The 114,151-nt window shown below is 72.8% G+C and carries 101 protein-coding genes, 9 tRNA genes and 1 other RNA gene (2 of these 111 running past the window's edge); 62 read left to right on the top strand and 49 right to left on the bottom strand.

Annotated features, from left to right (window positions below; translation table 11 throughout):
• The 3 genes in view from purL to purS are tightly spaced (each overlapping or abutting the next) and all read right to left on the bottom strand, a layout consistent with a single transcriptional unit that may run on beyond the window.
• Positions 1–2,171 carry the 5' portion of a phosphoribosylformylglycinamidine synthase subunit PurL gene (gene purL, locus AY578_RS15510; RefSeq protein WP_258902798.1) on the bottom strand. 88 nt of this gene lie to the left of the window's left edge, so the window shows 2,171 of its 2,259 coding nt (coding positions 1–2,171); its start codon is at positions 2,169–2,171; its stop codon lies off the left edge, out of view.
• The gene (purQ, locus tag AY578_RS15515) at positions 2,168–2,848 is read right to left on the bottom strand and encodes a phosphoribosylformylglycinamidine synthase subunit PurQ (protein ID WP_028960519.1); all 681 of its coding nucleotides are present in this window, start codon (positions 2,846–2,848) and stop codon (positions 2,168–2,170) included. The genes purL and purQ overlap by 4 nt, the downstream gene beginning before the upstream one ends.
• Positions 2,845–3,108 carry a phosphoribosylformylglycinamidine synthase subunit PurS gene (gene purS / locus AY578_RS15520; RefSeq protein WP_006133353.1) on the bottom strand — a complete coding sequence of 88 codons (264 nt, stop codon included), beginning with the start codon at positions 3,106–3,108 and terminating at the stop codon, positions 2,845–2,847. The genes purQ and purS overlap by 4 nt, the downstream gene beginning before the upstream one ends.
• Positions 3,109–3,463: 355 nt before the next feature.
• Between purS and AY578_RS15525 the strand changes: the two genes are divergently transcribed.
• The 8 genes from AY578_RS15525 (at position 3,464) to AY578_RS15560 (ending at position 8,109) form a co-directional block, all read left to right on the top strand.
• Positions 3,464–3,781 (top strand): histone-like nucleoid-structuring protein Lsr2, encoded by a 318-nt coding sequence (locus AY578_RS15525; RefSeq protein ID WP_006133354.1) that lies wholly within the window; start codon positions 3,464–3,466, stop codon positions 3,779–3,781.
• A 180-nt stretch (positions 3,782–3,961) separates the two neighbouring features.
• Positions 3,962–4,033: transfer RNA gene (locus AY578_RS15530), tRNA-Gly, on the top strand.
• 80 nt (positions 4,034–4,113) lie between these two features.
• Positions 4,114–4,186 (top strand) — tRNA-Gly (locus AY578_RS15535).
• Positions 4,187–4,333: 147 nt separating this feature from the next.
• Positions 4,334–5,305: an ABC transporter ATP-binding protein gene (locus AY578_RS15540; RefSeq protein ID WP_258902803.1), complete on the top strand. Its 972-nt coding sequence runs from the start codon at positions 4,334–4,336 to the stop codon at positions 5,303–5,305.
• Positions 5,302–6,078 carry an ABC transporter permease gene (locus AY578_RS15545; protein WP_019526546.1) on the top strand — a complete coding sequence of 259 codons (777 nt, stop codon included), beginning with the start codon at positions 5,302–5,304 and terminating at the stop codon, positions 6,076–6,078. The genes AY578_RS15540 and AY578_RS15545 overlap by 4 nt, the downstream gene beginning before the upstream one ends.
• 80 nt (positions 6,079–6,158) lie before the next feature.
• On the top strand, positions 6,159–7,397 hold the full coding sequence (locus AY578_RS15550; RefSeq protein ID WP_161108302.1) for a sensor histidine kinase: 1,239 nt from the start codon (positions 6,159–6,161) through the stop codon (positions 7,395–7,397).
• Entirely contained in the window at positions 7,394–8,008 is a 615-nt protein-coding gene (locus tag AY578_RS15555; RefSeq protein WP_019526544.1) for a response regulator, read from the top strand. Before AY578_RS15550 ends, AY578_RS15555 begins: the two co-directional genes overlap by 4 nt.
• A gap of 25 nt (positions 8,009–8,033) precedes the next feature.
• A tRNA-Gly gene (locus AY578_RS15560) sits at positions 8,034–8,109 on the top strand.
• A 102-nt stretch (positions 8,110–8,211) separates the two neighbouring features.
• Here AY578_RS15560 and AY578_RS15565 read toward each other — a convergent pair.
• The 7 genes from AY578_RS15565 to ffs form a co-directional block, all read right to left on the bottom strand.
• Positions 8,212–9,111, bottom strand: coding sequence for a phosphoribosylaminoimidazolesuccinocarboxamide synthase (locus AY578_RS15565; protein ID WP_136239666.1), 900 nt, complete (start codon positions 9,109–9,111; stop codon positions 8,212–8,214).
• A 180-nt stretch (positions 9,112–9,291) separates the two neighbouring features.
• Complete coding sequence (locus tag AY578_RS15570) at positions 9,292–10,659, bottom strand: N,N-dimethylformamidase beta subunit family domain-containing protein (protein WP_026244079.1); 1,368 nt, start codon at positions 10,657–10,659, stop codon at positions 9,292–9,294.
• A 138-nt stretch (positions 10,660–10,797) separates the two neighbouring features.
• Positions 10,798–12,549 carry a hypothetical protein gene (locus AY578_RS15575; RefSeq protein ID WP_258902810.1) on the bottom strand — a complete coding sequence of 584 codons (1,752 nt, stop codon included), beginning with the start codon at positions 12,547–12,549 and terminating at the stop codon, positions 10,798–10,800.
• A 275-nt stretch (positions 12,550–12,824) separates the two neighbouring features.
• Positions 12,825–14,078: a phosphoribosylamine--glycine ligase gene (gene purD, locus AY578_RS15580; RefSeq protein ID WP_019526540.1), complete on the bottom strand. Its 1,254-nt coding sequence runs from the start codon at positions 14,076–14,078 to the stop codon at positions 12,825–12,827.
• A gap of 345 nt (positions 14,079–14,423) precedes the next feature.
• The gene (locus AY578_RS15585; RefSeq protein WP_258902815.1) at positions 14,424–14,801 is read right to left on the bottom strand and encodes a hypothetical protein; all 378 of its coding nucleotides are present in this window, start codon (positions 14,799–14,801) and stop codon (positions 14,424–14,426) included.
• A gap of 80 nt (positions 14,802–14,881) precedes the next feature.
• On the bottom strand, positions 14,882–16,594 hold the full coding sequence (locus tag AY578_RS15590) for a DNA polymerase III subunit gamma and tau (RefSeq protein WP_258902818.1): 1,713 nt from the start codon (positions 16,592–16,594) through the stop codon (positions 14,882–14,884).
• Between the two features lie 48 nt (positions 16,595–16,642).
• Positions 16,643–16,741: signal recognition particle sRNA small type (gene ffs, locus AY578_RS15595), an RNA gene on the bottom strand.
• A gap of 72 nt (positions 16,742–16,813) precedes the next feature.
• Here ffs and AY578_RS15600 point away from each other — a divergent pair.
• The 3 genes from AY578_RS15600 to AY578_RS15610 all read left to right on the top strand — a co-directional run bounded on the left by AY578_RS15600 (position 16,814) and on the right by AY578_RS15610 (position 18,072).
• A tRNA-Ser gene (locus AY578_RS15600) sits at positions 16,814–16,901 on the top strand.
• 216 nt (positions 16,902–17,117) lie between these two features.
• Positions 17,118–17,339, top strand: a complete 222-nt coding sequence (locus AY578_RS15605) for a hypothetical protein (protein ID WP_019527018.1) — start codon at positions 17,118–17,120, stop codon at positions 17,337–17,339.
• Positions 17,340–17,676: 337 nt separating this feature from the next.
• The gene (locus tag AY578_RS15610; protein ID WP_258902819.1) at positions 17,677–18,072 is read left to right on the top strand and encodes a PH domain-containing protein; all 396 of its coding nucleotides are present in this window, start codon (positions 17,677–17,679) and stop codon (positions 18,070–18,072) included.
• Here AY578_RS15610 and AY578_RS15615 read toward each other — a convergent pair.
• Positions 18,050–19,039, bottom strand: a complete 990-nt coding sequence (locus tag AY578_RS15615; protein ID WP_258902821.1) for a translation initiation factor 2 — start codon at positions 19,037–19,039, stop codon at positions 18,050–18,052. The two genes, AY578_RS15610 and AY578_RS15615, sit on opposite strands and share 23 nt — an antisense overlap.
• Positions 19,040–19,165: 126 nt before the next feature.
• On the opposite strand from AY578_RS15615, the gene AY578_RS15620 reads away from it, so the two are divergent.
• The 3 genes from AY578_RS15620 to AY578_RS15630 are packed head-to-tail and all read left to right on the top strand — an operon-like array spanning position 19,166 to position 26,864.
• Positions 19,166–23,596 (top strand): AAA family ATPase, encoded by a 4,431-nt coding sequence (locus AY578_RS15620; RefSeq protein ID WP_258902822.1) that lies wholly within the window; start codon positions 19,166–19,168, stop codon positions 23,594–23,596.
• Complete coding sequence (locus tag AY578_RS15625) at positions 23,597–24,979, top strand: esterase/lipase family protein (RefSeq protein ID WP_210635374.1); 1,383 nt, start codon at positions 23,597–23,599, stop codon at positions 24,977–24,979.
• A 13-nt stretch (positions 24,980–24,992) separates the two neighbouring features.
• Complete coding sequence (locus AY578_RS15630; protein WP_258902823.1) at positions 24,993–26,864, top strand: pentapeptide repeat-containing protein; 1,872 nt, start codon at positions 24,993–24,995, stop codon at positions 26,862–26,864.
• A 28-nt stretch (positions 26,865–26,892) separates the two neighbouring features.
• Here AY578_RS15630 and AY578_RS15635 read toward each other — a convergent pair whose 3' ends face one another.
• From AY578_RS15635 to AY578_RS15655, 5 genes are all read right to left on the bottom strand, one after another.
• Positions 26,893–28,644, bottom strand: coding sequence for a copper resistance CopC/CopD family protein (locus AY578_RS15635; protein ID WP_258907356.1), 1,752 nt, complete (start codon positions 28,642–28,644; stop codon positions 26,893–26,895).
• A 137-nt stretch (positions 28,645–28,781) separates the two neighbouring features.
• Entirely contained in the window at positions 28,782–29,552 is a 771-nt protein-coding gene (locus AY578_RS15640; RefSeq protein WP_258902824.1) for an SDR family NAD(P)-dependent oxidoreductase, read from the bottom strand.
• Entirely contained in the window at positions 29,549–30,028 is a 480-nt protein-coding gene (locus AY578_RS15645; RefSeq protein ID WP_258902825.1) for a cupin domain-containing protein, read from the bottom strand. Before AY578_RS15645 ends, AY578_RS15640 begins: the two co-directional genes overlap by 4 nt.
• Positions 30,025–30,633, bottom strand: a complete 609-nt coding sequence (locus tag AY578_RS15650) for a GNAT family N-acetyltransferase (protein WP_258902827.1) — start codon at positions 30,631–30,633, stop codon at positions 30,025–30,027. The genes AY578_RS15645 and AY578_RS15650 overlap by 4 nt, the downstream gene beginning before the upstream one ends.
• Positions 30,626–32,719: a penicillin acylase family protein gene (locus AY578_RS15655; RefSeq protein ID WP_136239734.1), complete on the bottom strand. Its 2,094-nt coding sequence runs from the start codon at positions 32,717–32,719 to the stop codon at positions 30,626–30,628. Before AY578_RS15655 ends, AY578_RS15650 begins: the two co-directional genes overlap by 8 nt.
• Positions 32,720–32,767: 48 nt before the next feature.
• Between AY578_RS15655 and AY578_RS15660 the strand changes: the two genes are divergently transcribed.
• The 4 genes from AY578_RS15660 (at position 32,768) to AY578_RS15675 (ending at position 35,407) form a co-directional block, all read left to right on the top strand.
• Complete coding sequence (locus AY578_RS15660; RefSeq protein ID WP_258902831.1) at positions 32,768–33,517, top strand: siderophore-interacting protein; 750 nt, start codon at positions 32,768–32,770, stop codon at positions 33,515–33,517.
• Positions 33,518–33,561: 44 nt separating this feature from the next.
• Complete coding sequence (locus AY578_RS15665; RefSeq protein WP_019527026.1) at positions 33,562–34,164, top strand: HhH-GPD-type base excision DNA repair protein; 603 nt, start codon at positions 33,562–33,564, stop codon at positions 34,162–34,164.
• A gap of 193 nt (positions 34,165–34,357) precedes the next feature.
• Positions 34,358–34,654, top strand: coding sequence for a type II toxin-antitoxin system VapB family antitoxin (locus AY578_RS15670; RefSeq protein ID WP_004943146.1), 297 nt, complete (start codon positions 34,358–34,360; stop codon positions 34,652–34,654).
• A 132-nt stretch (positions 34,655–34,786) separates the two neighbouring features.
• A complete protein-coding gene (locus AY578_RS15675; RefSeq protein WP_161231589.1) occupies positions 34,787–35,407 on the top strand; it encodes a LytR C-terminal domain-containing protein in 621 nt (206 codons plus the stop codon).
• A gap of 38 nt (positions 35,408–35,445) precedes the next feature.
• Here the strand turns inward: AY578_RS15675 and upp are convergent, their stop codons facing one another.
• Complete coding sequence (upp, locus tag AY578_RS15680) at positions 35,446–36,081, bottom strand: uracil phosphoribosyltransferase (RefSeq protein ID WP_019527028.1); 636 nt, start codon at positions 36,079–36,081, stop codon at positions 35,446–35,448.
• Positions 36,082–36,219: 138 nt separating this feature from the next.
• Here upp and AY578_RS15685 point away from each other — a divergent pair, with 138 nt between their 5' ends.
• The 8 genes from AY578_RS15685 to AY578_RS15720 all read left to right on the top strand — a co-directional run bounded on the left by AY578_RS15685 (position 36,220) and on the right by AY578_RS15720 (position 40,769).
• The gene (locus AY578_RS15685) at positions 36,220–36,456 is read left to right on the top strand and encodes a hypothetical protein (protein WP_026244155.1); all 237 of its coding nucleotides are present in this window, start codon (positions 36,220–36,222) and stop codon (positions 36,454–36,456) included.
• Positions 36,457–36,859: 403 nt separating this feature from the next.
• Complete coding sequence (locus AY578_RS15690; protein WP_019527030.1) at positions 36,860–37,396, top strand: tRNA adenosine deaminase-associated protein; 537 nt, start codon at positions 36,860–36,862, stop codon at positions 37,394–37,396.
• A gap of 65 nt (positions 37,397–37,461) precedes the next feature.
• The gene (tadA, locus tag AY578_RS15695) at positions 37,462–37,893 is read left to right on the top strand and encodes a tRNA adenosine(34) deaminase TadA (RefSeq protein WP_234008107.1); all 432 of its coding nucleotides are present in this window, start codon (positions 37,462–37,464) and stop codon (positions 37,891–37,893) included.
• A 45-nt stretch (positions 37,894–37,938) separates the two neighbouring features.
• Positions 37,939–38,023, top strand: a tRNA-Ser gene (locus AY578_RS15700).
• A gap of 101 nt (positions 38,024–38,124) precedes the next feature.
• On the top strand, positions 38,125–38,301 hold the full coding sequence (locus AY578_RS15705; protein WP_028960538.1) for a hypothetical protein: 177 nt from the start codon (positions 38,125–38,127) through the stop codon (positions 38,299–38,301).
• Entirely contained in the window at positions 38,301–38,594 is a 294-nt protein-coding gene (locus tag AY578_RS15710; protein WP_019527033.1) for a Dabb family protein, read from the top strand. Before AY578_RS15705 ends, AY578_RS15710 begins: the two co-directional genes overlap by 1 nt.
• Before the next feature lie 189 nt (positions 38,595–38,783).
• Entirely contained in the window at positions 38,784–39,620 is an 837-nt protein-coding gene (locus tag AY578_RS15715) for an RNA polymerase sigma factor SigF (protein ID WP_019527034.1), read from the top strand.
• 246 nt (positions 39,621–39,866) lie between these two features.
• Complete coding sequence (locus tag AY578_RS15720; RefSeq protein WP_019527035.1) at positions 39,867–40,769, top strand: RNA polymerase sigma factor SigF; 903 nt, start codon at positions 39,867–39,869, stop codon at positions 40,767–40,769.
• A gap of 194 nt (positions 40,770–40,963) precedes the next feature.
• On the opposite strand, the gene AY578_RS15725 is transcribed toward AY578_RS15720, so the two are convergent.
• The gene (locus AY578_RS15725; RefSeq protein WP_019527036.1) at positions 40,964–41,158 is read right to left on the bottom strand and encodes a hypothetical protein; all 195 of its coding nucleotides are present in this window, start codon (positions 41,156–41,158) and stop codon (positions 40,964–40,966) included.
• Positions 41,159–41,353: 195 nt separating this feature from the next.
• Between AY578_RS15725 and AY578_RS15730 the strand changes: the two genes are divergently transcribed.
• From AY578_RS15730 to AY578_RS15750, 5 genes are all read left to right on the top strand, one after another.
• Positions 41,354–41,845: a MarR family winged helix-turn-helix transcriptional regulator gene (locus tag AY578_RS15730; protein WP_019527037.1), complete on the top strand. Its 492-nt coding sequence runs from the start codon at positions 41,354–41,356 to the stop codon at positions 41,843–41,845.
• Positions 41,846–41,930: 85 nt separating this feature from the next.
• Entirely contained in the window at positions 41,931–44,396 is a 2,466-nt protein-coding gene (locus tag AY578_RS15735) for an MFS transporter (protein WP_019527038.1), read from the top strand.
• Positions 44,397–44,523: 127 nt separating this feature from the next.
• Positions 44,524–45,345: a YceI family protein gene (locus AY578_RS15740; protein WP_019527039.1), complete on the top strand. Its 822-nt coding sequence runs from the start codon at positions 44,524–44,526 to the stop codon at positions 45,343–45,345.
• A gap of 144 nt (positions 45,346–45,489) precedes the next feature.
• Positions 45,490–45,795 carry an STAS domain-containing protein gene (locus tag AY578_RS15745; protein ID WP_051101722.1) on the top strand — a complete coding sequence of 102 codons (306 nt, stop codon included), beginning with the start codon at positions 45,490–45,492 and terminating at the stop codon, positions 45,793–45,795.
• Between the two features lie 9 nt (positions 45,796–45,804).
• A complete protein-coding gene (locus AY578_RS15750) occupies positions 45,805–46,275 on the top strand; it encodes a PPOX class F420-dependent oxidoreductase (RefSeq protein WP_019527041.1) in 471 nt (156 codons plus the stop codon).
• A gap of 26 nt (positions 46,276–46,301) precedes the next feature.
• On the opposite strand, the gene AY578_RS15755 is transcribed toward AY578_RS15750, so the two are convergent.
• The 8 genes from AY578_RS15755 to AY578_RS15790 form a co-directional block, all read right to left on the bottom strand.
• Positions 46,302–47,075, bottom strand: a complete 774-nt coding sequence (locus AY578_RS15755) for a TetR/AcrR family transcriptional regulator (protein ID WP_019527042.1) — start codon at positions 47,073–47,075, stop codon at positions 46,302–46,304.
• A 36-nt stretch (positions 47,076–47,111) separates the two neighbouring features.
• Complete coding sequence (locus AY578_RS15760; RefSeq protein WP_019527043.1) at positions 47,112–48,665, bottom strand: MFS transporter; 1,554 nt, start codon at positions 48,663–48,665, stop codon at positions 47,112–47,114.
• A 57-nt stretch (positions 48,666–48,722) separates the two neighbouring features.
• Positions 48,723–51,053 carry a mannosyltransferase YkcB-related protein gene (locus AY578_RS15765; RefSeq protein WP_078611459.1) on the bottom strand — a complete coding sequence of 777 codons (2,331 nt, stop codon included), beginning with the start codon at positions 51,051–51,053 and terminating at the stop codon, positions 48,723–48,725.
• Complete coding sequence (locus AY578_RS15770) at positions 51,050–52,570, bottom strand: bifunctional glycosyltransferase family 2/GtrA family protein (protein WP_019525936.1); 1,521 nt, start codon at positions 52,568–52,570, stop codon at positions 51,050–51,052. Before AY578_RS15770 ends, AY578_RS15765 begins: the two co-directional genes overlap by 4 nt.
• Positions 52,571–52,596: 26 nt before the next feature.
• Complete coding sequence (locus AY578_RS15775; protein WP_028960541.1) at positions 52,597–54,138, bottom strand: sensor histidine kinase; 1,542 nt, start codon at positions 54,136–54,138, stop codon at positions 52,597–52,599.
• Positions 54,135–54,875, bottom strand: coding sequence for a response regulator transcription factor (locus AY578_RS15780; protein ID WP_020700167.1), 741 nt, complete (start codon positions 54,873–54,875; stop codon positions 54,135–54,137). Before AY578_RS15780 ends, AY578_RS15775 begins: the two co-directional genes overlap by 4 nt.
• A 78-nt stretch (positions 54,876–54,953) precedes the next feature.
• The gene (locus AY578_RS15785) at positions 54,954–55,913 is read right to left on the bottom strand and encodes an amidohydrolase family protein (protein WP_237490662.1); all 960 of its coding nucleotides are present in this window, start codon (positions 55,911–55,913) and stop codon (positions 54,954–54,956) included.
• A gap of 62 nt (positions 55,914–55,975) precedes the next feature.
• Positions 55,976–56,848, bottom strand: coding sequence for a DUF2797 domain-containing protein (locus tag AY578_RS15790; protein ID WP_161108307.1), 873 nt, complete (start codon positions 56,846–56,848; stop codon positions 55,976–55,978).
• Positions 56,849–57,070: 222 nt separating this feature from the next.
• Here AY578_RS15790 and AY578_RS15795 point away from each other — a divergent pair, with 222 nt between their 5' ends.
• The 4 genes from AY578_RS15795 (at position 57,071) to AY578_RS15810 (ending at position 60,891) form a co-directional block, all read left to right on the top strand.
• On the top strand, positions 57,071–57,502 hold the full coding sequence (locus tag AY578_RS15795; protein WP_026243983.1) for a DUF7144 family membrane protein: 432 nt from the start codon (positions 57,071–57,073) through the stop codon (positions 57,500–57,502).
• A 38-nt stretch (positions 57,503–57,540) separates the two neighbouring features.
• Positions 57,541–58,029, top strand: coding sequence for a potassium channel family protein (locus AY578_RS15800; protein ID WP_019525943.1), 489 nt, complete (start codon positions 57,541–57,543; stop codon positions 58,027–58,029).
• A 225-nt stretch (positions 58,030–58,254) separates the two neighbouring features.
• The gene (locus AY578_RS15805; RefSeq protein WP_019525944.1) at positions 58,255–59,640 is read left to right on the top strand and encodes an FAD-binding oxidoreductase; all 1,386 of its coding nucleotides are present in this window, start codon (positions 58,255–58,257) and stop codon (positions 59,638–59,640) included.
• 108 nt (positions 59,641–59,748) lie between these two features.
• Entirely contained in the window at positions 59,749–60,891 is a 1,143-nt protein-coding gene (locus tag AY578_RS15810; RefSeq protein ID WP_161108310.1) for a PP2C family protein-serine/threonine phosphatase, read from the top strand.
• Here AY578_RS15810 and AY578_RS15815 read toward each other — a convergent pair.
• The 3 genes from AY578_RS15815 to AY578_RS15825 all read right to left on the bottom strand — a co-directional run bounded on the left by AY578_RS15815 (position 60,888) and on the right by AY578_RS15825 (position 62,012).
• Positions 60,888–61,475 carry a signal protein gene (locus AY578_RS15815; protein ID WP_237490663.1) on the bottom strand — a complete coding sequence of 196 codons (588 nt, stop codon included), beginning with the start codon at positions 61,473–61,475 and terminating at the stop codon, positions 60,888–60,890. The two genes, AY578_RS15810 and AY578_RS15815, sit on opposite strands and share 4 nt — an antisense overlap.
• 176 nt (positions 61,476–61,651) lie before the next feature.
• Positions 61,652–61,724: transfer RNA gene (locus AY578_RS15820), tRNA-Arg, on the bottom strand.
• 197 nt (positions 61,725–61,921) lie between these two features.
• Positions 61,922–62,012: transfer RNA gene (locus tag AY578_RS15825), tRNA-Ser, on the bottom strand.
• 178 nt (positions 62,013–62,190) lie between these two features.
• On the opposite strand from AY578_RS15825, the gene AY578_RS15830 reads away from it, so the two are divergent.
• From AY578_RS15830 to AY578_RS15840, 3 genes are all read left to right on the top strand, one after another.
• Positions 62,191–62,685, top strand: a complete 495-nt coding sequence (locus AY578_RS15830) for an SSI family serine proteinase inhibitor (protein WP_019525947.1) — start codon at positions 62,191–62,193, stop codon at positions 62,683–62,685.
• A gap of 216 nt (positions 62,686–62,901) precedes the next feature.
• A complete protein-coding gene (locus AY578_RS15835) occupies positions 62,902–66,570 on the top strand; it encodes a PAS domain-containing protein (protein ID WP_258902834.1) in 3,669 nt (1,222 codons plus the stop codon).
• 132 nt (positions 66,571–66,702) lie between these two features.
• Positions 66,703–67,971, top strand: a complete 1,269-nt coding sequence (locus tag AY578_RS15840) for a response regulator (protein WP_215189304.1) — start codon at positions 66,703–66,705, stop codon at positions 67,969–67,971.
• A gap of 107 nt (positions 67,972–68,078) precedes the next feature.
• Here the strand turns inward: AY578_RS15840 and AY578_RS15845 are convergent, their stop codons facing one another.
• The 3 genes from AY578_RS15845 to AY578_RS15855 form a co-directional block, all read right to left on the bottom strand.
• On the bottom strand, positions 68,079–69,794 hold the full coding sequence (locus AY578_RS15845; RefSeq protein ID WP_051101690.1) for a long-chain fatty acid--CoA ligase: 1,716 nt from the start codon (positions 69,792–69,794) through the stop codon (positions 68,079–68,081).
• 83 nt (positions 69,795–69,877) lie between these two features.
• Positions 69,878–70,441, bottom strand: coding sequence for a SigE family RNA polymerase sigma factor (locus AY578_RS15850; RefSeq protein ID WP_137208643.1), 564 nt, complete (start codon positions 70,439–70,441; stop codon positions 69,878–69,880).
• A 265-nt stretch (positions 70,442–70,706) separates the two neighbouring features.
• Positions 70,707–70,997 carry a hypothetical protein gene (locus AY578_RS15855; RefSeq protein ID WP_019525952.1) on the bottom strand — a complete coding sequence of 97 codons (291 nt, stop codon included), beginning with the start codon at positions 70,995–70,997 and terminating at the stop codon, positions 70,707–70,709.
• A gap of 384 nt (positions 70,998–71,381) precedes the next feature.
• Between AY578_RS15855 and AY578_RS15860 the strand changes: the two genes are divergently transcribed.
• From AY578_RS15860 to AY578_RS15880, 5 genes are all read left to right on the top strand, one after another.
• Entirely contained in the window at positions 71,382–72,242 is an 861-nt protein-coding gene (locus tag AY578_RS15860) for a bifunctional DNA primase/polymerase (protein ID WP_028960547.1), read from the top strand.
• A gap of 116 nt (positions 72,243–72,358) precedes the next feature.
• Entirely contained in the window at positions 72,359–72,790 is a 432-nt protein-coding gene (locus AY578_RS15865) for a hypothetical protein (protein WP_210635393.1), read from the top strand.
• Positions 72,787–73,323, top strand: a complete 537-nt coding sequence (locus tag AY578_RS15870; protein WP_019525955.1) for a DinB family protein — start codon at positions 72,787–72,789, stop codon at positions 73,321–73,323. The genes AY578_RS15865 and AY578_RS15870 overlap by 4 nt, the downstream gene beginning before the upstream one ends.
• Positions 73,320–73,772: a YunG family protein gene (locus AY578_RS15875; RefSeq protein WP_258902836.1), complete on the top strand. Its 453-nt coding sequence runs from the start codon at positions 73,320–73,322 to the stop codon at positions 73,770–73,772. Before AY578_RS15870 ends, AY578_RS15875 begins: the two co-directional genes overlap by 4 nt.
• A 46-nt stretch (positions 73,773–73,818) precedes the next feature.
• Positions 73,819–74,301 carry a hypothetical protein gene (locus tag AY578_RS15880; RefSeq protein ID WP_028960550.1) on the top strand — a complete coding sequence of 161 codons (483 nt, stop codon included), beginning with the start codon at positions 73,819–73,821 and terminating at the stop codon, positions 74,299–74,301.
• Between the two features lie 5 nt (positions 74,302–74,306).
• Here the strand turns inward: AY578_RS15880 and AY578_RS15885 are convergent, their stop codons facing one another.
• The 4 genes from AY578_RS15885 to AY578_RS15900 all read right to left on the bottom strand — a co-directional run bounded on the left by AY578_RS15885 (position 74,307) and on the right by AY578_RS15900 (position 77,042).
• Positions 74,307–74,618 carry a hypothetical protein gene (locus AY578_RS15885; protein ID WP_258902837.1) on the bottom strand — a complete coding sequence of 104 codons (312 nt, stop codon included), beginning with the start codon at positions 74,616–74,618 and terminating at the stop codon, positions 74,307–74,309.
• A gap of 146 nt (positions 74,619–74,764) precedes the next feature.
• A complete protein-coding gene (locus AY578_RS15890; protein WP_028960552.1) occupies positions 74,765–75,247 on the bottom strand; it encodes a hypothetical protein in 483 nt (160 codons plus the stop codon).
• A 192-nt stretch (positions 75,248–75,439) separates the two neighbouring features.
• A tRNA-Ser gene (locus AY578_RS15895) sits at positions 75,440–75,526 on the bottom strand.
• Positions 75,527–75,590: 64 nt separating this feature from the next.
• The gene (locus tag AY578_RS15900; RefSeq protein WP_258902839.1) at positions 75,591–77,042 is read right to left on the bottom strand and encodes a S1C family serine protease; all 1,452 of its coding nucleotides are present in this window, start codon (positions 77,040–77,042) and stop codon (positions 75,591–75,593) included.
• 291 nt (positions 77,043–77,333) lie between these two features.
• Here AY578_RS15900 and AY578_RS15905 point away from each other — a divergent pair, with 291 nt between their 5' ends.
• The 3 genes from AY578_RS15905 (at position 77,334) to AY578_RS15915 (ending at position 80,148) form a co-directional block, all read left to right on the top strand.
• Complete coding sequence (locus AY578_RS15905; protein ID WP_028960554.1) at positions 77,334–78,164, top strand: glycerophosphodiester phosphodiesterase; 831 nt, start codon at positions 77,334–77,336, stop codon at positions 78,162–78,164.
• Positions 78,165–78,368: 204 nt separating this feature from the next.
• Positions 78,369–79,013: an ATP-binding protein gene (locus AY578_RS15910; RefSeq protein WP_064743291.1), complete on the top strand. Its 645-nt coding sequence runs from the start codon at positions 78,369–78,371 to the stop codon at positions 79,011–79,013.
• A gap of 169 nt (positions 79,014–79,182) precedes the next feature.
• Positions 79,183–80,148 (top strand): DUF5926 family protein, encoded by a 966-nt coding sequence (locus AY578_RS15915; RefSeq protein ID WP_136238663.1) that lies wholly within the window; start codon positions 79,183–79,185, stop codon positions 80,146–80,148.
• A gap of 304 nt (positions 80,149–80,452) precedes the next feature.
• On the opposite strand, the gene AY578_RS15920 is transcribed toward AY578_RS15915, so the two are convergent.
• Positions 80,453–81,103, bottom strand: a complete 651-nt coding sequence (locus tag AY578_RS15920; protein WP_136238664.1) for a hypothetical protein — start codon at positions 81,101–81,103, stop codon at positions 80,453–80,455.
• An 88-nt stretch (positions 81,104–81,191) separates the two neighbouring features.
• On the bottom strand, positions 81,192–81,857 hold the full coding sequence (locus AY578_RS15925) for a bifunctional DNA primase/polymerase (RefSeq protein WP_019525965.1): 666 nt from the start codon (positions 81,855–81,857) through the stop codon (positions 81,192–81,194).
• Between the two features lie 502 nt (positions 81,858–82,359).
• On the opposite strand from AY578_RS15925, the gene AY578_RS15930 reads away from it, so the two are divergent.
• Both AY578_RS15930 and AY578_RS15935 read left to right on the top strand, forming a co-directional pair.
• Positions 82,360–83,871 carry a PP2C family protein-serine/threonine phosphatase gene (locus tag AY578_RS15930; RefSeq protein WP_078611460.1) on the top strand — a complete coding sequence of 504 codons (1,512 nt, stop codon included), beginning with the start codon at positions 82,360–82,362 and terminating at the stop codon, positions 83,869–83,871.
• Positions 83,872–83,989: 118 nt separating this feature from the next.
• Positions 83,990–85,453: an aminopeptidase P family protein gene (locus AY578_RS15935; protein WP_019525967.1), complete on the top strand. Its 1,464-nt coding sequence runs from the start codon at positions 83,990–83,992 to the stop codon at positions 85,451–85,453.
• Positions 85,454–85,522: 69 nt separating this feature from the next.
• On the opposite strand, the gene AY578_RS15940 is transcribed toward AY578_RS15935, so the two are convergent.
• Complete coding sequence (locus AY578_RS15940) at positions 85,523–85,978, bottom strand: ATP-binding protein (protein ID WP_136238665.1); 456 nt, start codon at positions 85,976–85,978, stop codon at positions 85,523–85,525.
• 220 nt (positions 85,979–86,198) lie between these two features.
• On the opposite strand from AY578_RS15940, the gene AY578_RS15945 reads away from it, so the two are divergent.
• The 9 genes from AY578_RS15945 (at position 86,199) to AY578_RS15985 (ending at position 96,212) form a co-directional block, all read left to right on the top strand.
• The gene (locus AY578_RS15945) at positions 86,199–86,981 is read left to right on the top strand and encodes a hypothetical protein (RefSeq protein WP_136238666.1); all 783 of its coding nucleotides are present in this window, start codon (positions 86,199–86,201) and stop codon (positions 86,979–86,981) included.
• A 179-nt stretch (positions 86,982–87,160) separates the two neighbouring features.
• Positions 87,161–87,898 (top strand): YcnI family copper-binding membrane protein, encoded by a 738-nt coding sequence (locus tag AY578_RS15950; RefSeq protein ID WP_136238667.1) that lies wholly within the window; start codon positions 87,161–87,163, stop codon positions 87,896–87,898.
• An 87-nt stretch (positions 87,899–87,985) separates the two neighbouring features.
• Complete coding sequence (locus tag AY578_RS15955) at positions 87,986–88,642, top strand: SCO family protein (RefSeq protein ID WP_019525971.1); 657 nt, start codon at positions 87,986–87,988, stop codon at positions 88,640–88,642.
• Entirely contained in the window at positions 88,639–89,088 is a 450-nt protein-coding gene (locus AY578_RS15960) for a copper chaperone PCu(A)C (RefSeq protein WP_019525972.1), read from the top strand. Before AY578_RS15955 ends, AY578_RS15960 begins: the two co-directional genes overlap by 4 nt.
• A 13-nt stretch (positions 89,089–89,101) precedes the next feature.
• Entirely contained in the window at positions 89,102–91,297 is a 2,196-nt protein-coding gene (locus tag AY578_RS15965) for a copper resistance protein CopC (RefSeq protein ID WP_258902840.1), read from the top strand.
• Between the two features lie 6 nt (positions 91,298–91,303).
• Entirely contained in the window at positions 91,304–92,581 is a 1,278-nt protein-coding gene (efeB, locus tag AY578_RS15970; RefSeq protein ID WP_258902841.1) for an iron uptake transporter deferrochelatase/peroxidase subunit, read from the top strand.
• 71 nt (positions 92,582–92,652) lie between these two features.
• The gene (gene pheA, locus AY578_RS15975) at positions 92,653–93,585 is read left to right on the top strand and encodes a prephenate dehydratase (RefSeq protein WP_019525975.1); all 933 of its coding nucleotides are present in this window, start codon (positions 92,653–92,655) and stop codon (positions 93,583–93,585) included.
• A 540-nt stretch (positions 93,586–94,125) separates the two neighbouring features.
• On the top strand, positions 94,126–95,403 hold the full coding sequence (gene serS / locus AY578_RS15980; RefSeq protein WP_026243988.1) for a serine--tRNA ligase: 1,278 nt from the start codon (positions 94,126–94,128) through the stop codon (positions 95,401–95,403).
• On the top strand, positions 95,400–96,212 hold the full coding sequence (locus tag AY578_RS15985) for an HAD family hydrolase (protein WP_019525977.1): 813 nt from the start codon (positions 95,400–95,402) through the stop codon (positions 96,210–96,212). The genes serS and AY578_RS15985 overlap by 4 nt, the downstream gene beginning before the upstream one ends.
• A gap of 32 nt (positions 96,213–96,244) precedes the next feature.
• Here the strand turns inward: AY578_RS15985 and AY578_RS15990 are convergent.
• The 5 genes from AY578_RS15990 to AY578_RS16010 all read right to left on the bottom strand — a co-directional run bounded on the left by AY578_RS15990 (position 96,245) and on the right by AY578_RS16010 (position 100,160).
• Positions 96,245–96,329 (bottom strand) — tRNA-Ser (locus tag AY578_RS15990).
• Positions 96,330–96,650: 321 nt separating this feature from the next.
• Positions 96,651–97,370 carry an ABC transporter permease subunit gene (locus AY578_RS15995; protein WP_028960563.1) on the bottom strand — a complete coding sequence of 240 codons (720 nt, stop codon included), beginning with the start codon at positions 97,368–97,370 and terminating at the stop codon, positions 96,651–96,653.
• Positions 97,371–97,379: 9 nt separating this feature from the next.
• Positions 97,380–98,291 carry an ABC transporter ATP-binding protein gene (locus AY578_RS16000; protein WP_019525979.1) on the bottom strand — a complete coding sequence of 304 codons (912 nt, stop codon included), beginning with the start codon at positions 98,289–98,291 and terminating at the stop codon, positions 97,380–97,382.
• The gene (locus AY578_RS16005) at positions 98,288–99,202 is read right to left on the bottom strand and encodes an ABC transporter permease (RefSeq protein WP_102638454.1); all 915 of its coding nucleotides are present in this window, start codon (positions 99,200–99,202) and stop codon (positions 98,288–98,290) included. The genes AY578_RS16000 and AY578_RS16005 overlap by 4 nt, the downstream gene beginning before the upstream one ends.
• A complete protein-coding gene (locus tag AY578_RS16010; RefSeq protein ID WP_028960566.1) occupies positions 99,192–100,160 on the bottom strand; it encodes an ABC transporter ATP-binding protein in 969 nt (322 codons plus the stop codon). The genes AY578_RS16005 and AY578_RS16010 overlap by 11 nt, the downstream gene beginning before the upstream one ends.
• Positions 100,161–100,331: 171 nt before the next feature.
• On the opposite strand from AY578_RS16010, the gene AY578_RS16015 reads away from it, so the two are divergent.
• The 5 genes from AY578_RS16015 to AY578_RS16035 all read left to right on the top strand — a co-directional run bounded on the left by AY578_RS16015 (position 100,332) and on the right by AY578_RS16035 (position 105,391).
• Positions 100,332–102,089, top strand: a complete 1,758-nt coding sequence (locus tag AY578_RS16015; RefSeq protein WP_258902844.1) for an SDR family oxidoreductase — start codon at positions 100,332–100,334, stop codon at positions 102,087–102,089.
• Positions 102,090–102,227: 138 nt separating this feature from the next.
• Positions 102,228–102,776 (top strand): RNA 2'-phosphotransferase, encoded by a 549-nt coding sequence (locus AY578_RS16020; RefSeq protein WP_019525983.1) that lies wholly within the window; start codon positions 102,228–102,230, stop codon positions 102,774–102,776.
• A 15-nt stretch (positions 102,777–102,791) separates the two neighbouring features.
• Complete coding sequence (locus AY578_RS16025; protein ID WP_258902846.1) at positions 102,792–103,217, top strand: hypothetical protein; 426 nt, start codon at positions 102,792–102,794, stop codon at positions 103,215–103,217.
• Positions 103,218–103,502: 285 nt separating this feature from the next.
• Positions 103,503–104,405 carry an LLM class flavin-dependent oxidoreductase gene (locus AY578_RS16030; protein WP_028960569.1) on the top strand — a complete coding sequence of 301 codons (903 nt, stop codon included), beginning with the start codon at positions 103,503–103,505 and terminating at the stop codon, positions 104,403–104,405.
• A gap of 98 nt (positions 104,406–104,503) precedes the next feature.
• On the top strand, positions 104,504–105,391 hold the full coding sequence (locus AY578_RS16035; protein WP_028960570.1) for a Cof-type HAD-IIB family hydrolase: 888 nt from the start codon (positions 104,504–104,506) through the stop codon (positions 105,389–105,391).
• A gap of 30 nt (positions 105,392–105,421) precedes the next feature.
• Here AY578_RS16035 and AY578_RS16040 read toward each other — a convergent pair whose 3' ends face one another.
• From AY578_RS16040 to hisC, 5 genes are all read right to left on the bottom strand, one after another.
• Positions 105,422–106,477, bottom strand: a complete 1,056-nt coding sequence (locus AY578_RS16040; protein WP_215048240.1) for a M23 family metallopeptidase — start codon at positions 106,475–106,477, stop codon at positions 105,422–105,424.
• Between the two features lie 477 nt (positions 106,478–106,954).
• Entirely contained in the window at positions 106,955–110,458 is a 3,504-nt protein-coding gene (cydD, locus tag AY578_RS16045; RefSeq protein ID WP_258902847.1) for a thiol reductant ABC exporter subunit CydD, read from the bottom strand.
• Positions 110,459–110,471: 13 nt separating this feature from the next.
• Entirely contained in the window at positions 110,472–111,476 is a 1,005-nt protein-coding gene (gene cydB / locus AY578_RS16050) for a cytochrome d ubiquinol oxidase subunit II (RefSeq protein WP_215048242.1), read from the bottom strand.
• A gap of 20 nt (positions 111,477–111,496) precedes the next feature.
• The gene (locus tag AY578_RS16055; protein WP_019525331.1) at positions 111,497–113,002 is read right to left on the bottom strand and encodes a cytochrome ubiquinol oxidase subunit I; all 1,506 of its coding nucleotides are present in this window, start codon (positions 113,000–113,002) and stop codon (positions 111,497–111,499) included.
• Positions 113,003–113,261: 259 nt separating this feature from the next.
• A protein-coding gene (hisC, locus tag AY578_RS16060; RefSeq protein ID WP_019525332.1) for a histidinol-phosphate transaminase crosses the window boundary here: on the bottom strand, positions 113,262–114,151 show its 3' portion. 190 nt of this gene lie beyond the right edge of the window; 890 of the gene's 1,080 nt are visible here — the last part of the coding sequence; the start codon falls outside the window, past its right edge; the stop codon is at positions 113,262–113,264.

Below are 114,151 nucleotides of genomic sequence, written 5' to 3' on the forward strand. Positions count from 1 at the left end.
TCGCCGTCGACGACGCCGATGCGGGTGGCCGGGAGGCCGCGCGCACCGCACATGTCGTTGAAGCGGACCTCCTCCGAGCGCGGCACGGCGACGATCGCGCGGCCGGCCGACTCGGAGAACAGGAAGGTGAACGCGTCCAGCCCGTCGGGCACGACCAGACGCGCGCCCTTGCCGCCGAGCAGCGCCGACTCGACCACGGCCTGGATCAGACCGCCGTCGGACAGGTCGTGCGCGGAGTCGATCATGCCGTCGCGGGAGGCGGAGATCAGGATCTCGCCGAGCAGCCGCTCGCGCTCCAGGTCGACCTTCGGGGGCAGGCCGCCGAGGTGGTCGTGGATGACCTGGGACCAGGCCGAGCCGCCGAACTCCTCGCGGGTGTCGCCGAGCAGGTAGAGGAGCTGGCCCTCCTCCTGGAAGGCGGCCGGGGTGCGGCGGGCGACGTCGTCGATGACGCCGAGGACCGCCACGACCGGGGTCGGGTGGATGGCGGCCTCGCCGGTCTGGTTGTACAGGGAGACGTTGCCGCCGGTCACCGGCGTGCCGAGCTGCTGGCAGCCGTCCGCCAGACCGCGCACGGCCTCCGCGAACTGCCACATGACCGCCGGGTCCTCGGGGGAGCCGAAGTTCAGGCAGTCGGAGACGGCGAGGGGCTTCGCACCGGTCGTCGCCACGTTGCGGTAGGCCTCGGCGAGGGCCAGCTGCGCGCCCGTGTACGGGTCGAGCTTGGCGTAGCGGCCGTTGCCGTCGGTGGCGATCGCGACGCCGAGGCCGGACGCCTCGTCGATGCGGATCATGCCGGAGTCCTCGGGCTGGGCGAGGACCGTGTTGCCCTGCACGAAGTGGTCGTACTGCTGGGTGATCCACTGCTTGGACGCCTGGTTGGGCGAGGCGACCAGCTTGAGGACCTGGTCCTTCAGCTCCTCGCCCGACTGCGGGCGGGGCAGCTTGTCGGCGTCGTCCGCCTGCAGTTCGTCCTGCCAGGCGGGGCGGGCGTAGGGGCGCTCGTAGGTGGGGCCCTCGTGGGCGACCGTGCGCGGGTCGACGTCGACGATCTTCTCGCCGTGCCAGTAGATCTCCAGGCGGTCGCCGTCGGTCACCTCGCCGATGACGGTGGCGATGACGTCCCACTTGTCGCAGATCTCGAGGAAGCGGTCGACCTTGTCGGGCTCGACGACGGCGCACATGCGCTCCTGCGACTCGCTCATGAGGATCTCCTCGGGCGAGAGCGTGGAGTCGCGCAGCGGTACGTCGTCCAGCACGACGGTCATGCCGCCGGAACCGTTGGAGGCCAGCTCGGACGTGGCGCAGGACAGACCGGCCGCGCCGAGGTCCTGGATGCCGACGACGAGCTTCTCCTGGAAGGCCTCCAGGGTGCACTCGATGAGCAGCTTCTCCTGGAAGGGGTCGCCGACCTGCACCGCGGGGCGCTTCGACGGCTTGGCGTCGTCGAAGGTCTCGGAGGCGAGGATCGACGCGCCGCCGATGCCGTCGCCACCGGTGCGGGCCCCGTAGAGGATGACCTTGTTGCCGGCGCCGGACGCCTTGGCGAGGTGGATGTCCTCGTGCCGCATGACGCCGATGGCGCCCGCGTTGACCAGCGGGTTGCCCTGGTAGCAGGCGTCGAAGACGACCTCGCCGCCGATGTTGGGCAGGCCCAGGCAGTTGCCGTAGCCGCCGATGCCGGCGACCACGCCCGGCAGGACGCGCTTGGTGTCGGGGTGGTCGGCGGCGCCGAAGCGCAGGGGGTCGACCACGGCGACCGGGCGCGCGCCCATCGCGATGATGTCGCGCACGATGCCGCCGACGCCGGTGGCCGCGCCCTGGTAGGGCTCGACGTAGGAGGGGTGGTTGTGCGACTCGACCTTGAAGGTGACGGCGTAGCCCTGGCCGACGTCCACGACGCCCGCGTTCTCGCCGATGCCGACGAGCAGGGCGTCGGACTCGGGGGCCTTCTCGCCGAACTGGCGCAGGTGCACCTTGGAGGACTTGTACGAGCAGTGCTCGGACCACATGACGGAGTACATGGCGAGCTCGGCGCCGGTCGGGCGGCGGCCGAGGATCTCCACGACCCGCTCGTACTCGTCCTTCTTCAGGCCCAGCTCTGCCCAGGGCAGCGCGACGTCGGGGGTCGCGGCCGCGTGCTCGACCGTGTCCAGAGGAGCCTTGCTCATGCGTTGACCAGCTTCTTGAGGATCGACGTGAAGAAGGGCAGGCCGTCGGTACGGCCCGTACCGATCAGCGACTCGACGGCGTGCTCGGGGTGCGGCATGAGGCCGACGACGTTCCCGGCCGCGTTGGTGATGCCGGCGATGTCGTTGAGCGAGCCGTTCGGGTTGAAGTCGAGGTAGCGGAAGGCGACACGGCCCTCGGCCTCCAGCTCGTCCAGCGTCCGCTGATCGGCCACGTAGCGGCCGTCCATGTTCTTCAGCGGGATGTGGATCTCCTGGCCGGCCTCGTAGTCCGTGGTCCAGGCGGTGTCCGCGTTCTCCACCCGCAGCTTCTGGTCACGGCAGATGAAGTGCAGGTGGTCGTTGCCCAGCATGCCGCCGGGGAGCAGGTGCGCCTCGGTGAGGATCTGGAAGCCGTTGCAGATGCCGAGCACCGGAAGGCCGGCCTTGGCCTGGTCGATGACGGTGTCCATGACCGGCGAGAAGCGCGCGATGGCGCCGGCGCGCAGATAGTCGCCGTAACTGAAACCGCCGCAGAGCACCACGGCGTCGACCTGCTTGAGGTCCTTGTCCTTGTGCCAGAGGGCGACGGGTTCGGCACCCGCGACGCGGATCGCGCGCTGGGTGTCCCGGTCGTCGAGGCTGCCCGGGAAAGTGACGACGCCAATACGAGCGGTCACTTGGCCGCCTCCGCGACTTCCTCGACGCGGACGGTGAAGTCCTCGATCACGGTGTTGGCGAGGAAGGATTCGGCAAGATCATGGATACGGGCGAGCGCGGCCTCGTCGACCGGCCCGTCAACTTCCAGTTCGAATCGCTTTCCCTGACGGACGTCCGAGATCCCTTCGAAACCCAGACGCGGCAGTGCGCGCTGCACCGCCTGGCCCTGGGGGTCGAGGATCTCCGGCTTGAGCATGACGTCGACTACGACGCGTGCCACTGGCACTCCCGGTGTGTGGTGCTGAGCAGGTTCCTTCAGACTACCCGTACAAAATTTCTACGCGAGTAGAGTTGTAGGAAACTACGTGAGCGCCGTCACGATTCGGCATCGCGGGGAGACATGCTGGAAAAGATCCGGGAAAGATCCGCGTTCACCCGCACATCGCTATTGCGCCCGGACACGCGGGCAGATTTAGTCGGGCTTCCCATTGCATTGCCGGGCACTGTACAAATGAATTGTCATTAGCAGATACTTTGCCCGATTACAGGCGGACAGCCGACATCTCGGCGACCGTACCGGCACGTCGTCACGGACGTCCGGGCGGAAGAGGTGTCGCACGAAGGGACCGATATTCGTGGCGCAGAAGGTCGTGGTCACTCTCTTCGACGACATCGACGGCTCGGAAGCGGCGGAAACGATCGCCTTCGGGATCGACGGCACGTCGTACGAGATCGACCTGAACGAAACCAATGCCAGGAAACTGCGCGAGGCGCTCGAGCCCTACGTGGACGCCGGCCGCAAGCGCGCCCGCTCCGGCAAGGCCTACCGGCAGACCGAGGTCGCCCCGGACCCGGCGGCCGTGCGCGCCTGGGCCCAGGCGAACCGGATGGACGTCCCGGCCCGCGGCCGCATCCCCAAGAAGGTCTACGAGGCGTTCGCCGCGGCCCGCTGAACCGCACCCGGCCCCACACGTGAGGTCGCACCCGCGTGCGGGGCGGACCCCGCCCGGGTGACCCCGCCGACGGCCGGTCACCGGGCGCTCCGGGCAACCGACTTGCGCAGCCCCCCTGCTGATCAGCTAAAGTCTGGAGCACGCCGAGGGGCGAGGCCGAAAGGCCCGGTCCGAGGACATGCGGGTGTAGTTCAGTAGTAGAACATCCCCCTTCCAGGGGGAAGGCGCAGTGTGCAATTCCTGTCACCCGCTCTGCATCGCCTCACCAACCACTCTTGTGGATCAGGTAAGATGGTGCTCGCGCCGATCGGTGAGAGCCGGTCGGAGGCAATGCGGACGTAGCTCAGTTGGTAGAGCGCAACCTTGCCAAGGTTGAGGTCGCGAGTTCGAGCCTCGTCGTCCGCTCGGGAACAAGACCCCGGTCCCTAGGACCGGGGTCTTTTCGTGCGCCCGCTTCAAGAAGGCCTCTCCGTACGGCCATCTGACATTTGTCATGTCCGGTGATGACACCGCGCACTGCCGAGTCCCTCCGTCCACCGCGAAGCTCGAGGCATGGAAACGAACGGACTTGAGCACGTGATCGAGGTCACAGGGCTGCGACGCGTCTACGGGGGCGGGTTCGAAGCCGTGCGCGGGATCGACTTCTCCGTGCGACGCGGGGAGATCTTCGCCCTGCTGGGCACCAACGGCGCGGGCAAGACCTCCACCGTCGAACTCCTCGAAGGACTGGCCCCGCCGGCCGGCGGACGCGTACGGGTCCTCGGCCACGACCCCTACACCGAGCGCGCCGCCGTACGGCACCGCACCGGCGTGATGCTCCAGGAGGGCGGCTTCCCCTCCGAACTGACCGTCGCCGAGACCGCCCGCATGTGGGCGGGCTGCGTCAGCGGCGCCCGCCCCGAGCGGGAGGTCCTCGACATGGTCGGCCTCGGCTCCAGGACGGACGTCCGGGTCAAGCAGCTGTCCGGCGGCCAGCGCCGCCGCCTCGACCTGGCGCTCGCGCTGCTCGGCGACCCCGAGGTGCTGTTCCTCGACGAGCCGACCACCGGACTCGACGCCGAAGGCCGCCACGACACCTGGGAGTTGGTCGGCGCCCTGCGCGACGCCGGCACCACCGTGCTGCTCACCACGCACTACCTGGAGGAGGCCGAGAACCTCGCCGACCGGCTCGCGATCATGCACGACGGGCGGATCGCCGTCACCGGCACCCCGGCCGAGGTCACCGCGTCGGAGCCGTCCCGGATCACCTTCGACCTGCCCGACGGCTACCACCTGGGCGACCTCCCGCCGCTCGGTCCGATGGGCGTGAGCGACCAAACCGTGGACGGCCGCACCGTCCGGCTGCGCACCCACGAGCTGCAGCACTCGGCCACCGAGCTGCTCGTGTGGGCGCGGACCGCAGGCGTCGAACTGCGCCGGCTCGACGTGCGCTCGGCCTCCCTGGAGGAGGCCTTCCTCACCATCGCCAAGGACGCCTCGGCCCCCGCGCCGCACGGCGCGACCACCGAGGAGTACGCGGCATGAGCACCACCACGACCACCCCGGCCGGCCGGATGACGTCCCTGGCCCGGGCCGAGATGACCCTGCTGGGACGCAGCAAGGGCACCCTCTTCGCCGCCCTGTTCGTGCCGCTGGTCCTGCCGCTCAGCGTGCGCTCCGCCGCCGAGGAGATGGACCTCGCGGAGGCCGGGCTCACCACCGGCGAGCTCGTCCTGCCCGCCGCCGTCGGCTTCTCACTGCTGTTCGCCGTGTACTCCTCGCTCGTCGGCGTCTACGTCGTCCGGCGCGAGGAACTGGTGCTGAAGCGGCTGCGCACCGGCGAGCTGCGGGACGCGGAGATCCTCGCCGGGTCCGCGCTGCCGGCCGTCCTCACCGGTCTTGCGCAGTGCCTGCTGCTGATCACCGGCTGCACCGTGCTGCTCGACCTGTCCGCGCCCTCCGCGCCCCATCTGGCCGTCCTCGGGCTGCTGCTGGGCCTCGTGATCAGCGCGGCGCTCGCCGCCGTCACCGCGAGCTGGACGCGCACCGGCGAGAGCGCCCAGGTCACGCCCATGCCGCTGCTGATCGTGTCGATGCTGGGCTCCGGAATGTTCGTCCCGCTGGAGCTGTTCCCGGACCGTCTGGCGTCCGTCTGCGAGCTGCTGCCGCTGACCCCGGTCGTCAGCCTGGTGCGCGGCGGCTGGACCGGCGGCCTCACGGCCGGGGAGACCCTCCAGGCCCTCACGGTCGCCCTCGCCTGGACCGCCCTCGCGGTGTTTGCTGTACGGCGGCGGTTCCGCTGGGAGCCGCGGCGCTGAGGCGCATGACGCAGGGGTGGCACCCCGCGCCGCGACGACAGGGTGCGGCGGCAGGACATCGGTACGGACAGGAGCGGCGGATGGGCGGCCCGGGAGGCTGGTGGCGGCGCAAGAGCACGCCCGCGAAGGTCGAGACGTACACGCGGTGGTCGTTCCACCTCATCGCGCTGTCCGAGCCGACGGTGATCGCCGTGACCGCCTTCGGCCAGCTGGATGCGCGTGTCGGGCTGCTCGTGATGGTGCCGGTCGCGGCGCACGTGGCGCTGGCCATGGTGACCGCCTCCCGCGCCCTGGACTGGACGGTCGGCCGGCGTCCCCAGCCGCTGCGGCTGCTGTGGGCGCTCGGCGCCGCGACCGCCGTGGTCGCGACGGCCGCCGTCGTCCACGGCAGGCACGGCCCCGGCGGGGGCGGGGAGGAGACCGGCGCCGTCATGGGCGCGGTCTTCGGCACCACGCTCAGCTACGGCGTCGGTCTGACGGCCCTCGGCCTGAAGGACCGGCGGCGCGTCGGGCTGCTCGTCGCCGGGTTCGGGGCGGGCGCGGGCCTGGTGGCCTGGGCGGCCGGCATGCCCGCCCTCACCGCGCTGGCCACGGCCGCGTTCGTGACGGCCGCGAGCGCCTTCTTCGCCGCCACCTCCGCCTTCTCGATCTGGCTGCTCAACGCCGTTTACACCCTCGACGAGGCGCGCGAGACCCGGGCCCGGCTCGCGGTCGCCGAGGAACGGCTGCGGTTCGGGCGGGACCTGCACGACGTGATGGGCAGGAACCTCGCCGTGATCGCGCTGAAGAGCGAGCTGGCCGTCCAGCTCGCCCGGCGTGAACGGCCCGAGGCGGTCGAGCAGATGATCGAGGTGCAGCGCATCGCCCAGGAGACCCAGCGGGAGGTGCGCGAGGTGGTGCGCGGCTACCGCCGGGCCGACCTGGAGACCGAACTCCACGGCGCCCAAGGCGTGCTGCGCGCGGCCGGGATCGACTGCGAGGTCGGCGGCGACACCGACGGGCTGCCCGCCGAGGTGCAGTCCGCGCTGGGCTGGGTCGTACGGGAGGCGACCACCAATGTGCTGCGGCACGGCGACGCGAGGAAGTGCACCGTCACGGTGCTGAGGCCGGAGGGGCGTGTGGTGCTGACGGTGCGGAACGACGGGGCGACCACCCCGCACGGGTCGTCCCGTACGGGCGGAACGGGGCTGGCCGGGCTGCGGGAGCGGCTGTCCGCCGTGGACGGCACGCTGGACGCCGGGGAGACCGGCGACGGCGAGTTCCGGCTCGTCGCCGAGGTCCCGCTGACCGCACGGCCCGTGGCGGAGGTCGCGTCGTGACCGGTGTGGTGCGGCTGCTGCTCGCCGACGACGAGCATCTGATCCGCGGGGCGCTGGCCGCCCTGCTGTCCCTGGAGGACGACCTCCTGGTGGTCGCCGAGGCCGCGTCCGGCCCGGAGGCCCTGGCGATGGCCCGGGCGCACGCCCCTGACGTCGCCGTGCTCGACCTCCAGATGCCCGGCGCGGACGGTGTGAAGGTCGCCACAGCCCTGCGGGCGGAGCTGCCGGACTGCCAGGTGCTGATCGTGACCGGACACGGGCGCCCGGGCCATCTGAAGCGGGCGCTCGCGGCGGGCGTGCGGGGGTTCGTGCCCAAGACCGTCAGCGCCCAGCGGCTCGCGGAGATCATCCGCACCGTGCACGGGGGAAACCGCTACGTCGACCCCGAGTTGGCCGCCGACGCGATCGCCGCGGGCGACTCCCCGCTGACCGCGCGCGAGGCGGAGGTGCTGGAGCTGGCGGCGGACGGGGCGCCCGTGGCGGAGATCGCGGAGCGGGCCCGGCTGTCCCAGGGCACCGTGCGGAACTATCTCTCCTCCGCCGTCTCGAAGCTCGGCGCGGAGAACCGCCACACCGCGGTGCGTCTCGCCCGCGAGCGCGGTTGGGTATAGTGGTGCTCGCGCCACGGCGCAGCAGGCGAACGTAGCTCAGTTGGTAGAGCGCAACCTTGCCAAGGTTGAGGTCGCGAGTTCGAACCTCGTCGTTCGCTCCAGAGGACGAAGGCCCCGGTCAGTGACCGGGGCCTTCGTCGTATGCACGTGCCGCCGTACGGTCCCCGGGGCCGGAGGTGTGTCCCCCGGCCCCGGCCCGTGCGTCAGCTCCAGGTGGTGCCCGTCAGACGCTCGTACGCCTCGATGTACTTCGCCCGCGTGGCGTCCACGACGTGCTGCGGCAGCGGCGGCGGGGGCTGCTCGCTCTTGCGGTCCCAGCCCGACTCGCCCGAGGTGAGCCAGTCGCGCACGAACTGCTTGTCGTACGACGGCTGCGGGCGACCCGGCTCCCACTCCTCGGCCGGCCAGAAGCGGGACGAGTCCGGGGTGAGCACCTCGTCCGCGATGACCAGCTCGTCCCCGTCGAAACCGAACTCGAACTTGGTGTCCGCGAGGATGATGCCCCGGTCACGCGCGATGTCCCGGGCGCGGGAGTAGGCGGCGAGGGTCGCCTGGCGCAGTTGGGCGGCGGTCTCCGCGCCGACCTGGCGGGCGACCTCCTCGTAGGAGACGTTCTCGTCGTGCTCGCCGACGGCGGCCTTGGTGGCCGGGGTGAAGATCGGGGCGGGCAGCTCGGAGCCGTCGACCAGGCCCTCGGGCAGCGCCAGTCCGCAGACCGTCCGGCTCTCGTTGTACTCGGCGAGGCCCGACCCGGTGAGGTAGCCGCGGGCCACGCACTCCACCGGCACCATGTTGAGCGACTTGCACACCAGGGTGCGGCCCGCCCAGTCGGCGGGGGCGCCCTCGGGGAGGTCGGTGCTCAGCACATGGTTGGGGAGCAGGTCCGCGAGCTGGTCGAACCACCACAGGGAGAGCTGGGTGAGCACCCGGCCCTTGTCCGGGATCTCCGTGGGCAGCACCCAGTCGTAGGCGGAGATGCGGTCGCTGGCGACCATCACGAGGTCGCCCGCCTCGTTCCGGTACAGCTCGCGCACCTTGCCGGTGTGCAGATGCACCAGGCCCGGAACCTGGATCGGCTCGGGCTTGTCGACGAATCCGGACACGGTTCCTCCGCGTGGTTGAACAGAAGGGACGCCCGCAGCGCTCCCCGGCTCCCGCGCAAGCTCCCGGAAGGGCGGTGCCGGGAGGGGGCCGGACGGTACGTCGATTCTCCCGTATGTGCGGACGGGACGGCGGTCGGGGTGGTGCGGGCGGGTCGGACGGGCGCGGTCCCGCGCGCCCCGTCAGTCGCGTTTGCAGATGCGGTCGAGCAGGTTGGCGGTGGCCCGCTGGACGCGAGGGTCGGCGTGCCCCGGCCGGTCCAGTGCCGGGGACCAGGCGAGCGTGCCCGAGGCGAACACCCAGGCGCCGGACGGCGCGCGGTACAGGGACGTCTCCTGGTGGCGCCGGGCGTCCTGCCGGTCGCCGTACGGGGAGTGCGCGAGCAGGATCCGCTCGTCGTGGGCGGGCAGCGGGGTGCGCGGGTAGTAGCGGTCGGCCCCGCCCGCGACCAGGCCGTCGATGACGTCGCCCTCGTGCGCGCCGGTCCCCTCCCACAGCCAGTGCCCGGCGTTGCGCACGATCAGCGGGCGCGGCCTGGGCACCGGGCCGGCGTACTGGATGCCGAGCAGGAGCTGCTCCGCCCGGTCGTGCTCCCGCCACAGCGCCGGTCCGGACTGGCCCCGGCGCCTGCCGCAGGTCAGCAGGCCGTCGGGGCCGGAGGGCGCGGGTGCCAGTTCGATCTGCCGGTGCAGGGTGCGGGCGGAGAGGAACACCAGCGAGGTGCCGTGGTCGCGGGCGCGTTCCACGGCCGTGCGCATCTCCGCGGTCCAGTACTCGTCCGGTCCGGGGAAGACCAGGCCCCGGTGGCGGGCCGGGTCGACACGGCCGGCGTGCAGGTCGCGGGCGGTGGCGTAGGCGAGGTCGTAGCCGTAGCGCTCGGCCCAGCGGATCACGTCGTAGGCGTGCCCGGCGTGCGGCGGGAGCCCGTCGCCCGCGTAGGGGCGGTCGAAGGTGACGGTGGTGACCGGGTCGGCCGCCTCGTCCTCGTCGTGGGCGGGGGCGAGGCTCGCGCCGGTGCTGCCGTCCGCCGCCGGGTACGGGTTGTAGGCCTGCCAGGTGAGGTCCGGCAGCACCAGCAGCAGGTCGGCCGGGCGGTCGTCCCGCACGGTGAACGGGACGTGCGCGCGGTGCCGCCCGTCCTCCGTGGCCAGCACGGCGACGTACGCGCCGGCGCTCCAGTACGCCGGGACCGGCAGCCGCCAGGACAGCCACCAGTGGTGACAGGAGACGGTGCGTCCGGCGGTGAGCGGCGGGAGCTGCGCCGTGCCCTGGAGGCGGGGGCTGGTGGTCATCTCGGTGGCGCCCCGGCCGTCGTGGTGGCCGATGCGGTGGACCGTGACGCGGAACGGGCGGGGCGGGTCGACGGTGACGTGGAGGTCGACCGAGTCGCCGGGGGCCACGGCGGAGGGCGAGGCGAAGCCTTCGATGCGGCCGTCGGTGTCCTGAGGGGGCCGGGCCGGCCAGGGGAAGGTCACGGGGGCGAAGGGCTCGCTGCTGCCGTCGGGTGCCGGTGACCCTGTCGCTTCGTGGCGTACTCGCTCCGGTCGCATGACCGTTCCCCCTCCCCTGAGCATGAACGGCCCCAGCACATCACATTCCGCGCGGGTGCCGTCACCGTTCGTCGTGTGTGCGTTGAAGTGGAGGAATGCGCTCCGGACGGACGCCTGTGACAGGTCCGGGGAAGGGAATCAGGCGAGGCGTACGGGCTTCTCCGGGCGTATGCCCTGCCGGGTGAGCCAGTCGCGCAGGCCCGAGGGGTCGCCGTCCTCGATGAGGGTCAGCACCTGGGGCGGGAGGTCCGTGGCGCGGGCGCCGCCGACGAGGAGCGTGGGGCCGTCGAGCCAGTCGAGGCCGGGGACGGCCCCGACGGTGTCCATGGCCGCGCAGCAGACCATCGCGGTGATGTGGTCGGCGAGCAGCTCACGTCCCGTGCGGGGCGGCTGGAGGGGGAAGAGAGGGAGCGCGCGGTCGTCGCGGAGGGGGTCGGGATCGGCCGCGGCACCCTGCGGACCCGCGGGTACGGCGGCCGCTGCGGCCTCCTCGCGGGCCAGCTCGGCCGTGAGGCGGGCGGCGAGGGCGGCGCTGTGGGCGGTGCCTCCGGTCAGGTCGTCCTCGTCCGGGGCGAGGGCGTCGGCGGCGGACACGGGTGGCGGGGGCAGGTCCGGCGCGGAGGTCAGGTGGGTCAGGACGCGGGCGAGGGTGGGGCCGTCGGGGGCCTGGGTCTCCTCGTCGGCGGGCGGTACGCGCAGGGCGTCGAGTATCCGGTGGAGACGGGCGGCGTCCGTACGCCACTTGCGGTCGACGACCTCCTCCGGATAGTCGCCCCAGTGGACCGGCGACCAGTCGGGTCCGGTCTCCGCCGGGCCGCCGTGGAAGAGGCGGGCGGCGAGCAGGGAGGTGGCCTCGTCGACCGCGCCGGGCTCCTCGAGCAGGTCACAGGCGGGACGCTCCCCGAGCCGGGAGGCGAACCCCTCGGCGAGCCGGTCACGCCGGGACAGCTCGGTGAGGGCGGCGACCACGCCCGCGTTGAGCCGCGCGGGCCAGCGGCCCATCCGCCAGGCGGGCAGCGCCACCCGGGTCAGCAGCCGGTCCCAGCCCGCGTAGGCGAGGCCGACCTGCTCCTGGGCGACGATCCGCAGTCCGTAGTCCACGGCCTTGGCGCGCTCGGCCGCGGCGGCGGCGACCCCGCGCTCCATCTCGGCCGCGTGCACCCGGCTGCCGTGCAGCAGCAGGCGGGCCACCCGGCCGACCCCGGCGAGCACCGCGCGGAACACCGGCCCGCGGTCCGGAGCCGACGTCACCGCGACCGCGGCGTCCAGGCCCCGGACGAAGCGCCGGGCGGCGGCTATGTCCGGGTGCGCCGACGGTCCCGTCCCGGCGACGACCGGGGCGAGCAGGGCGCGCAGCTCGGCCACCCGCATCCACCACAGAAACGGCGACCCGATGACCAGCACGGGCGCGGCGGCCACGCGGCGCGAGGGCCGGCCCGCGTGGGCCACGTCGCCGTGGTCCTCGGGCGGCGGGGGCGCGTGCGCCGGGTGCGTGCGGTCCTCCAGCCAGCTGTCGCAGTCCGGGGTGAGCGCTATCGCGGAGGGCGCGGGGACGCCGAGGCGGTCGGCGAGGTCCCGCACCATCCGGTACAGGTCCGGGGCCGCCTCCTCGGCGATCGGCACGGTGGGGCTGACGGCGGGCCGGGCGCGGGCGACGACCAGGGCGACACCGGCGGCGAGCAGCAGCACCAGCACGGCGAGGGGCGTGACGATCCGGCGGGCGAGATCCCAGCCGGGGCCGGTCAAGTGTCCGGTGGACCCGCCGGCCAGGAGGATTACCGCAGCGGCGGCGGGCAGCAGCGCGACGGCCAGCGCCCGGCTGCGGACGCGCAGCACGGCCAGCGCGCGGGCCCGGGCGCCCTGCTCTCTCCCCGCACCGCTCATGCTCATGGCCCGCCCTCACCCCCTCCCGGCGCCTGACACAGTCCTGGCTTGCCCATGCCCCCACTGTGGCACCCGCCTCTGACATCGCAATGCCGATGGGCCAAGTGCCGGAACGCTTGCGCGGCACCCTAGTTGGGGCCCCGGCCTCCGTCAGCCGGATGGCACATCGCTCACTCGATGGAATGGCTTTGGGGAGAGGTGGTCGACGGACGGCAAGGGTCAGGCCCCGAATCCGGGAGGGATTCGGGGCCTGCGGTGACCTTGGGCGTCCGGCGGGCCGCCTACGCGTCCTCCGCCGCCTTCTTCGCGATGTCCGTGCGGTGCTGGGAGCCGTCGAGGCGGATGCGGGAGACGGCGCGGTAGGCGCGGTCGCGGGCCTCGGTGAGGTCCTTGCCTGTGGCCGTCACGGACAGCACGCGCCCGCCCGCGCTGACGACGGTGTCGCCCTCCAGCTTGGTCCCGGCGTGCAGGACGTACGCGTGCGGGGCATCCTGGGCGGCGACCTCGTCGAGACCGGTGACGGGGTCTCCGGTGCGCGGGGTGCCGGGGTAGTTGTGCGAGGCGACGACCACGGTGACCGCGGCGTCGTCGCTCCAGCGGATCGGCTCCAGGTGGGCGAGGTTGCCGGTGGCGGCGGCCATCAACAGGCCGGCCAGCGGGGTCTTCAGCCGGGCCAGGACCACCTGGGTCTCGGGGTCGCCGAACCGGGCGTTGAACTCGATCACGCGCACACCGCGCGAGGTGATCGCCAGACCGGCGTAGAGCAGACCGGAGAACGGCGTGCCGCGGCGGCGCATCTCGTCCACGGTCGGCTGGAGCACCGTCTGGAGGACCTCGTCGACCAGCTTGGGGTCGGCCCAGGGCAGCGGGGAGTACGCGCCCATGCCGCCGGTGTTGGGGCCCTCGTCGCCGTCCAGGGCGCGCTTGAAGTCCTGCGCCGGCTGGAGGGGCACCACGGCCTCGCCGTCGGTGATCGCGAAGAGGGAGACCTCGGGGCCGTCGAGGAACTCCTCGACGACGACGCGCTCACATGCGGCGGCGTGCGCGCGGGCGGCCTCGAGGTCGTCGGTGACGACGACGCCCTTGCCGGCCGCGAGCCCGTCGTCCTTCACGACGTACGGGGCGCCGAAGGCCTTGAGGGCCGCGTCGGTCTCGTCCGGGGTGGTGCAGACGTAGGAGCGGGCGGTGGGCACGCCGGCCGCCGCCATCACGTCCTTCGCGAAAGCCTTGGAGCCCTCGAGCCGCGCTGCCTCCTTGGAGGGGCCGAAGACGGGGATGCCCGCCTCGCGCACGGCGTCGGCGACCCCGGCGACCAGGGGCGCCTCGGGGCCGACCACCACGAGGTCCGCGCCCAGGCGCCGGGCCAGCGCGGACACGGCGGCGCCGTCGAGGGCGTCGACCTGGTGCAGCTCGGCGACCTCGGCGATGCCGGCGTTGCCGGGCGCGCAGTGCAGCGCCGTGACATCGGGGTCGAGGGACAGGGAGTGGCACAGGGCGTGTTCGCGGGCGCCGCTGCCGATGACGAGGACCTTCACGGGGGTCAGCCTAACGGCAGCCGGCGGGCGGCCTTTGTGCGGGCTTCCGAAGGGGCGGGGAGGGTGCGGTTGTACGTTCCTCCGAACGGGCTGGTCAGGGGCTGCCCGGGTGGCTCCGGGCCGAGGGCCGGACGCCGGCGGCACCTGGTGGCCCCCGGGACGAGGTCCGGACGACGGCGCCCGGTTGCCGGGCCTCCAAGGGGGCAGCACGGCGGGGACACCGGCTGCCCGGAGCCGAGCCCCGGGCACCGGCACCCCAGTCACCGGGACCTTGAAGAGCCCGCACGACGGCACACCAGGCTGCCCGGGGCCGGCACCCGGGCACCGGCGCCCCGCCGATCGTGCCTACTCGTTCGTGAACTCCTCGACGACCGTCGCGCCCAGTTCGCGGACGAGGAGCTCCTGCCCGGAGAGGGCGGACTCGTCGAGGTCGGGGTCGTCGTCCTCCGGGATGTCGTCCTCGGGCGAGACCGGGGACGGCGGCTCCGGGGCGGCGGGCCGGGAGGGGGCCGCCGGGGCGGGAGCGGGGGGTGCGGCGGACGGGGACGTGGGGGCGGACGCCTGGGGGGCGGGGGGGCGTCGGGTGTCGCTCGGCCGCTGGGGCGCCGCCGCCCGGTGCGCCGTAGCCGCCGCACCGCTGCTGCGGCCGCCGGACGGTCCGCCGCCGGCCGGACGGGCGGAGCCGCCACCGCCGGACGGGTCGACGACCGCCTCGATCTTCACTGCACGTTGAACTGCTCGGTCAGCGCCTGACGCAGCACGTCCTCGCTGCCGCTGCTGACGAAGTTGTCGCGGCGCCGCGTTCACGAAGCCGAGCTGGAGGGTCGTGCCGTCGAGCCGGTCACCTGGGCGTTCTGGCTGAGCAGATCCAGGTGAAGCGGCGGCGGTTCTTGACCGTCTCCAGGATGTTCGGCCAGAGCATGCGGGGGTCGAGCCCGCCGCCTGCGCCGCTGGGGCGCCGAGGTGCGGACGGCCGCGGGCGACGGGCCGTGGGCTGCGGCGATGGGCGGGCTGCTCGCGCCGCGCCCGCGGAGCGGCCGTGGCCAGCCGCCAGGCCGCCGGCCGCGCCCGCGCCGCCTCCGCCCGCGGGTGTGGCGGTGGGCCAGGCACCGGGCGGAGGTGCGGCGCCGGAGGTGTCTGAGGGCGGCCGGGGGGGTGGGCGCTGCGCCTCGGTCGGCCGCCGGGGCCGTGGGCGCGGGCGCCGCCTGCGCCCGTACGGCGGCCCGGGCCGCGGCGGGACCGCCGCCGGGCTCGACGACGTGGTTCGGGGCCGGAGCGGCGGCCCCCTGGTGGGCCTCAGGACCGGGGACGTACCCCATGGCGGGCACACCCGCGGCGGCGCCGCCCGCCGAGAACTGCACCCCGCGCTCGATGCGGTCGAGCCGTGCCATGAGCGAGCGCTCGTCGCCGTACGCGGCGGGCAGCAGCACGCGCGCGCAGATCAGCTCCAGCTGGAGCCGGGGCGAGGTGGCGCCGCGCATCTCGGTGAGGCCCGCGTTGACGATGTCGGCGGCGCGGCCGAGCTCGGCGGGTCCGAACGTGCCGGCCTGCGCCTGCATGCGTTCGAGGACGTCGGCGGGGGCGTCGATGAGGCCCTTGTCGGCGGCGTCGGGGACGGCGGCGAGGATGACGAGGTCGCGCAGCCGCTCCAGCAGGTCGGCGACGAAGCGACGGGGGTCGTTGCCGCCCTCGATCACCCGGTCGACGACCTCGAAGGCGGCGGCGCCGTCACCGGTGGCGAAGGCCTCGACGACGGAGTCGAGCAGCGAGCCGTCCGTGTAGCCGAGCAGGGAGGTGGCCATGGCATACGTCACACCCTCCTCCCCGGCGCCCGCGAGCAGCTGGTCCATGACGGACATCGAGTCACGCACGGAACCGGCGCCGGCGCGCACCACGAGCGGGAGCACGCCCTCCTCGACGGCGATGCCCTCCTTCTGGCACACCTCGCCGAGGTACTCGCGGAGGGTGCCGGGCGGGACCAGCCGGAACGGGTAGTGGTGCGTGCGCGACCGGATCGTCCCGATGACCTTCTCGGGCTCGGTGGTCGCGAAGATGAACTTCAGATGCTCCGGCGGCTCCTCGACGACCTTCAGCAGCGCGTTGAAGCCGGCCGACGTGACCATGTGGGCCTCGTCGATGATGTAGATCTTGTACCGGCTGGACGCGGGCCCGAAGAACGCCTTCTCGCGCAGGTCACGGGCGTCGTCCACGCCACCGTGGGACGCGGCGTCGATCTCGATGACGTCGATCGAACCGGGGCCGTTGCGCGCGAGGTCACGGCAGGACTGGCAGGTGCCGCACGGGGTGGGCGTGGGTCCCTGCTCGCAGTTCAGGCACCGCGCGAGGATCCGCGCACTGGTCGTCTTGCCGCAGCCGCGGGGTCCGCTGAACAGGTACGCGTGGTTGACCCGGTTGTTCCGCAGCGCCTGCTGCAGCGGGTCGGTGACATGCTCCTGCCCGATGACCTCGGCGAAGGACTCGGGTCGGTAGCGGCGGTACAGCGCGAGAGACGACACGTCTACGAGGTTATAGGTGAGCGCCGACAACCGGACCGGCCGCCGGAGAACGCAAGCGCCCCCCACGCACCCGCCAGAGCCGACCTACCCTTGCTGCCTTCCGGCCCTGGGGGAGTTCAGTCAGATAGCGCCGCGTGAGGGGCTACGCAGAGGCTACCTCATCCACCGGGGCGGGAACGAGTTCGCGAGCACTCCTCTCGGTCATGTAATGTTTCCGGCGGAGGATTCGCCTAGAGGCCTAGGGCGCACGCTTGGAAAGCGTGTTGGGGGCAACCCCTCACGAGTTCGAATCTCGTATCCTCCGCCAGTGCCTCACCGGGCACGAAGTCGAAGGGCCCCACCGTTCGCGGTGGGGCCCTTGGACGTTGTCGGCATCTGCCCCGCAGCGCGTGACCCCCGTCACATACACGGAGGACACCCGTATCCGCACCACCCCAGGTCAGCGGCCATGGCGCGCTCGCCGCCGCCGAGCTCTGTGCGCACGGACACAGCGGGCGGGGCCCGCGGAGGCGCATACTGAGACATGACTAAGCCCGCGGCACCCAAGCGTCATCTGCCCACCAGCCCCTTCAAGGTCCCGGTCGCACCGGCCCCCAAGCACTTCGACACGGGGGACCAGGTCACCCACGACGTGTACGGCCTCGGCCGGGTGGTCGGCATCGAGGACGGAGTCGCGGCACTCGTGGATTTCGGCTCGACGCAGATGCGGATCCTGAGCCCGTACCCCAAGATGACCAAGCTCTAGAAACACCGTGCCCGGTCAGGGCATGCCAGGCCCGCTCAGCGGCCTGCAAGGAAAGGCAGACCTCTCATCGACTCCACATCGCTGTTCTCGGCCCCGGAAGGGCAGACACACAGCTCCGCCGCCTCGCCCCGTCCGACGACACAGCCCTTCCAGGCCCCGGACTTCGGCGAGGACGAGACCTTCTGGGCCGAGGACGCACAGCAGCCCGCCCAGGACCCGAAGGCGCGGCGGCCCAAGTCCGCCTAGCGGGGTGTACCGGCCCGGCAGCGTCGCGCACCTGAACACTGCCGTGGTCCGGACAAGCCTCCGCATGTGAGGCGATGGCACGCTCCCCCGCATGAGCAGCGTGCCTGACGTGACGTGCCGTACCCGGTCGAAGCGGCTCCCGTGGTTCTTCGTCGGAGCCGGCGCGGCCGGGCTGGTCCTGGCCGTCGCCCGTCTGGCGATGACGGGCGGGGTCCCCGACGTGTGGGTCCTCGCGGGCGTCGTTCTCCTCCCGCTGGGCGTGGGAGGCGCGTACGCCGCTGCCGTCCGCGTCCACGCCGACGCGGACGGACTGTCGTACCGCACGCTGCTGCGCCGCCGCCGTGCGCGGTGGGAGGACGTCGCGGACGTACGGGTGTACGTGCAGCACCTGCGTCACGGCGACACGCACCGCGTCGGAGAGGCGGACACCGGCCGGGGAGAGCCGGGCCGTCGCCGCCCGTCCGTCACAGGCCGCGGTCCCTCGTGACCTTCTGTTCCGCCTCCTCCACGAGGAACCGTGCCGCCGGGTCACCGCCCGCGCTGCGGACGGCGCCCCGTACCAGGGCGAGGTAGAAAAGCGTCGGCGCACACGGAGTCCAGTACTCCTCCGGTTCGTCCGCGATGAAGCCCAGGACCGACTCCGGATTCGCGTCGACGAACTCGAAGCGGTCGTGTTCCCACTTGTCGGTGACTCCGCGCGTCCACCTGAGACGCAGCGTCGGCTCGTCGAGCTCGGGCGCCACCGCGCGGAAGAACGCCGCCCACTGATGGTTGACGACGTCGAGCCCCAGACCGAGCAGCTCGATGTCGGGCGCGTCCCCGTCGTACACGGCGAGTTCCTCGAGGAGGGCACGGCGTGCGACCGCGTGAAGACTGACCGGGCTCCCGTCCGCCGGCAGATCGTGTTGCCGGGCGAGCCCCTCGTTGGCCGAGGAGTTCCAGCGTGCCCTGTTCGGTCCGGCGACCTGGCCACTGCGCCGGGAGAACAGCATCTTGCCGTCCCTGCCGGTCTCCAGCGCCACATTGACGCCGAAGCTGCAGTTCATCCAGGACGGCGCGTCGACCGGGTCGCTGCCCTCGAGGTACTGCTCGCGCAGGGTGAAGCCGTTCTTCTGCCGGCGGTCCAGGTTGAGGGAGGTGGTGAGAAAGTCGAAGTAGTCGGCGTCCCGGAGCGCGAGAGAGACCACGGGAACCTCGGCGAGGTGCGTCCGGGTCACCACGACCCGCTCGACCGCGAACCGCGCGTTGTTCCACCGGTGCGGCAGACCGGCGGCCTCCTTGCGCTCCTCCTCCGCCTCGATCGCACGCCGCCATCCCGCGATCTCCTCCGGGAACTGCACCCGCTCCGGCGTGTACTTGATGTGGACGTTGTCCTCGTCGATCGCCTGGACTCCGTCGCCCTCGAACAGATGACAGTCCGTCGCCCGGCCAACCACGGTGAATCTGTCACGCATCGCCAACTCCACTGGTAAACAAGCTGTGGTGGACACTCACGGGGGGTGCTGTCGAAGCTCATGGTACGGAGCAGCACGCAAGGGCGACCGGCTTTACAGAACACCGAGGACCGTTTTTCCCGCCTGGTGGGCACGGTCGCCGTACCGGAGTACACGCATCCGGACCCGGCGGAGCGGCAGCGGCTGAACCGGCCGCAACTGGTGGAGGTGCGGGACCGGTTCACCCGTACGGTGCGGGAACGGCTCGGATTCCGGGCCACGCTGCGCGCCGACCGGCGAGGGGCGACCCGGCAGGAACTGTGGGCCGGGCTGGAGGAGTTCCTCACCGACGGTGCCGAGCAGAAGATCCTCTACTGGACGGGGCACGGCGTCCAGCGCCGTGACGAGGGCTACTTCCTCGCCTGCGCCGACTCCTGGGGGTCGGGGGAGTTCGACCCCGACAAGGCCGTTCCTCTCCTCGATCTGGTGGGCTTCCTGCTACGGCCGGAGTTCGAGGCGGACACCCTGCTGATCGTCGACGCCTGCTCCTCCCGGAGCTACAACTCGCTGACCGAGGCGGTGCGCCATGCCGTGGAGCTGCAGCGCGACCCCGCGGTGGTTCGGGCGCAGACAAGCAGACGAAAGGGTTTCGCGGTCATCGGCACCTCGGGGGCGGACGCCCAGGTGCCGGCCGGCCGGTGGGTGACGTGGCTGGAGGAGGCGCTGGCCAAGCCGGACTTCACGGCGGACGACGCGTCCCGCCCGTTCGAGCCGCAGGCGCTGTATCTGCCACTGCCGTACCTCTGCCAGGCGGTGGACGCACGCGCCGCGGACGACGGGCTGGACGAACCGGAGCAGCGGCCCGGCTGCTGGGAGATCCGGGCGCTGCCCAACAGCTTCCTCGCCAACCCGTATCACCAGCGGTCCGACCGGCGCGTCTACATGCCGGCCGCGCTGACCCGGCGGAAGCCCTGGATCGAGGCCGAGCAGTTCGGCCTCGAGGACAACAGCCACCTGCACCGGCACTTCGCAGGCCGGCGGGACGCGCTGAGCCGGATCGTGCGCTGGATGGACACCCATCCGCAGGGAATGCTCGCGGTGACGGGCCTGGCGGGCACGGGAAAGACCGCGCTGCTGGGCCGTCTCGCCCTCACCTCGCTGCCCAGCTGGCGGGCGGCCCTCGGTCCCGGTCTCGACCCGGCGACGCTCCCCCGGACGGGGACGGTCCACGCGGCGCTGAGCTGCCAGGGCCAGTCCGCTCACTCGCTCGCCGCGCAGCTGCGGGAGGTCCTGTCGGCGATCGACGGTGCGCCGCCGCTGCCGGAGGAGCCGGTGACCTCGGAGCGGTTCACGGACGCCTTCGAGCAGCTGGTGGGCCAGGCGGGCTCGGTGAACCTCCTCTTCGACGGGCTCGACGAGGCCCTCCCCGACCAGGCGCACGCGATCGCCCGGCACGTCCTCGGCCCGCTGGCGAAGACGCTCGGTGTCCGGGTGGTCGTCACCACGCGGGCCCAGCCCCGTCGGCGCACCACCGCTCCCTCGGACGAGGAGTCGCTGCTGGACGCCCTGGAGCTCAGCGTCGAGCCCCTGGTCCTGGGAGACGACGCGGAGGCCCGGGCCGGTATCGCCGGCATGGTGCGGTCCGTCCTGGACACGGAGGGCTCCCCCTACCGGGGCGAGGCGCGGCAGGAGGACCGGGAGTGGACGGCGGAGATCGTCGCTCAGCGGAGCCACGGCTCGTTCCTGGTGGCCCGCCTGGTCGCCACCGGCCTCGCCCGGCGGCCCACGGTCGCCTCCGAGACGGACCTGACCGCGTGGCTGCGCGACGGCGGCACGGACCTGCGGACCCGGCTGGCGGAGGAGACGGCCCACCTCGGCGAACAGCCTGGCGCCCAGCGTGCCCGTGAGGTGCTGCGGGCGCTCGCTGTGGCCCAGGGCCCCGGGCTGGCGCAGGACCGGTCTTGGCGGACCCTGGCCGACGCCCTGCGCGAGCCCGGTACAGGGGAACTCACCGCGGGGGACGTCCGGGAGGTGTGCCGGAGCGCGGGCGGCGGCATCGTTGCCGCCCAGCAGAGCGGCCGGCACACGGGGACCCGGTACCAACTGGCCCACCCGAGTTTCGGTGACTTCTTCCTCGCCGACGCCGGGCTGACCACACGCGAGGCACACCGCCGGGTGCTCGACGCGCTGCGCGCCCGCGCCGGCGGCGACTGGAGCAGGGCCGACGACTACACCCTCGAGTACCTGGGCGCCCACGCCGCGCAGGTGGGACCCGAGGCGCTGCGTGAGCTGTTCGAGGACGTGGACTTTCTGCTGCGCACCAACCCGGACGTCATGCTGCCGCTCGCGGCGGGCCTGGCCCGCGACTGTGACGGCGCCGCGCTGTACGGCCGGGTCGCGGGTTCGTTCCCCCGGGCGTCGGGCCGGGTGTCCGACCCGGTGCTGCTGGAGCGGAAGGCGCTGCTCAGTGCCACGGCGTTCGTCAGTCACCGCGACGGGACGTTCCGGATGCTGCGCCGCGAGGTCCGTTTCCTCCCCTGGGAGGAGTACTGGACCGACATGCCGCCCGACCCTCCAGAATGGCGCCGCGTGGCACCCTCCGGCGGGGCCCGGGCCCTGAGCTGGCGCGCCGGCGGCGGACCGGACGGGCCGGCCCGGGCGGACACCCTGACCGCGGGCGGACTGGGGGAGATCCACGTCCTGCATCCGGAGTCGGGGGCCCGGCTGCTGACACGGCGGCTGCCCCGGAGCGGCGCCGGACGCGGACGTCCGCTGAGCGAGGTGCGCGAGGTGGGCGCCGGCGCCCGCTGGGCCACCGTCGCCCGCGACGACCAGTCCGTGTACTTCTGGCACGCGGGCGCCAGGATTCCCGGCCAGGAGTACCGGTGGGGCGGCAGCGTACGTGCGCTGTCGGCGGCCCAGCTGGGCGGCGAGTGCGTGGCCCTGGCGGCCGACGGCGACCGGCTGTGGGCGTGGTCCTGGCACGGCGGCAGCCAGCTGGACACCCGGCTGGCACAGGTCCGCACCGGGGACGTCCGCCAGCTGGCGGTCCTCGTCCTGGGCATGCGGATGTTCGTCCTGACCGCGGGCGCGGAGCGGGTGGAGCTGCTCGAAGTGGTCCTCTCCCGGCACCGGGGCGCCGGCCTGCGGACGTGCGCGGCCGACGTCGGGGTGAGGATGGCCGCGCCGGCCATGGCGGCCGCGGCGTTCCCGGTCTCCGACCGGGAGGGTTACCTCGCCGTCGCCGACGGCACCGCCGTGCACGTCCTGCGCTGCGAGGCCGCGCCCGGCGGCGAGCCGGTCCTGCGGACCGTGTGGAGCCACCCGTCGAACACGCGCGGCCTGGTCTTCGGGCGGCGCGGCGACGAACTGCTGCTCGCCGGGTACGAGGAAGTCGCCGTGCGCGTCTGGTCCGTCGAGCGTGAGGACCGTCGGGCCACCATCGCGCTCGACGCGCCTCGGGAGGGCGCCATGGCGTTCGAGCCGAACGGCCAGGGGCTGCTGGCGATCGCCGATGGCCCCTACATCCGCGTGGTGGACGTGGCGCCCGCGCTGGAGTCCGGTCACGGAAGCCGGAGGCGGCCGAGCAACGAACGCCCGGTCCTCTCCCTCACCGGCGCCCCCGAGGGCCCGCCCCTGCTGTGCCGGGCGTGGCACGACCGGGTCCGGGTCTCCCGCCCACGGCAGGGGGACCCGGCGTCGCTCCCGGCCACGGAGCTCGTACAGGACGGGCGGATCGTGACAGCCGTGGACGCGGTCAGGACGGCGGACGGCTGGATCGTGGCCGCGGCCGCGGAGCGGTCCGTGCGGCTGTGGCGGCTCGACGACGGTCTGGCGGTGGTGACCCATCGGGACATCCCCCTCCGCGGTGACAAGGGCATCCCCGCACGCTCGCTGAGCCTCGTCGCAGCCCCGGACGGCACCACGCTGCGCCTGAGCGTCGCGGACGACCGGCGTCTGGTACGCCACGAGATTCCCGCCGGCCTCTCGTCCGCGGGGGCCGCGCTGCCCGTGATCCCGGCCGACCGGGGATTCTGCGGTATCGACGTGAGGGTCCTGCGCGACGGTTCGTACTGGACGGCGGGTGACCTGAGCGAACAACTGCGGGTCTGGACCGAGGGTGCGCAGGGCGTCCATGAGCATGTCCGGCTGACCGCCCACCCGTCCTGCCTCGCGCTCGGGGAGCACTACGACGACGAGGACGACGTCTCCATGCCCCTGCTGGCCTGGGCGGACCACGGGAGCGTGTACGTCAAGAACTGCCACGGCGACGGGAGTCCTCACCCCCCGGAACGGCTGCCGGGCGTCTTCCCCGACGTCACGTCCCTGGTGTTCGCCGGCCCGGTGGAGGAGCCGGTGCTGCTGGTCTGCACGCGGGAGTCGGTGTCCCGCCCGTGGGACGTGTGGTCCCAGCGGTGGCTGGACGGCACGGGGATCACCGACAGGGGGTATGCCGTGCACGCCGTCGCGACCGCGACGGACGCGGAGGGGCTGGTGATGGCGCTGCAGGGTGAGGACCGGTGCGATCTGATCCGGCTGCCGCACGCGTTCCTCGGCGCCAGGACAGGGGGAGAGTGAATGGAACACGATCTGGTGGTCTTCGTCCCGGGGTTCCTCGGCACCCGGCTGTGCCGGGACGGCCAGGACGTCTGGGCGCGGTGCAGCGAACGGCTGCTCGACTCGGCCGCCTCGGCGCTCACCGAGGTGGCCCTCCCGCCGGGACTGGGTGACGCGCTGCCCGACGACCCTCACCGTCTGGACGCCGGGGGGCTGCTTCAGGTGCCGGACTCCGTCCCTGGGCTGCTGTCCTGCCTCGGGTACCCGGAGCTCCGAGCCGCTCTCGGGGATCCGCCGAACGCGCAGTTCGTGCCGTTCGGGTACGACTGGCGGCTCTCCCACCGGCTGGTGGCGCGGCAGCTGAAGGAGCGGGTGGCGCGCGAACTCGACCGCTGGCGGGCCGAGGCCGACGCCCACCACCCGGACCGGCCGGACGATCCGCGGGTCATCCTGGTCTGCCACGGAACGGGCGGCCTGGTCGGGCGGCACTACCTGGAGTGCGAGGACGGCCGGGAAACGGCACGGACCCTGATCACCCTGGGCACCCCGCAGAAGGGGCTGGTCCAGGCCGCCCGGCTGCTGGCCGGCCAGGCGGTTCCCGGCGAGGCGGGCGCCCACGGGGACGTGGCCGCCCGGCTCAACGAGGCGCTGCGCGAGTGGGCGCTCGGTCTGCCGTCGGTCGCCGAGATGCTGCCGGTCTTCCCCTCGTTGCGTTCCGAGGGAGGAAGGCACGAGCGGATGCTCACGCAGCGCCCGGTGCCCGGGCTCCCCTCCGAGGCCGTCCACCAGGCGCTGGCTTTCCACGAGGAGTTCCGGCTGGCCTGTGACCGGCACGCGCGGTCGGGCCCTCGCCCGTACGGGGTGCACTGCCTCGGCAGCATCGGCTTCCCGACCTCCGAGGCCCTCGTGCTCCCGGCCGGTCCCGGCGGGGACGTTCTCGCCGACGACCTGCTGGGACCCGGTGACGGCACGGTTCCGCGCCGGTCCGCGCTCGCGGAGTGGACCGGTGCGGAGCCGATGCTGTGGACGGGTTTCCGCAACGCGGACCTGGCGAGCGCCCCGGCTCTCCGCGACACGATGCTCGCGGTCCGCAGAGGGCTCCCGCCCGGCCAGAGCCTGGCCGGCGCGGAGGGCATCGTCCTGCACTTCCCGCGTGACGCGGTCGCCGCGGGCCGCCCGTTCGTGATCGAGCTGCTGGGGCACGACCTGCCGCAGCGTGATCTGCGGACCCACATGTGGCGTTCGGGCCGCATCCGCGAGAAACAGCCGGTCGTCTTCAGCGAGTACGAGCCCGACCGCTACCGGGCGGTGCTGGAGGCGGCCCCCGGCCGCTGGGTGGTCGAGGCGCTGGTCGACCGGCCGAAGGGGCACGACCGGAAGGACCTCACGGTCGTGGCGGTATGAGACGGGGGCGGGCATGACCGGAACCGACACCGAGGCGTGGCCGCGCTGCGGGCACTCGGCAGGCGGTGAGCGCTGCCCTGGGCGCCGGGTGGACCCGTACACGGCCTGTCTCGCACATCTGGACAGCGCCGACCTCGCCGCTCACCTCGCCGCGCTGCGGCCCGGAGCCGACCTCGATCACCGGGGGACCCGCTTCACGCAAGACCTTCTCGACGAGCTCCTCGCACCCCTCAGGGACCCGGCGACGGGACGGGCCCGGGTGGGGAAGGCGGACTTCGACGAGGTGCGGTTCACGGGCGAGGCGGAAGTCCGGGACGTCGAGTTCGACGACTGCTGCTCGTTCGCGTCGGCGGTGTTCGACGCGATGCTGCATCTCCGTGAGGTGTGCACGGGGGGCGACCTCCAGCTGTCCAGGGCACGTGTCGCGGGAGACGTGTGGCTCGACAACACCCGGGTGGCCGGGGACGCGTGGTTCAACGAGGCCCGGTTCGAGGGGACGCTGCGCTTCTGTGTGGAGAGGGTCGGGCGTAGCGCGAGCTTCAGGAGCCTGACGTGCGCGGAGGCATACTTCGAAGGCGTCGACTTCGAACGAGGTGCCGATTTCACGGGCATGCGCGTCGCCGGGAAGGCCTCCTTCGAGGGGGCGCACTTCAAGAAGGGTTCGGCCTGCTTCGACAAGGCCGGCATCGAAGGCGACATGCCCTTCGACGGGGCGCACTTCGCACAGAACGTCACGTTCCGGGACGCCACGATCGGCGGTGACCTGTCCTTCCTCAACGCCACTTCGGAGGCCGACGTGCACTTCCGGCGGACGGCCTTCCGGCGTACCGCTGTGATCGGCCCTCTTGTCTGCCCCGGGACGGTGGACTTCTCGGACGCCGTGTTCGAGAGCGCGGTGACGCTGGAGGTGGCGGCCAAGGAGGTGCGCTGTCTGCGGACCCGGTGGGGGTCCACCGCGGCGTTGCGCCTGCGGCACGCCGACGTCGACCTGACCGACGCGGTGCCGGCGTTCCCGGTGAGCGTCGTCGGCCGGCCACGACCGTTCGCCTCTCCGGAGGGGGAGATCGCGGAACCGGGCCTCACCCCGAAACAGGTGAGCGTCGTCTCGGTCAAGGGCGTGGACGCGGCGTACCTGGTGCTGGCCGACGTCGACCTGACCCGGTGTCTCTTCGTCGAGGCGGTGCACCTGGACCAGCTCCGTCTCGAAGGCCGGTGCCGCCTGGCGGAACCCCCCGGCGGGCCGCGCTGGATCCACCGCCGGACCCTGGCCGAGGAACATCACTGGCGTGCGCCCCGGTACCGCGGCTGGACCGCGGCGCCGGACAACAACGAGCACCACTCCCCTGAGGTGCTGGCGCCGGTCTACCGGCAACTGCGCAAGGCTCTCGAGGACGGCCGGAACGAACCCGGGGCGGCCGACTTCTACTACGGCGAGATGGAGATGCGCCGCCACAGCGACTCGGCCTCGCGCGGGGAGCGCACGCTCCTGTGGCTCTACTGGGCGCTCTCCGGCTACGGCCTGCGTGCCACGCGCGCTCTCACCTGGTTGCTGCTGGCGATGACGGCCACAGTGTTCGCGATGATGCTCTGGGGGATCCCGAAGACCGATCCCGACCCGGTCAGCGAGGGCACTGCCGACGGCCGGCGCATCAGCCTGACGACCAAGAAGCCGACACCCGTCAATCCGGACGGCCCTCACGCGCAACGCCTCTCGGGCGAGCGGTTCGAGAAGTCCCTGCGGGTGGTGGCCAACTCGGTGATCTTCCGTGCCTCGGGGCAGGACCTCACCACCACCGGCACCTACGTCGAGATGACCGCGCGGCTCGTCGAACCGGGTCTGCTCGCCCTCGCGCTCCTCGCCGTGCGCAACCGTGTGAAGCGCTGACCTCGACCGGCCGCCGCGCGGATCACCGTCACCGGGTGATCCGCACCCCCCGCTCCACCGTCACCTGGTCGACGTCCGACACCCGCACCGTCAGCTTCATCGTCCAGGCGCCCTCCAGGGGGAGGGTGAGGTCGTTGGTGGCCCAGTAGCCGCCCCTGTCGGTGAGGCCGGCGTCGATGGGGCCCACGTCCTTGGACGGGAGGGTGAAGGTGACGCGCAGTTCCGGGACGGCGGTCAGGGCGCCCTGGGGGCCGAAGACCACCGCCTGGAGGCCGTTCTCGCCGACGCGGCCCGGGTCCATCGTGAGCTGGATCGTGCCGCTGCCGCCGGGCGTCCCCGTGTCGTAGGGGACCGTCAGCGCCTGCGCGCCGGGCAGGCCCGCCACCTGCGGCTCGGGCGCCTTCGCGGCCTCCGCCTCCGCCCGCGAGGGCAGTGTGCCGGTCAGCACCGTGGTGACCAGCAGGACGACCACCGCGACCACCACCTCCGCCAGGACGGAGTGGCGCAGGGCGCGGCGGTGGGCGGCTTCCGGTTCGGCGGCGGTCGCGTGCGTCACGTGCGTGGTCCTCGGTTCGGGGGGCGGGCCCGTCGCGCCCACCAGTTGCGGTACGTGTTCCTCGGCCGCCGCCGGGCGGGCCGGCAGCGCCGTCCAGCGGCGGGACAGGGCCGCCGCGAGCAGCAGGAACACCGTCGCCGCCAGCTTCACAGTGAGCGTGCGGCCGTACGCCGTGTCCGTCAGGGCGGACCAGGAGCCGAGCCCCCGCCAGGACTGGTACGCGCCGGTGACGACCAGGACCGTCACCGACGTGAACGCCAGGCGGGAGAAGCGGGTCACCGTCTCGTACGGCGGCGGTGTCCGCGCGCGGTGGAGGGTGAGCAGGAGGGCGGTGAGGCCGCCGAGCCAGGCCGCCATCGCCAGCAGGTGCAGCACCGACGACGTCATGGCCACCGGCACCTGGATCCCGGCCGACGCGTGCTCCGCCGACGCCCACGTCAGCGCCAGAGCGACGGCGAGAACCGCGCCCGCCGTCACACGGGTGCGGTGCGCGGCACGACGCAAGAAGGGCACGAGCAGCGCCGCCGTCAGGAGCAGCAGCACGCGGGTCATGAGGGCCATGCCCGGGCGGCCGCTCAGCGTGTCCGGGAAGCTCGACAGGTCCAGTGCCGTCCCCGGCGACGTCCCCTTCTCGTACGGCGCCCGCAGGATCAGCAGCCCCGCCGTCGTCACCAGCAGCGTCCACCAGCCGAACAGCAGCGGCGCCCGCAGCGGGCCCGTGTCCGGCGGGCGGCACAGGGCCGCGAACGCCGCCGTGCCGATGAGCAGCGCCGCCGCGATGTACGCGAGGTAGCGGCCGGTGTCGTACAGGCTCTTCGTGACCGGGTGTTCGGCGTGGTCGGCGGGGGCCGGGGGCGGGGTGGGGGACGGTTTGCCGACGGAGAAGGTGAACGCGCCCGAGACCGGGTGGCTGTCCGCCGAGACCACCCGCCACGCCACCGTGTACGTGCCCTCGTCGAGGCCCCGGGGCAGTGCGGCGCGGGCCGTGTCGGCGGCGCCGGCCGCGTGGTCGGGTTCCTCCATGTGGACGCGGCGGTTGTCGGGGCCGTAGATCCGGAAGGAGTCCTCGAGCAGGCCCACGGACTCGGTGAACGTCAGCGTGATGTGGGTGGGCGCCGTCCTGACGACGCTTCCGTCCTCGGGGTCGCTGGCGCGCAGGGCCGCGTGGGCGCTCGCCGGGGCCGCTCCCGCGAGGAGGAGCGTCAGCAGGCTGCCCAGCAGCACCAGCGCCCGTATGCACAGGGACCGGTCATCTGTCGCCCCGTCGTGCCGTCGCTCCACGTCGTACCCGCCTCCCGGCCGTTCGCCTCCGGTGGAGTACGGACGGGACGCGCGGTCCGCTCAATGCGGCGGTCAGGGATTCACCAGGTCGGGCGGGACGTCGCCCCTCCGTCGACCACCAGGTCGTGGCCCGTCACCCAGGACGCGAGCGGGGAGGCGAGGAACACGCAGGCGTCGCCGACGTCCTCCGGGCGGCCGAGGCGGCCCACCGCGGACGCCTCCCGCCAGCGGCGTACGCCCTCCGGCCAGGCGTCGGACAGGCCCTCCCGGTCGATCAGGCCGGGCGACACCGCGTTGACGCGCACGCCCCAGGGGCCGTACTCCAGGGCCGCCGAGCGGGCGTGCATCACCACCGCGGCCTTGGACGCGCCGTAGTGGGCGTGGCCGGGAGCGGGGAAGCCGGCCTCGACGGAGGCGATGTGGGTGACGGAGCCGCCGCCCTGGTCGCGCATCAGCCGTGCCGCCGCCTGGGTGCAGGCGAAGACGGCGGTGAGGTTGGTGTCCACGACCGCGCGCCAGTCGGCCGCCGTCATCCCGGCGAGCTCCTGTACGGGCTGGACGCCCGCGTTGTTGACCAGCGCGGTGAGCCGGCCGCCGAACCGTTCGGCGGCCTCCGCGACCAGCCGGTGGCAGGCGTCCTCGTCGGTGAGGTCGGCCTTGAGGACGACGGCCCTGTCGCCCGCGTCCCGGATGGCGACCGCCGTCTCCTGGGCGGACGCGACGGAGGTGCGGCAGTGCAGGGCGACGGCCGCGCCCTCCTCGGCGAGCCGGCGGGCGATGCCCCGGCCGATGCCGCCGCCCGCGCCGGTGACCAGGGCGACCTGGCCGTGCAGCAGTCCCCGCCCGCTCATGGGCGGCCCAGTTCCGCGACGAGGTCCGCCCGGTCGGGGTAGCGGGCGGCCAGTTCGGCCGGGTCGCCGTGTTCGTAGCCGTCGTAGGTGAAGCCGGGGGCCATCGTGCAGCCGAAGAGGGTCCAGGAGCCGCCGTCGGCGACGCGGGCGCCCATCCAGGTGCCGGCGGGGACGGTGAGCTGGACGTGCTGGCCGGCGAGCACGTCGGGGCCGAGGACCGGGGTGCTGCTGGTGCCGTCGGGGGCGAGCAGCAGCATGCTCAGCGGGTCGCCGAGATAGTGGTGCCAGGTCTCGTCGGCGGGCAGGCGGTGCAGGGCTGAGTAATCGCCGGGTGCGTCGGTGAGCAGGGCGACGATGGCGGTGCCCTCGGGGCGGCCGTCGGGCCGGGCGGGACCGGCCCAGGTCTGCCGGAATCGGCCTCCCTCCCGGGGGATCGGCTCCAGTCGGAAGTGGGCGACGAGGTCGTCGGGGGTCACCCTCCGAAGGCTACCTCCCGGGTGAGGAAAGCGAGTTGTGCGTGCTTCTCCGGGAGGTACACGTCCGGCAGGTCGACCTCCGGCAGCACCACCCGGGGCCCGGTGACGAAGCCCTGCCGCGCGAACCGGGTGATCGCCTTCTCGTTGGCGACGTCCGGGTCGACGACGATACGCCGCCGGTCCAGACCCAGCAGGAGGTACGCGGTGACGGCGGCCGCGAGCCCCGCGGTCCAGCCGGAGCGGCTCCCGCCCGGCTCCGGGGGCGCGAGCAGCAGGTGCATGCCGATGTCGCCCGGCTCGACGGGGTAGCACTCGCCCACCCGGTCGGCCTCCGGCTCGTACGTCTGGAGCAGTCCGGCCGCCTCGCCGTCCTTGACGAGGAGGTACGCGTGGTGGGTGTCGAGGGTCTCCATGTGTGCGTAGACGTCGAGGACCTGCTGCTCGGTCAGGCCGTTCATGCCCCAGAACACGGCGCGTTCCTCACTCACCCAGCGGTGCAGCAGGGGCGCGTCGGCGGCCGGGTCCAGCGGCAGGACGCGCACGGTGCCGAAGCCGCCGGCCGTCTGCTCGTGGACGGCCGGGCGGGAGGCGTACGGGTCAGACATCGGTCTCCTTCGTCAGTCTCGCCCAGTCGGTGACGACCGGGGCCAGGTCTCCGGCGAGCCACAGCGGCTGCTGGTCGCGGTGGTGGGGCGAGCCGGGGCGGCCCGAGGCGCCGTGCGGCACGACCCAGCGGCTGTCCTCGCGCCGGGCCAGGTCCCACACGTAGCGGGCGGCCGGGCCGCGGGCGGCGAGGTCGGTGACGCCGGGCACGGCGGAGGTGCACAGGACGCAGTCGTGGTCGCCGGACAGGCCGGGTTCCTCCCGAGGGTCCTCGGGCGGCAGGGCCCGCCAGGGCGCGAGGCGGTGGGTGTCGCCCCAGGTGCCGGCGGGCGGCGCGGCGGCCACCTCCTCCAAGGCGGCGCGGACGACGGCGGGGCGGTCGATGCCGAACAGGTCCCGCGCGGAGAGCAGATGCTCCAGGGCGAACCCGATGCGCGGGACCAGAGCGAGCCAGGGGCGGAAGACATCCGGGTACGGCGGCGGGGTCGCGGCGGCAGCGAGGGCGGGCTCGGCGGCCAGTCGGCGTACGACCGCGCTGCGCAGGGCCGCGAAGACGGCCGCGTCGGCGCTGCCGGCGTCCATGTACCGGTCCCAGGCGAGCAGCCGCGCGCGCAGGGCGGACGCGGGGCCGGTGAGTCCCGGGGTGTCGAGCGCGGCCAGGTGGTCCAGGAGGGGCGCGGCGGAGGCGAGGTGGGTGTCGGAGTGGATGGCGGCCATGTCGGCGGCGGACCAGCGGTGCCGGCGGGCGAGCAGGGCGGCGATGCGGCGGGCGCGGTGCGGCGGGGCGAACTCCACGCCGAGCGGGGCCGCGGGACCGCGCTGGTTGGCCATCACGGCGAGACCGTCGTCCAGCCCGGCGCGGGGCGTCTCGTGCCAGCCCCGCCACTCGTGCCCGGGCTCCCACGCGGGCACCAGGCGGACGCGGTTGGCGTCGGAGCGCACGGGGACGCGGCCGGCCACCCGGTGCAGGGTGCCGCCCTCGGTGTCGGCGGCGAGGACGACGTTGACGGGCTCGGCCCACAGATCGGCGGCCCGGTCCACGTCGGCGACACGGCGGGCCCGCAGCAGCGGCAGCAGGGCGCCGAAGCCGAGGTCGCCGGTGACGCGGGGCGGATAGCGCAGGGCCACGGCGAGCGGGGGCTCCCCCGGCTCGGGCACCTCCCCGTCGAGGCCCTCGGGGCCGCCGATGACGACGGGCCCCCGCTCGGTCTCGACGACCTCCACCTCGACGGGGTCCTCGCCCGCGACCTCGACGGTCTCGGTGTGCCGGGCGGCCCGCCGCCAGACGCCGTCCGGGCCGAGCGCCTCGATCCCGGCGCCGGTGCGGCGCAGCCGCTCGCGGTAGAGGTCCTGGTAGTCGGCCATGGCGTTGGTGATGGCCCAGGCGACCGTGCCGGTGTGGCCGAAGTGGGCGATGCCGGGGACGCCGGGCACGGCGAGGCCGACGACGTCGAACTCCGGGCAGGCCAGCCGGATCTGCTGATAGACGCCGGGGTCCTCGATGTAGCGGTGCGGGTCGCCGGCGACGACCGCCTGCCCGGTGACCGTGCGCTCCCCCGCGACCAGCCAGCCGTTGCTGCCGGACGTCCCGGGGCCGTCGGCGGCGAACAGGCCCACCGCGTCCGCCCCGAGGCGCGCGGCGGCGTGGTCGCGCCACAGCTTGGCGGGGAAGCCGGCGAAGAGGAGGTGCGTGGACAGCCACACGGCCAGCGGTGTCCACGGCTCCCAGCGGCCGGGGAGGACACCGGCGCGGGCGAACTCCGGGGCGTCATGCCCGTCGAGGCCTTCGTTGACGCCGGTGACGTACGCCCGGAGCCAGTCGGCGGTCTCCGGGTCGCGCTCCTCCAGGCGGGCGAGGCAGCGGCGGGCGGTGTCGGCGACCCGGGCGCGCCGGACCAGCACGTCCCAGGACAGCTCGCCCGCGCCGAGGAAGGAGGCCGAGGTGCCCTGGGCGCGGTGGCGCTCCACCTCGATCTGCCAGCCGCGGTCGCGGGCGGTCACCAGGCCCTGAAGGCGCGCGAGTTCACGCATGCCGTCCGCCCGCAGATGGGGAATCCCCCAGGGGTCCCGGAAGATCGCACCGGACACTGTGCCCCCATTTCGATTTAGGTTAGGCTCCCCTAAGTCAACCGTGACGTGACGGAATCGTACGCGAAGGGTGCAGCCGCGACGGGGCGGGGCTGGGAGGGCGCGGTCCTCGGACTGCTGCGCGCGCAGGATTTCGAGTGCACGGTGACCGGCGCCGAGGACGTCACCGCCGGCTGCCGGCGGATCGCCTTCACCGACGGCGGGATGCTGGCGGCGACCGGCGTCCACCCCACGATGTGGGTACGGCTGTGGTTCGACAACGCGGGCAAGCCGCACCAGCGCGCGTACACGCTGGTCGACCCGGACCCGGAGACCGGCACCTTCGCGCTGGAGTTCGCGCTGCACGAGGGGTGCGCCGGCGACTGGGCACGGGCGGCGAAGGCCGGGGACACGATCGAGGCGACCGTGCAGGGCACGGGCTTCGCACACCCGGACCCCTCCCCGTCCCATGTCTACGTGGTCGGCGCCCCCGCCTCCCTCCCTGCCGTCAACTCGCTGCTGGGCGCCCTGGGTGACGCCCCGGCGACCATATGGTTCGAGGGCTCGCTCGACGGGCTGCCGTTCGCGGGCGCCCCCGCACGGCACAGGGTGCGCGAGGCGCCCCGGCGGGACGCGGGCGCGGCCCTGGTGAACCGCGTCCGCGCCGAACTGCCGGACCTGCTGCGCACCTCTGCGGACCCGTACGTGTGGATCGCCTGCGACACCGCGACCACCCGCGCGCTGGGCGCCTTCGTCCGCAAGGAGCTGGGGCTGCCCAAGCAGCGGGTGCAGGCGCTCGGGTACTGGCGCGCGAGCTGACCCGCGACGCGCGATCAACGGGGCGACGCGCGATCATCGGGGGCATGGACGTCACACTGCACCTCGCCCAGGACCCCGACGCCGACCGGCTGCTGGGCCGCAGCCCGCTCGCCGCGCTGATCGGGATGCTGCTGGACCAGCAGATCCCGATGGAGTGGGCGTTCAAGGGCCCGGCGACGATCGCGCAGCGGCTCGGCGCGGACGACCTCGACGCGCACGAGATCGCCGCGTACGACCCCGAGGCGTTCGCCGCGCTGCTCTCCGAGAAGCCCGCGGTGCACCGCTACCCGGGGTCGATGGCCGGCCGCATCCAGCAGCTGTGCCGGTACCTCGTCGAGCACTACGACGGTGACGCCGAGGCCGTCTGGCGGGGCGTCGACGACGGCAAGGAACTGCTGAAGCGGCTCCAGGACCTGCCCGGGTTCGGCAAGCAGAAGGCGCAGATCTTCCTCGCCCTGCTGGGCAAGCAGCTCGGCGTCCGCCCCAAGGGCTGGCGTGAGGCGGCCGGCGCGTACGGCGAGGAGGAGTCCTTCCGCTCGGTCGCGGACATCACGGGCCCGGAGTCGCTGGCGAAGGTGCGGGCGCACAAGCAGGAGATGAAGGCGGCGGCGAAGGCGGCGAAGGCCGCGAAGAAGACGGGGGCGTGACCGGCGCCCGCGGGTCCGACGACCGGGTTCGTACCGGGGGCGGGTATGCGGGCCGGGGGTGGCGAACGGGGCGGCCGGGGAGGGCGCGCGACGGGCGCGCGGACCGTTTTCTGCCGGTTTCCGGCATCTTTTACGGCGGCGTACTGCGTCGCCATGGCTGCGCCCGGAACGTCTCGACCGGTAGGCTTTCCGTGTGATCTTCAAGCGCATCGGAAACGGCCGGCCGTACCCCGACCACGGCCGGGAAAGCACCCGGCAGTGGGCGGACGTGGCACCGCGCCCGGTCCGCCTCGATCAGCTCGTGACGACCAAGCAGCAGCTCGACCTCGAGACCCTCCTCGCCGAGGACTCGACCTTCTACGGCGACCTCTTCGCGCACGTCGTGAAGTGGCAGGGCGACCTGTACCTCGAGGACGGACTGCACCGCGCGGTGCGGGCGGCGCTCCAGCAGCGCCAGGTGCTCCACGCGCGCGTTCTCGAACTCGACTGACACCCGTCGAACCCCCTGGCGGCCCGCTTTGGCCCTTTCGGGTTGGAGTGCACCCAGTCGAATGATCATCTAGTAGGCATAGCAGCTCGGGCGCACTACGCTGCGCTCATGAGCATGCTCACTCCACCCGGCATGGGCGGCCAGTACCGCATCACGGGTGACAAGTACCCGCGGATGCGCCGGCCCCGGCGGCGCGGCAAGCTCGTCGTGCTGACCGTCGTCTCCGCCGCCGTGCTCGGCGTGGGCGGCTGGGGCACGCTGCAGCTCATCGACGTGTTCACCGGCGGCGACTCGGCCGCCGCGGCCGGCACGAAGTCCGCCTGCGGCACCGAGGCCAAACCCTCGGCGTCTCCCGCGGGGGCCGCCAAGCCGCTGCCCCTGCCGAACACGATCACCGTCAACGTGCTCAACGCCACCACGCGCAGCGGGCTCGCCCAGAAGACCGCCGACGAGCTGAAGAAGCGCGGCTTCCGGATCGGCGAGGTCGCCAACGCGCCCGCGACGTTCGACAAGAAGGTCAAGGGCGCCGGCGTGCTGCTCGGTCCCGCGACCGCGCTGGACACGGCGCTGCCGGTGCTGGGCACCCAGCTGGCCGGCGCCGAGCGCCGCACGGACCCGGCCCGCAAGGGCGCCGAGCTCGATCTGATCATCGGCGACACGTTCCGGGGACTCACGGCGAAGGCGGACGCCGACAAGGCGCTGACCGCACTGGCCAACCCCGAGCCGGCGCCCGCCTCGAAGAAGAACTGCTGAGCACGGCCCGCTCAGGGCCGGGCGCGTGAGCCGCGGGGTTACTCCGCGGCTCCGTACATGCGGTCGCCCGCGTCGCCGAGGCCCGGGACGATGTAGCCCAGCTCGTTGAGACGCTCGTCGACGGACGCCGTCACGACGGTGACCGGCGTGCCGGCCAGCTCGCGCTCCATGACCTCGACGCCCTCCGGCGCGGCCAGCAGCACCACGGCGGTCACGTCGTCCGCGCCGCGCTTGATCAGCTCCTTGATGGCCGCGACGAGCGTGCCGCCGGTCGCCAGCATCGGGTCCAGGACGTACACCTGGCGGCCGGACAGGTCGTCCGGCATGCGCGTGGCGTACGTGGAGGCCTGCAGCGTCTCCTCGTTGCGCACCATGCCCAGGAAGCCCACCTCGGCGGTCGGCAGCAGCCGGACCATGCCGTCCAGCATGCCGAGGCCCGCCCGCAGGATCGGCACCACCAGGGGGCGGGGGTGGGACAGCTTCACACCCGTGGTCCGCGCCACCGGCGTCTGGATGTCCACCTGTTCGGTGCGCACGTCGCGCGTGGCCTCGTAGGCGAGCAGGGTGACCAGCTCGTCGGCGAGACGGCGGAAGGTCGCGGAGTCGGTGCGCCGGTCGCGCAGCGTGGTGAGTTTGTGGGCGACCAGGGGGTGGTCGACGACGTGGAGACGCATGGCGTCAACCCTAACCGGGACACGAAGGGTCGGCGTCACCCGCGCGTGGCAAGGGAATGGGGCGCTCGTCACCCCTTCGCTGGCGTCAAACCGCCCGGTCGGGGGAAGGTGGGAAGGACGGACTGGGGTGATGAAGTGATGCCTGAGCAGGAGGATCGTGGGAATCCGTCGGCTTCGGCCGGGGCGGCCGGGGGTTCCCGGGCGACGGAAGGCGCCGGGGGCGCCGTGGACTGGGAGGCCGAGCGTCGACGGCGGCGGGCGCGGTTTCTGAGGGAGCTGGCGGAGGCTCGGGCGTTGCGGGACCGGGTGCAGCCTCGGCGGGCGAAGGCGGCGCGGTTGCGGCATGCGATGCGGATGCGGACGTTTCGCTGGTAGCGGGGTTTTCAGGCGCCGGTACCTGGGGTGGGCCGGGGGGTCTTCGCGCGACCTGGCGCCATCAGGGTGCCGTCGCGCCCACGCGCGCCGCCCTGCGGCACGACTGCCCGCGACCGGCGGGAGCCGCGACACGCGGGTTGCCCCGTAGGCAAAGGGGCCTGGGGTCCCTTTGACGTGCCGCGCTCCCGTGGGCGGGTTGTGCGCGTACGATCCGGTCGTGGTGGTGACAGGCAGGCCGGAGCACGATCGAAACTGCCGGACACAGGCAGCGGAAGACGTCCCCTGACGGCCTTGTTTCTGCCACGATTCCCAGTGGGCGGGGTCTCAGCTCCGCATACCCGCCCGCACGCCTCCGCCGGGGGGACCCCCAACCGGCACGCCTATGACCAGTGGGAGAGTCACGGTGTACTTCGCCGCACTGCTCGCGCGCACCGAAGACGGGTGGGAAGCGAGCGACACAGAGCTCGACGATGTGGAAACCCTGTCGGATCTCGCCGACCTGGCCCGGGAAGCCTCTCCTGACGAGGACACGGTGCTCGTGCTGATCGAGCAGGAGGACGGCTGGTTCGGCGTCGTCCGCGTGGACGGTGAGGAGGATCCCAGGATCTACGTCTCCGACGCCGCGGCGGCCGCCCGCAGCAGCTACGGGGAGATCCTGCTCACCGACGAACTGCTCGGCCGGGAGCCCGGGGACGACGGCCCCGACCTGGACGCCCTCGACCTCGACGGCACCGAGGACGGTGAGCCGGACGACGAGGACGCCGACGGCGGCCCGGCCGCCGCGTCCGGCGAGTCCGTGCCGCACGGCCCCGTCGGGGACGCTCAGGTCCTGGAGGACCTGGGCGTGACCGAGAAGGAGCTGCGCTCGATGACCCAGGACGCGGTCTCGGAGATCGCCGAGGCGCTGGGCGCCTCGGAGGTGCTGGAGACCGTCCGCTGACCGTGCCGACCATCACCCCCGCGCCCGGTCTCCCGGACCCGGTGCGCGACCGCTGGCGGGAGCCGATGCGACTCGCCCTGGACGAGGCCCGCCGGGCCGTCCCGGGCGGGGACGTCCCCGTCGGCGCCGTCGTGCTGGCCGCGGACGGGGTCACCGTGCTGTCCCGCGCGCACAACGAGCGCGAGGCGACCGGCGACCCCACGGCGCACGCGGAGGTCCTCGCGCTGCGCCGGGCCGCCGGGCGGGCCGGGGAGTGGCGGCTGGCCGGCTGCACCCTGGTGGTCACGCTGGAGCCCTGCACGATGTGCGCGGGCGCCGTCCAGCAGTCCCGGGTCGACCGGGTGGTCTACGGCGCCCGGGACGAGAAGGCCGGCGCGGCGGGATCCCAGTGGGATCTGGTCCGCGACCGGCGCCTCAACCACCGCCCCGAGGTGGTCGAGGGCGTGCTCGCCGAGGAGTGCTCCGGGCTGCTCACGGAGTTCTTCCGGGGACGCTGAATACCGATTTCGATCCACGCGCCACCGTGCTGTAAGGTCTCCCTCGGTAGCGTGTCCGAGCGGCCGAAGGAGCTCGCCTCGAAAGCGAGTGTGGCGCAAGTCACCGAGGGTTCAAATCCCTCCGCTACCGCTTCACAAGGGCCCCGTCGTCAGACGGGGCCCTTCGTGCGATCATGGGCCCGCTCGATGCACGCGTGACAGCAGTGACAGCCGTGACAGGGGAGGGCCGCGATGGCGGTGAACGCGAAGAAGGCCGCCGTCTACCTGGTGGTGGTCTTCGTGCTGTACGTGATCATCACGGACCCCGAGACCGCCGGCGACTACGTCACCATCGGGTTCCAGGGCATCTCGGACGCCGCGAAGGCGATCGGCGACTTCATGACCTGGCTGGCCGCAGGAGGCGAGTGATGATCCGGCACCTGGTGCTCTTCAAGCTCAACGAGGGCGTCCGCCGCGACGACCCGAAGGTCGTCGAAGGCGTGGAGGCCTTCCGCGCGCTGGAGGGGAAGATCCCGGAGATCCGCTTCTGGGAGTGCGCCTGGAACATCAGCGACCGCCCCATCGCCTACGACTTCGCGATCAACTCGGCGTTCGACGACGCCGAGGCGCTGCACCGCTACGTCGAGCACCCGGACCACCAGGCGGGCGTCGGCCTGTGGCGCGAGTTCGCCACGTGGGTGATCGCCGACTACGAGTTCTGACGCCCCTTCCGCGCTCCGCACACCGAGGCCCCCTGCCGTGCCGGCAGGGGGCCTTGCCGTGTCCGGGACCCGCCTCCCGCCCTCAACACGGAATATGCGGTGCTTGCACACAGTGAGTCAGTCTTGTGATGCTATGACCGCTTTTGAAGGATGAGTTGACGGACGATGTGAGCGAATGAAGAGGTGGCGTTGACCGTGTCGGCCAGTTCCGCGCCGCCCCAGGACGAGGTGTCCCCCGACGCGGTCCAGACCCCCGCCAAGCGCCGCGGCGCGGACACCAGGGCCCTGACCCAGGTGTTGTTCGGTCAGCTCAAGAACCTGGAGCCGGGCACGCCGGAGCACTCCCGCGTGCGGGCGGCGCTCATCGAGGCGAATCTCCCGCTCGTGCGCTACGCGGCCGCCCGCTTCCGCTCCCGCAACGAGCCGATGGAGGACGTCGTCCAGGTCGGCACCATCGGCCTCATCAACGCCATCGACCGCTTCGACCCCGAGCGGGGCGTGCAGTTCCCGACCTTCGCGATGCCGACCGTCGTCGGCGAGATCAAGCGGTACTTCCGCGACAACGTCCGCACCGTCCACGTACCGCGCCGGCTGCACGAGCTGTGGGTGCAGGTCAACAGCGCGACGGAGGACCTCACCACCGCGTTCGGGCGCACTCCCACGACCGCCGAGATCGCCGAGCGGCTGCGCATCTCCGAGGAGGAGGTGCTGTCCTGCATCGAGGCCGGCCGGTCGTACCACGCCACCTCGCTGGAGGCCGCGCAGGAGGGCGACGGGATGCCCGGCCTGCTGGACCGGCTCGGCTACGAGGACCCCGCCCTGGACGGTGTGGAGCACCGCGACCTCGTCCGGCATCTCCTCGTGCAGCTTCCGGAGCGGGAGCAGCGCATCCTGCTGCTGCGGTACTACAGCAACCTGACGCAGTCCCAGATCAGCGCCGAGCTGGGCGTCTCGCAGATGCATGTGTCCCGGCTGCTGGCCCGCAGCTTCCAGCGGCTGAGGTCCGCAAACAGGATCGACGCGTAACCTGCACGAGCGAATCGCTCGGCGTCGTGATTCTGCGTACTTTCCGGCCGATACTCCGTCAGACCCCTTGTTTGCAGGGCTGATTCGCATCTCGGATGTCGACATGTCACTACAGCGCGTTGCCGACATGTGACATTCTGCCGGAGACGCGTTTGCCGGAGCCTCGGCGCCGGTATTCAGGTGAAGGCTGCGTTCCCCGGTTCGGGAGCGTTCGCCGCGACCGTCCCGCGACCCAAAGGGGGTGGCATGTCCGCAGAACAGGGCAGCTCGAAGGTGCTCACGCTCGCGGAGAGCGAGTCAGCTCCCCATGCTCTCGACGCACTCGGCCCCATCGACGAGGGCCCGGCCCTCGCCGCCACACCCGCTCCGGACCTTCCGGACACGGCGGCCCTCGACACCCGCACCCTGTCCCGCTCCCTGTTCCTGCGGCTCGCCGTGCTCGCCGAGGACAGCCCGGAGCGCGCCTACGTCCGGGACACACTGATCGAGCTCAACCTCCCGCTCGTGCGGTACGCGGCGGCGCGGTTCCGCTCGCGCAACGAGCCGATGGAGGACATCGTCCAGGTCGGCACCATCGGGCTGATCAAGGCGATCGACCGCTTCGACTGCGAACGGGGCGTGGAGTTCCCGACGTTCGCGATGCCGACGGTGGTCGGGGAGATCAAGCGGTTCTTCCGCGACACGTCGTGGTCGGTGCGGGTGCCGCGCCGGCTCCAGGAGCTGCGGCTGGCGCTGACCAAGGCAGGCGACGAGCTCTCCCAGAAGCTGGACCGCTCTCCGACGGTGAGCGAACTCGCCGCGGTGCTGGGCGTGTCCGAGGAGGACGTCGTCGACGGCCTCGCGGTGGGGAACGCCTATACGGCGTCCTCGCTGGACTCCCCCGCCCCGGAGGACGACGGCGGCGAGGGCTCCCTGGCGGACCGCCTCGGCTACGAGGACACGGCGCTTGAGGGCGTGGAGTACCGGGAGTCGCTGAAGCCGCTGCTGGCGAAGCTGCCGCCGCGGGAGCGGCGGATCATCATGCTGCGGTTCTTCGCGAACATGACGCAGTCGCAGATCGGCGAGGAGGTCGGCATCTCGCAGATGCATGTCTCGCGGTTGCTGACCCGCACCCTGGCCCAGCTGCGGGAGGGGCTCATCTCGGACTGACGTCCGCGGACATGCTTCCGAGCGCGGGGGCGCTCGGCTCCTTGAGGGCCGAGCGCCCCCGCGCTCTTGGTTGCGGGCTGCGCCGCGGGCGGGACGCACCTGTGCCGGGTGCGGGCCGGTGGGGGTTGATCGCGCAGTTCCCCGCGCCCCTTGAGGGTGTGGCCGCCGAGGGGGTTGCCTCGGCGGACCTCGTTCTACTTCAGTGCGAGCCAGGCCACCGCTGCGACTGCTGCCACGGCGACCACGATGCCGAGGATCAGGCCGATGCGCGGGCCGCCGCTCGTGGCTGCCGGCTGCCTGGCCTCGGGGGCCTCGTCGACGAACGCGCGGAACATCTGGGTGCTGCCGGCGGGGTCGTGATTGCCCTGCGGGCCCTGGGTGTTAGCCATGGACCGAGACCCTAGCGAATCCCCGTCCGGGGCCCCAAGCGGGGCGGGACCGACCGAGCACACCCCGTCCCACCTGCGCGTTTACTGGAGCGATTACTTGCCTTTGCCAAGTTTTTGGCCTGGACGACCCGATTTTATTTGCCTTCAGCAACCATGCATCCTTACGGTTGCTTTAAGCAACGAAACGGAGGTGCCATGGCCGAGTCGGCACAGTACGAGGAGCTGGTCCGGCAGTTCAGTGCCTTCGGCGCCGTGAAACGGGAGATGAGCCGGCTGATGCCGTCGGACTGCCCGAGCGGGTCCGCGGCCGTGCTGACCGTGCTGGGCCGCCATGGCCACATGCGCATGAGCAGGCTCGCCGAGCTGCTGTCCGTGGACGTGTCCGTCACCAGCCGGCACGTCACCCATCTGGCGGAGCGCGGCTGGATCGAGCGATCCCCCGACCCCGCCGACAAGCGCTCCCGCATCCTGCGCCTCACCCCGGCCGGCCAGACCCGGCTCGAGGAACTGTTCCGGCGCACGAGCGAGCTCCTCGCGGAGCGGCTGAGCGACTGGTCGGACGAGGAGGTCGGTGACCTCACCCGGCTGATGGCCCGGCTCAGGGACAGCTTCGGCGACCCCCGCACCGTGCCCCGGCAGGCGCCTCCGTCACTCGAACAGACCACCCGTACACCCGCAAGCACGTAAGAGAAGGAAGTCCATGGCAACGACCACACCGAACGGTGTGCGGGCTCATGCCAAGCACGGGGGAGGATCCTCCACGGACGCTCCGATGACCCATCGGCAGATCATGGAGGCGCTGTCCGGGCTGCTGCTCGGCATGTTCTGCGCCATCCTGTCGTCGACCATCGTCACGAACGCCCTGCCCGAGATCGTCTCCGACCTCGGCGGTGGCCAGAGCGCCTACACCTGGGTCGTCACCGCCTCGCTGCTGACGATGACCGCCTCCACCCCCCTGTGGGGCAAGCTCGCCGACCTCATCAGCAAGAAGGCCCTGGTCCAGACGGCCCTGGTCATCTTCGTGATCGGCTCGATCGTGGCCGGCACGGCGCAGAACACGGGCATGCTGATCACCGCGCGCGCCATCCAGGGCCTCGGCGGCGGCGGTCTCGCCGCGCTGGCCCAGATCATCATGGCCGCGATGATCTCCCCGCGTGAGCGCGGGCGCTACTCCGGCTACCTGGGCGCGACCTTCGCGGTCGCGACCGTCGGCGGCCCGCTGCTCGGCGGCGTCATCACCGACACCAGCTGGCTCGGCTGGCGCTGGTGCCTCTACGTCGGCGTGCCGTTCGCGCTGATCGCGCTGTTCGTGCTGCAGAAGACGCTGCACCTGCCCCTGGTGAAGCGGGAGGTCAAGGTCGACTGGGCCGGCGCCTTCTTCGTCACCGCGGCCGTGTCCCTGCTCCTCCTGTGGGTCACCTTCGCCGACGACAAGTACGACTGGATGTCCTGGCAGACCGGGGCGATGGTCGGCGGCGCGGTCCTGCTGACGCTGATCTTCCTGCTCGTCGAGTCCAAGGCGAGCGAGCCGATCATCCCGCTGCGCCTGTTCCGCAACCGCACCATCGCGCTGGCGTCGCTGGCCTCGCTGTTCGTCGGTATCGCGATGTTCGCGGGCACCGTCTACTTCAGCCAGTACTTCCAGCTCGCCCGGGACAAGTCCCCGACCATGTCGGGCGTCATGACCATCCCGATGATCGGCGGTCTGTTCATATCCTCGACCGTCTCCGGCATCATCATCACGAAGACCGGCCGCTGGAAGGCCTGGCTGCTGACCGGCGGCGTGCTGCTCACCGCGGGTCTCGGCCTGCTGAGCACCATGCGCTACGACACCCCGTACTGGCACATCGCCGTCTTCATGGCGCTGATGGGTCTGGGCGTCGGCATGATGATGCAGAACCTGGTGCTCTGCACACAGAACCAGGTGGCCCCGAGCGACCTGGGCGCGGCCTCCTCCGTGGTCACGTTCTTCCGCTCGCTCGGCGGCGCGGTGGGCGTCTCCGTGCTCGGCTCGGTGATGTCGTCGCGGATCAGCCACTACGCGGCGGACACCATCGGCACGCTCAGCCCGCAGGAGCAGGCGGCGGCCGCCAAGGCCTCGGGCAGCGGCACCATCCCCGACATGGACCTGCTGCCCCCGGGCATCCGCACCTGGCTGGAGAGCGCCTACGGCCACGGCATCGCCGACATCTTCCTGTACGTCGCGCCGATCGCCCTGCTCGGCTTCCTGGTGACGATCTTCATCAAGGAGGTCCCGCTGCGGACCACCGGCGCGCTGGCCCAGGCCGCGCAGGAGCAGGCCGCCGCGTCCGGCGACCCGGTCGCCCCGACCGTGGCCGAGGCCGCCGCCGTCCCGGCCGGGGGCGCCGCCTCCACGGGCTCGGCCGTCTCAAAGACGCAGGCCGCCGCGGAGGACACCCTCGCGCAGCCGGTGTCCGCCGTCGCCACCGCCGCCCGGCCCGGGGAGTCCGCCTCCGCCGGCATCCCGGTGCGCGGCTTCGTCCGGGGCGCCGACTCCACCCCGGTGCCTCGCGCCGCGGTCACGCTGATCTCCCTGGGCGGCCGCCAGCTGGGCCGCTCCGTGGCCCAGGACGACGGCTCCTACACGGTGGACGCCCCCTCGGCGGGGTCGTACGTCCTGATCGCCGCCGCCGACGGGCACCAGCCGCAGGCGTCGACGGTCGTGGTGAGCGGCGAGCCGGTGTCCTACGACATCCTGCTCAGCGGCACCAGCGGCATGACCGGTGTGGTCCGCGCGGCGGACACCGGGCAGCCGGTGAAGGACGCGATGGTCATCGTCACCGATGTGCGCGGCGACCTGCTGGCCACCGGCACCACCGGTGAGCAGGGCGAGTTCTCGTTCGCCGAGCTGGTGCCGGGCGCGGTGACCGTGGCGGTGAACGCCGCCGGGTACCGGCCGCGCGCCCTGCCGGTCGAGATCGGCGCCACGGGCGTCACCCGGGTCGAGGCCGACCTGGAGACCGGCGCCCATGTCCGGGGCGTGGTCCGCGCCCCGCACGGCCCGCTGGCCGACGCCCGCGTCACCCTGGTCGACGCGGCGGGCAACGTGGTCGGCACGGCCACGACCGGCGACGACGGGGCGTACGCCTTCGCCGACCTGGACGGCGGCGAGTACACCGTGATCGCCACGGGCTACCCGCCGCAGGCGAGCGCCCTGACGGTCGCAGGACCCGGTGTCGACGACCACGACATCGAGCTCGCCCACCCCGGCGAGTGACCCGGTTCCGGCCCGTGGCGGGCCCGCGCGTCCTGTAGCGGAGACGCGCCCCCGCCACGGGCCGGTCGTATCACGACCTTTTTATGAGCCTTTTCAGGTCCATGAGCCATTTCAGGGAGAAGACGGGATGCCACTGACCGCGAGGATCCGCACCCGGGACGGATGGGCCGTGTCGCACGCGGTCGTCACGCTGACCGACGGGACCGGCAGCCAGGTGCTGCGCGCCGAGGCGGACGACGAGGGCGCCGTCCGGGACGCCACCGAGCTGGCGCCGGGGGCGTACACCGTCATCGTGACCGCGGTCGGGTACGCGCCGGCCGCCGCCAGCGCCCTCGTCACCGCGAGCGGGCGGGCGGAGATCGGCACGGTGACGCTGGCCAGGACCGGGGGCACGGAGCTGCCGCCGCCCGGCCCGTGGACCGTGGACCCGGCGCACTCCAGCGTGGCCGCCGCCGCCCAGCACCTGGGCATCTCCAGCGTGCGCGGCCGGTTCACCGACTTCACCGCCTCGGTGGAGATCGCGCCCGACGACGTCACCAAGTCCCGCGTGGAGGCGGTGATCCGGGCCGCGTCCATCGACACCGGCAACGCGATGCGCGACACCCATCTGCGGTCGCCGGACTTCCTGGACGTCGCGCGGTACCCGGAGATCACCTACCGGTCCACGGGGCTCACCCAGGCGGGCACCGACCGCTGGACGGTGCACGGCGAGCTGACCATGCGCGGCGTGGTCCGCCCGGTCGACCTCGACCTGGCGTACCTCGGCACCGGCGCCGACCCGTGGGGCGGCACCCGGGCGGCGTTCCGTGCCACCACGGAGCTGCACCGCGAGGACTTCGCGATGAACTACAACCAGGTCGTCCAGGCCGGCATCGCCGCCATCGGCACCACGCTGCGGGTGGAGCTGGACGTCCAGGCCGTACAGGGCGAGAAGCTCCCGGAGGCCTGAGCGCACCGCCCGGACCTGCACCGCTTCCGGTCTCGTCCCGGGCGTGGTGCAATGGGCGGAGGGTCAGGAAGCGGCTCATCCGATTCCGGACGACCATGTCAGGTGAACGCCGTGACCCTTCCGCCCTTCTCCGCCGAGCGCGTGATGCTCCCGCTGCCCTCGGAGATCGACGCCCGCAACGCCGACGGCCTGCTGCCGCTGATCATGTACCAGGCCCGCTCCGGCTCCGAGGGGCCCGCGCGGGTGATGGTCCTCGATCTGTCCGGGACGCGCTTCATGGACTCCCAGGGCATCCGGCTGATCAACGACGCCCGCAGGCTGCTGCTCCCCGACACCCGGGTGCACGTGGTGGCCCTCCCGGAGTCGGTCGCGAGCCGCGTCCTGGAGGTGACCGGGCTGCGCCGCGACGTGCCCGTGTACGACAACCTCCCCGAGGCGATGGCGGCCTAGGCTGACGCCATGGCACCGAACATCGCGACCAACAACCGCATCTCCCTCGACGAGTTGTACGACTTCGTACGCCCCCGGCACCGCGCGATCCTGCTCACCCGCCGCTCCGACGGCGGACCGCAGGGGTCGCCGCTGACCTGCGGGGTCGACGACTCCGGGCGGATCGTGGTGTCCACCTACCCGGAGCGCGCCAAGACCCGCAACGCCAGGCGGGACCCGCGGGTCAGCCTGATCGTCCTCAGCGACGAGTGGAACGGTCCGTGGGTGCAGATCGACGGCACCGCCGAGGTGCTGGACGTGCCCGAGTCGGTGGAGCCGCTGGTGGAGTACTACCGGAACATCGCCGGTGAGCACCCCGACTGGGACGAGTACCGCGCGGCGATGGTGAAGCAGGGCAAGTCGCTGATCCGGATCACCCCGGAGCGCTGGGGGCCGGTGGCGACGGGCGGCTTCCCGGCGCGGCTGGCGGAGAGCGAGTAGCGGGGGCGCACGGGGAGCGCCCTCGGTCAGCCCTGGCCGCGGGCGACCATCGCCTCGATGCCGGCGATCAGCAGGTCCAGGGCGAAGGTGAAGTCCCGTTCGAGCATCTCCTCGACCGTGTCGCCGCCCCGCGCCTCCATGATCCGGGCCGACCGCCCGATGACGTCGGAGGCGTCCGGGTCGCGCAGCACCTCGGTCATGGCACGGTGGTGATACTCGTCGGCGGTCAGGCCCGTCGAGGCCACCCGGGCGCGGAAGTGGCCCTCCACCGTGCCGTGTCCGTACACGAACTGGAACACGGCGGCGATCGCCCCCGTCACTCCGTGCTCGGGCAGGCCGGTGCGGCCGAGGACCCGCTGGACGGCGCCGGAGAACCGCAGCGCGTGGGGCCCGATGTTGAGGAAGCGGCCGACGAGCGCCGGCAGCCAGGAGTGCCGCACCAGCAGCGCCCGGTACTCGCGGGCCAGCGCGCGCAGTTCGTCGCGCCAGTCGGCGCCGGACTCCGGTTCGGGCAGGGCGAGTTCGCCGAAGGCGCGGTCCAGGGCCAGTTCGAGCAGGTCGTCCTTGGTGTCGACGTACCAGTAGACGGACATCGCGGTGACGTCGAGTTCGGCGGCGAGGCGGCGCATGGAGAACTTCTCCAGGCCCTCGGCGTCCAGCAGCCGCACGGTGGCCTCGGTGATCCGGCCCCGGTCGAGGCCGGAGGGCCGGTCTCCGCCGCGCCTGCCGCCCCGCTCCCGGTCCTCCAGCCAGACACTGGGCCGCGGCGTCTTCCCGGACCGCTGGTCTGCCCTCACCATGGCGCACCTTCCTCGACTCGCCGACGCCGGTTCATGCTAGGCGTCCGCCTGTTCCCGCGCGGCGCGCGCGTCGGCGCGGTCGGCGCGGTGCAGCAGCGACGCCGCAAGCAGGCCGCCGAGCAGCACCGCGGCCGAGCCGACCAGGAGGCTCGTCTCCAGACCGGAGGAGAACGCCCCGGTGATCTCGGCGCGTTCACGGTCGGAGCCGGCCGCGGCCAGCGCCGCCGGGAGCGAGGCCGCCGCGACCGGCACCAGCGCGGCGAAGCGCGCGTTCAGCACGGCGCCGAGGACGGCCACGCCGAGTCCGTTGCCGAACTCGGCCAGCGTGCCGTTGATCCCGGCTCCGACGCCCGCCTTCTCGCGGGGCACGGAGCTCATCACGGCGTGCGCCATCACCGGGCTGCCGATCGCGGTGCCCGCGCCGATCAGCACCAGGCCGAGCAGGGTGCCGCCGTAGCCGTGCCCGGTGAGCGTGGCGATCGACACCAGCCCGGCCGCCATCAGCCCCATGCCCACCGCTATGGACGGCGGAGTGCCCATCTTCGCCGACCATTTGGTGCCCACGCCGGTGAAGTTGAGGACGACCACGGTCAGCGCCATCGGCGCGGTGCGCAGTCCCGCCTCCAGCGGGCCGTAGCCGAGGACGAACTGCAGGTACTGGGTGAGCAGGAACAGCGCGCCGCCCATCCCGAAGGTGATCAGCACCAGGCCGCCGACCGCGCCGGTGAAGCGGCGGTTGCGGAAGAAGTGCGGGTCGAGCATCGGGTACGGGATCCGACTCTCCCAGTACGCGAAGACGCCGAGCACCACGACCGCCGCGCCGGCGGTGGCGAGCACCATGCCGGACGTCCAGCCGTGCTCGGGGCCGGAGATGATCGCGTAGACCAGGGCCGTCATGCCGATGGTGGAGAGCACCGCGCCGACCAGGTCGGGCCGGTCGCCCTGCCGGTTGCGGGACTCCGGGACGTACGCGGCGACGGCTGCCAGCGCCAGGGCCGCGACCGGCAGGTTGATCAGGAAGATCGAGCCCCACCAGAAGTGGTTCAGCATGAACCCGCCGACCAGCGGACCGGCCGCGAACCCCAGGGAGTTGACGGCGCTCCAGACGCCGATCGCCTTGGGCTGCTCCTCGGTCGTGAAGATCTGCATGACCACGGCGAGGGTGGTGGTGAGCAGCAGCGCCCCGCCGACGCCCATGCCTGCCCGCGCGGCGATCAGCTGCCCGGAGGACTGGGCCAGGCCGGCCACCAGCGACCCCGCGCCGAACAGGGCGAGGCCCACGATCAGCATCTTCTTGCGGCCGTAGCGGTCGGCCGCGTTGCCCGCGCTGAGCAGCAGGCCCGACTGCACCAGCGAGTAGGCGTTGATCATCCACTGGACGTCGGCGGTCGAGGCGTCCATCTCCCGGGTGAGGGAGGGGATCGCCACGTTCAGCACCGTGTTGTCCAGCAGCACGGTGAGCTGCGCGAGGCAGATGACTCCGAGGATCAGCCAGCGCCGCGCGTGCCCCCGGGGAGCCCCGTCCGCAGGTGCGGTGTCCGGGGACGGGTCGGGGGCCGCGGCGGGGTGCTCCTGGGAGGAGGTGGTCATGCTCTACACCGTAGAACAGCTCTCTTACGGCGTACAACGCGGGGGCGTGGGACGAGGTCAGCTTTCGGACGTGGGGCGGGTGAGGTCGTAGAAGGTGGCTGAGCCGGCGGTGACCTGGGTGAAGTTCTCCTGGACCCAGGCGGTGATCCGGGACGAGGTGCCGGTGCCGTCCGTTCCGCCTCGGCCGCCGCCTCCGCCCATGCCTCCGCTCGAGACGAAGTAGTGGATGCGGCCGTCCTTCACGTACTGCTGGAACTGGGCGAGGGTCGGGGACGGGTCGGTGCCGTTGAAGCCGCCGACCGCCATGACCGGTTCGCCGGTGGCGAGCTGGTAGCTCGCGGCGTTCTGCGCGCCGACCGTCGCGGCGGCCCAGGTGTAGTCGTCGGCGTCGGTCTCCAGCAGCTCGCGTGCCTGGGCGTCGACGGAGGTGCCGCCGAGGAGGCCGCCCATGCCGACGCCGCCGCGCGATCCCCGGCCGGGGGTTTCTGTCGTGGTGCCGTCGGTGGTGCCGGGCGGGGTGACGGTGCCGTTCCGGCCCGACGGGGCGCCGCCGGGGAAGCCGCCGGTGCCGTTGGTGGTGGGCGGGGTGCTGCCGGGCGGGGTGCCGTTCTGGGGGCCGCCGTTCCGGCCCTGGGTGCCGCCTCCGCCAGGGCCGCCGCCTTGGGCTCCGTTCTGACCGCCGCCCGGGCCTCCGCCCTGGGGGCCACCGCCGCCCCTGCCCGTCGACGCGGGACCGGCCATGACGATGGAGCCGGAGTGACCCTCCCGCACGGTGCTCAGGGTGTACGCCGTCGGGCCGGCCAGGGAGGCCGCGACGCCGAGGCCGGCCGCCGCGAGCACCACCCGGCGTCCCGCCCGGCCCGCGAAGACCAGCCCGAGCGCGGCGGTCAGCCCGCCCACCAGGACGATCCAGCGCAGCCACGGCAGGTAGTCGGGTGTGCGCGCGAGCAGGACGCAGCCCCAGGCCGCGGTCGCCGTGACGGCCGCCGCGAGGGTGAGGGCGGCCCAGGTCTCCCGCCGCCGCTGCCACAGGGCGGCCGCGCCCATGCCGGTCACGGCCGCGAGACAGGGGGCCAGGGCGACCGTGTAGTACTGGTGGAAGATGCCGGCCATGAAGCTGAAGACGACGGCGGTCGTCAGCAGCGAGCCGCCCCACACGAGGAACGCGGCACGGGTGATGTCGGTCCTGCGCGTCTTACGGGTCAGGTACAGGGCGGCGGCCAGCAGGATCAGCGCGGCGGGCAGCAACCAGGAGATCTGGCCGCCGACGTCGTCGTTGAACATCCGGTCCCAGCCGGTCTCGCCCCAGCGGCCGCCGCCGCCCGCGCCGCCTCCGCCGCCGACGCTGCCGGTCTCCTCGCCGTTGAGACGGCCGAGGCCGTTGTAGCCGAAGGTCAGCTCCAGGAAGCTGTTGTTCTGCGAGCCGCCGATGTACGGCCGTGAGGACGCCGGCCACAGCTCGACGACCGCGACCCACCAGCCTCCGGACACCACGAGCGCGACGGTCGCGAACGCGAGCTGCGCGAACCGCTTGCGCGGGCGTACGGGGGCGCAGACGGCGTAGACCACGGCCAGCGCAGGGAGGATCAGGAACGCCTGGAGCGTCTTGGTGAGAAAGGCGAAGCCGATGGCGACGCCAGCCCACATCAGCCACTTGGTCCGGCCGTCCTCCAGGGCGCGTACGACGAGGTGACAGGCGACGGCCATGAGCAGGGCGAGCAGGGCGTCCGGGTTGTTGAAGCGGAACATCAGCGCCGCGACCGGCGTGAGCGCGAGGACCGCTCCCGCGAGGAGGGCGGCGCCGTGTCCGGCACGACGACGCACGGACGCGTGCACGACGGCGACGGTGCCGACGCCCATCAGCACCTCGGGCGCCAGGATCGCCCAGGAGCTGAGCCCGAACAGCCGCACGGAGAGGGCCATCGGCCAGAGCGCGGCCGGGGGCTTGTCGACGGTGATGGCGTTCGCGGCGTCGAGCGACCCGAAGAAGAAAGCCTTCCAGGACTGGCTGCCCGCCTGCACGGCCGCGGAGTAGAAGGAGTTGGCGTAGCCGGAGGCGTGGAGGTTGCAGAGGTACAGCAGGCCGGTGGCGAGGAGCAGCGCGAAAAGGGCGGGGCGGGCCCAGCGGGGGTCGTTGGTGGCGGTGACCAGGGCGTGCTCGGGTTGCTCGCCCGGCGGTGCGGGCCGAGAGCCGTCGGCGGTGGCCCCGGCTCCGCGGTACGTGCCGTACGGCGCGGACGCCGGGTGGAGATCGTCGGCGGTGGTGCCGTCCCCGTACGGCGCGGACGCCGGGTGGAGACCGTCGGCGGTGGTGCCGTCCCCGTACGGCGCGGACGCCGGGTGGAGATCGTCGGCGGGACCGGCCTGCGGGTGGTGTGAGCGGGTCATCGGGTGGTCCTCGGGTCGTGGTCGGTGTGCCGGGCGTGGCGCGGCGCGCGGGCCGGGGCGGGTGAGGGGGTGACCTGCGGGTCCGGCTGGGGCGTCGGCCGTGCCCAGGGAGCGGGGCCGGTTTCCGAGGTGGTCCAGGAAGCCTCCTGCCCCGACGGCGAGGGGGACGTGGCACCGCGCCAGGTCTCCGTCTGCGTGGTCGGCGAGGCCCCCGACGGGCCAGGCGCCGTTGCGTCCTGCTCGGGCGTCGCACCCGGCTGCCGGGATCCCGTGTCAGAGGCGCGGTCCGGGAAGACCCAGGCCCGGAACAGCAGGAACCGCAGGACCGTCGCCGCCAGGTTGGCCGCCACCAGGACCGCCAGTTCCGTGGAGTGGGCGGGGTCGCCGCTCGCCGTGTCGAGGGCGGCGAGCGAGCCGCTGGTCAGGGCGAGGCCGATGGCGAAGACGACCAGGCCCTGCGCCTGATGGCGGACCATCCCGTCGCGCCCCCGCACCCGGAAGGTGAGCCGGCGGTTGGCGGCGGTGTTGGCGACCGCCGACACCAGCAGGGCGAGCCCGTTGGCGAGCTGGGAGCCGGTGACGGTGCGGAAGGCGCTGTAGAGGACCAGGTAGAACACCGTGGACAGGACGCCGACGGCGCAGAAGCCGACGAGTTGGCGGGCCAGTCCCCGCGGCACGTCCGCGAGGGTGCGGTCGCGCGGGTCGTCGCCGAACGGCCGGGAGAGCCGGTCCAGCGGCAGCGCGCCGGTGGCCAGCGCCCTGCCGACCCGCCAGACGCCCCTCAGGTCCTCCGTGGCCGTCCGCACGATGTGGACGGTGGAGTCCGGGTCGTCGACCCAGTCGACCGGCACCTCGTGGATCCGCAGCCCCGCCCGCTCGGCGAGCACCAGCAGCTCCGTGTCGAAGAACCAGCCGCTGTCCTCCACCAGCGGCAGCAGCACCTGCGCCACGTCACGGCGGATCGCCTTGAACCCGCACTGCGCGTCGGAGAAGCGCGCCTGGAGCGAGCCGCGCAGGATCAGGTTGTAACTGCGGCTGACAAACTCCCGCTTGGCGCCCCGCACCACCCGCGCGCTGCGGCTCAGCCGGGAGCCGATGGCCAGGTCGGAATGGCCGGAGATCAGCGGGGCGACCAGCGGCAGCAGGGCGTTGAGGTCGGTGGACAGGTCCACGTCCATGTAGGCGAGGACGGGCGCGTCCGAGGCGGACCAGACGGTCCGCAGCGCCCGCCCGCGGCCCTTCCGCTCGAGCCGGACGGACCGCACCTCCTCGATCCGCCGCTCCAGGTCTGCGGCGATGAGCGGGGTGCCGTCCGTGGAGGCGTTGTCGGCGATCGTGATGCGGAACGCGTACGGGAAGGTCCGGGTCAGATGTTCGTGGAGCCGGCGGACACAGGGCTGGAGGTCCTTCTCCTCGTTGAACACGGGGACGACGACGTCCAGGACCGGTGTGCCGGCCCAGGCGGCCGGAAGGTGCTCCCGAGCCGGCAGCGTGCCGGTGAAAGGGTCGGTTCGCATGGGATCGACCCTCGTCAACTGCCCTGTCATACCTCTGTGCTGAGGCTGTGCCACGACTGTGAGTGCGGCGCGTCCGGCACTCCTGGGGAGGCCGGGGCGGCGGCGGGCAGGCGGAGGGTGAACACCGTCCGCCCCGGCACGCTGTCGACGGTCACCGAGCCGCCGTGCGCGGCCGCCACCGCCTGCACGATCGCCAGCCCGAGCCCCGTTGATCCTGTGGCCCGGGTGCGGGCCGAGTCGCCGCGCGCGAACCGTTCGAAGACGTGCGGGAGCAGCTCGTGCGGGATGCCGGGTCCGTCGTCGGCGACGTCCACCCGCAGCCAGGGACCCTCGCGGCGCACCCGCGCGGTGACGGTGGTGCCGGGCGGGGTGTGGGTGCGGGCGTTGGCGAGCAGGTTGACCAGAACCTGCTGGAGGCGGGCGGCGTCGGCGGTGACCGGCGCCGGCGCGTCGGGCAGGTCCAGGCGCCAGTGGTGGTCCGGACCGGCCGCGCGGGCGTCGCTGACGGCGTCCACGACCAGCGGCACCAGGTCGGTCTCCTCGAACCGCAGGGGCCGGCCCGCGTCCAGGCGGGCGAGCAGCAGCAGGTCCTCCACCAGCAGGGTCATCCGGCCGGCCTCGGACTCGATACGGCGCAGCGCGTGCCGGGTGTCCGGGCCGACCTCCTCCCGGCCGCGCCGGGTGAGTTCGGCGTAGCCGCGGATGGAGGCGAGCGGGGTGCGCAGCTCGTGGCTGGCGTCCGCGACGAACTGCCGTACCCGGGTCTCGCTGAGCTGGCGGGCGTGCAGGGCCCCGTGGACGTGGTCGAGCATGCGGTTGAGGGCGGCGCCGACCCGGCCGACCTCGGTGTGCGGATCGCATTCGGACTCCGGTACGCGCTCCTTCAGCGTCACCTCGCCACGGTGGAGGGGGAGTTCGGCGACGCGGGTGGCGGTTGCTGCGACCCGGCGCAGCGGGCGGGTGGCGACGCCGACGATGACGGCGCCGGCCAGGGACGCGGCGACGAGCCCCGCGGCGGTGACGCTGATCTCCACCAGGATCAGGGTGGTGACGGTGGCGTCGACGTCGGCGGTGGGCACGGCGACGTAGAAGGCGCCGTTGGGGCCCTCCTCGTAGACCACGCGGTAGCTGCCCAGGCCGGGGAGGTCGGCGGTGTGCTCCTGCCGGTCGCGCGGCACGTCCTCCAGGGCGGCGAGCTGGGCGGTGGTGAGGCGGCCCGCCTCGGGTGTGCGGACGCCGTTGACCTCGCGGGAGTTGCTGACCACCCCGTCGGTCACCGCGCCGTCCACGACGGTGGCGCCGACGGTGCCGAACATCTGCGGGCCCCTCGTCACGAAGTCGAGGGCGTCCGCGTGCGGGCCGGGGCGTGGCCCGTCGTGGGCCGGGCCGCCGGTCGCCCGCATCGCCACCTCGCGCAGCTGCCCGTCGAGCTGCTCGTACAGGTGCGAGCGCAGGGCCAGGGCGGTCACCGTGCCGATCACCGCGCACACCACCGCGATCAGGGTGACGGACGCGACGACGAGCCGCGTCCGCAGGGTGCGCGGACGCGGCCGCCCCGGTCCCCTCACGACACCGCGGGCTTCAGCAGGTAACCGGCGCCGCGCCGGGTGTGGATCATCGGCTCCCGGCCCGCGTCGATCTTCCGGCGCAGGTAGGAGATGTACAGCTCGACGACGTTCGCCTGGCCGCCGAAGTCGTAGGACCACACGCGGTCGAGGATCTGCGCCTTGCTGAGCACCCGGCGCGGGTTGCGCATCAGGAAGCGCAGCAGCTCGAACTCGGTGGCGGTCAGATGAATGCTCCGGCCGCCGCGGGTCACCTCGTGGCTGTCCTCGTCCAGGGTGAGGTCGCCGACCACCAGCAGGGCGTCGGAGCGGCGGTCGGTCGCGCAGGAGCGGCGGATCAGCCCGCGCAGCCGCGCGACGACCTCCTCCAGGCTGAACGGCTTGGTCACATAGTCGTCGCCGCCCGCGGTCAGCCCCGCGATCCGGTCCTCGACGGCGTCCTTCGCGGTGAGGAACAGCACGGGCACGTCCGGCAGTTCGCGCCGCAGCCGGCCGAGGACGGTGAGCCCGTCCATGTCCGGCAGCATCAGGTCCAGGACGACGGCGTCGGGCCGGAACTCACGGGCCGCGCGCAGGGCACCCTGCCCGTCGTCCGCGCTGCGGATCTGCCAGCCCTCGTAGCGCAGGGCCATGGACAGCAGTTCGGTGATCGACTGCTCGTCGTCCACCACCAGCACCCGGACGGAGCTCCCGTCCGGCCTCACCAGTTCCGTGCGCCCCTGGGGCGAGATCGTGGTCATACCGGAGACGATCGGGGTGTCCCCTGAGAGCACCCTTGTGTCTTTCTGTGTTTTCCCTGAGAAATCCACAGGCGTTTCTCAGGCGGGCGGCTCCAGGGCGTCCGGCAGGCCGAACAGCCGGGCCGCGTTGTCGTGGCACACCGCCCGCAGCCAGTCGTCGCCCAGCCCGAGATCCGCGAGGACGTCGAGCTGATGGACGTACCGGTAGGGGATGTTGGGGAAGTCGGTGCCGAGCAGGACGCGGTCGCCGAGGGCGGCCAGGCGGGGGAGCGCGCGCGGGGGGAACGGCGACATCCGCTCGCTGAAGCCGGTGAACGCCATGGTGGTGTCGAGGCGGACCTCGGGGTACCGCTCGGCCAGGTCGAGGAAGTCCTCGTACTCCGGCATGCCCATGTGGGCGACGATCAGCCGCAGCCGGGGGTGGCGGGCCAGCACGCGGGCGACCGGTTCGGGGCCGGTGTGCTTGCCGGGGGCGGGGCCCGAGCCGCAGTGGACCACCACCGGGACGCCCGCCTCGGCGAGCAGGCCCCAGCAGGCGTCGAGCGCCTCGTCGGAGGGGTCGTACCCGCCGACCTGGACGTGCGCCTTGAAGACGCGCGCCCCGTGCTCGACGGCCTCGCGGACGTAGTCGGCGGCGCCCGGCTCGGGGAAGAGGGTGGAGGTGTGCAGGCAGTCGGGGGTGCGGCGGGCGAAGCCGGCGGCCCAGTCGTTGAGCCAGCGGGCCATGCCCGGCTTGTGGGGGTAGAGCATCGAGGTGAAGGCGCGCACGCCGAACGCCCGCAGCAGCGCGGCCCGTTCGGCCTCCTCCCTGCGGTACGTGATCGGCCACTCGATACCGCCGGTGAGCGGCCCGAGCGCGTCGAAGTACGCCCACACCTTGTGGAGGACGCGCTCCGGCATGAAGTGCGTGTGCACGTCGACGAGGCCGGGCAGGCCGAGGTGCTGCCAGAAGCGGCGGACCTCGGCGGTTTCGGCCGTGTCGGTGGTCCCGTCGGTCTCGTCGGGTGTGGTGGGCGGGGTCGGAGGGTGCGCGCTCATGCCGAACACGATCACCCGTGAGGGCGGGAACGGTCCAGCCCCCCGGCCTCACCTCCCGCCGCTCAGAACAGCCCGTCCTGCGCGGCCGGCGGCTCCTTCAGCGCCCGCACCGGCACCTCGACCCGGCGTCCCCCGGCCGGGACCAGCTCCCAGCCGGGCAGCAGGCGGGTGTCCAGCACCAGGACGCCCCGGTCAGTCGCCAGGTGAAGATCGGGCCCGGCGGCCGCCACGAGCTCCCCGCTCACCGCGCCCCCGGCGGCCAGCTCCCCCACCGCGCCCACCGGCGCCGGCGCCTCCGCCAGCCCGAACGCCTCCACGTGGTCGACGGGACGGAAAGGAGCGGGGTCGAGCGACTCCGGCCAGCCGGTGAGGGCCAGCGCCCGCCCGTGCAGCCCCGCTATCTCGGCGGCCCGCTCCTCCCCGGTCGCCGGCAGCGCCGCCCGCGCCGCGCGCTTGGCGGCGTAGGGGATGCGGTCGGGCACCCGCAGCGCGGCGCGCAGCAGCTCCTCGGTGCGCCGCGCGGCCATCAGCGGTCCCGTGCCCAGCCAGCTGAAGCAGACCGCCCCCTGCTCCAGCAGCCGGGCGGACCCGCGCCGCTCGGCGGTGATCCCCACCTTGGCCATCCCGGGCCCGAACCACGCCAGGTAGACCCGGTACGGCCGCGGGTCGTCCGCGAGCGTGTCGGCGGCCACCGAGTGCGCCCGGTCCAGGCGGGCGCACTCCTCGCAGCGCGGCCCGGTGCTCCGCGCGGACACCCGCGCGGTGTACGGACACGTGTTCCCCCGTGGTCCCACACAGGTCCGCGCACCCCCTTCCGTGACCCCGAAGGCCACCGTCTTCCCCCAGGTCAGCGCCGAGCGCCGGCCCCCGTCCCAGATCAGCACGGGACCGCCCGCCGTCCAGCTCAGCCCCGCACACCGCCATGCCTGTGCCATCCCGGCCGAGAGTAGAGGGGACCACTGACAACGGGCCGTGGCCGCCGGCGCCGACCCGCACAAGAACCCGTACGAGAACCCCGAACGAGAAGCGGTACAGAACCTGTCCGGGCATCGGGACGAGAACTGACCCCCGCTCACCCGCCGAGGTGCCGGGAGGGGCCCGTGATGCCAGTCTGAGAAGGATCGAACCGCTCGGGGACATCCGGAAGGTCGGGAAACATGGCCAGCAATGTCAGCGGTACGGGCTTTCGCGGGGCGGGCCGGGAGGCCGAGAGCCCCTGGGCGGCGAGCTGGACGGTGGCCGCCGCGTTCCTGATGGTGTTCGGCGGTGTCATGGCGATCTTCGAGGGCATCGCCGCCATCGCCCGGGACGACGTCTTCGTCGCCACCCCGAACTTCACGTACGAGTTCAGCCTGACCGGCTGGGGCTGGGTGCATCTGATCCTCGGCGCCCTGGTGGCCGCCGCGGGCCTGGCGCTGCTCAGGGGGGCCACCTGGGCGCGTGCCGTGGGTGTCGGCCTGGCCGGGCTGAGCATGATCGCCCACTTCGTGTGGCTGCCCTACCAGCCGGTGTGGTCGATCGTCCTGATCGTCGTCGACGGCTTCATCATCTGGGCCCTGTGCGCACCCCGCCGCGAGTCCCCGGCGTAGAGCGCGCGCCCGGGAGCCGGTCCGGCGCCTGGCCGTGGGTGATCCAGGCGGCCGGGCTGACCGCGATGGTCACCGCGTACTTCCTGCTGCCGCTGGACCGGCTCGGCCCGGACCGCCCGGTGCTCAGCTGGGTGCTCTTCGGGGCGGCCCTCGCGCTGATCGCCGTCCTGCTGCTGGTCCAGGTCGCCCGGGTGCTGCTGAACGTCCCGGGCGTCCGTCCGGGGCTGGTCATCCCTCCGCTGATGTGCCTGTCCGTGCTGGTCTTCGCGACCGCCTACCAGGGTCTCGCCCAGCGCCCGGGCGAGCTGGAGGGCATCGGCACGCGTCTGGACGCCCTCTACTTCACGATGGTCACGCTCGCCACCGTCGGCTACGGGGACATCACCCCGCGCGGGCAGTCCGCGCGCCTGGTCGCGATCCTGCAGATCCTCTACAGCTTCATCTTCCTCACGGCGGCGGCCACCGCCCTGACCAACCATCTGCGCAACACCCTGCGCCACCACGGGAGCCAGGACCCGCCTCGATGACGCCCCCGCATCCGCGTCGCGCCGCCGTGTGACCGGCGTCACACTGGAAGGAGCAGGGTGCTCCCCGGGACACCCGGGGACCGCTCCCCCAGGACCCCGGACGAACACCGGCCGGACGCCTCGCGAGGACCGGGACGCCCCCGGAGGCGCAGGGACACCGGTTCGTCCGCCCGCGGGCCCGCATACGGTTCCGCACTGCTCCAAGGGGTGTCCGCAATGAGCGGCATGGACGCAACCGCACTGGACAATCTGCGCGAGGCCCTGCGAGGCCCTCTCGTGACGCCGCAGGACGCCGAGTACGACGAGGCACGCTCCATCTACAACGCCATGATCGACCGCCGTCCCGCCGCCATCGCCCGCTGCACGGGCACCGCGGACGTGCGCACGGCGATCGCCTTCGCCCGGCAGACGGGCGTCGAACTGGCCGTGCGCGGCGGCGGGCACAGCGGCCCCGGCCTGTGTCTGGTCGACGGCGGGCTCACCCTCGACCTGTCCCCGATGCGCTGGGTGCGCGTCGACCCGCTGAACAGGACGGCCCAGGTGGGCGGCGGCAGCGTGCTCGGCGACCTGGACCACGAGACGCACAGCTTCGGGCTCGCCGTGCCGGCCGGCATCATGTCCACCACCGGCGTGGGCGGCCTCACGCTGGGCGGCGGCCACGGCCACCTCACCCGCAAGTACGGGCTGACGATCGACAGCCTGGTCGCCGCGGACGTGGTCCTGGCCGACGGCAGCGTCGTCACCACCACCGAGAAGGAACATCCGGACCTGCTGTGGGCCCTGCGGGGCGGCGGCGGCAACTTCGGCGTGGTCACGTCCTTCACCTTCCGGCTGCACCCGGTGCACACGGTCGGTGTGGCGGCCACCGTGTGGCCGGTCGAGCAGACGCAGGAGGTGCTGCGCTGGTACCGGGAGTTCCTGCCCTCGGCGCCCGAGGACCTCACCGGCTTCTTCGCCGTCATGGCCGTCCCGCCCGCACCGCCGTTCCCCGAGCCGCTGCACGGGCGGAAGGTGTGCGCGGTGATCTGGTGCTACACCGGCGACCTGGAGGGCGGACGCCTGGACGACGTGCTGTCCGTGGTGAACGACCCGGCCCCGCCGGCCTTCCACTTCGCCACGCCGATGCCGTACCCGATGCTCCAGACGATGTTCGACGACCTGATCCCCAAGGGTCTGCAGTGGTACTGGCGCGGCGACTTCTTCGACGAGATCACCGACGAGGCGGCCGCGGTGCACGAACGGTTCGGCCGGGGGCTGCCGACCGGCCTGTCGACCATGCACCTGTACCCGGTGGACGGCGCGGTCCACGACGTCGCCCCGGGCGAGACGGCCTGGGCGTACCGGGACGCGACCTGGTCCGGCGTCATCGCCGGCATCGACCCCGACCCGGCCAACGCCGGCCTGATCCGCCAGTGGTGCGTCGACTACTGGTCGGCGCTCCACCCGCACTCCATGGGCGGCGCCTACGTCAACTTCCTCGGCGAGTCCGGCGACGCCGACAGCGTCCGCGCCACCTACCGCGACAACTACGCCCGCCTCGCCGCCGTCAAGCACGCCTACGACCCGGACAACTTCTTCCACGCCAACCAGAACATCCCGCCGGCGGCCTGAGCGGCGCGGGGCCGGGCGGGGCGCGAACGGACCCGCCCGGTGGCTGCGCGGGAGGGCATGCCGAAAACTGGGGCGCAGGACGCTGCGGATCGACCGGGGGCCCTGCGGATGGAGCGGTACCAGCACAAGAGGCGCTCCAGGCGGCTCGCCTGGTCCCGTGCCCTGCCGCCCGCCGTGGTGGTCGTCGCGGTCGTCGTCGACCTCGCCTGGCCGCCGTTCAACACGTTCCCGCTGCTGGCGACCGTGTCGCTGATCGCGGCGCCGATGTACCCGCTGACCTGGACGATCACGAGCGGCGCGGTGGCCTGCCTGACCGGCTGGCTGCTGTCGTTCCGCGAGAGCGGGGAGGTGCTCTCCCGGGCGAACGTCATCGGCTTCACGACCCTCCTCACGCTGACCGTCGTGGCGGCGTTCCTCAACCGGATGTTCGCCCGCGAACGGGAGCAGCTGCGGACGTCGCGTCAGGTGGCGGAGGCGGTCCAGCGCGCGATGCTGCCCACCGTGCCCGAGCGGGCACGGGGGCTGGCCATGGCCACCCGGTACCAGGCCGCCCAGGAGGAGGCCCTCATCGGCGGCGACCTGTACGCCGTGCACGACACGCCCCACGGGCTGCGCCTGGTGATCGGGGACGTCCGCGGCAAGGGCACCAAGTCGGTCTCCATGGTCAACACCCTGCTGGGCGTCTTCCACGCGGCGGCCCTCCAGCTGCCGGACCTGCCGTCGGTCGTGCAGGCCGCGGAGATCCAGGTGCAGGACCTGAAGTCCCGCGAGGAGGAGATGCCCTTCGAGGACTTCGTCACCGCCGTCTTCGTCGAGATCCTTCCCGACCGGTCCGCGTTCCGGATGGCGAACCGGGGGCATCCGACGCCGCTGCTGGTCCACGACGGCCGGGTGACCGCGCTGGAGCCGAAGGAGCCCTCGCTGCCGCTGGGCCTGGGCGACCTGGCCGGACCCGTCGTCCCGGTCGACCGGTACGACCTGCCGCCGGGCGCGACGCTGGTGCTGTTCACCGACGGCATCATCGAGGCCCGCGACCGCACCGGCGCCTTCTTCGACCCCGTCCCCCCGCTCACCTGCCCGCTGCCTCCGGACCCTGGCGCGGTACTGGACGCCATGCTGGCCGCCCTCTTCCGCCACACCGACGAACTCGGGGACGACGCGGCGGCCCTGGCGGTCACCCGCCTCCCGGACGAGGAGACGGGCGCGGAGACGTCCGCGCCCGTACGGCCAGAACCCGGCTCCCGTGTCTAGGACGCACCCACGGTGAGGGTGTAGTCCACCCCGGCCGAGAAGCCGCCCGACCGGCCGCGGATCTTCAGCGTGTGCTCCCCGGCCTCCGGGGCGGGCAGCTGGACCCACAGTCCGCAGCCGTGCGCGGTGAAGGACCCTTCGGTGCCCGTGACGGGGTTGCCGGCACCGCCGCGGATCTCGATCGCCTCCGCCTGATGGGCGTCCGCCTCGACCTCCTCGCCGTCCAGAACGGCGGACCCCTCGGCGGTTCCCATGAACTCCGCGCAGTCCTCCGGGGTGCCGAACATGTTGACCAGCGGGAAGGCCAGGGGCACCCCCTCAGGGACGGCGCACGCGCGCTCCGCCTGGGTGCCGAACGTGCCGGCCAGGAACCACACGTCCTCCGGCTGGTTCCGCCCGCACGCGCTCCCGTCCTCGTCCGCGACCGGGTTCGTCGGCGCGGGCTCCGCCGACGCCCAGGTCCACCACCGCCCCTGCAGCTCCGCGGACTCGACCGGGCCTTCGTCCGCCCCGGCCCCGCATCCCGCGAGCGTGGCGGCCAATGCCACGGCGACGAGCCCCGCCCCGGCCCTCGTGATCCTCATCGGTTCCCCTCCCGCATCGCACGGAAGCCCGACCCCCCGGTCGTCGCGCGATGTGCGGGCACCTTATCCAGGGGGCCGACGCGATGAACGCGCCCCCGGAACCGGCTCGCCTCCGGACCGGGCTCGTCCCGCAAAACGCCGAAGGCCCCGGATCTCTCCGGGGCCTTCAGTCTGTGTGCACTCGGCAGGATTCGAACCTGCAACCTTCTGATCCGTAGTCAGATGCTCTATCCGTTAAGCTACGAGTGCTTGTCTCTTCATTTATCTCGCCGCTCCCGGCCCTTTCGGCCCGCTCGCGGCGACAGGAAGAACATTACATGACTGCCGCCGCCATGTGAAATCCGATTGCCCTACCCCTTGTGACCTGCGGAAACGTGGTGTGGGGCCGGTGCGGCCGGGGGGAACGACGAAGCCCCGGCCGCTGGGCCGGGGCTTCGTGTTCGGGGCGGAGGCGGAGGGATTTGAACCCTCGATGGGCTTTAAGGCCCAAACCGCATTAGCAGTGCGGCGCCATAGACCGGACTAGGCGACGCCTCCATGCACAACCTGCTGCGCGCGGGCGCGAGTGGGTGGTGCGTGCCGATGATGACACAACCGCGTGGGGTGTCACCAATCGCCCCCCACGGTACTAGGCGGGGAGCCCGCAGGGCAAAGCCCTGGCGACCGGCACGCCGTCGTGGCGCAACGTCCCGCGCTCCGGCGCGTTGATCACGGCATGACTGTCCTGACTTCCTTCTCTTCTTCACCGTCCGCTTCTCCGTCCGCGCGGCGGCTCGCCGCCTCGGCCGCCGCTCTCGCCGCGGTCCTCGCCTCGCTCGCCGCATCCCCCTCCCCGGCGTGGGCCGCGGGACCGGCGCCGGAGGGCGACCGGCTCACCGTCACCGTGCGGGACGCCGGCGGCGGGGCGGACGGGACGTACGAGGTGCGGTGCCGGCCGAGCGGCGGGTCGCACCCCGACCCGGAAGGCGCCTGCGCGGCCGTCGAACGGCACACGCGGTGGGGGCAGGACACCTTCGCGCCGGTGCCGAAGGACGCCGTGTGCACCATGCAGTACGGCGGCCCCGCCACCGCCCGGATCACCGGCACCTGGGCGGGCCGCCGCGTCGACGCGACGTACGACCGGACGAACGGGTGCGCGATCGAACGGTGGGACCGGCTGGTGCCGCTGCTGCCCGAGGTGGGACGGGCAGAGGGTGCACCCGGGGCGTAAAGGTCCCGCGAAGGTTCTCGGTGCGTCGGCCCAGGCAGGCGCGGTTCCGGACGTACCGGGCGTCACATCACCGTCACCTCGGGGTGCGATGTGCGTCCCATCCGGCGTCCCCGGCGCACCCCCAGCCCTTAGACTCCCTCCCGTGACACGTTGCGGGCCGGTTGGCAAGATGGCCCGAACGGTCGGCACGTCGCGGTAACAGGGAGGAAGCGTCTCGTGAGCAGCAGGCCATCCCGAGGCGCTGCTCGCCTCGCAGCCATACTGGACGCGCTTCCCGACGCCCTGGTGCTGGTCAACGCCAACGGGACCGTCGTCAACGCCAACAGCATCGCCCTCGAGGCCTTCGAGGCGCCGGGGACCGCCCTGGTGGGGCGCGGTCTCCTCGACCTGCTGCCGGAGTTCGACAGCAAGCTCATCCCCGGCTCCATGCGGCGGCCCGACCACATCGACCCGCGCGGACGCACCAAGCCGACCCGGATGACCGCCCGGCGGACCGACGGCACCGAGTTCCCCGTCGAGGTCACCAGCGCCAACCTCGAGAACACCTCGCAGGCCTACGACAGTTACGGCTACACCGGCGACGAGCTGCTGATGCTCGTCGTCCGTGACCTCTCCGGCACCGTCGACACCGAGGCGGAGCTCGCCCGGTCGCAGCGGCAGACGGAGATGATCCTGCGGGCCGCCTCCGAGGGCGTCGTCGGCACCGACACCGACGGGCGGATCGTCCTGGTCAACCCGGCCGCCGCCCAGATCCTCGGCTACCGGGCCGGCGAGCTCGGCGGACGCGAACTGCACACCCTCGTGCTGCACTCGCGCGCCGACGGCTCCCCCTTCCCGTACTCCGAGTCCCCGCTCGCCGACACCCTCCGCTCCGGCCGCAAGCACCGCGTGCGCGGTCAGGTCCTCTACGCCAAGAACGGCGACAAGCTGCCGGTCGACCTCACCACCGCCCCGGTGCGCGACGGCGACCAGCTCGTCGGCGCGGTCATGACGTTCCTCGACCGCCGCCCGTACGACGCGCTGCTGAAGGAGAAGGAGGACGCCGAGCGGGAGCACGCGAAGGAGCTGGAGCGGCTCGCCGAGGAGCACGGCTCCGAGCTGACCGCCCTGCGCCAGAGCCACGTCACCGAGGTGGAGGAGCTCCGCGAGAAGCACGCGGAGGAACTCGCCGCGCACGAGGAGCGGTACGCGGCCCTCGGCGAGCGCGAGAAGGACCGCTACGAGGCCCTCGCCGCCCGGCACGAGCAGCTGCTCACCCTCCTCGGCCGCTCCCTGCGCGGCCCGCTCGACGAACTGCGCCGCGAACTGGCCGCGCTGGCCGCCGACGACGCGGGCCAGCTGTGGCCCGAGGCCAACCAGGTGCTCCACCATCTGTCGGCCGGCTACTCCCGCATCACCACCCTCATCGACAACGTCCTCGGCTACCAGCGGCTCGACTCCGGCACCGAGCAGATCTCCCGTACGAAAGTGATGCTCGACGCGGTCGTCGCGGCCGGCGTCGACGGCGCCGTGGAGCTGATCGGCCCCGGCCGGGTGCAGTTCGCGGTGCACGCGCCGCCCATCGAGGCCGAGGTGGACGCGCGTCTCCTCGCGACCGCCCTCGCCCATCTGGTCGCGGACGTCGCGGGCGTCGACGCGACCGGCAACACGCCTCTGTCGGCGGGCGGTTATCTGGACAACACGGTCGTCGTCGCGGCGGCCCAGCGCGGCGAGGTCGTCCGCATCGAGGTGCGTGGCCCGTACGGCGGCGGCGACCCGGTGCACGAGCCGGTCGTGCGCGGCATCGTCCGGGCGCACGGCGGCGTGCTCCAGACGCATGAGGTGCCGGGGATGAGCGGCAGCGCGTTCGTCCTCGAGGTGCCGATCGGCGGCGGGGCGGGATCCGTGCCGCAGGAGGCGGCTCCGCAGGCCGAGGAGGCCGCCGCTCCCGCCGAGCCCACGCAGGGCGGGGGACGGCGCCGGGCGCGGCGGTCGTCCGTCGACGCGTTCCTCGAGAGTGATGCGCCGGGTGGTGACGGCGAGGCTCCGGCCGTCCCTGCCGCGGAGGCGCCTCAGCCCACCGGGCGGCGCAGGCGGCGGGCGGCTCCGGCCGGGCCCGCGCAGGCGCAGCAGCCCCAGCCCCAGCAGCCCCAGCTTCCGGCCCAGGCGTCCGGTGAGGGCGCGGCCGCGTCCGGCGGGACCGGGCGGCGGCGTGGCCGTCCCGCCGAGGACGCGGCGGCCGCGACAGGTACGACGGGTGCGGAGGTCGAACTCGCCGGTGCGGCGGCGGGGGCGGGGGTGTCCGAGGGCGCCGTCGTCACCGCGGCCGAGCACGCGGCGGGCGCCGCGGCCTCCAACACCGGGCTGGGCGGGACCGTACCGCCGCAGGGTGTGCCCGCACCGTCCGGACGCCGGGCCCGGCGCGCGGCCGGTGAGCAGCAGGCGCTCGCGCCCGCGCTGCCCGCGGGCGGAGAGGCCGACGGCTCGCCCGGCGCGGTCGCCGTGCACGTGCCCGCCCAGGGCGCGGGCCCTGACCAGCAGCCGCAGCCGACGGGACGGCGCCGGCGCGCGCTGGCCGCCGCGAACGAGCGGGCGGCGGCGCAGGAGGCCGCGCCGCGCACGGTGTTCGCGCTGCCGCCGGCCGGGGCGGACCAGGATCAGGGCGAGCAGGCGGGCCAGCCCGCGCAGGACGAGGTCGCGGGGCAGGTTCCCGGGCAGCAGGCCGCCGCCCAGGTGTCCCCGGCGGCTCCGCAGACGCCAGTGGCGCCGGGTCAGGTACCGGGCGGTCAGAACGTGCCGGGCGCCCAGGGGGTCGCTCCGGTGGCTCCGGATGCCGTGCCGAACGGGGTGGCGCCCGCGCCGCAGCCCGTGGCTCCGGGGGCGCAGCCCGTGGCTCCCGCCGCGGGCTCGGCCGTACCGCCGAACGGCCAGGCGGCGCCGGTCGCCCCGCAGGGCGTACCTCAGAACCAGCAGGCCGCCGGACCGAACGCCGCGGCCGCGGGCGCGCCTCAGCCGGCCGCGCCCGGTCTTCAGCCCGTCGGGGCCACCCCGCAGCCCGTGCCGCCGAACCAGCAGGCCGCTCCCCAGCCCGCCGCGCCGGGCCTCCAGCCCGTGGGGCCCCACGCACAGCAGCCCGTACCGCCGAACGCACCCGCCGCCGGGCCCGCGCCCCAGCCCGCCGCGCCGGGTCTCCAGCCCGTGGGCCCGAACGCGCAGGTTCCGCAGCCGGCCGCGCAGAACCAGCAGCCCGCGGCCCAGGCGCCCGGGGCGAACCTCCAGCCCGTCGGTCCGAACGCCCAGCCTGTTCCGCCGAACCAGCAAGCCCCGCAGGCGGCCGGGCCCGGGCTTCAGCCCGTCGGCCCCCTGCCCAGCCCGCGCCTCAGCCCGCCGCACCCGCTCTCCAGCCGGCCGGGCAGCCCAACGCGCAGGCACCGCAGCCCGTTCCGCCGAACCCGAACCCGCAAGCCCCGCAGGTACCGGCCCCGCAGGCTCCCCAGCCGGCCGAGGCCGCCGCTCAGGCGCCTCAGCCCGGCGCCCCGGCGCCGCAGGCGGGCGCGCAGCCCGCCCCAGCCCCCCTACCGCAGGGCGGACCCGCCGCCGATGCCGGGCAGCACGACGCCGTGCCGGTGGACCAGTCCGAGGACCACACCCCGCCGCAGCCGCACCCCACCAGCGCGCCCACCGGCCGCCGTCGGCGTGCGGTCGCCCCGTCGGCCGACGCCGCGCAGGCGCCCGGCGCTCCCGAGCAGTGGGGGCGGCGCCCCGCAGGGCGCCGCGGCCCGCTCCCTCCGGCCCAGCCGCTTCCCGCCGAGGCGCCGCCCGCCCAAGGCGCACCCCAGCCCGCGCCGGGCGCGGCCACCCCGCCCGCCGGGACGCCGGCCCGCAGCAGTGGCCCGCCGCCGGTGACACCTCCGGCGCCGGTGCGGCGCCCGTGCCGAACGCGCCGCAGCCCACGCCGTCGGGCGGCACCCCGCTGCCCCCGAGGGCGCGCCCGCCCGGCCCGCCGCGCAGCCGCTGCCCGCCGAGGCCTCCGCGCCGGTGGACCCGAACTCGACGCAGGGCCGTGCGATCAGCGTGCGGACGCTGGGTCAGGGCGTGCCGTTCAACCGTCAGGCCGCCCAGGTCCAGCAGCCGCTGGCGTCGGCCACGCCGCCCCCGCACCAGCCGGGCGGTTCCGGCCGCCGCCGCAAGCTCGGCACCCGCAGCGACCAGGCCGCCGCGAACGGCCAGACCTCCGGCGGCCAGACCTCCGGTGGGCAGACGTCCGGCGGGCAGGCGCCCGGCGCCGCCCAGGGCGCCCGCCCGCACCCTCAGGCCGAGCCCGTACCGCCCGCCGGCCAGGCGTCCGCGCCGCAGCAGGACCGCGCCCCGGCCGCCGCGCTCGCCCAGCCCGCGACGCAGCCGGCGCCGACGCCCGCCGGGCAGTCCCGGCTCGCGCCGGCCGCCGAGGCCGCCGGACGCTCGTACGCGATAGGGGCGCCGGACGCGGACGCCGCCGAGGGACCCGAGCCGCTGGACGGTCCCGGCGGGGCCGTGGAGGTGGCGGACCCGCCGCGTCCGCAGCCGATGGACGACGAACTGCCGCCGGAGCCGCTGGACAACCCGCGCCGGCTGCTGGTGTGGCCCGCGCCGGACGTGGCGACGCAGCAGGCGCTGAGCGACCGCGGCTACCGCCCGGTGATCGTGCACTCCCGTGAGGAGGTCGACGCGCAGATCGCGGCCTTCCCCGCGGCGCTGTTCGTCGACCCGCTGACCGGGCCGATCACCCGTACCGCCCTGCAGTCGCTGCGTCAGGCGGCGGGCGCGGCGAAGGTGCCGGTCATGGTGACGGCCGGACTCGGCCAGGCCTCCCGCGACGCCGCGTACGGCGCCGACCCTGCCGTGCTGCTGAAGGCGCTCGCGCCGCGCGACAGCGAACAGCACCCGCCGCGCGTCCTGCTGATCGAGGAGCACGCGGAGATCGCGCTGGCCCTGACCGGCACGCTGGAACGGCGCGGCATGCAGGTCGCGCGGGCCGCGAGCGACGCCGACGCGGTGACGCTGGCGGGCCAGTTCCGGCCGAACCTGGTCGTGATGGACCTGATGCAGGTGCACCGCCAGGCCGGGCAGGCCGGGATCGTCGACTGGCTGCGGGCGAACGGGCAGCTCACCCGCACCCCGCTGGTCGTCTACACGGCCGCCGTCGACGCGGCGGACCTGCCGCGGCTGGCCTCGGGCGAGACGGTGCTGTTCCTCGCGGAGCGGTCCACCAGCCCGGAGGTGCAGGAGCGGATCGTCGACCTGCTGTCGCGGATCGGGACCAACTGACGGTCCGGGCGCGGGCCCTGGACAAGAAGGCGCGGACAGCAGTGCGCCGGGCGGTGGGCGCGCGTCTCGCGCCCACCGCCCGGCGCGTGTCCGGGTCCCGGCGTCCGTCAGATCTGCGTGACGTCCAGCGCGCCCTCGGCGTACTGCCGGCGCAGCACCTTCTTGTCGAACTTGCCGACGCTGGTCTTCGGGACCGCCTCGACCACCGTCCAGCGCTCCGGCAGCTGCCACTTGGCGATCTTCCGCTCCTCCTGGAGGAAGGCACGCAGCGTGGCGAAGTCGGCGGCGGCGCCCTCCTTGAGGACGACCGTGGCGAGCGGGCGCTCGCCCCACTTGTCGTCGGGGACGGCGACCACGGCGGCCTCGGCGACGTCCGGGTGCGCCATCAGCGCGTTCTCCAGCTCCACCGAGGAGATCCACTCGCCGCCCGACTTGATGACGTCCTTGGCGCGGTCGGTCAGGGTGAGGAAGCCGTCGGGGCTGATGGTGCCGACGTCGCCGGTCTTGAGCCAGCCGTCCTCGCTGAACTTGTCGGCCGGGCGCAGCGGTTCGGCGTCGGGGCCGTTGTAGTAGGCGCCGGCGATCCACGGGCCGCGCACCTCCAGCTCGCCCGCGGACTCGCCGTCCCAGGGGAGGCGCTCGCCGCCGGGGCCGGTGAGGCGGGCCTCGACGCCGGCCGGGAAACGGCCCTGGGTGAGCCGGTAGGCGAACTCCTCGTCGGTGCCGACGACGTGGGCCGGCGGGCGGGCGATCGTGCCGAGCGGGGAGGTCTCCGTCATGCCCCAGGCGTGGCAGACCCGCATGCCCAGCTTGTCGAACGCCTCCATCAGCGAGGGCGGACACGCGGAGCCGCCGATGGTCACCTGGGTGAGGGAGGAGACGTCGCGGGGGCGGGCGGTGAGCTCGGCGAGCAGGCCCTGCCAGATGGTGGGGACGGCGGCGGCGTGCGTCGGCCTCTCGCCCTCGATCATCTCGGCGAGCGGGGCGGGCTGCAGGAAGCGGTCCGGCATCAGCATGTTGACGCCGGTCATGAACGTGGCGTGCGGCATACCCCAGGCGTTCACATGGAACTGCGGGACGACCACCAGGGACGTGTCCTGGTCGGTCAGGCCCATCGACTGGGTCATGTTCACCTGCATGGAGTGCAGGTAGATCGAACGGTGGCTGTAGACCACCCCCTTGGGGTCGCCGGTGGTGCCGGAGGTGTAGCACATGGCGGCGGCGGAGCGCTCGTCCAGCTCCGGCCAGTCGTAGGCCACGGGCTGTCCGGCGATCAGCTCCTCGTACTCGTGCACCTGTACGTGGGTGTCGGCCAAGGGGGAGCGGTCGCCGGGTCCGGAGACCACGATGTGCTCGACGGTCTTGAGGTGCGGCAGCAGCGGGGCGATCAAGGGGATCAGCGAGCCGTTGACGATGACCACGCGGTCGGCGGCGTGGTTGACGATCCACGTGAGCTGCTCGGCCGGCAGGCGCAGGTTCAGGGTGTGGAGCACGGCGCCCATGGAGGGGATCGCGTAGTACGCCTCGACGTGCTCGGCGTTGTTCCACATCAGGGTGGCGACCCGCTCGTCGCCGCTGACGCCGAGGTCCTCGCGCAGGGCGTGCGCCAGCTGGGCAGCCCGGGAGCCGATCTCCGCGTAGGAACGGCGCTGCGGGGCTCCCTCGCCGGTCCAGGTGATCACCTGCGAAGTGCCGTGGATCGACGACCCGTGGGTCAGGATCCTCGAGATCAGCAGCGGTACGTCCTGCATGGTGCTCAGCACGGCGTCCTCCTGGGCGACATTGCCTGGCGTCGGTACGGTGTGCGCTGATTGTGCGCACATACCGCGCGGTATGTCACTAGGGGAGCGGATGATCGATCACGCTCCGGGGCACGCCGGTTCCGGTCAGGTCCCGCTCACGCTCCTCAATCTTTCCGGACAAGCCCCAGCTCAGCGTCCTCGCGGAGCTTGCCGAGCGCCCGCGACACCGCCGACTTCACCGTCCCGACCGAGACGCCGAGCACCTCTGCCGTCTGGGCCTCGCTGAGATCCTCGTAGTACCGCAGCACGACCATCGCACGCTGGCGCGCCGGCAGCCGCATCACCGCCCTCCACATCGCGTCCCGCAGGGCCTGCTGCTCGGCGGGGTCGTCGCCGGCCGGCAGCGGGTCCGGCTCGGGCAGCTCGTCGCAGGCGAACTCGTCGACCTTGCGCTTGCGCCACTGCGAGGTGCGCGTGTTCACCAGCGCCCGGCGGACGTAGCCGTCCAGCGCCCGGTGGTCCTCTATCCGCTCCCAGGCGACGTACGTCTTGGCGAGCGCGGTCTGCAGCAGGTCCTCCGCGTCGCTGGGGTTTCCGGTCAGCGACCGGGCGGTCCGCAGGAGCACCGGCTGGCGGGCCCTCATGTACGACGAGAACGACGCGTACGGCAGGGTCTGCGTCGCCGGGGCGGCGGCGTTCGAAGCGCTGGTGCAGACGGGTGTGGTCATGTCGTCCACGCTAGGAGCGGGGCCCGCCCGGCGGATCGCCCGCAGGTCCCGAAGCCGGATCCCCCTCAGGTTGTAGGGGTGGGGGCCGCCTCACCTCCCAGAGGTGGACGAGCGGATGAGGGGTCCTGCGGGTCCCCCCTGACGTACGGCGCCGGTTCGAGGACCGGCCGCCCGGCGCGGCGGCGCCGAAGCGCCGCCGCGACCGACGTCCTCCCCCCTGTCCGGTGTCCCCCTTCTCCCCAGGCTCTCCCCCCTGTCTACGCGGTCAGATCGCCGGCCACCAGAAGGGGGCGAAGCTGATGGCCACGTTGTCCTCGCCCTGGTTGACGGTCGTGAACGCGGAGCCGTTGACCTGGGCGGTATTGCTCTCGTTCTCGGCGCCGGCCCCTACGGCCTGCTGCTGTGTGGTGGCGGAGTTCCCGAAGTTGTCACCGCCGACTCCGGTACCGAGGGCGCCGACGCCGTTGTCCGCCGTCGCGACTCCCGCGAAGAGCGCGGCCGCGAGCGGGAGCGCGGCGGCGGCGGCGATGACACGGGCGGTACGGATGCTTGCCATGTTGTGTTCCCTCCAGAACCAAGGACGCACCGGGTCAAGGCCGTCCATGCGTGCACTACGACTGTGAACTGCTGCTGTGAACTGCTGTTTTTCACCAGGGAAGTTGGCCCCCCGCCCTGGTGCTGGGCACGACGTCGCAAGATCAGGATTGCCCAGCGGAGGGCCCGGAACCACCTCTTAAGCCCTGATTCGCACGCAAGCGTGAGGAGCCGCCGATAAACCCCGAGTCGACCCTGATTTGGGGCCTGTTCGACCCGGGGTGGCGACAGCCCCGGCGCCCCAAGGGAGGAAGCGTTTCGGCGCCCGCCCGGCCGGCCCCAGCGCCCCCTGGGTGCCGACCCTTACCCCCTTCCCTTCTTCGAACGTGTGTACGAACATAGAGGTATGGCCACCACCGACCGGCAGGCCACGACGCTGGCCCTCGCACACGCCCTGTCAGCCGCCGAACGCGGACTGGCCGTCATCCCGCTGTCCCGCACCAAGCTCCCGGCCCTGCGCTCCCCCCACCGCGACGACCCGTCCCACCCGCCCTGCCACGGCGAGTGCGGCCGCTACGGCCACGGCGTGTACGACGCCACCACCGACCCGGCGCGCGTCCGCGCCCTCTTCGCCGCCGCGCCCCGCGCGACCGGCTACGGCATCGCCTGCGGCCTGCCCCCGCACCACCTCATCGGCGTCGACCTGGACACCAAGAACGGCACCGACCCCGGCGCCGCCCTGCGCGCCCTCGCCTCCCGGCACGGCTTCACCGTCCCGCCCACGGTGGTCGTCCTCACCCCCAGCGGCGGCCGCCACCTGTGGCTGACCGGCCCGCCCGGCGTCGTCGTCCCCAACTCCGCCGGCCGCCTCGCCCCCGGCATCGACATCCGCGGCGCCGGCGGCTACCTCGTCGGCCCCGGCTCCCGTACGGAACACGGCACGTACCGGGCCGCGCCCGGCACCGCCGGCCTGGCGCCCGCGCCCTGCCCTCCCGCCCTGCTGCGCCTGCTCCTGCCGCCGCCCCGCGCCCACCACCCGACGCCCCCGTCCGCCGGCGACCACGGCCAGGGCCTGGTCCAGTTCGTCCTCGCTGCGCACGAGGGGCAGCGCAACACCCGCCTGTTCTGGGCGGCCTGCCGCGCCTACGAGGAGGGCATCGGCCCCGAGCTGGTGGAACCCCTGGTCGACGCGGCCCGCGCCACGGGCCTGTCCGAACGCGAGGCGCGCGCGACGGTCGCGTCGGCCGCGCGCATGACCGGCCGCTGAGCCCGGCCGTGGTTCTCCCTCCCGCCGAGGCGGTCGCCCTTCCTCCCCCACGCCCTCCCGCGCACGCGCCCGAAATTCGAAAGACCCGCATGCACCAGCGCCTTAAAGTGCCGACCATGGCACTGTCCCGCGTCGTCCTCACCTCGGGCCGCTCCGTCGACCTGACCGAGCTGCGCCTGTCGGCGACGTACGGGGACGTGCTCGAGGGATACCCGTGCAAGCCGCTGAACGACCTCACGGTCGCCGGGCTGCTCCGGTCCGCCGAACGCGTCCACCCGGGCGTGCCGGTGCATCTGATCCCGCCGCCGCGCGAGTACCCCGACCAGTTCGCGGGCGGCTTCGGCCCGGTGGAGGTGCTGCCGGCCGTGACCTGCGTCGGCAGCTTCCGCTCCGAGGCACTCGATCCCGGACACGACCGCGCCCTGTACCGCTCCCGCCTCACCGTGGTCTGGTTCCAGCCGACGTCGCGCATCCCGTCGGGGTGCGACGCGGAGACGGAACTGCTGGACATGGACTGGGAGCGACTCGCCACCGACGAGGAACTGTGACCCCACCCGACCCTTCCGCCGCCCGTGTCGACCTGCTCCGCCGGCAGTTCGACCTGACCTGGGCCCTGTTCGAGTACCACTTGGAGCGCCTGGAGCCGGAGGACTTCCTCTGGGAGCCCGCCCCGCTCTGCTGGACGGTCCGCCGGTCGCCCGAGGGCGCCTGGGTTCCGGACTGGGCGGACACGGAACCCGACCCGGTGCCGGTGCCCACCGTGGCATGGGTGAGCTGGCACATCGGGTGGTGGTGGAGCGTGACGCTGGACCACGCGCGCGGGGAGCGCCCGCGCGAGCGGACCGAGATCGTGTGGCCCGGCGCGGGCGAACCCACGATCACCTGGCTCCGCTCCCTCCGCACGGAGTGGCTCGCCCACCTCGACACCCTCACGGACTCCGACCTCGACGCCCCGGCGCCCTTCCCCTGGCCGGACGACCCGTCCCGCACGAAGGCGCACATGTCGGCCTGGGTCAACGCGGAGCTGATGAAGAACGCGGCGGAGATCGGGCAACTGCGGTTGCTGCGGGCGGCGTCATGAGGGGTGATCCCGGCGCCACCGGGCAGCCGTGGTCCCTGCTCGCCCTGGACAGGGCGTTCCGCACCTGCTGGGCCGCCGACACGTGCTCACCGGACGACCTGCCCTACTGGCGCCCGGACAACCCGTCCGTGGGCCACTGCGACATCACGACCCTGGTCGTCAACGACCTGTTCGGCGGTGACCTGTTGGCCGCCGACGTAAGCCGGGCAGGCGCCCCCCACGGCTACCACTGGTGGAACCGTCTGCCCAGCGGTGTGGAACTCGACCTGACCCTGGAACAGTTCCGCGCGGGAGAGACCCTGTCGCCCCCTCGCACGGTGACGCGCCCTCCGGGCCGGCTGCCCCGCCGCCACCCGGAGTACGAACTGCTGCGCACGCGCCTGACAAGGCACTTGGGCCCGCTGCCGTCGGCGGAAGGGGTGATGGCAGTGCCCGCGGACTGGATTTGACCCCTTCGACCGGTCCGCGCCGGTCCGCACAGCTACGTTGACCGCCATGGCCACCCAGATCATCACCTTGGTCGGCGTCCTGATCGGCGCACTGACGTCCTACTTCGCCACGACCATGACCGAGCGCACGAAACTGCGGCACCTCATGGCGACGCGGTGGGACGAGCGGAAACTGGACACGTACATCGAGTACGTGTCGTGCATCAAGGAGATACAAAGGGCCGCCATGGACGCCGGCCGCGCCCGCGACGAGGGCGAGGACGCGTCCGCCGCACTGGCGCTCATGGAGGAGGCCGAGAACAAGCGCTCGGTGCTCTTCGAGACCTTCGTCCTGCTGAGCGACGAGAAGGCCGCAGCCGCTGCCCACGCCGTCAACCAGCGCGCCTGGGAACTCCTCCGAGCGGCACGACTCCCCTCGAACGGGGCGGCCCCACTGCGCTCGATCCCGTTGGTGGAAACCCTGAACGTCCTGCACGAGGCCGCCAGATCGGACCTGACGATAACCGGCAACGCGCCCGCCTCCCGCTAGGACGGTCAGCCGGCCCCCATGGCAGAGACCAGCGCCGCCCCGAAGCCGAGGACGACCAACTGCAGGATGCCGGAGATGCGCCATCTCAAAGCGAGGAGGCCACAGCCGGTCAGAACCGCGCTACCTCCCAGGAGCCACGCAGCCTGTGAGGCCACGCGCGGCGCACCGGGTGGGACGCCGTCGCTCTCGAAGCTGTCGGCCCAGCCTTCCATCCCGACCGCGAACACCGCCCAGGCAACGAACATGAGGTCGATGACCAGAAGCGCCACGCCGACGCCGATCTGCCGGCCGGTGGACGGCCCGTCCGCCTGCCTCATGTCCATTGCCTCCCCGTCCGCAGGTGACGTTCTCCTAAGTGCATGCGATCAGTGTGGGGAGGCATCGGGCAGCGCACATGAGCGCCGGTACTCAGAAGCCCCGTCATCGTCACCAGGGTCCGCCCCCTCGACCGGGGCGGACAGAGCTAGGACCACCGCTTGATGATCCTTGCTGGACGCTCCGGGGCCGCCCACACCTGAATACGGATCTTCTCAGTGGTCTCGGGACTCTTGTCCGAGTCGACGTCGGCTTGAGTTGCCCGAGCCAAGTTGCTCCGTGACACGCGGACACGGTTCCAGCCTCTTGGGACATCGAATGTCGCTGCATCGGGGGCGTGGTCGGTGCAGCCCAGAACCATAAGGCGGCCCGACGGCACATCGAGGCCGGCCTCAACGACGTGATCGAATTCCGGGCTGTCGTCACTCGGCTCCTGCGGCATGACGACGACAGTGACGGATACGTCGACGTTGACCGCCGTGCCGATGCCCAACGCGTGTGATGCAACCGCGAGGTGATCCGCGACAGCCCGGTCGGTCCACGCGTCACTCAGATCACTGTCTGCGTCCGCATCGGACACGTGTATCTGGAAGTAGTCGGCGAAGAGCCTGAGCTCCGTCGTTGTCGTCATGGCGGCACCGTGCCATGCAGCACTGACAGCCGCAGATGCGGTGGTCGTCCGCAGCCGCATCTCGAAGCAGTGCCCCATCCGTGCCCTGTTGAACGAGGAGCGACGGGGCACGGCGGAAGCCCCGGAGTCCGGGCAAGCGAGCGGCCCCCGACCGTCGATCCAGGTCAGGGGCCGCTGTCGTCGCTCTCGGCGCGGAGGCGGTGGGATTTGAACCCACGGTGACATCGCTGCCACGACGGTTTTCAAGACCGTTCCCTTAGGCCGCTCGGGCACGCCTCCCCGCGCCGGCCTGTGATCGGCGGCGCGGGGACAAGGGTAACGGGTTCGGGGGTGGCGGGTGGGGTCAGCTGTCGCCGACGCGGGAGCCCAGGGTGAGTTCCGTGGTGTGCTCCTTGCCGCCCCGCTCGTAGGTGATCGTGACCTCGTCGCCGGGCTTGTGGGTCCAGATCTCACCGATCAGGGTGGGGCCCGAGTCGATGACCCGGTCGTCGAGCTTGGTGATGACGTCGCCCGGCTTCAGGCCGGCCTTGTCCGCGGGGCCGCCCGGGTCGACGGGCTCGGCGCCGCCCACGCCCTGCTCGGTGATCTTCGCGCCGCCGGTGGTGTCCTCCAGGGAGACGGACGCGCCGATCTTGGCGTACACCGGCTTGCCCGTCCTGATCAGCTCCTGTGCGACGTACTTCGCCTGGTTGATCGGGATGGCGAAGCCGAGGCCGATCGAGCCGGCCTGGCCCGTGCCGAAGCCGCCGTTGCTGGTCGACTGGATCGCCGAGTTGATGCCGATCACGTTGCCCTGCGCGTCCAGCAGCGGGCCGCCGGAGTTGCCCGGGTTGATCGACGCGTCGGTCTGCAGGGCGCTCATGTAGGACGCCTTGCTGCCGCTGCCGTCGCTGGAGGCGACCGGGCGGTTCTTGGCGCTGATGATGCCGGTCGTCACCGTGTTGGACAGGCCGAAGGGCGCGCCGATGGCGATGGTCGAGTCGCCGACCGCCACGTCGTCGGAGCTGCCCAGGGGGAGCGGCTTGAGGTCCGACGGCGCGTTCTTCAGCTTGATGACGGCGACGTCGTACCCCTGCGCATTGCCGACGACCTCGGCCTCGTACTTCTTGCCGTCGGGGAACGTCGCGGAGAGGTTGCCGCCGTCGACGGCGTCCGCCACCACATGGTTGTTGGTGACGATGTGGCCCTGCTTGTCGAAGACGAAGCCCGTGCCCGTGCCGCCCTCGCCGCTGCTGCTCGCCGCCTCGATGGTGACCGTGCTGGGCAGCGCCGCCGCCGCGACCGCGGCCACCGTGCCCGGGTCACGCTTGACGTTGCCGCCGGTGGTGCCCGCCGACACGGTCGTCGAGCTGCCGCTGTCGTTCTCCCGGGCGAGCGTGTAGCCGAGGCCGCCGCCCAGGCCGCCCGCGACCAGCGCGGCCACCAGGACCGCGGCGACGAGCCCGCCGCGCCCGCGTCCGTTCTTCGGCGCGGGCTGCTGGTGCGTGGTGCCCCAGCCGGCCCCCCAGCCGCCACCGCCCTGGCCCGCGGCGCCGTGTCCCGCGCCGCCGTCACCGCCGTACGCCGGGGTGGACGGCGGCGGGGGCGGCGGCCAGGCGGGGTCGGGGGCGGAGGCGGACTCGCCCGGGCCCGCGTCGTGGTGGGCCTGGGCGGCCGGGGAGCCGTAGGGGTTGTTGGCCGCCGGAGCCGACCCCGGGGGTGCGCCCTGGGGTGCGGAAGCAGCGGGAGCATCCGCCGGGGGCGGCGGAGCCGACGGGGCCGGGGGTACCGCGGTGCCCTCGTTCTCGGTGCTCACAGCTTCTCTCCTCGATCCACGGCTTTTCGGTCGGTCGCACTCGGGCCCGCATGTCACGCGCGCCTGACGTCCGGCGCGATGCAGATGGAGCTGTGCACGTCTCTTTGTATGACGTCAGCTTTTCCCACACGCCGTCAGGGCACCGTAAGCCGTTCCTGTGGGTCCGGAGTCATTCTTTATATAGGGCATTACTCATGTAAGGTGCGCCACTCGATGGCTCCGACCGGACTGTCGTACCGATCACGCCATGCTGCCCGCCCGCCCTCCGGCGAGCGGTGGCACCATGACGCGGTGACCCACGCACGTCAGCACCTGACCCGAGTCGTCGCACACCGCGGGGCGTCGGAGGACGCCCCGGAGCACACCCTGGCCGCGTACCGCAAGGCGATCGAGGACGGCGCGGACGCACTCGAGTGCGACGTACGCCTCACCGCCGACGGACACCTGGTGTGTGTACACGACCGTCGGATCAACCGTACGTCGAACGGCCGCGGCGCCGTGTCGGCCCTCGAACTGTCCGACCTCGCCGCCCTCGACTTCGGCTCGTGGAAGACCCGGGACGCGGCCGGCGGGCCCCGCGTCGAGGAGCCCGACTGGGAGCACCGCCCGGAGGACCGCGAGGCCACCTCCGTGCTCACCCTGGAGCGGCTGCTGGAACTGGTCGCCGACGCCGGACGCCGGGTGGAGCTGGCCATCGAGACCAAGCACCCCACGCGCTGGGCGGGGCAGGTCGAGGAACGGCTGCTGGTCCTGCTCAAGCGGTTCGGCCTGGACGCGCCCGCCTCCCGCGAGGACTCGCCGGTACGTGTGATGAGCTTCTCCGCGCGCTCCCTGCACCGGGTGCGGGCCGCTTCCCCGACGCTGCCGACGGTCTACCTCATGCAGTTCGTCACACCGCGCCTGCGGGACGGGCGGCTGCCCGAGGGTGCGGACATCGCGGGCCCGTCGATCCGCATCCTGCGCAGCCACCCCGGCTACATCGAGCGTCTGAAGCGGACCGGGCGCCAGGTGCACGTCTGGACGGTCAACGAGCCGGCGGACGTCGACCTGTGCGTCAGCCTCGGCGTGGACGCCATCATCACCAACCGGCCGCGCGCGGTACTGGACCGTCTCGGGCGCTGAGCTGGCCGGCGGACGGCTGAAAACACACCCGTACACCTTGGTGGGCCGTCACATCCGCCCCGTGTGTCCCAGTAGTTACCCACCCGCCTCTTGACCGTGGGGACCGGCCGCCCACATCCTCATATCTCGGCCACATCGACGAAATCCAGCCATGCAACTACGGGGAGTGCTCCGGCGCGTTCGGTGCGTGTTCGGTCGTTCCGAGTGCGTCACCGCACACGGATCGGCCGGTTTCCGGCTCAGGCCGATGGGGCATCCACACCGTGGCGTGGGGCGAAGGAGGTCTCGGGGGTGGCGTTGGTGGTGGCACAGGAGGTGCCCACGTCGTCGAGCATGGCCGTGCCCCATGGCCCTGCGGGCGTGGGGAAGGCGAGGCGCCGGATGCGCGCGCAGCTGCGCGACGGAGGCGTCCCGGAATCGGTCATCGACGATGCCGTACTGATCCTTTCCGAGCTGTTGAGCAACGCGTGCAAACACGGCCGGCCGCTGGGCGACAGCCTGGCGGGCGACGGCGACGTGCGTGCGGCCTGGCGGGTGGACCCGCGCGGCCGGCTCGTCGTCGAGGTCACCGACGGGGGCGGCCCGACCCGCCCAGCGCCTGCCACCCCGTCGGTCACCGCGCACGGCGGCCGCGGGCTCAACATCATCTCAGCGCTCTCCGACGACTGGGGCGTGTGCGACGAGGTGCCCGGCGAGGTCACGGTGTGGGTCGTCGTCCACGAGGACGTGCACGACCCGGACGCCGTGAGCTGCCACCGCCGCGAGGACTTCGCGGCACGGGTGACGGCCCCGCCGGTCGCGCGCCTCACGGGGCTGGACTTCGCGGACGTCTTCGAGGACCTGGACTGACCAAGACCTGGACTGACGAAGACCTGGAGTGACGGCGTCGGCGCCTCGGACCGACGTCTTTGACGGGTTGTCCACAGACAATCCCGTCGTCCACAGGTTCCGGCCCCCCGTGGCCCGAACGGCTAGGCTCGCGCCGTACGAGACGAGCCGTAACCGGGAGACACCCACGATGGCCAAGAAGAAGCCCCAGACGAAGGCCAAGCGCCCGCAGCTCACGGACGGGCAGATCCCGGTCGTCGGCGCCCGCGAGCCCTGCCCCTGCGGCAGCGGCCGCCGCTACAAGGCGTGCCACGGCCGCGCCGCCGCGCAGGCGGTGACCGAGCTGGTGCACCGCCCGTTCGAGGGCCTTCCGGGCGAGTGCGACTGGGTGGCGCTGCGCGAGCTGGTGCCCGCCGCGACCGTCGAGCTGACCCTGAAGGACGGCCTGCCCGAGGGCGTCCCGTCCGTCACCCTGGCCACGGTGCTCCCGATGGCCTGGCCGGCGCTGCGCCGCGACGACGGCTCGGTGCTGCTCGGCCTGCAGAACGACACGCCCTCCGGCGACATCAGCCGCGACCTCGCCGACACTCTGCAGCGCGCGCTGACCGCCGAGCCGGGCAACCCGGTGCAGGCCCGCCGCGCGCCCGCCGACGGCCCCCGGCTGCAGGACCTGCTCGACCCGAAGGGTCCTTTCGAGCCGGTCGTGCACGACGGGTTCGAGTTCTGGGTCCCGGACCCGGAGAACGCCACGCCGGACGTCACGGCCTCCCTGGAGCGGGCGAACGCGGCGGCGATCCCGACCGTGAAGCTGACGGGAGTGGACTCCGCCTACTGGTGCGAGACGCCCGAGAAGAACCACCTCCGGTGGGTCATGCCGCACCCGGAGGAGCAGCTTCTGGACGCGCTCGCGCGGCTGCACGCAGCGGGCAGCTCCTCCCTCGGCGAGGGCACCCGTCTGGTCGGCTCCTTCCGCGCCCACGGGCTCACCGTGCCGGTCTGGGACCTGCCGAGCGAGGTCCGCGCGGAGGACGTGGAGAAGCCGGCCGCCGAGTTCGCCGAGCGGCTCGCCGCCGCGCTGGCGACCGACGCCCCGCTCACCGCGGACGAGCGCCGGGCGCGCGGCGGTCTGACGAACCGCCAGGTCACGCTGAGCTGAGGCGCTCCGCACCCGGCTCCTCATGTGTGTCCCGGGCGGCCCGCCCGCCCGGGGCACACGTTCTTACGCGCGGGTAAGTACCCGTTCGGACAAGCCAGTCGGTGACCGGAAACACCGAGATCGAATTTGCTTACCGCCGATCTCTTGTTACCGTTCGAGTAGCCCGGTTGCTGGTGCATCCCCCGTCGCCAGCAACCGGGTCTTTACGTGCCCGCCGCGCACCCTGCTCACGGGCCTCCGGCACCGGCCGTTCCGGGTCTCCGGGACCCGGCTCCCCCGAGGATCGGCACAGCCTTCCCGGGCCTCACCGGTCCTTTCCCGCCGGGGAGTTGCTCCCGGCCCGCAGCAGCAGCCGCCCCTCCTCCGCACCGCCCGTGTGGGGGGCGAACTCCGCGACCGCCGTGTACCGCAGGGGCTCGCCCTTCAGGCGCACGCGCGGCGTCTCGCACAGGGACGGGTCGTCCCCGGCCCCCGCCACGCACCGGCTGCGCACGCTGTGCCCGTCCGGGCCGAGCAGGGACAGGGCCGCGTCCAGGGGCGCGCCGGTGGTGTTGCGGTAGTAGGTCCGCGCCCACACGTCCTCCCCCCGCACCGCCACGCACGTCTGCGCCTCCACGCCGTCCGGCGAGGACAGGGCGGGGCCGCAGCGCAGGGCGGTCGACAGATGCGTGCCCGGCGGCGCCTGGTCCGGCTCCGGCGTCCGCGCGGCAGCCGCCCCGTCCCCCGAGTCACGTCGCTCGGCGGCGCGTTCCCCGGAGGCGCCGGCGCGTTCCTCGGAAGCGCCTTTCTCCGGGTTGCGTCCCTCGGGGCCGAAAACCGGACGTAGATCGTCCGGGCCCGTCGAGGCGTGGCGCCGGCCGTCGTTCTGTCCCGCGCAGGACACCGCCAGCGGCAGCGCGAGCGCGCAGGCCGCCGCGACGGCCGCGAGGGCGGTCGCTCGGGTTCTGCGGGGCATCCTGGCTCGGCCCCCGGCATGACGCGGCATGCCCCGGGAAGATAGCGGCCCGGCAGAGGGTGCCGGGCGCGGCGCGCGACGGCGCCGCCTACATCTCCGGGGCGCTCACACCCGTACGGGTGAGGGCGTCGACCACCGCGTCCACCACGGCCTCGACGTCGGGCACCCAGGGCGACGCCGAGCCGGGCAGCGGCGCCCGCTCCCAGCGGATCTCTCCCTGAGCGGTGACGGACGGGGGCAGGGCCAGATAGCCGCCCTCGCCGTGGAAGCGGAGCGAGCCGGGGACGAAGTCCTGGGCGTACAGCAGCTCGCCCAGCTGCTCCAGGGAGTACGGCTTGACGAGGATCGCCCAGCGGGACGGCGAGGCGACGACCGGGCCGAGCCGCATCCCCTGGCGGTCCAGCGCGGCGAGCGCGCGGGCGGCCGGCAGGGCGGGCAGGGACACCGCGCAGGGGGCCTTGCCGCCGGTGGCGAGCACGATCGGCGCCGTCGGCCGGTTGGTCCACCACCAGCGCACCATCCGCGCGTCGGTGGTGGCGGCGAGAAGACCCGGGTCGAACGGATGGGCGCCCGGCACCGTGCACTCCGGGTCGGGGCAGGCGCAGCGGGACCCGTCCTGCGGGTCGGCCGCCACGCCGGGGAGTACGGGCCACTGCCATTCCGCGGCGAAGGTCAGGGCCGCACCGATCAGATCGGGCCCTTCGTCACCGCGCCGGGACAGGAGCCTGCGTCGCCTTCCGAGGATCTCGCGCATGAGCGCTCGTTCCTTTCCGTTGCACGCCTGGCAACACCGTGGACCACTCACGTCATGTGTCGATCACTTCACTGTGCGTACCTGTTGGCGCATCACACCCCCGCGCCGGGCAGGGGGAACCCCTATGGGCCGGGCATGGGCTGCCTCCGCGGCCGTTCCACCCATACAGCGTCTATCAGAAGTACGGGTGCGGCGTGGGGTGGCGAAGTCTGGCGTTTACCGTCGCGCGTGGTTCTCTCCGCCTCCGCCACGGGAGGATGGGGCACGGTCGTCGGTGGTTAAGACGCCCGGGTCCGTCGCCAGGTTCCCGAGCGGTTCCCAACCGCCCCTGGCCTTCTCCGAGTACGTACCCATCACGACCGCTGTGACGCTCCGTCGAGCAAGGCCAGTCGACCGCAGTAAGCCTCCCCCTGAGGCAGTTTCAAGCCAACTTCGAATTTCGGCAAGAGAACTGTCGGGAGTTCCCCTCGGACACACGGACACCAGGAATCCCAGCAGGACAATGCTGGACATCTCCTCACGAGTACGTGTACATGTGGAGACACTGCCGGCGACGCAGAACGACATGGGGGTTTGCGATGCTTTTGAGCAGTACGTACCGGCCGGAAAGCCGGACGCCATGAACGCCCCGCACCCTCCGAAAGTGGCCGGAATCGATTCAACCGTTCCCGCCCCCGCACACACTGTCGCGCCCGCCACGGGTACGGCCCCGTCCGCCGCGGCACACCCCGACAACGCCCCGGGCGCACTGCTCCAGGACCGCCTCGCCGGCTGGGTCTCGGACCTCACCACCCTCCACGAACTGACCGAGCGCCTGGTCCGCGCCGGCACGCTCGACACCGCGCTGGACGAACTGCTGCGCGCGGGCGCCGCCCTGGTGGGGGCCCGGCGCGGACTCGTCGCCCTGGAGCCCGCCGACGGCCGCGGGCCGTCCACGACCGTCGGGTACGGCCTGGGCCGCGCCGACCTGGGCCACATGGAGACGGTGCCGCGCAGCGCCCTGCCGCACGGCCGGATCCTCGACGGACTGCCCGGCGGGGACGGCGGCGTCGCCGAGCCCGACCTGTTCGCCGCGCAGGGCCTCGACCCCCGGCACCGCGAGGTCGCCGCCCGCCTCGGCTACGCCGCGAGCTACGCCCTCCCCCTCGCCACCGACTCCGCCGGACGCTTCGGCGCGGTCGTCTGGCTCTACGACGAGCCCGCCGAACCCGCCGAGCGGCAGCGCCACCTGGTCGGCCTGTACGTCCGGCACGCCGCGGAGCACCTCGCCCGGCTCCTTGAACTGGAGCACACGCGCGCGTCGATGGCCACGATGACCGAGGAGCTGCTGCCCTCCCGGCTGCCGAGGGTGCCCGGCGTGCAGCTCGCCGCCCGCCATCGCACCTGCCCGAGCGGAGGCGGCGACTGGTACGACGCGCTGCCGCTGCCGGACGCGGCGCTCGGTCTCGCCGTCGGCTCCGTCACCGGCTCGGGGCCCAGCGCGGTCGCCGCGATGGGCCGGCTGCGGGCCTCGCTGCGGGCGTACGCCGTGATGGAGGGCGAGGACCCGGTCGCCGTCCTGTCCGACCTGGAGCTGCTGCTGCGGCTGACCGAGCCGGCCCGCTCGGCCACCGCGCTGTTCGGCTACTGCGAGCCCGCGATGCGCCGGATCACCCTCGCCGGGGCCGGGCACAGCCCGCCGCTGCTGCTCGGCGAACGCCGCACCGAGTACGTGGAGACGTCCGTCTCCGCCCCGCTCGGGATGCTCGCCTGCTGGGAGGCGCCCAGCGTGGAGGTGCAGGCGGAGGCGGGCGACACGGTGCTGCTCTACACCGACGGGCTGTTGCACCGCACCGGCGACCCGACCGACCGCGCCTTCGCCCGGCTGCACGCCGCCGCGGCCGGGGTGCCCAGGGCACTGCGCCGCGACCCGGGCGCCGTCGCCGACCATGTGCTGCGGGCGGTGCTGCCCGAGGGCGCCCAGGACGCGGACACCTCGGAGGACGTGGTGCTGCTCGCGGCGCGCTTCGACTGATCCGCCCGGATCGCGCGCCGCTCACTCCGCGTGCCCCCGAGGTAACAGGCGCTTCCCCGGTTCGTCCGTTTCCGCCCGACCGTACGATGGGGGGTGGTCCAGTGCCGTATCGAGGAGGATGACCGTGGCGGAGGAGCTGCCGGAGACCCCGGAGACTGCCGACGAGGAGCCCGTCAAGCAGCGGAAGAACGGCCTGTACCCGGGCGTGTCCGACGAGCTGGCCGAGAACATGAAGAGCGGCTGGGCCGACACGGAGCTGCGTGACCTGGAGCCGATCCCGCAGGCCGCCGAGACCGCCGCCCGCCGTGCGGCGCTGTCCGCCCGTTTCCCCGGCGAGCGCCTGGTGATCCCGGCGGGCAACCTGAAGACCCGCTCGAACGACACGGAGTACCCGTTCCGCGCGTCCGTCGAGTACGCGTACCTCACCGGCAACCAGACCGAGGACGGCGTCCTCGTCATGGAGCCGACGGCGGACGGCCACAAGGAGACGATCTACCTCCTGCCCCGCTCCAACCGTGAGAACGGCGAGTTCTGGCTGGACGGCCAGGGCGAGCTGTGGGTGGGCCGCCGGCACTCCCTCACCGAGGCCGAGAAGCGGTACGGCATCCCCGCCTCCGACGTCCGCGAGCTGGCCGGCGCGCTGCGCGAGGCCACCGGCCCGGTCCGCGTGGTGCGCGGCTACGACGCCGGGATCGAGGAGGCGCTGACCGACAAGGTCACCGCCGAGCGCGACGAGGAGCTGCGCGTCTTCCTCTCCGAGATGCGGCTGGTCAAGGACGACTTCGAGATCGGCGAGCTGCAGAAGGCCGTCGACTCCACCGTGCGTGGCTTCGAGGACGTGGTGAAGGTCCTCGACAAGGCCGAGGCCACCAGCGAGCGCTACATCGAGGGAACGTTCTTCCTGCGCGCCCGCGTCGAGGGCAACGACGTCGGCTACGGCTCCATCTGCGCCGCGGGACCGCACGCCTGCACCCTGCACTGGGTGCGCAACGACGGCCCGGTCCGCTCCGGCGACCTGCTGCTGCTCGACGCCGGCGTGGAGACGCACACGTACTACACGGCGGACGTCACCCGCACCCTGCCGGTCAACGGCCGGTACACCGAGCTGCAGAAGAAGATCTACGACGCGGTGTACGACGCCCAGGAGGCGGGCATCGCGGCGGTGAAGCCGGGCGCCAAGTACCGCGACTTCCACGACGCCGCGCAGCGTGTGCTGGCCGAGCGGCTCGTCGAGTGGGGCCTGGTCGAGGGCCCGGTGGAGCGGGTGCTGGAGCTGGGTCTGCAGCGCCGCTGGACGCTGCACGGCACCGGTCACATGCTCGGCATGGACGTGCACGACTGCGCCGCCGCGCGCACCGAGACCTACGTCGACGGCACGCTGGAGCCGGGCATGGTCCTCACCGTCGAGCCGGGCCTGTACTTCCAGGCCGACGACCTGACGGTCCCCGAGGAGTACCGGGGCATCGGCGTGCGCATCGAGGACGACATCCTGGTCACCGAGGACGGCAACAGGAATCTGTCCTCCGGCCTGCCGCGGCGGTCGGACGAGGTCGAGGCGTGGATGGCGGGCCTCAAGGGCTGAGCCACACCCCGTACAAACGAGCGAGGGCCCCTGGAGACCGCCTCGTCGGGAGGGGCCCTCGCGTGCTTGTCAGACCGCCGTCAGCGGTGCGTCCTCGCGCCATTTGAGGATCTTGTCGAAGCTCACCACCGCGCCGCCGCGGCCCGGTTTGTTGCCGATGTGGACGTGGTCGGCCAGTTGCTCGATGAGGCGGAGGCCGCGGCCGTGTTCCGCCTCGGCGGGGACGGGCTGGGGGCGGGGGCGGGTTCCGGCGGCGGGGAAGCCGGGTCCGACGTCGGCGACCTCGATGCGGCACTTCTCGCCGTCGAGGTAGGCGGTCACCCGGAACGCCTCCGAGGTGTGGTCGCGCGTGGCGCCGCCGCCGTGCTCCACGGCGTTCGCGCAGGCCTCGCTGAGGGCGACGGACAGGTCGTAGGAGATCTCGGGGTCGACGCCCGCGGTTTCCATGGTGCCGAGCAGCAGGCGCCGGGCGAGCGGCACGCTGGCGGCATCACGCCGCAGATGGAGTGACCACCAGATGCTCATGCTCCAGCCTCCTGGCTGCGGCTCGACATACCGTTACGTATTGCCCTGAGTAGTGACCGGTAAGCGCGAAGTTGACGTGAGACCGCCCATATGGCGGGTGTACCGGGGAGCCGATCGGTGTATGTGGGACGCCGCACCGCACAGGTGATCTTACGGTCGTACCTCATCTTGCGGACCTGGCGTACGGCGCCCGGGGGGCTGGTGCGATGATGAGGCCGCCATGTCTGCCCCTTGTCCGCGCACGACGCGCGCCGGAGGAGGACTCCGGATCCTGCGGGCCGCGGTGTTCGCCGCGGTCTGTGTCGTGCTGGCCGGGGCAGGCCACTCGCTCGCCTCCTGCGAAGCCGTCCCGCTGTGGACGCTCGGCGCGGGATTCCTCGCGGCGGTCGCCGTCGCCGTGCCCCTCGCCGGGCGCACCCGCCCGCTGCCGGTGATCACCGCGCTGCTGGCCGGCGGGCAGACCGCGCTGCACACGCTGTTCGGGTTCGGGCAGCACGGCACGCCCACGGGCGCCGTGTCCGACGCCGCCCTGGTCGCCCAGGCCGCCCGCCTGCTGTGCGGGCCCCGCGCGATCAGCCCGGCCGAGGCCCAGCGGGTCCTCGCCGACGCCCGGATCGCACCGCACGGGCCCGGCGCCCACCCGGCCGACGCCATGGCCGCCGGACCGGCCTCGCTGCTGCCGTCGCTGCCGATGATGCTCGGGCACGTCCTCGCCGCCCTGGCCGCGGGATGGCTGCTGCGCCGGGGCGACCTGGCGCTGCTGCGCCTGGCCGACCTGTCCGCGCAGGGGGTCGCCGAAGGCGCCCTGGTGCGGTCGCTCCGCGGGGCGCTCGCCCTGGTGCGGGCCCTGCGCGCCGGGCTCCCCGGCGCTCCCGAGGCGGGACGGATCACTCCGCGCACCGCGCTGCCCGCACCGCTTCCGCCGCGCTCCGCGGGACTGCACCACACGGTGATCCGCCGGGGTCCCCCGGCCTCCGCCTCCGCACTCGCGCTCGCCGCCTGACGCGGGGCGACCCACCGGTTCCGGGGTTTCCGGACGGAACGAGGGGCGCCTCCGCGCGGCACGCGTGTGCGCCGGTTCCGCCGTGTGCGCCCCGCCGCAGGCCCGATCCAGGGGCCGGCCGTCCGCGCCGCGTGTTCCTCACCGTCAGTGAAACCTCTACGAAGCGGAGTGCTTCTGCCATGAAGGCTTCTCGTATCGCCGCCGCCGGTGCCGTCGCCGGCGTCGCCGTCCTCGCCGTCTCGTCCCCCTGCTTCGCGCATGTCAGCGTGCAGCCCGAGGGAGAAGCAGCGAAGGGCGGCTACGCGGTCGTCGGCTTCAAGGTCCCCAACGAGCGGGACGACGCCTCGACCACCAAGCTCGAGGTCACCTTCCCGTCGGACCACCCCCTGTCGTCCGTGCTGCCGCAGCCCGTCGAGGGCTGGGACATCAAGGTCACCAAGGCGCACCTGGCCAAGCCGCTCGAGGTGCACGGCAAGAAGATCGACGAGGCCGTCACCAAGGTCACCTGGACCGCCAAGGGCGAGGGGATCAAGCCGGGCTTCTTCCAGAAGTTCCCGGTGTCCGTCGGCACGCTGCCCGAGGACACCGACCAGCTCGTCTTCAAGGCGCTGCAGACGTACTCCAGCAAGGAGGTCGTCCGCTGGATCGAGGTGCCGCAGGAAGGCCAGGAGGAGCCCGAGAACCCGGCTCCGGTGCTCGACCTGACCGCCCCTGCCGAGGACGGCCACGGGCACGGCGCCGCCGCGGACGACAAGGCCTCCGACGACGCGGAGCAGGCCTCCGCCGAGATGTCCGCCGCGTCCGACGACTCCGGCGGCACCGACACCACCGCCCGTGTGCTGGGCGTCGTCGGCATCGTGGTCGGCGTCGCGGGCGTCGCGTACGGCGTGCTCGCCGGGCGCCGGCGCACCGCCTGAGCCTCCCCTCTCCACGGCGCGCGCCGGGGCCGGCCGCGGCCCCGCGGCCTCCCGGTGCGCGCCGCACACCCACCTCCAGGACCATCCATGCGCAAGAAGACCCTCGCGGCGGCGGCTCTGCTCGCCGTCCTCCCGCTGACCCTCACCGCCTGCGGCGGCGATGACGGCGACAGCGGCTCGCCCGTCTCCGTGGTCTCCGAGGAGGCCGGCGGCCAGAAGGCGGCCACCGTCCTCGACAAGCCCTTCGAGAAGCCCGACCTCGTCCTCACCGACACCCAGGGCAAGCCGTACGACTTCCGTGAGCGGACCGCGGGCAGGCCGACGCTGATCTACTTCGGCTACACGCACTGCCCCGACGTGTGCCCGCTGACGATGAGCAACCTCGCGGTGGCCAAGAAGCAGCTCCCGAAGGAGCAGCAGGACCAGCTGCGGATCGTGTTCGTCACCACCGACCCGGAGCGGGACACCCCGGCCGAGCTGGGCAAGTGGCTCACGGGCATCGACTCCCAGGTCGTGGGCCTGACCGGCGACTTCGCCACCATCCAGGCCGGCGCCCGCACCCTCGGCATCTCCATCGACCCGCCGCGCAAGGACGACAACGGCAGGACGGTCTCCGACCACGGCACCCAGGTCATCGCCTTCTCCCCGAAGACGGACGGCGGTTACGTCCTCTACGGCGAGGACGCCACCGTCGAGGACTACACCAAGGACCTGCCCGAGATCATCAAGGGTGAGAACCCGTGAGGCACCGCGCGGCCGCGGCCCTGACCCTGGCCGGCGCGCTGGCCCTGACGGCGTGCGGCGGCTCGGACGACGGCTCGGCCCGCCTGTCGGTCGGGTCCGCGTACATGCCGCAGCCGGTGTCGGACCTGGCCGCGGGCTTCCTCACGATCACCAACGACGGTGACGCTGCGGACCGGCTGACGTCCGTCAGCAGCGACGTCGCCGGCCAGGTCACCGTGCACGAGACCGTCGACGGGGCGATGCGGGAGGCCGAGTCCCTCGACATCCCGGCCCACGGCAGCCTCGTGCTGGAGAGCGGCGGCAGCCATCTGATGTTCGAGCAGCTGAAGCGCAAGCCGAAGCAGGGTCAGAAGGTCTCCGTCGAGCTGCGTTTCGCCCAGTCCGACCCCGTCACGGTCGAGCTCCCGGTGAAGCCGGCCACCTACCGCCCGACGACCGGACACTGAGGGAGACACCCCTGTGACCCAGACCATCGCCCCCCGCGTGCGGACCCTGGTGCTGCTGATCCTGGCCGTCGCCGGCGCGCTCCTCACCGGGGCCGCTCCCGCCTCCGCGCACGCCGCGCTGACCGGCAGCGACCCCGCGCAGGGGGCGGTGGTCGACACCGCGCCCTCGCAGGTCTCGCTCACCTTCTCGGAGCCGGTCGCGGTGGGCGACGACTCCGTGCGGGTGCTCGACCCCAAGGGCGAGCGGGTGGACAAGGGCGAGCCTGCCGACCCCGGCGGCACCACGTACAGCGTGCGGCTGGTGAGCGGGCTGCCCGACGGCACCTACACGGTGGCCTACCAGGTGGTGTCCGCCGACAGCCACCCCGTCGCCGGCGCCTTCACCTTCTCCATCGGCGCCCCCTCGGAGACGACCGTCTCGGTCGACGCGCAGGGCTCCGACGAGGGCCTCGTGGGGTGGCTCTACGGCTTCGGCCGCTACGTCTCCTACGCGGGTTTCGTCGTCCTGGCGGGCGGCGCCGCCTTCGTCCTGGCCTGCTGGGCGCCGGGCGCCCGGGTGCGGGCGGTCCAGCGTCTTGTCGTCGCCGGATGGCTCGCGCTCACCGCGGCGACGCTGGGCCTGCTGATGCTGCGCGGCTCCTACACCACCTCCGGCGAGGTCGGCGACGTCTTCGACCTGGAGCTGCTCGGGGACGTGCTCCAGACCAAGACGGGCGCGGCCCTGGTGTCGCGGCTGCTGCTGCTCGCGGCGGCGGCGCTGTTCATCGCGGTGCTGTTCGGGGCGTACGCCCGCACGGCGGACGCCGGCGACCCGGACCGCCCTGCCGAGGGGGACGGCGGCGAGCCGGACAAGCGGGACCTGACCTTCGGCCTTGCCCTCGGCGGGACGGTCGTCGCGGCCGGGCTGGCCGCGAGCTGGGCCATGTCCGAGCACGCCTCGCAGGGTCTCCAGGCGGGCGTGGCCATGCCGGTCGACGTGGTGCATCTGCTCGCGGTCGCCGCCTGGCTGGGCGGACTCACCGCGCTCCTCGTCGCGCTGTACCGCGCGCCCGTGGAGACCCCGGTCGGGCAGGACGCCGTCCGGCGGTTCTCGCGTCTCGCCTTCGGCAGCGTGGTGACGCTGGCCGTCACCGGCGTCTACCAGAGCTGGCGGCAGCTCGGCTCCTGGTCCGCCTTCACCGACACCCGGTACGGGCAGCTGCTCCTCGTCAAGATCGCGCTGGTGGCCGTGATGGTGGCCGCCGCCTTCCTGTCCCGCCGCTGGACGCAGCGACTGGCCGACGCGCGTGTCTCCGGGGCGGCCGGGGAGGGTGAGCGGACCGGGAGCGCCGAGGGCAGCGAGCGGACCGCCGCGACCGTGGGGAGCGAGGAGGCCGAGAGGGCGGAGGAGGCCGAGCGCGCCGAGGGGGAGAAGCAGCCGGCCGGCGATGTCACGGTCGAGGCGGCCGCGACGTCCGGAGCGTCCGAGGCGTCCTCTGCGTCCGGGGGGTCCCAGGCGTCCGGGGGCTCCCAGGCGTCCGACGGGGCGTCCCCGGCAGCCGATGCCGAGGCGGCCGAAGCGTCCACGGCATCCGGTGGCACTTCCGAGGCATCCGCCGAGAAGGCCGGGTCCGGACCGGACGCCGTACGAGCCACGCAGCTCGCCCGGCAGCGGGCCGCCACGGAGGCGGCCCGTCAGAAGCGGCTGCGGGACGCCGACCCGAACCGCTTCGGACTGCGCCGCTCGGTGCTCGCCGAGGCGGGCGTCGCTGTCGTCCTGCTGGCCGTGACCACCGTGCTGACGCAGACCGAGCCGGGCCGCACCGAGCAGGACGCGAAGGCGGCCGCCGCCACCTCGTCCTCCACCTCGTCGACCGGGCAGGGCAGTGGCGCGGTGAGCCTGACCATGCCGTTCGACACGGGCGGCACGAACGGCAAGGGCGTGGTCTCGATCGACCTCGACCCCGCCCAGGCAGGCGACAACTCCCTGCACGTCTACGTCGAGGGTCCGGACGGCACGCCCGTCGACGTGCCCGAGGTGAAGATCGCGCTCACCCTCGACGCCCAGGACATCGGGCCCCTGCCCGTCGCACCCGACCACATCACCACCGGACACTGGTCGGCGAGCGGAGTGCAGATCCCCATGGCGGGCGACTGGAAGGTCGAGGTGACCGTGCGGACCTCCGACATCGACCAGGTGACCGTCTCCAAGAACGCTCAGATCGGCTGAACCACCATGGCTGACCCTTCCCTGTCGCAGACCCGCACCCCCGAGAAGGAGCCCCAGGCGGAAGCCGCCGCCTCCGGCATCTCGCGGCGGCGCCTGCTCGGCACGGCCGGCGCCACCGGGCTCGTGCTCGGGGCGGCCGGCGGTGCCGTCGGGTACGCGTCGGCGCCCACCGGAGCCACTCCGCTCACCTCGGTCGGCGCCACAAAAGTCCCGTTTCACGTGAAACATCAGCCGGGCATCACCGACCCACTCCAGTCGCGTGGCCATCTCCTCGCCTTCGACCTGAGGCCCGGCGCCGGACGCAAGGAGGCGGCCGCGCTGCTGCGCCGCTGGTCCGACACCGCCCGGCGGCTGATGGACGGGACATTCGACGCCGAGGGCGACAGTGACGTGGCCCGTGACGCGGGGCCCTCCTCGCTGACCCTGACCTTCGGTTTTGGGCACAGCTTCTTCGCGCGCACCGGGCTGGAGAGGCAGCGTCCGACCGCCCTGGATCCGCTGCCCGCCTTCTCCTCCGACCGCCTCGACCGGGCCCGCAGCGACGGGGACCTGTGGGTGCAGATCGGCGCCGACGACGCCCTCGTCGCGTTCCATGCCCTGCGCGCGGTGCAGAAGGACGCGGGCGCGGCGGCCCGGGTGCGCTGGCAGATGAACGGCTTCAACCGGTCGCCGGGCGCCACCGCCCGCCCGATGACCACCCGCAATCTGATGGGCCAGGTCGACGGCACCCGCAACCCGAAACCCGACGAGCCCGACTTCGACCAGCGGATCTTCGTGGCGGAGCAGGGCGAGCCCGCCTGGATGGCGAACGGCTCCTATGTGGTCGTCCGCCGAATCCGCATGCTGCTGGACGACTGGGAGAAGCTGTCGCTCAGGGAGCAGGAGGGTGTCATCGGGCGGCGCAAGGCGGACGGCGCCCCGCTCTCCGGGGGCGACGAGACGACCGAGATGGACCTGGAGAAGACCGACGCCCAGGGCAATCTGGTCGTCCCGTTCAACGCGCACGCACGCATCACCCGGCCCGACCAGAACGGCGGGGCGGCGATGCTGCGCCGGCCGTTCTCGTACCACGACGGCATCGACGCGGACGGGACGCCGGACGCGGGGCTGCTGTTCATCTGCTGGCAGGCCGATCCGCTGCGCGGCTTCGTGCCGGTGCAGCGCAAGCTCGACCGGGGCGACGCCCTGACGCCGTTCATCCGTCACGAGGCGAGCGGGCTGTTCGCCGTCCCGGGCGGGGCGGCGGAGGGTGAGTATGTGGGCCAGGCGCTGCTGGAGGGGTGAGAACCGCCCGGAGTCACCCTCCGGAGCTCTCTCGGGAGGGGCTGCGGGCGTGGGCCCATTAGGGTGAGGTCATGCCAGCGAGCTATGCGTATCTCGGCCCAGAGGGCACCTTCACCGAAGTCGCTCTGCGCACGCTTCCCGAGGCGGCCACGCGTGAGCTGGTCCCGTACGTGTCCGTGCAGTCCGCGCTCGACGCGGTGCGCGCCGGCGAGGCCGAGGCCGCTTTCGTCCCCATCGAGAACTCGGTGGAGGGCGGGATCACCACCACCCTCGACGAACTGGTCGCGGGCACCCCGCTGATGATCTACCGCGAGGTGCTGCTGTCGATCACCTTCGCGCTGCTGGTCCGCCCGGGCACCAAGCTGTCGGACATCAAGACGGTGACCGCGCACCCGGCGGCGCAGCCGCAGGTCCGCAACTGGCTGCGCTCCCACCTGCCCGACGCGCTGTGGGAGTCGGCCGCCTCGAACGCGGACGGCGCGCGGCTGGTCCAGGAGGGCCGGTACGACGCGGCCTTCGCCGGTGAGTTCGCGGCGGCCCGGTACGGTCTCGAGGCGCTGGAGACGGGCATCCACGACGCGGAGAACGCCCAGACCCGGTTCGTGCTGGTGGGACGGCCCGCGCGTCCGGCGGCGCCGACCGGCGCGGACAAGACCTCGGTGGTGCTGTGGCAGCGCGACGACCACCCGGGCGGGCTGCGCGACCTGCTGGGCGAGTTCGCCACCCGGGGCATCAACCTGATGCTGCTCCAGTCGCGGCCGACCGGTGCCGGCATCGGCAACTACTGCTTCTGCGTCGACGCCGAGGGACACATCTCGGACCGCAGGATGGCGGAGGCTCTGATGGGGCTGAAGCGCATCTGCCTCCAGGTGCGCTATCTCGGCTCGTACCCGAGGGCGGACGTGAAGCCGGGCGAGGTGCGCCCGCCGTTCCCGGGGACTTCGGACGAGGAGTTCGTGGGGGCGGCGGACTGGGTGGCGCGCTGCCAGGACGGCCGGTTCTGACCGGTCTGTCGCCGGTCCTACCTGCCGATTGTCGTTATCCACAGAAGTTATCCACAGGTCCGCTTCTCGACCTGGGGACAAGTCGACACCCAGCCGCCCTTCGGTCGACAAATCGCCCCACAGGCCATGATCGCGTTCATTGCGCCGCACCTCACCCTTCGTCCACCTTTTTGAAGGGATCAATCCTTTAGAGGGAGGTCTTTCCACTCGAAAGTGGCTGCGGAGCGAGTTTGTGCGGCGAATGTCCGTGGTCGGCCGAGCGTTTCGGAGTGATCAATTCCGATGTCCACAGATCTTCCCCACAGCCTGTGGAAAACTTTTCGCACGGTGTGGACAGCTGTGGACAGCGCGGCCTCAAGTCCCCTTCGGCACAAGGGTTTCCGGTCAACCCTGCGCCGCGCGGCCGACTCTTTCAAGCGGTCGCGCCCCTTTTATTGACCTTGAAGAACACAAGGGATAATTCATCAGTAAAGGGACAAGGAACGCGTCACTGCAATAGTGAGTCGTGAGCCCTCACCCCGCACCGGTAGCCTTGACCGCGTGATTGACCTTCGCCTGCTCCGTGAGGACCCCGACCGTGTGCGCGCTTCGCAGCGCGCCCGTGGAGAGGACGTCGCGCTCGTCGACGCTCTCCTGTCTGCCGACGAACGGCGCAGGTCGTCCGGCGTCCGCTTCGACGAGCTGCGCGCCGAGCAGAAGTCGCTCGGCAAGCTGATCGGCCGGGCCACCGGCGACGAGAAGGCCGAGCTGCTCAAGAGGGCCGAGCAGCTCAAGGCCGACGTCAAGGCCGCCGAAGCCGAGCGCGACGCCGCCGACGCCGAGACCCAGGAGCTCCTGCTCAAGCTGAGCAACCTCGTCCACCCCGACGTGCCCGTCGGCGGCGAGGAGGACTTCGTCACGCTCGAGACGCACGGAACCATCCGCGACTTCTCCGCCGAGGGCTTCGAGCCCAAGGACCACCTGGAGCTCGGCCAGCTCCTCGGCGCGATCGACGTCGAGCGCGGCGCCAAGGTGTCCGGCAGCCGCTTCTACTTCCTCACCGGTGTCGGCGCGCTGCTCGAGCTGGCCCTGGTGAACGCCGCGATGGCGCAGGCCACGGCGGCCGGCTTCACGCCGATGCTGACCCCGGCGCTGGTGCGCCCCCAGTCGATGGCGGGCACCGGCTTCCTCGGCCAGGCCGCGCAGGACGTCTACCACCTGGACAAGGACGACCTGTACCTGGTCGGCACGTCCGAGGTGGCCCTGGCCGCCTATCACATGGACGAGATCCTGGACGCCGACAAGCTGCCGCTGCGCTACGCGGGCTTCTCGCCCTGCTTCCGCCGCGAGGCCGGCTCGCACGGCAAGGACACCCGGGGCATCTTCCGCGTCCACCAGTTCGACAAGGTGGAGATGTTCTCCTACGTCAAGCCGGAGGAGTCGCAGGAGGAGCACCGGCGGCTGCTGGAGTGGGAGAAGCAGTGGCTGACCTCGCTGGAGCTGCCGTTCCGTGTCATCGACGTCGCCTCGGGCGACCTGGGCTCCTCGGCCGCCCGTAAGTACGACTGCGAGGCGTGGATCCCGACCCAGGGCAAGTACCGCGAGCTGACCTCGACCTCGGACTGCACCGAGTTCCAGTCCCGCCGCCTGCAGATCCGGATGCGCGAGGACAAGAAGGTACGCCCGCTGGCCACGCTGAACGGCACGCTGTGCGCCGTACCGCGCACCATCGTGGCGATCCTGGAGAACCACCAGCAGCCCGACGGCTCGGTCCGCGTGCCCGAGGTGCTGCGTCCCTACCTGGGCGGCCGGGAGATCCTGGAACCGGTCGCCAAGTGAGCGGCGCGTCCCCTTCCTTCCCGTACCGGCTCGTCGCCACCGACCTCGACGGCACGCTGCTGCGTGACGACCACTCGGTGTCGCCGCGCACCCGTGAGGCGCTCGCCGCGGCCGCCGCGGCGGGTGCCGCGCACATCGTCGTCACCGGCCGCGCCGTGCCCTGGACCCGCCCGATACTCGAGGACCTCGGTTATGAGGGCCTCGCGGTCTGCGGCCAGGGCGCTCAGGTGTACGACGCCGGCGCCGGACGGCTGCTGACCTCCGTGACGCTGGACCGGCAGCTCGCCGGTGTGGCGCTCGCCAAGATCGAGGCGGAGGTCGGCCCGCTGCACCTGGCGGCGAGCCGGGACGGCCTGGACGGCGAGGTGCTGGTCGGGCCGGGCTACGACGTCATCGGCGAGCTGCCGGCGACGCCGTTCACGGACGCCTCCGACCTGTGGGCGGCCCCGCTGAACAAGCTGTACATCCAGCACCCCGAGCTGACCTCCGACGAGCTGGCCGCGGCGGCCGAGCGCACCGCGGGTGGTTTTGTCACCGTCGTCATGGCGGGCGAGGGCATCGTCGAGCTGCTGCCGCTGGGTCTTTCCAAGGCGACCGGGCTGTCGCTGGCCGCCCGCCGGCTCGGCGTGAAGGCGACGGAGACGATCGCCTTCGGCGACATGCCCAACGACATCCCGATGTTCGCCTGGTCCGGCCACGGCGTGGCCATGGCCAACGCCCATCGCGAACTGCGGGCGGTCGCGGACGAGGTGACGACGTCCAACCAGGACGACGGCATCGCGGTGGTACTGGAGCGCCTGCTGGGCTGACGCCCGGCGGTTTCACGTGAAACGGCGTTCGGCGGAGGATGCACGGATCGAACGTGCGCGGGCTCTCACCCGACCACGGCTTAGCAAGCCGGTGCCTTACCACTCGGCCAATCCTCCGGGTGGGCGGCCCGCGCGCGGTGAGCGCGCGCTCGAAGCGGCCGCCCCGGGCAGGTCCTCGGGGGGACTCGACGGAGCAGTAGGGATTACTCCGGAGTCCGCCTCGGGCCGCCCCGAAGGAAGCGGAACGTGCTGCCGTGCATGGGCATGGTCCCGCTCCTCTCCCGGCTCTCGGCCGCCGGACGTTCCCGGCGGCGCGGACACCTCACTGTGCCCGGCCGGGCACGTCCGGCGCCACCGAATAAATCACCGCAGGACATGACGAAGGGCGGTGCCGCCGACACCGGCGGCACCGCCCTCATACATCGGAGGGTGTGCCCCTCACTCCTCGCCGGCGAGCGTCAGCGTGCGCAGCTTCTGGCCGGCGTACCAGGTGGCCAGCACCGTGACGACGGCCAGCGCGACCGTCGCCGTGGTCAGGCCCACGTCCGAGGTGACCAGCTCGCCGCCGGCCACCTTCTCCGCCACGGCGAGGGACCACTGCTGGACGCTCAGGGTGCGCGCGCCGGGCACCAGGGAGCCGAAGAGCGCCTCCCAGATCAGCGCGTAGACCAGGCCGAAGACCACCGCGTGCCGCGAGACCGTGCCGAGCAGCAGGAACAGCGCCGCGTAGGCGATGGAGGCGACCAGGGCGGCCACCGTGTAGGCGACGGCGACCTGCTGGCCGTTGCCGTTGAGGATGAACCCTGCGATCAGCGTCGGCACCGCGGAGAACACCATGGTGACGGCGATCGCGACGATCAGCTTGGTGTAGATGATCGTGGGCCGCTTGATCGGCTTGGACAGCAGGTACACCACGGAACCGTCGTCGATCTCCGGGCCGATCGCGCCGGTGCCCGCGATGACGCCGATGATCGGCACCATCGTGGCGAGCGCCAGCCCGCCGAGGACGTCGGCGGCGGTCTGGTCGTCGGCGCCGGCGAGGGCGCGCACCGCCAGGGAGATCACGATCAGCAGCAGGGGCAGCGCGCCCAGGATGAGGGCCCGGCGACGGCCGAGCAGGGCCCGGTAGGTGAGCCGGGCGACTGTGGGGTCGTACATCAGGGCCTCCTACGCCGCGACCAGGTACGAGAACACGGACTCGAGGGACTCGTCGGACGGCGAGACCGTGAGCAGGCGGATGCCGTGCTCCCTCGCGACCTTCGGCAGCAGCGCGGTGAAGCGGCCGAAGTCGACCGCCTGGACGCGCAGGGCGCCCTCGGTGACGTCGACCTCGATGCCGGAGGTGGACGGGTCGGCGATCAGCGCGGCCGCGAGGGCGCGGTCGTCGCTGGAGCGCACCAGGTAGCGGTGCGGGCGGTCCGTCATCAGACGGCGGATCCGGCGGAAGTCGCCGCTGGCCGCGTGGCGTCCGGCGACGACGACCTCGATGTGCCAGGCGAGCTGCTCGACCTCCTCCAGGATGTGCGAGGAGAACAGCACGGTGCGGCCCTCGTCGCCCATGCGCCGCAGCAGGTCCATCAGCTGCATGCGCTGGCGCGGGTCCATGCCGTTGAACGGCTCGTCGAGCAGCAGCAGCGACGGGTCGTGGACCAGCGCGGACGCCATCTTCACGCGCTGCCGCATGCCCTTGGAGTAAGTGGCGATCTTCCGGTCCTGCGCGTACTCCATCTCCACCGTGGCGAGCGCCTTCTGGGCCGCCTTGGCGCCCAGGCCGTGCAGCTCGGCGTTGGCGAGGACGAACTCGCGTCCGGTGAGGAAGTCGTACATCGCCTCGCGCTCGGGGACGATGCCGATGTGGCGGTAGATCTTCTCGTTGCGCCACACCTGCTCGCCGTCGAGGGTGACGGTGCCGGTGGAGGGGGCGAGGAAGCCGCCCATCATGTTGATCAGGGTGGACTTGCCGGCGCCGTTGGGGCCGAGCAGACCGGTGACGCCGGGGCCGATGGTCATCGTGACGTCGTTGACGGCGACCACGTTGCCGAACCAGCGGGAGACATGGTCGATGCTGAGGGTTGTCACAGGCCCACCTTCTTGTAACGGCGCATCAGGAGCGCGTGGGAGCCGGCGATCAGGCCGAGGGTGACCAGGACGAAGAGGATGCCCTCGGTCCGGTCGGGGCCGACCCCGCCGGGGAAGGCGGACGTCGCGCCCAGGTAGGCGGACTGCACCCCGTCGATGAGGGTGATCGGCGAGAACAGGCCGATCAGGATGCCCGCGTCGCCGCTGCCCTGGACGTCGGCGATGGCCTGCAGGGTGGAGACGGCGCCGTAGGAGATGGTCAGCACGGCGATCACGGCGGCGATGCCGAAGCCGCGGCGCGGCGTGACCGACGCGATGACGAGGCCGATGCCGGCGAACAGCAGTGAGAGCAGGGCCACGGACACCAGTCCCTGTGCGAATCCCTTGGTCTGGTCGGTGAAGTCGAGCTTGGCGAGCAGCGCCCCGACGTACAGCACCAGCAGGGGCGCCGCGGTGAGGACGAACAGGGCGGAGGCCAGCGCGGCGTACTTGGCGCGGACGTAGTCGCCGGTCTCGATGGGCCGCGAGAAGTACAGCGGCACGGTCTTGAAGCGCAGGTCGCGGGAGACCGACTGGGGCGCCTGCGAGGCGACGTACAGGCTGATGACGGCCTGCATGACGATCGCGTAGCGCGTGTAGTCGAGCGGCAGTTCCTTCGCCTTGGTGGCGACGGCGACGGCCACCATGATGGCGGCCGGCACGCACATCACGACGAACAGCAGCATCGGCAGCACCTTGGACTTCGCCGAGCGGCCGAGGCCGTAGGCGCCGCGCAGGGACTGCGAGTACAGCGACATCCTGGCGTACGAGCGGCCCAGGCGGGGGCCGTCGTAGGAGCGGTAGCCGATGTTGTGGATACGGGTGTCACCCGACGGGGTGGCTGGTGCCTGCAGGGACTGCTCAGCCGCCATGGCCGACCGCCTCCTTCCGCTGTGCGTCGTCGGTGTTGTCGGTGAAGACCTCGGCGATCTGGTGCCGCCGCTGTTCCATGCGCACCAGGCCGAGTCCGAGGTCGGCGATCACGTCGCGGACCAGGTCGTAGGTCTCCTCGCCCTGCGCGGTGAGCAGCAGGATGTGCCCGGCGCCCGGCAGCCCGCTTCCGTCCTGGACGGTCACCCCGCGCGCGTGGAGCGCCTCGCGCACCGCGCGGGTGCCGTCGGGGTGCTCGTCGGTGTCGGTGACCTCGATCGCGAGGGTCGTGGTGGTCTGAGTGAAGTCCCGGGTGGAGGAGGAGCGCAGCAGCTTGCCCCCGTCCACGACGACGACGTGGTCGCAGGTGCGCTCCAGCTCGCCCAGCAGGTGGGAGGTGACCAGGACCGAGATGCCGAAGTCGGTGTGGATGCGGCGGATGAGGCCGAGCATCTCGTCCCGGCCGACCGGGTCGAGGCCGTTGGTGGGCTCGTCCAGGAAGACCAGCTGCGGGTCGTGCACCAGGGCCTGCGCGAGCTTCACCCGCTGCTTCATGCCGGTGGAGTAGCCGCCGATGGGGCGGTAGCGCTCCTCGTACAGGCCGACGTGGCGCAGGGTGTCCGCGGTGCGCTCCCGGGCGGCGGTGGCCGGCAGGCCGGACATGCGCGCCATGTGGACGACGAACTCGGTGGCCGAGACGTCCGGGGGGAGGCAGTCGTGCTCGGGCATGTAGCCCACCCGCTCCCGGATGGCGGCGCCCTCGGTGGCGACGTCGAGTCCGAGCACTTCGGCGCGGCCCTCCGTGGCGGGGGACAGACCCAGAAGGATCTTGATCAACGTGGACTTGCCGGCCCCGTTGGCTCCGACGAGCCCGGTCACACCGGGCCCGACGTCCACGGAGAGCCGGTCAAGCGCGGTCACCCGGGGGAACCGCTTGCTCAGGCTTTCGGTCGCGATCACAGTCACATCCCTGAAGGTAGTGACCCGGACCACTGCGGTCGTCAGACCGCGGGGCCGTCTTGGCGTCCGTCTGGAGTCGTACGCGCCCGTAAGGGACACCCTGCCTGAGAGTTATGCACAGCTCGGGGCGCACTGTTGACGGCTTGTCTCACAGCTGCGAGATTCGCCGCTGTGACGGGACTCGAGGGTGCGCGGCAGCGGTGGGTGCGGACGGGCGGGGTCGAGCTGTGTGTGGCCGAGCTGGGCGACCCGGAACGGCCCGCGGTCGTCCTGGTGCACGGCTACCCGGACAGCAAGGAGGTGTGGTCGCGGGTCGCGCCGCGCCTCGCCGAGCGGTTCCACGTGGTGGCCTACGACGTCCGGGGCCACGGCAGATCCACGGCGCCGCGTCCGCTGCGCGGCGGGTTCACGCTGGAGAAGCTGACGGACGATTTCCTGGCCGTGGCGGACGCGGTCAGCCCGCACCGGCCGGTGCACCTGGTGGGGCACGACTGGGGCTCGGTGCAGGGGTGGGAGTTCGTCACGGCGCCGCGCGCCCGGGAGCGGATCCTGTCCTTCACCTCGGTCTCGGGCCCCTCGCTGGACCACTTCGGGCACTGGATCAAGAGCCGGGTGTCCCGCCCGACCCCACGCCGGGCGGGACATCTGCTGGGCCAGGGCCTGAGGTCCTGGTACGTGTACGCGCTGCACACGCCCGTGCTGCCCGAACTGGCCTGGCGCGGACCGCTCGGGCGGCACTGGCCGCGGATGCTGGAGCGCATGGAGCGGGTGCCGGGCGACGGCTACCCGACGGCGTCCCTCCCGTCGGACGCCGCGCACGGCGCCTGGCTCTACCGGGACAACGTGCGGTCCCGGCTGGGCGCCCCGCGCCCCGACGCCTACGCGCACGCGCCCGTGCAGCTCGTCACGCCGCTGGGAGACCGGTTTCTCTCGCCGCGGCTCCACGACGGCCTGGAGCAGTGGGCGCTCCGGCTGACCCGGCGCACCCTGTCGTCGGGCCACTGGGTGCCGCGCAGCAGGCCCGACCAGCTGGCCGCCTGGATCGCCGACTTCGTGACGTCCGTGGAGGACGGGCGGCCCGAGACCCGGGCCCAGGGCCCGTACGCCGACCGGTTCGGCGGACGGCTGGTGCTGGTGACGGGCGCGGGAAACGGCATCGGGCGGGCCACCGCGCTGGCGTTCGCCGAGGCGGGCGCGCGGGTGGTGGTGGTCGACCGGGACACCCGCTCGGCGCTCCGCACCGCCGGGGAGGCCCGGGCGCGGGGCGCGGCGGACGCCTGGGCGGAGACGGCGGACGTGGCCGACGAGCGGGCCGTGGAGAAGCTCGCCGAACGGGTCACCGCCGCGCACGGGGTGGTCGACGTGCTGGTGAACAACGCGGGCGTCGGCCTGGGCGGCGCCTTCCTCGACACCACGACGGAGGACTGGAAGCGGGTCCTCGACGTCAACCTGTGGGGCGTGATCCACGGCTGCCTGCACTTCGGGCGGCGGATGGCGGAGCGGGGTCAGGGCGGCCACATCGTCAACGTGTCGTCCGCGGCCGCGTTCCAGCCGTCGCGGGCGCTGCCCGCCTACGGGGCGTCCAAGGCGGCGGTGCTGATGCTCAGCGAGTCCCTGCGCGCCGAGCTGGCGGGGCGGGGGATCGGCGTGACGGCGGTGTGCCCGGGCTTCGTCACCACGGGGATCACGTCCACCGCGCGCTTCGCCGGCACCGACGCGGCGGAGGAGCGGCGCAGGCGGCAGAAGGCGGCGCGGCTGTACGGGCTGCGGAACTACCCGCCGGAGAAGGTCGCCGCCGCGGTGCTGCGGGCGGTGGTGCGTGACGAGGCAGTCGTGCCGGTCACGCCGGAGGCGCGGGTGGCATACGCGCTGGCGCGGTGGCTGCCGGGGGCGGCGCGGAGGGTGGCGCGGGTGAAGCCGCCGGTGTGAGGAAGCTTGGTTGTCCACAGAACCCGGCGTTCTGCTGTGGATAACCTCACTTATCTGTGGATCAAACCTTCGGATGTACATCGATCGCGTGATGCGCGTCTCTCCCGGCAGTCTGAACAGATGGAGCAGTCTGAACGGATGGACGAGAGGCGCACCGTGCGGGTGTCGAAGTACCTCGCGAAGCATCTGCGCCACCAGCCCGAGCGGATCGGGCTCACCCCCGACGAGGCCGGCTGGGTCGAGATCGACACGCTGCTCGCCGCCGCGGCGGACCACGGCTTCCCCGTCACTCGGGAGGAGCTGGACCATGTCGTCGCCGCCAACGACAAGCGGCGCTTCGCCGTCGAGGGCACCCGGATCCGCGCCAGCCAGGGCCACACGATCCCCGTGGACCTCCAGTTGCCGGCCGCCGAACCCCCGGCCTGGCTCTACCACGGCACCGTCGCCCGGAACCTGGACGCGATCCGCGCCGAGGGCCTGCGGCCCATGAGCCGGCACGCCGTGCACCTCTCCGCCGACCGCGAGACCGCCACCCGAGTCGGCGCCCGCCGGGGGCGGCCGGTGGTGCTCTCGGTCGACGCCGGCGCCATGCGCCGAGACGGCCATGTCTTCCACGTCAGCGCCAACGGCGTCTGGCTGACCGAGGCCGTTCCCAGCCGGTATCTGCGCTTCGGCGACGGCCGGTAGGCCAGGATCGACGGCATGGAGCATCTGCCCACCACCGAGGCCGCCGTCACCGCCCTCCGTGCCCTCGCCGACCGGTACGGACGCGAGATCGACGTCACCCACGACATCGGCGCCGACCGGACCTCGCGCCGCACCGCGGCCGGCGTCGGGGTGACCACCGACCCCGACGGCTCCCTGCCGCACGAGGCGTACGTCGAGTTCGGCGGCCTGCCCCGGGTGCGGGTGCGGCTGTATCCGGAGGACGACGCGCTGATCGACGTCGAGGGCGTCGAGTGCCCCGACGTCCCCCGCGACGACGTGCCGGCCTTCCTGCGCTCGCTCTTCGAAGGGCTGGCGTATGTGAAGGCGCGGCGCTTCCCGCCGGGCTACTTCCTCGTCGTGCCGCTGCCGGGTGACCGGACGCACAAGGAGTTCGTCCCGATGGTCGTGCTCACTCCCTGACTGAGCGGCCGGGTGCGGTGACGGGGGAGCGGCGAGGGCCCCAGGAAGACTCACGTGTTTCACGTGAAACCGGACGCGCCGCTTAGGGCCTGTCCGGCGGATCAAGTCGGGGGAAAGGCGCAGCGTCTTGCAACCCAGGTGAGCGGGGTCTGGTGCGTCCAGTTGCAAGGCGGAGGAGGGAGTCGACGCGGAGCGTCGGCGAGTGACGACAACGCCGCAGACGGGCGTGCCAGACCCCGCGTCCTCGGCGTGATCCGCCGGACAGGCCCTACTAGGCTCGGGGGCATGAGCCTGCGTCTGAGCACCGTGATCCTCCCTTACCGCCGCTGGCACGAAGGCAGCCGTTCCGACTGGGTGCGGGCCGAGGAGCTGGGCTTCCACGCGGGCTACACCTATGACCACCTGTCCTGGCGGAGCTTCCGCGACGGCCCGTGGTTCGGGGCCGTCCCAACCCTGACCGCCGCCGCGGGCGTGACCGAGCGGATGCGTCTGGGCACCCTGGTGACCTCGCCGAACTTCCGGCACCCGGTCACCCTGGCCAAGGAGCTCATCTCCCTCGACGACATCTCGGGGGGCCGCGTCACCCTCGGCATCGGCGCGGGCGGCACCGGCTTCGACGCTACCGCCCTCGGCCAGGAGCCATGGACCCCCCGCGAGCGCGCCGACCGCTTCGCCGAGTTCGTGCCGCTGCTGGACCGGCTGCTCACCGAGGACGCCGTGTCGTACGAGGGCGACTTCTACCAGGCGCACGAGGCGCGCAACATCCCCGGCTGCGTCCAGCGGCCCCGGCTGCCCTTCGCCGTGGCGGCGACCGGCCCGCGCGGACTGCGGCTCGCGGCCCGTTACGGGCAGGCGTGGGTGACCACCGGCGACCCGAGGCTGTACGAGGACGGCACGCCCGAACAGTCGGATCAGGCCATTCGCAGTCAGGCGGACAAGCTCACGGACGCCTGCGCCGAGGTCGGCCGGGACGTGACCGAACTGGACAAGATCCTGCTCACCGGGTTCACCCCGGACCGGAGCCGCCCGCTGGAGTCCCTGGACGCCTTCGTCGACTTCGCCGGCCGCCACAGGGAGCTGGGATTCAACGAGATCGTGGTGCACTGGCCCATCCCGGACTCCGACTTCGCGGCGGACCAGAAGGTCTTTGAACGCATCGCGATGGAGGCCCCGGCGCAGCTGCGGTGAGGGAGAACGGGCGCCGCCCCTCCGAGGCGGGACGAGAAGCCGACGGTGACGTCGGTAATCACTCAGATGTGCGGAGTCCCGCACGGCCGTGCGGGCATATGCGCGACAATGAGCGGGTGACCTCAGCGATCCGAGAGCCCGAGACCCCGGCCGCCGCCACCCCACCGCGGCTCATCGCCACCGACCTCGACGGCACCCTGCTCCGCGACGACAAGTCGGTGTCCCCGCGGACCGTCGCCGCCCTGGCCGCCGCCGAGGAGGCGGGCGTCGAGGTCTTCTTCGTCACCGGCCGCCCGGCCCGCTGGATGGACGTGGTCAGCGACCATGTGCACGGCCACGGCCTCGCCATCTGCGGCAACGGCGCGGCCGTCGTCGACCTGCACGGCGGCCCGGGCGCCCATCGCTTCGTCAAGGTCCGCGAACTGCCCCGGGACAACGCTTTGGACGCGGTGGGCCTGCTGCGCGACGCCGCCCCCGGCACGGTGTACGCCGTCGAGCAGACCTACGGCTTCTACCAGGAGCCGGCGTACCCGAAACTGCACATGGAGGTGCCGGACGACCTGGCGCCCGCCGAGGACCTGCTGGCCGACGACTCCCCCACCACCGCCGAGCCGGTGCTCAAGATCCTGGCGTACCACCCCGAGATGGAGCCGGACGCGTTCCTCACCCTGGCCAGGATCGCCATCGGCGACCGCGCCAACGTGACCCGCTCCAGCCCGAGCGCCCTGCTGGAGATCAGCGGGCCGGGCGTCTCCAAGGCGAGCACCCTGGCGCTGTGCTGCGCCGAGCGCGGCATCTCGCACGAGGAGGTCGTCGCGTTCGGCGACATGCCGAACGACGTCGAGATGCTGACGTGGGCGGGACGCTCGTACGCGATGGGCAACGCCCACCCGGACGTGCTCGCCGCCGCCTCGGGCCGCACGGTCGCCAACAACGACGACGGCGTGGCCGTGGTGATCGAGCAGTTGCTGAACGGGCGGATGTAGCCACTGCTGACGGGGCGCGGGGCTTGGCGCTCAGAGCGTCACCCCGTGCTCGGCGAGCCACGGCACCGGGTCCACCGACGACCCCATCTCCGGGGTCACCCGCACCTCGAAGTGCAGGTGCGGCCCGGTGGAGTTGCCGCTGGTGCCGGACTGGCCGATCCACTGCCCGGGGGACACCCGTTCCCCCTGGTCGACGGCCACGGCGGCCAGGTGCGCGTACTGCGTGTAGTAGCCGCCTGGGTGCTCGACCACGATCTCGATGCCGAACGCGCCGCCGCAGGACACCTTCACCACGGTACCGCTGCCCACGGACCGCACCGGTGTCCCGATCGGCACCGCGAAGTCCTGCCCGGTGTGCCGGTTCGCCCAGCGCGCGCCGCCGCTGCCGTAGGAGGCGGACAGCTCGTACGTCTCCACGGGCGCCACCCAGGGGGCGGTGTACTGCAAAGGCGGTTGGTCGAGCCGTACGGCGCCACGGCAGGAGCCGGACGTCACCGAGGCGTCCGCCTCGCCCTGGAGCTTCCAGCGCGCCGTCTCGAGCTTCTCCTCGATGTCCCGCTGCAGCGCGGCGAGTTCCTCGTTCCGCTTCTCCAGCTTCTTCCAGGCCGCCGCGGCCTTCGCCTCGTCCCGGGCGAGCCGCGCCTCGGCCCGCTCGCTGCGGCCGAGCGCCTGGTCCAGGGTCACCTCGGCATGGTGCACCACGCGCTGACCGCGCATCAGCTGCTCGGGGTCGTCGGCGAGGAGCATGTGCGCGGTGAGCGGCAGCCCGCCGCCGTCCCGGTACTGGGAGCTGGCGATCCGGCCCAAATCCTCGCGGAGCACGGCGGCCTCCTGCCGCTCGCGGTCGAGCCGCTCCTCCAGCCGCTGCGCCAGCTCCCGCTGCTTCTCCGCCTCCTCGCGTCCGGCCTCGTACCGCTCGGTGGCCTTCGCCGCCTCCTCGTACAGCCGCGCCACCTCGGCGCTGACGGAGGAGGAGCCGTGGCCGGGGGCGTGGGGTCCGTCGCCGTCGGCGGGCCGGGCGGCTAGCACGGCGAGCGCGCAGAACAGCACGGCGACGAGCAGCGGACGACGGCGGGTGAGACGCATGCCTGCGATCCTGTCCCCGCCCGGGGCCTGGAGGCGCGTTCACGTCGTACACATGGGGGAGGACACGCCCCCGGACGGATGGATCGACGGACGTCCGGACACCCGGTGGCCTTGACGGGCCGTCAACCTCCCGTCGTCGGACCGGCTCTCCGGAATCGAACTGGGGGTCAGACACTCCTCAGATCGGGTGTCTGATGCCCATGTGGCTGCCGTGACCCGAGTGACCCGGTGATCCTTGTAGGGCACAAGCAACGGGCTGCAGACCGGTGTCTTGCGCATGTCCCCCATGCGTTCCGGCGCATGGAGCGTGCGTAGTCCCACGCACGCGATGCACATCACAGGAGGATCTGCCATGAACGTTCTGACCGAGCTGCTCGCCGGTGTCGTCCACCTCGTGGGCTGGCTCGTCTGACGTGCCGGAGGGGGCCGTCCCGACGCTGTGTCGGGGCGGCCCCCTCGTGCGTGCCCAGGAGTCGGCTAGGACACCGCAACCAGTTCCCCCGCCTCCTCCTCGCGCAGCGCCATGTCCCGCAACGGTCCGCCGACAGCTCGGAGTTCCTCATACCGTCCCCGCTGCACCACCCGTCCCGCGTCCAGCACGATCACCTCGTCCACCGCCTCCAGGCCGGCCAGCCGGTGGGTGACGAGGACGGTCGTACGGCCCTCGGTTGCGGCCAGCAGATCGGCCGTGAGCGCGTCCGCGGTCGGCAGGTCGAGGTGCTCGGCGGGCTCGTCCAGCACCAGCACCGGAAAGTCCGCCAGCAGGGCCCGAGCCAGGGCGAGCCGCTGCCGCTGGCCCCCGGACAACCGCGCGCCGTGTTCGCCGACCAGCGTGTCCAGACCGTCCGGCAGTCCGTCCACCCAGTCCAGCAACCGGGCCCGGCGCAGCGCGTCGCGCAGGTCGGCCTCGGTCGCGTTCTTCCGCGCCAGCAGCAGGTTCTCCCGGACGGAGCTGTTGAACAGGTGCGCGTCCTGCGCGCACAGCCCCACCATCCGCCGTACGTCGTCCCCGTCCAGGGCGCGGGCGTCCACACCCGCGAGCGTGTAGGAGCCGGTCCCGGGGTCCAGGAACCGCAGCAGCACCTGGGCGAGCGTCGTCTTGCCGGAGCCGGAAGGACCGACCACGGCGATACGGCGGCCCCGCTGCAGCGTCAGGTCCAGCCCGGCGAGCGCGTCCCGGTCCTGCCCGGGGTGGCGGGCGGTGAGCCCCTTGAGGGTGAGCGGGAACGGCGAGACCGGCGCCTGCCGGGGCGTCTCGGGCTCACGCACCGGCGGCTGCGCGTCCAGCACCTCGTACACGCGCTCCGCGCTGCGGCGCACCCGCTGCCGGTGGCGCACGGCGAGGGGCATGCCGAGCACCGCCTCGAACGCGGCCAGCGGGGTCAGGACGACCACGGCGAGGGCCACGCCGTCGAGCCGGCCGGAGGCCACACCCTGCACGCCGACGAGCGCGGCGGCGGCCACGGTCAGCCCGCAGACCAGCGCGGTGAGCCCGTCGCCGACACCGGTGACGGCGGCGGAGCGGGAGGCGATGCGGGTCAGGACGCCGTCGGCCCGCCGTGCCCCTTCGGACCGGGCGGGCAGCGCCCCGGCGACGGTCAGCTCGGCGGTGCCGGTGAGCAGGTCGGTCACCCGGGTGGCGAGGTCGCCGCGGGCCGGGGCCAGCCGGCGCTCGGTGCGCCGCGCCACGGCGGCGGTGAGCAGCGGGACACCCGCGCCCGCCAGCAGGAGTCCGGCCGCGAGCACGGCGCCGGCCTCGGGCAGCAGCCACGCGGTGAAGGCGACGGACAGGGCGGACACGGCGACGGCGGCGCCGGCCGGGAGCAGCCAGCGCAGCCAGTAGTCCTGGAGTGCGTCCACGTCGGAGACCAGCCGGGTCAGCAGATCGCCCCGGCGGGTGCCGCGCAGTCCGGCGGGCGCGAGGCGTTCCAGCCGCCGGTAGACCGCGACCCTGGTGTCCGCCAGCATGCGCAGCACGGCGTCGTGGGACACCAGCCGCTCGGCGTAGCGGAACACGGCCCTGCCGATGCCGAAGGCGCGCGTCGCGGTGACGGCCACCATCAGGTACAGCACCGGCGGCTGCTGCGAGGCGCGGGAGATGAGCCAGCCGGACGTCGCCATGAGACCGACGGCGCTGCCCAGGGCGAGGGTGCCGAGGAGCAGCGCGAGCGTGATCCTCCCCCGCCGGGCGCCCGACAGGGCACGCACCCGGGCGAGCACACGGCCGGGGGTCGGCTCGGTGCTTGTGTCAGGACCCGCCTCCGGATCACCGGTCTCAAGAGGTGCCGTGCCGGACACCGTCTCTGCGTCCGTCCGTCCCCCTGCCACCGCCGCGACCCCGTCCTGGGCCTCGGGCGCCGTCAGCCGGACCACCCGGTCGGCGACGGCGAGCAGCGCCGGGCGGTGCACCACGAGCAGCACCGTCCGGCCTTCCGCCAGCCGCCGTACCGCCGCCACGACCTCGGCCTCCGTGGCCCCGTCGAGCGCGGCCGTCGGCTCGTCGAGCAGCAGCACGGGCCGGTCCGCGAGGAACGCGCGGGCCAGAGCGAGCCGCTGTCGCTGCCCGGCCGAGAGACCCGCCCCGTCCTCGCCCAGCACGGTGCCGGCGCCGTGGGGGAGGGCGTCCACGAAGTCCAGCGCGCCCGCGTCCCGCAGCGCGCGCCGCACTGCCGCGTCGTCCGCGTCGGGGCGGGCCAGCCGGACGTTCTCCGCGATCGTCCCGGCGTAGAGGTGCGGCCGCTGCGGCACCCAGGCGACGCGGCGGCGCCACTCGGCGAGGTCGAGCCCGGCGAGGTCGGCCCCGCCGACGGTCACCCGGCCCGCGTCGGGGCGGACGAAGCCCAGCGCGGTGCTGAGCAGCGTGGACTTCCCGGACCCGCTCGGGCCGACCAGGGCGACCGTCTCGCCAGGGGTGACGGTGAAGGACACCTCCGTCACGGCGTCCGCAGTCCGGCCGGGATAACGGACCGTCACGTTCTCGAAGGCGAGGGAGCCCTGCGGCACCGCGCCCTTCCCCGCCGCGGGCACGGGCGTCTCCAGCACCGTGAAGATCTCCTCGGCCGCGCCCAGCCCCTCCGCGGCCGCGTGGTACTGCGTCCCGACCTGACGGAGCGGCAGATACGCCTCCGGCGCCAGGATCAGGATGAGCAGACCGGTGTACAGGTCGAGGTCGCCGTGGACCAGGCGCATGCCGATGGTCACGGCGACCAGCGCCACCGAGAGGGTGGCGAGCAGTTCCAGCGCGAACGACGAGATGAAGGCGATCCGCAGCGTCCGCATGGTCGCGCGCCGGTACTCGGAGGTGATGGCGCGGATCGACTCGGCCTGCGCCTTGGCCCGGCCGAAGACCTTCAGCGTCGGCAGCCCGGCCACGACGTCCAGGAAGTGCCCGGACAGCCGCGACAGCAGCAGCCACTGACGGTCCATCCGGCTCTGCGTGGCCCAGCCGATCAGCATCATGAAGACCGGGATGAGTGGCAGGGTGCCGACGATGATCGCCGCCGACACCCACTCCTCCGTGACGATCCGCGCCAGCACGGCGGCCGGCACGACCACCGCGAGGCCCAGCTGGGGGAGATACCGCGAGAAGTAGCCGTCCAGGGCGTCGACGCCCCGGGTCGCCAGGGTGACCAGCGACCCGGTGCGCTGCCCGTCCAGCCACCCCGGGCCCAGGGCCGTGGCCCGGTCGAGCAGCCGCCCCCGCAGCTCGGACTTCACGGCGGCGCTCGCCCGGTACGCGGCCAGCTCGGTCAGCCAGCCGACCAGGCCGCGGCCGGCCGCCACCGCGACGAGCAGCAGCAGCGGCGTGTGCAGCTCACCGGCGGAGAGGCCGTCCTGGAAGGAGCCGACCACGATCTCGGCGATGAGCATGGCCTGGGCGACGACCAGTCCCGCGCCGACGGCCCCGAGGCCGACGACCGCTGCCAGGAAGCCGCGGGTGGCACGCGCGTATCGCAGGAGCCGGGGGTCGATCGGTTTCACGTGAAACACACCCTCAGTGCGCGGGATCGGCGATGTGCTGGGTGCCGATCCGCTTGCGGAAGACCCAGTAGGTCCAGCCCTGGTAGAGCAGCACCAGCGGGGTGGCGAGGACCGCGAGCCAGGTCATGATCTTCAGCGTGTACGGGCTGGACGAGGCGTTGGTGACGGTCAGGCTCCACGCGGGGTCCAGGGTGGAGGGCATGACGTTCGGGAACAGCGTCAGGAAGAGCATGGCCACCGCGGCCACGATCGTGACGCCGGACAGGGTGAACGCCCATCCCTCGCGCCCCGCCTGGTTGGCCCGCAGAGCCGCGACCAGCGAGGCGACCGCCACACCGAACGCCACCAGGCTGGTCCCGTCGCCGCTCTCGACCTGCGTCCACAGCAGGAAGACCAGCGCCAGCACGGCGGTGACCAGGCCCACCTTCAAGGCCAGCTTCCGTGCCCGCTCCCTGATCTCCCCCACCGTCTTGAGGGCCGTGAACACCGTGCCGTGGAAGGTGAACAGGGTGAGCGTGACCAGGCCGCCCAGCAGGGCGTACGGGTTGAGCAGGTCCCCGAGGGTGCCCACGTACTCGAAGTCGGCGTCGAGCTTGACCCCGCGCACGATGTTGCCGAAGGCGACACCCCACAGGAACGCCGGGATCAGCGAGGTCCAGAAGATCGCCGTCTCCCAGTTGCGCTGCCAGCTCTCCTCCGGCCGCTTGGCCCGGTACTCGAAGGCGACCCCGCGGACGATCAGGCAGATCAGGATGGCGAGCAGCGGCAGGTAGAAGCCGGAGAAGAGGGTGGCGTACCACTCGGGGAAGGCGGCGAAGGTGGCGCCGCCAGCCGTGAGCAGCCAGACCTCGTTGCCGTCCCACACCGGCCCGATGGTGTTGATGAGCACCCGCTTCTCGGCCCGGTCGCGGGCCAGCAGCCGGGTCAGGACGCCGACCCCGAAGTCGAAGCCCTCGAGGAAGAAGTAGCCGGTCCACAGGACGGCGATGAGGACGAACCAGACGTCGTGCAGTTCCATGACAGTGCAGCTCCCTCGGCCTAGTACGAGAAGGCCATCGGCTTGTCGGCGTCATGGACGTCGCCGCCGATCTTCGTGGGCGGGTTGAGGTCGGAGTCGCTCAGCTCGGGCGGCCCCGCCTTGACGTACTTGACGAGCAGCCGGACCTCGATGACGGCCAGCACGGCGTACAGCAGGGTGAAGACGGACATCGAGGTGATGACCTCGGCCTGCGACACATGGGGGGAGACCGCGTCCTCGGTGCGCATGACGCCGTAGACGACCCAGGGCTGACGGCCCATCTCGGTGAAGATCCAGCCCCAGGCGTTGGCGATCAGCGGGAAGGCCATCGTCCACACCGCGGCCAGCCAGTACAGCCGGGTCAGCCGGGAGCCGAGCGGGCGCTTCAGCAGCACCAGCTGCGGCACCTCGTCCTCGCCCGAGCGGTACGCGGCCGGCAGCAGGAACTTCTTCCGGGTGAGCCACAGTCCCAGCAGACCCACCGAGAAGGAGGCCATGCCGAACCCGATCATCCAGCGGAAGCCCCAGTAGGCGACGGGCACGATCGGCTTGTAGTCGCCGGGCCCGAACTTCTCCTGCAGCGCCTCGTTCGTGTCGTTGATGCCGGGCACGTACGACTCGAAGTCGCTGTGGGCGAGGAAGGACAGCAGGCCGGGGATCTCCAGGGCGACCTTGTTGTGCCCCTCGTCGACGTCGCCGTAGGCGAAGACGGAGAAGGGCGCCGGCTCCTCGCCGTCCCAGAGGGCCTCGGCGGCGGCCATCTTCATCGGCTGCTGCTCGTACATGACCTTGCCGAGGGTGTCGCCGCTGATCGCGGTGAGCAGTCCGCCGACCGCGAGGGTGACCAGGCCGAGCCGCAGCGAGGTGCGCATCACCGGGATGTGCTTCTTGCGCATCAGGTGGAAGGCAGCGATGCCGGTCATGAAGGCGCCGCCGGTGAGGAAGGCCGCCGAGAAGCTGTGGAAGACCTGGTTGAGCGTGGTGTTCTGGGTCAGCACCAGCCAGAAATCGGTGAGCTCGGCGCGCCCCTTCTCCCCGTTCATCCGGTAGCCGACCGGGTGCTGCATCCAGGAGTTGGCGGCGAGGATGAAGTACGCCGACAGCAGCGTGCCGATCGACACCATCCAGATGCAGGCCAGGTGGACCTTCTTCGGCAGCCGGTCCCAGCCGAAGATCCACAGGCCGATGAAGGTGGACTCGAAGAAGAAGGCGATCAACGCCTCGAAGGCGAGCGGGGCGCCGAAGACGTCACCGACGAAGCGCGAGTAGTCGGACCAGTTCATGCCGAACTGGAACTCCTGCACGATGCCGGTGACGACACCCATCGCGATGTTGATCAGGAAGAGCTTGCCCCAGAACTTCGTCGCCCTGAGGTACTTCTCCTTCTCCGTCCGCACCCAGGCGGTCTGCAGCCCGGCGACGAGGGCGGCGAGCGAGATCGTCAGGGGAACGAAGAGGAAGTGGTAGACGGTGGTGATGCCGAACTGCCATCGCGCCAGGGTCTCCGGCGCCAGAGCCAGATCCACGTCGTCGCTCCTTACTTCGCCGTGGTGCAGCAGCCGCGGGCCCGCTCCATCCCCGTCCATCTCGGGAGAAACGGGATGCGCTTGTGAACGCGTTCACATTCACAAGCAATTATGACCTACTGCTTTTCCGACCCGGAAGGGGGGTCCTGTGTGACGTCAACCCCTTCGCCGGAACTTCTCCTGCGGGGGCCGGCGGCTGACCCCCGACACACAGAAGCGGCCGGCGGATCAACCGCCGGCCGCTTCACATCCGTGCAGGTCAGACCTGGGAGCGGAACTCCTCCGCGACCTTCAGGAAGATGTCGTTCGCCTCCGTCTCGCCGACGGTGACGCGCACGCCCTCGCCGGGGAACGGCCGGACGACCACACCCGCCTGCTCGCACGCCTGCGCGAACGGCACGGTGCGCTCCCCCAGCCGCAGCCACACGAAGTTGGCCTGGGTCTCGGGCACCGTCCAGCCCTGGGCGCGCAGCCCCTCGACCACCCGGTTGCGCTCGCAGACCAGGGAGCCGACCCGGCCGATCAGCTCGTCCTCGGCGCGCAGCGAGGCGATCGCCGCCTCCTGGGCGATCTGGCTCACGCCGAACGGAACCGCCGTCTTGCGCAGCGCCGCGGCCACGGGCTCGTGGGCGATGGCGAAACCGACGCGCAGCCCGGCGAGACCGTAGGCCTTGGAGAAGGTGCGCAGGACGCAGACGTTGGGCCGTTCGCGGTAGATCTCCACGCCGTCCGGCACCTCGGTGTCGCGGATGAACTCGCGGTAGGCCTCGTCCAGCACCACCAGGACGTCGCGGGGCACCCGGTCGAGGAACCGCTCCAGCTCGGCCCGGCGCACCACGGTGCCGGTCGGGTTGTTGGGGTTGCAGATGAAGATCAGCCGGGTCCGGTCGGTGATCGCGTCGGCCATCGCGTCCAGGTCGTGCACGTCGCCGTCGGTCAGCGGGACCTGCACGGACGTGGCGCCGCTGATCTGCGTGATGATCGGGTAGGCCTCGAAGGAGCGCCAGGCGTAGATCACCTCGTCGCCGGGGCCCGAGGTGGCCTGCAGCAGCTGCTGGGCCACGCCGACCGAGCCGGTGCCCGTCGCCACGTGGGACGCCGGAACCGCGAACCGCTCGGCAAGCTCGGCCGTGAGGGCGGTACAGGCCA

This window comes from Streptomyces thermocarboxydus, from assembly GCF_024760485.1.
GTDB classification, from domain to species: domain Bacteria; phylum Actinomycetota; class Actinomycetes; order Streptomycetales; family Streptomycetaceae; genus Streptomyces; species Streptomyces cellulosae.

Bases quoted from the DNA above. Each gene is read 5' to 3' on its own strand.
- AY578_RS15625 (WP_210635374.1), top strand. From the start codon at position 23,597: ATGGAACACGATCTGGTGGTCTTCGTCCCGGGGTTCCTCGGCACCCGG.
- cydB (WP_215048242.1), bottom strand. From the start codon at position 111,476: ATGGAACTGCACGACGTCTGGTTCGTCCTCATCGCCGTCCTGTGGACC.
- AY578_RS15710 (WP_019527033.1), top strand. From the start codon at position 38,301: ATGATCCGGCACCTGGTGCTCTTCAAGCTCAACGAGGGCGTCCGCCGC.
- AY578_RS15550 (WP_161108302.1), top strand. From the start codon at position 6,159: ATGGGCGGCCCGGGAGGCTGGTGGCGGCGCAAGAGCACGCCCGCGAAG.
- AY578_RS15945 (WP_136238666.1), top strand. From the start codon at position 86,199: ATGTCTGCCCCTTGTCCGCGCACGACGCGCGCCGGAGGAGGACTCCGG.
- AY578_RS15850 (WP_137208643.1), bottom strand. From the start codon at position 70,441: ATGACCACACCCGTCTGCACCAGCGCTTCGAACGCCGCCGCCCCGGCG.
- AY578_RS15855 (WP_019525952.1), bottom strand. From the start codon at position 70,997: ATGGCAAGCATCCGTACCGCCCGTGTCATCGCCGCCGCCGCCGCGCTC.
- AY578_RS15790 (WP_161108307.1), bottom strand. From the start codon at position 56,848: ATGGCACAGGCATGGCGGTGTGCGGGGCTGAGCTGGACGGCGGGCGGT.
- AY578_RS15885 (WP_258902837.1), bottom strand. From the start codon at position 74,618: ATGAGGCAGGCGGACGGGCCGTCCACCGGCCGGCAGATCGGCGTCGGC.
- AY578_RS15545 (WP_019526546.1), top strand. From the start codon at position 5,302: ATGAGCACCACCACGACCACCCCGGCCGGCCGGATGACGTCCCTGGCC.
- tadA (WP_234008107.1), top strand. From the start codon at position 37,462: ATGCGACTCGCCCTGGACGAGGCCCGCCGGGCCGTCCCGGGCGGGGAC.
- AY578_RS16030 (WP_028960569.1), top strand. From the start codon at position 103,503: ATGAGCCTGCGTCTGAGCACCGTGATCCTCCCTTACCGCCGCTGGCAC.
- AY578_RS15915 (WP_136238663.1), top strand. From the start codon at position 79,183: ATGGCCAAGAAGAAGCCCCAGACGAAGGCCAAGCGCCCGCAGCTCACG.
- AY578_RS15705 (WP_028960538.1), top strand. From the start codon at position 38,125: ATGGCGGTGAACGCGAAGAAGGCCGCCGTCTACCTGGTGGTGGTCTTC.
- AY578_RS16035 (WP_028960570.1), top strand. From the start codon at position 104,504: ATGCGCGACAATGAGCGGGTGACCTCAGCGATCCGAGAGCCCGAGACC.
- AY578_RS15760 (WP_019527043.1), bottom strand. From the start codon at position 48,665: ATGACCACCTCCTCCCAGGAGCACCCCGCCGCGGCCCCCGACCCGTCC.
- AY578_RS15665 (WP_019527026.1), top strand. From the start codon at position 33,562: ATGGACGTCACACTGCACCTCGCCCAGGACCCCGACGCCGACCGGCTG.
- pheA (WP_019525975.1), top strand. From the start codon at position 92,653: ATGCCAGCGAGCTATGCGTATCTCGGCCCAGAGGGCACCTTCACCGAA.
- AY578_RS15740 (WP_019527039.1), top strand. From the start codon at position 44,524: ATGCCACTGACCGCGAGGATCCGCACCCGGGACGGATGGGCCGTGTCG.
- AY578_RS15745 (WP_051101722.1), top strand. From the start codon at position 45,490: ATGCTCCCGCTGCCCTCGGAGATCGACGCCCGCAACGCCGACGGCCTG.
- AY578_RS15575 (WP_258902810.1), bottom strand. From the start codon at position 12,549: ATGAGCATGAGCGGTGCGGGGAGAGAGCAGGGCGCCCGGGCCCGCGCG.
- AY578_RS15810 (WP_161108310.1), top strand. From the start codon at position 59,749: ATGGAGCGGTACCAGCACAAGAGGCGCTCCAGGCGGCTCGCCTGGTCC.
- AY578_RS15795 (WP_026243983.1), top strand. From the start codon at position 57,071: ATGGCCAGCAATGTCAGCGGTACGGGCTTTCGCGGGGCGGGCCGGGAG.
- AY578_RS16020 (WP_019525983.1), top strand. From the start codon at position 102,228: ATGGACGAGAGGCGCACCGTGCGGGTGTCGAAGTACCTCGCGAAGCAT.
- AY578_RS15930 (WP_078611460.1), top strand. From the start codon at position 82,360: ATGCTGGACATCTCCTCACGAGTACGTGTACATGTGGAGACACTGCCG.
- AY578_RS15630 (WP_258902823.1), top strand. From the start codon at position 24,993: ATGACCGGAACCGACACCGAGGCGTGGCCGCGCTGCGGGCACTCGGCA.
- AY578_RS15935 (WP_019525967.1), top strand. From the start codon at position 83,990: ATGACCGTGGCGGAGGAGCTGCCGGAGACCCCGGAGACTGCCGACGAG.
- AY578_RS15925 (WP_019525965.1), bottom strand. From the start codon at position 81,857: ATGCGCGAGATCCTCGGAAGGCGACGCAGGCTCCTGTCCCGGCGCGGT.
- AY578_RS15955 (WP_019525971.1), top strand. From the start codon at position 87,986: ATGCGCAAGAAGACCCTCGCGGCGGCGGCTCTGCTCGCCGTCCTCCCG.
- AY578_RS15860 (WP_028960547.1), top strand. From the start codon at position 71,382: ATGGCCACCACCGACCGGCAGGCCACGACGCTGGCCCTCGCACACGCC.
- AY578_RS16040 (WP_215048240.1), bottom strand. From the start codon at position 106,477: ATGCGTCTCACCCGCCGTCGTCCGCTGCTCGTCGCCGTGCTGTTCTGC.
- efeB (WP_258902841.1), top strand. From the start codon at position 91,304: ATGGCTGACCCTTCCCTGTCGCAGACCCGCACCCCCGAGAAGGAGCCC.
- AY578_RS15830 (WP_019525947.1), top strand. From the start codon at position 62,191: ATGACTGTCCTGACTTCCTTCTCTTCTTCACCGTCCGCTTCTCCGTCC.
- AY578_RS15950 (WP_136238667.1), top strand. From the start codon at position 87,161: ATGAAGGCTTCTCGTATCGCCGCCGCCGGTGCCGTCGCCGGCGTCGCC.
- AY578_RS15750 (WP_019527041.1), top strand. From the start codon at position 45,805: ATGGCACCGAACATCGCGACCAACAACCGCATCTCCCTCGACGAGTTG.
- AY578_RS16025 (WP_258902846.1), top strand. From the start codon at position 102,792: ATGGAGCATCTGCCCACCACCGAGGCCGCCGTCACCGCCCTCCGTGCC.
- AY578_RS15605 (WP_019527018.1), top strand. From the start codon at position 17,118: ATGACTAAGCCCGCGGCACCCAAGCGTCATCTGCCCACCAGCCCCTTC.
- AY578_RS15815 (WP_237490663.1), bottom strand. From the start codon at position 61,475: ATGAGGATCACGAGGGCCGGGGCGGGGCTCGTCGCCGTGGCATTGGCC.
- AY578_RS15615 (WP_258902821.1), bottom strand. From the start codon at position 19,039: ATGCGTGACAGATTCACCGTGGTTGGCCGGGCGACGGACTGTCATCTG.
- AY578_RS15570 (WP_026244079.1), bottom strand. From the start codon at position 10,659: ATGCGACCGGAGCGAGTACGCCACGAAGCGACAGGGTCACCGGCACCC.
- AY578_RS15675 (WP_161231589.1), top strand. From the start codon at position 34,787: ATGGGCGGCCAGTACCGCATCACGGGTGACAAGTACCCGCGGATGCGC.
- AY578_RS15875 (WP_258902836.1), top strand. From the start codon at position 73,320: ATGAGGGGTGATCCCGGCGCCACCGGGCAGCCGTGGTCCCTGCTCGCC.
- AY578_RS15920 (WP_136238664.1), bottom strand. From the start codon at position 81,103: ATGCCCCGCAGAACCCGAGCGACCGCCCTCGCGGCCGTCGCGGCGGCC.
- AY578_RS15755 (WP_019527042.1), bottom strand. From the start codon at position 47,075: ATGGTGAGGGCAGACCAGCGGTCCGGGAAGACGCCGCGGCCCAGTGTC.
- AY578_RS15785 (WP_237490662.1), bottom strand. From the start codon at position 55,913: ATGAGCGCGCACCCTCCGACCCCGCCCACCACACCCGACGAGACCGAC.
- AY578_RS15845 (WP_051101690.1), bottom strand. From the start codon at position 69,794: ATGTGCGCACAATCAGCGCACACCGTACCGACGCCAGGCAATGTCGCC.
- AY578_RS15650 (WP_258902827.1), bottom strand. From the start codon at position 30,633: ATGTCTGACCCGTACGCCTCCCGCCCGGCCGTCCACGAGCAGACGGCC.
- AY578_RS15780 (WP_020700167.1), bottom strand. From the start codon at position 54,875: ATGACCACGATCTCGCCCCAGGGGCGCACGGAACTGGTGAGGCCGGAC.
- AY578_RS16005 (WP_102638454.1), bottom strand. From the start codon at position 99,202: ATGGCGGCTGAGCAGTCCCTGCAGGCACCAGCCACCCCGTCGGGTGAC.
- AY578_RS15770 (WP_019525936.1), bottom strand. From the start codon at position 52,570: ATGCGAACCGACCCTTTCACCGGCACGCTGCCGGCTCGGGAGCACCTT.
- AY578_RS15685 (WP_026244155.1), top strand. From the start codon at position 36,220: ATGCCTGAGCAGGAGGATCGTGGGAATCCGTCGGCTTCGGCCGGGGCG.
- AY578_RS15735 (WP_019527038.1), top strand. From the start codon at position 41,931: ATGACCCATCGGCAGATCATGGAGGCGCTGTCCGGGCTGCTGCTCGGC.
- AY578_RS15720 (WP_019527035.1), top strand. From the start codon at position 39,867: ATGTCCGCAGAACAGGGCAGCTCGAAGGTGCTCACGCTCGCGGAGAGC.
- AY578_RS15540 (WP_258902803.1), top strand. From the start codon at position 4,334: ATGGAAACGAACGGACTTGAGCACGTGATCGAGGTCACAGGGCTGCGA.
- AY578_RS15640 (WP_258902824.1), bottom strand. From the start codon at position 29,552: ATGAGCGGGCGGGGACTGCTGCACGGCCAGGTCGCCCTGGTCACCGGC.
- AY578_RS15995 (WP_028960563.1), bottom strand. From the start codon at position 97,370: ATGTACGACCCCACAGTCGCCCGGCTCACCTACCGGGCCCTGCTCGGC.
- AY578_RS15865 (WP_210635393.1), top strand. From the start codon at position 72,359: ATGGCACTGTCCCGCGTCGTCCTCACCTCGGGCCGCTCCGTCGACCTG.
- AY578_RS15890 (WP_028960552.1), bottom strand. From the start codon at position 75,247: ATGACGACAACGACGGAGCTCAGGCTCTTCGCCGACTACTTCCAGATA.
- AY578_RS15725 (WP_019527036.1), bottom strand. From the start codon at position 41,158: ATGGCTAACACCCAGGGCCCGCAGGGCAATCACGACCCCGCCGGCAGC.
- AY578_RS15730 (WP_019527037.1), top strand. From the start codon at position 41,354: ATGGCCGAGTCGGCACAGTACGAGGAGCTGGTCCGGCAGTTCAGTGCC.
- AY578_RS15610 (WP_258902819.1), top strand. From the start codon at position 17,677: ATGAGCAGCGTGCCTGACGTGACGTGCCGTACCCGGTCGAAGCGGCTC.
- upp (WP_019527028.1), bottom strand. From the start codon at position 36,081: ATGCGTCTCCACGTCGTCGACCACCCCCTGGTCGCCCACAAACTCACC.
- AY578_RS15940 (WP_136238665.1), bottom strand. From the start codon at position 85,978: ATGAGCATCTGGTGGTCACTCCATCTGCGGCGTGATGCCGCCAGCGTG.
- AY578_RS15805 (WP_019525944.1), top strand. From the start codon at position 58,255: ATGGACGCAACCGCACTGGACAATCTGCGCGAGGCCCTGCGAGGCCCT.
- AY578_RS15765 (WP_078611459.1), bottom strand. From the start codon at position 51,053: ATGACCCGCTCACACCACCCGCAGGCCGGTCCCGCCGACGATCTCCAC.
- AY578_RS15880 (WP_028960550.1), top strand. From the start codon at position 73,819: ATGGCCACCCAGATCATCACCTTGGTCGGCGTCCTGATCGGCGCACTG.